General features: G+C 58.9%; 94 protein-coding genes, 1 tRNA gene and 10 pseudogenes (2 of these 105 cut by a window edge). 50 read left to right on the top strand and 55 right to left on the bottom strand.

From position 1 onward, the window contains the following. From mutL to miaA, 6 genes are all read left to right on the top strand, one after another. On the top strand, positions 1 to 266 hold the 3' portion of the coding sequence (gene mutL / locus IPI80_RS06975) for a DNA mismatch repair endonuclease MutL (protein ID WP_413858489.1). 1,723 nt of this gene lie to the left of the window's left edge; only the last 266 of its 1,989 coding nucleotides appear in the window; its start codon lies beyond the left edge, outside the window; it ends in the stop codon at positions 264 to 266. Between the two features lie 12 nt (positions 267 to 278). Then, a complete protein-coding gene (locus IPI80_RS06980; RefSeq protein ID WP_413858491.1) occupies positions 279 to 1,172 on the top strand; it encodes a DMT family transporter in 894 nt (297 codons plus the stop codon). Between the two features lie 112 nt (positions 1,173 to 1,284). Continuing rightward, positions 1,285 to 1,518, top strand: coding sequence for a hypothetical protein (locus tag IPI80_RS06985; RefSeq protein WP_413858493.1), 234 nt, complete (start codon positions 1,285 to 1,287; stop codon positions 1,516 to 1,518). A gap of 101 nt (positions 1,519 to 1,619) precedes the next feature. Then, on the top strand, positions 1,620 to 3,044 hold the full coding sequence (locus IPI80_RS06990; RefSeq protein WP_413858495.1) for an MATE family efflux transporter: 1,425 nt from the start codon (positions 1,620 to 1,622) through the stop codon (positions 3,042 to 3,044). 7 nt (positions 3,045 to 3,051) lie between these two features. Next, complete coding sequence (locus tag IPI80_RS06995; protein WP_413858497.1) at positions 3,052 to 4,260, top strand: multidrug effflux MFS transporter; 1,209 nt, start codon at positions 3,052 to 3,054, stop codon at positions 4,258 to 4,260. Next, on the top strand, positions 4,247 to 5,245 hold the full coding sequence (miaA, locus tag IPI80_RS07000) for a tRNA (adenosine(37)-N6)-dimethylallyltransferase MiaA (protein ID WP_413858499.1): 999 nt from the start codon (positions 4,247 to 4,249) through the stop codon (positions 5,243 to 5,245). The genes IPI80_RS06995 and miaA overlap by 14 nt, the downstream gene beginning before the upstream one ends. Here miaA and IPI80_RS07005 read toward each other — a convergent pair. From IPI80_RS07005 to IPI80_RS07055, 11 genes and pseudogenes are all read right to left on the bottom strand, one after another. Then, the gene (locus IPI80_RS07005) at positions 5,225 to 7,459 is read right to left on the bottom strand and encodes a fatty acid desaturase (protein ID WP_413858501.1); all 2,235 of its coding nucleotides are present in this window, start codon (positions 7,457 to 7,459) and stop codon (positions 5,225 to 5,227) included. The genes miaA and IPI80_RS07005 overlap by 21 nt on opposite strands. Before the next feature lie 24 nt (positions 7,460 to 7,483). Further along, positions 7,484 to 9,967, bottom strand: coding sequence for a glycogen/starch/alpha-glucan phosphorylase (locus IPI80_RS07010; RefSeq protein WP_413858503.1), 2,484 nt, complete (start codon positions 9,965 to 9,967; stop codon positions 7,484 to 7,486). 2 nt (positions 9,968 to 9,969) lie between these two features. Then, positions 9,970 to 11,478, bottom strand: a complete 1,509-nt coding sequence (gene glgA / locus IPI80_RS07015; RefSeq protein ID WP_413858505.1) for a glycogen synthase GlgA — start codon at positions 11,476 to 11,478, stop codon at positions 9,970 to 9,972. Then, a complete protein-coding gene (gene glgC, locus IPI80_RS07020; RefSeq protein ID WP_413858507.1) occupies positions 11,475 to 12,764 on the bottom strand; it encodes a glucose-1-phosphate adenylyltransferase in 1,290 nt (429 codons plus the stop codon). The genes glgA and glgC overlap by 4 nt, the downstream gene beginning before the upstream one ends. Positions 12,765 to 12,801: 37 nt before the next feature. Continuing rightward, a complete protein-coding gene (locus IPI80_RS07025; protein ID WP_413858509.1) occupies positions 12,802 to 13,302 on the bottom strand; it encodes a 4-alpha-glucanotransferase in 501 nt (166 codons plus the stop codon). A 68-nt stretch (positions 13,303 to 13,370) separates the two neighbouring features. Further along, positions 13,371 to 14,327, bottom strand: a pseudogene (malQ, locus tag IPI80_RS07030) (4-alpha-glucanotransferase); the annotation flags it as partial. Positions 14,328 to 14,329: 2 nt separating this feature from the next. Continuing rightward, positions 14,330 to 16,498 (bottom strand): glycogen debranching protein GlgX, encoded by a 2,169-nt coding sequence (gene glgX / locus IPI80_RS07035; RefSeq protein WP_413858511.1) that lies wholly within the window; start codon positions 16,496 to 16,498, stop codon positions 14,330 to 14,332. Next, the gene (glgB, locus tag IPI80_RS07040; protein ID WP_413858513.1) at positions 16,495 to 18,393 is read right to left on the bottom strand and encodes a 1,4-alpha-glucan branching protein GlgB; all 1,899 of its coding nucleotides are present in this window, start codon (positions 18,391 to 18,393) and stop codon (positions 16,495 to 16,497) included. The genes glgX and glgB overlap by 4 nt, the downstream gene beginning before the upstream one ends. A gap of 32 nt (positions 18,394 to 18,425) precedes the next feature. Then, a complete protein-coding gene (gene fghA / locus IPI80_RS07045) occupies positions 18,426 to 19,298 on the bottom strand; it encodes an S-formylglutathione hydrolase (protein WP_413858515.1) in 873 nt (290 codons plus the stop codon). A 59-nt stretch (positions 19,299 to 19,357) separates the two neighbouring features. Beyond that, a complete protein-coding gene (locus IPI80_RS07050) occupies positions 19,358 to 20,464 on the bottom strand; it encodes an S-(hydroxymethyl)glutathione dehydrogenase/class III alcohol dehydrogenase (RefSeq protein WP_413858517.1) in 1,107 nt (368 codons plus the stop codon). 12 nt (positions 20,465 to 20,476) lie between these two features. Continuing rightward, on the bottom strand, positions 20,477 to 21,451 hold the full coding sequence (locus tag IPI80_RS07055; RefSeq protein ID WP_413858519.1) for a Bug family tripartite tricarboxylate transporter substrate binding protein: 975 nt from the start codon (positions 21,449 to 21,451) through the stop codon (positions 20,477 to 20,479). 36 nt (positions 21,452 to 21,487) lie between these two features. Here IPI80_RS07055 and IPI80_RS07060 point away from each other — a divergent pair, with 36 nt between their 5' ends. Both IPI80_RS07060 and IPI80_RS07065 read left to right on the top strand, forming a co-directional pair. Beyond that, a complete protein-coding gene (locus tag IPI80_RS07060) occupies positions 21,488 to 22,138 on the top strand; it encodes an ABC transporter ATP-binding protein (RefSeq protein WP_413858521.1) in 651 nt (216 codons plus the stop codon). Positions 22,139 to 22,151: 13 nt separating this feature from the next. Continuing rightward, a complete protein-coding gene (locus IPI80_RS07065; RefSeq protein WP_413858523.1) occupies positions 22,152 to 24,659 on the top strand; it encodes an EAL domain-containing protein in 2,508 nt (835 codons plus the stop codon). Here the strand turns inward: IPI80_RS07065 and IPI80_RS07070 are convergent. Genes IPI80_RS07070 through IPI80_RS07080 form a run of 3 tightly spaced genes read right to left on the bottom strand, consistent with a single transcriptional unit; the run spans position 24,648 to position 27,965 of the window. Further along, positions 24,648 to 25,292 (bottom strand): ABC transporter ATP-binding protein, encoded by a 645-nt coding sequence (locus IPI80_RS07070; protein ID WP_413858525.1) that lies wholly within the window; start codon positions 25,290 to 25,292, stop codon positions 24,648 to 24,650. The two genes, IPI80_RS07065 and IPI80_RS07070, sit on opposite strands and share 12 nt — an antisense overlap. Next, on the bottom strand, positions 25,285 to 26,889 hold the full coding sequence (locus tag IPI80_RS07075) for an ABC transporter permease (RefSeq protein ID WP_413858527.1): 1,605 nt from the start codon (positions 26,887 to 26,889) through the stop codon (positions 25,285 to 25,287). Before IPI80_RS07075 ends, IPI80_RS07070 begins: the two co-directional genes overlap by 8 nt. A gap of 29 nt (positions 26,890 to 26,918) precedes the next feature. Continuing rightward, positions 26,919 to 27,965 (bottom strand): thiamine ABC transporter substrate binding subunit, encoded by a 1,047-nt coding sequence (locus tag IPI80_RS07080; protein ID WP_413858529.1) that lies wholly within the window; start codon positions 27,963 to 27,965, stop codon positions 26,919 to 26,921. A gap of 67 nt (positions 27,966 to 28,032) precedes the next feature. Between IPI80_RS07080 and IPI80_RS07085 the strand changes: the two genes are divergently transcribed. The 3 genes from IPI80_RS07085 (at position 28,033) to IPI80_RS07095 (ending at position 33,571) form a co-directional block, all read left to right on the top strand. Beyond that, a complete protein-coding gene (locus tag IPI80_RS07085; RefSeq protein WP_413858531.1) occupies positions 28,033 to 30,654 on the top strand; it encodes an FtsX-like permease family protein in 2,622 nt (873 codons plus the stop codon). An 89-nt stretch (positions 30,655 to 30,743) separates the two neighbouring features. Then, entirely contained in the window at positions 30,744 to 32,285 is a 1,542-nt protein-coding gene (locus IPI80_RS07090) for a DUF1800 domain-containing protein (protein ID WP_413858533.1), read from the top strand. 14 nt (positions 32,286 to 32,299) lie between these two features. After that, the gene (locus IPI80_RS07095) at positions 32,300 to 33,571 is read left to right on the top strand and encodes a DUF1501 domain-containing protein (RefSeq protein WP_413858535.1); all 1,272 of its coding nucleotides are present in this window, start codon (positions 32,300 to 32,302) and stop codon (positions 33,569 to 33,571) included. Between the two features lie 58 nt (positions 33,572 to 33,629). On the opposite strand, the gene IPI80_RS07100 is transcribed toward IPI80_RS07095, so the two are convergent. From IPI80_RS07100 to IPI80_RS07115, 4 genes are read right to left on the bottom strand one after another with little or no spacing between them, the layout of a single operon-like run. Beyond that, the gene (locus tag IPI80_RS07100) at positions 33,630 to 34,835 is read right to left on the bottom strand and encodes an ABC transporter permease (protein WP_413858537.1); all 1,206 of its coding nucleotides are present in this window, start codon (positions 34,833 to 34,835) and stop codon (positions 33,630 to 33,632) included. Next, positions 34,835 to 35,560: an ABC transporter ATP-binding protein gene (locus tag IPI80_RS07105; protein WP_413858539.1), complete on the bottom strand. Its 726-nt coding sequence runs from the start codon at positions 35,558 to 35,560 to the stop codon at positions 34,835 to 34,837. The genes IPI80_RS07100 and IPI80_RS07105 overlap by 1 nt, the downstream gene beginning before the upstream one ends. An 8-nt stretch (positions 35,561 to 35,568) precedes the next feature. After that, positions 35,569 to 36,909: an efflux RND transporter periplasmic adaptor subunit gene (locus IPI80_RS07110; protein WP_413858541.1), complete on the bottom strand. Its 1,341-nt coding sequence runs from the start codon at positions 36,907 to 36,909 to the stop codon at positions 35,569 to 35,571. Further along, positions 36,906 to 38,357: an efflux transporter outer membrane subunit gene (locus IPI80_RS07115; protein ID WP_413858543.1), complete on the bottom strand. Its 1,452-nt coding sequence runs from the start codon at positions 38,355 to 38,357 to the stop codon at positions 36,906 to 36,908. Before IPI80_RS07115 ends, IPI80_RS07110 begins: the two co-directional genes overlap by 4 nt. A gap of 119 nt (positions 38,358 to 38,476) precedes the next feature. Between IPI80_RS07115 and IPI80_RS07120 the strand changes: the two genes are divergently transcribed. After that, positions 38,477 to 39,556 carry a PLP-dependent cysteine synthase family protein gene (locus tag IPI80_RS07120; RefSeq protein ID WP_413858545.1) on the top strand — a complete coding sequence of 360 codons (1,080 nt, stop codon included), beginning with the start codon at positions 38,477 to 38,479 and terminating at the stop codon, positions 39,554 to 39,556. Beyond that, entirely contained in the window at positions 39,553 to 40,662 is a 1,110-nt protein-coding gene (locus IPI80_RS07125; RefSeq protein ID WP_413858547.1) for a lipocalin-like domain-containing protein, read from the top strand. The genes IPI80_RS07120 and IPI80_RS07125 overlap by 4 nt, the downstream gene beginning before the upstream one ends. Positions 40,663 to 40,672: 10 nt before the next feature. Here the strand turns inward: IPI80_RS07125 and IPI80_RS07130 are convergent, their stop codons facing one another. Continuing rightward, positions 40,673 to 42,934: a TonB-dependent hemoglobin/transferrin/lactoferrin family receptor gene (locus tag IPI80_RS07130; RefSeq protein ID WP_413858549.1), complete on the bottom strand. Its 2,262-nt coding sequence runs from the start codon at positions 42,932 to 42,934 to the stop codon at positions 40,673 to 40,675. 212 nt (positions 42,935 to 43,146) lie between these two features. On the opposite strand from IPI80_RS07130, the gene IPI80_RS07135 reads away from it, so the two are divergent. Together IPI80_RS07135 and IPI80_RS07140 are read left to right on the top strand one after the other, a co-directional pair. Beyond that, entirely contained in the window at positions 43,147 to 44,886 is a 1,740-nt protein-coding gene (locus IPI80_RS07135; RefSeq protein WP_413858551.1) for a cytochrome D1 domain-containing protein, read from the top strand. Between the two features lie 278 nt (positions 44,887 to 45,164). Further along, positions 45,165 to 45,686 carry a cytochrome D1 domain-containing protein gene (locus IPI80_RS07140; RefSeq protein WP_413858553.1) on the top strand — a complete coding sequence of 174 codons (522 nt, stop codon included), beginning with the start codon at positions 45,165 to 45,167 and terminating at the stop codon, positions 45,684 to 45,686. Here IPI80_RS07140 and IPI80_RS07145 read toward each other — a convergent pair. Both IPI80_RS07145 and IPI80_RS07150 read right to left on the bottom strand, forming a co-directional pair. Then, positions 45,683 to 46,381, bottom strand: a complete 699-nt coding sequence (locus IPI80_RS07145; RefSeq protein ID WP_413858555.1) for a Crp/Fnr family transcriptional regulator — start codon at positions 46,379 to 46,381, stop codon at positions 45,683 to 45,685. The genes IPI80_RS07140 and IPI80_RS07145 overlap by 4 nt on opposite strands. A 125-nt stretch (positions 46,382 to 46,506) precedes the next feature. Next, positions 46,507 to 46,821, bottom strand: a complete 315-nt coding sequence (locus IPI80_RS07150) for a c-type cytochrome (protein ID WP_413858557.1) — start codon at positions 46,819 to 46,821, stop codon at positions 46,507 to 46,509. Between the two features lie 187 nt (positions 46,822 to 47,008). On the opposite strand from IPI80_RS07150, the gene IPI80_RS07155 reads away from it, so the two are divergent. Next, positions 47,009 to 48,799 (top strand): ABC transporter transmembrane domain-containing protein, encoded by a 1,791-nt coding sequence (locus IPI80_RS07155; RefSeq protein WP_413858559.1) that lies wholly within the window; start codon positions 47,009 to 47,011, stop codon positions 48,797 to 48,799. 56 nt (positions 48,800 to 48,855) lie between these two features. Here the strand turns inward: IPI80_RS07155 and IPI80_RS07160 are convergent, their stop codons facing one another. The 23 genes and pseudogenes from IPI80_RS07160 to IPI80_RS07270 all read right to left on the bottom strand — a co-directional run bounded on the left by IPI80_RS07160 (position 48,856) and on the right by IPI80_RS07270 (position 70,942). Next, positions 48,856 to 49,305: a DUF1178 family protein gene (locus IPI80_RS07160; RefSeq protein ID WP_413858561.1), complete on the bottom strand. Its 450-nt coding sequence runs from the start codon at positions 49,303 to 49,305 to the stop codon at positions 48,856 to 48,858. 12 nt (positions 49,306 to 49,317) lie between these two features. Further along, positions 49,318 to 49,917 (bottom strand): NUDIX domain-containing protein, encoded by a 600-nt coding sequence (locus IPI80_RS07165; RefSeq protein WP_413858563.1) that lies wholly within the window; start codon positions 49,915 to 49,917, stop codon positions 49,318 to 49,320. A gap of 90 nt (positions 49,918 to 50,007) precedes the next feature. Next, positions 50,008 to 51,498 carry an NADH-quinone oxidoreductase subunit NuoN gene (gene nuoN, locus IPI80_RS07170; RefSeq protein ID WP_413858565.1) on the bottom strand — a complete coding sequence of 497 codons (1,491 nt, stop codon included), beginning with the start codon at positions 51,496 to 51,498 and terminating at the stop codon, positions 50,008 to 50,010. A 24-nt stretch (positions 51,499 to 51,522) separates the two neighbouring features. Beyond that, a complete protein-coding gene (locus IPI80_RS07175) occupies positions 51,523 to 52,998 on the bottom strand; it encodes an NADH-quinone oxidoreductase subunit M (protein ID WP_413858567.1) in 1,476 nt (491 codons plus the stop codon). Between the two features lie 12 nt (positions 52,999 to 53,010). Continuing rightward, complete coding sequence (nuoL, locus tag IPI80_RS07180) at positions 53,011 to 55,035, bottom strand: NADH-quinone oxidoreductase subunit L (RefSeq protein WP_413858569.1); 2,025 nt, start codon at positions 55,033 to 55,035, stop codon at positions 53,011 to 53,013. Between the two features lie 7 nt (positions 55,036 to 55,042). Continuing rightward, positions 55,043 to 55,351 carry an NADH-quinone oxidoreductase subunit NuoK gene (nuoK, locus tag IPI80_RS07185; RefSeq protein ID WP_413858571.1) on the bottom strand — a complete coding sequence of 103 codons (309 nt, stop codon included), beginning with the start codon at positions 55,349 to 55,351 and terminating at the stop codon, positions 55,043 to 55,045. After that, positions 55,348 to 56,004, bottom strand: a complete 657-nt coding sequence (locus IPI80_RS07190; protein WP_413858573.1) for an NADH-quinone oxidoreductase subunit J — start codon at positions 56,002 to 56,004, stop codon at positions 55,348 to 55,350. The genes nuoK and IPI80_RS07190 overlap by 4 nt, the downstream gene beginning before the upstream one ends. Positions 56,005 to 56,029: 25 nt before the next feature. After that, on the bottom strand, positions 56,030 to 56,557 hold the full coding sequence (gene nuoI / locus IPI80_RS07195) for an NADH-quinone oxidoreductase subunit NuoI (RefSeq protein WP_413858575.1): 528 nt from the start codon (positions 56,555 to 56,557) through the stop codon (positions 56,030 to 56,032). Positions 56,558 to 56,575: 18 nt separating this feature from the next. Beyond that, on the bottom strand, positions 56,576 to 57,658 hold the full coding sequence (gene nuoH / locus IPI80_RS07200) for an NADH-quinone oxidoreductase subunit NuoH (RefSeq protein WP_413858577.1): 1,083 nt from the start codon (positions 57,656 to 57,658) through the stop codon (positions 56,576 to 56,578). Further along, positions 57,655 to 59,808: an NADH-quinone oxidoreductase subunit NuoG gene (gene nuoG, locus IPI80_RS07205; protein WP_413858579.1), complete on the bottom strand. Its 2,154-nt coding sequence runs from the start codon at positions 59,806 to 59,808 to the stop codon at positions 57,655 to 57,657. The genes nuoH and nuoG overlap by 4 nt, the downstream gene beginning before the upstream one ends. 12 nt (positions 59,809 to 59,820) lie before the next feature. Beyond that, on the bottom strand, positions 59,821 to 61,176 hold the full coding sequence (gene nuoF / locus IPI80_RS07210; protein WP_413858581.1) for an NADH-quinone oxidoreductase subunit NuoF: 1,356 nt from the start codon (positions 61,174 to 61,176) through the stop codon (positions 59,821 to 59,823). Next, positions 61,173 to 61,657: pseudogene (gene nuoE, locus IPI80_RS07215) on the bottom strand (NADH-quinone oxidoreductase subunit NuoE). The gene nuoF and the pseudogene nuoE overlap by 4 nt, the downstream one beginning before the upstream one ends. After that, positions 61,654 to 62,907, bottom strand: coding sequence for an NADH-quinone oxidoreductase subunit D (locus tag IPI80_RS07220; RefSeq protein ID WP_413858583.1), 1,254 nt, complete (start codon positions 62,905 to 62,907; stop codon positions 61,654 to 61,656). The pseudogene nuoE and the gene IPI80_RS07220 overlap by 4 nt, the downstream one beginning before the upstream one ends. A 12-nt stretch (positions 62,908 to 62,919) precedes the next feature. Continuing rightward, positions 62,920 to 63,528 (bottom strand): NADH-quinone oxidoreductase subunit C, encoded by a 609-nt coding sequence (locus IPI80_RS07225; RefSeq protein WP_413858585.1) that lies wholly within the window; start codon positions 63,526 to 63,528, stop codon positions 62,920 to 62,922. Between the two features lie 9 nt (positions 63,529 to 63,537). Next, complete coding sequence (locus tag IPI80_RS07230) at positions 63,538 to 64,017, bottom strand: NuoB/complex I 20 kDa subunit family protein (RefSeq protein ID WP_413858587.1); 480 nt, start codon at positions 64,015 to 64,017, stop codon at positions 63,538 to 63,540. 4 nt (positions 64,018 to 64,021) lie between these two features. After that, on the bottom strand, positions 64,022 to 64,381 hold the full coding sequence (gene ndhC, locus IPI80_RS07235) for an NADH-quinone oxidoreductase subunit A (RefSeq protein WP_413858589.1): 360 nt from the start codon (positions 64,379 to 64,381) through the stop codon (positions 64,022 to 64,024). 67 nt (positions 64,382 to 64,448) lie between these two features. After that, positions 64,449 to 64,533: transfer RNA gene (locus IPI80_RS07240), tRNA-Leu, on the bottom strand. A 117-nt stretch (positions 64,534 to 64,650) separates the two neighbouring features. After that, a complete protein-coding gene (gene secG / locus IPI80_RS07245) occupies positions 64,651 to 65,007 on the bottom strand; it encodes a preprotein translocase subunit SecG (RefSeq protein WP_413858591.1) in 357 nt (118 codons plus the stop codon). 34 nt (positions 65,008 to 65,041) lie between these two features. Further along, on the bottom strand, positions 65,042 to 65,785 hold the full coding sequence (gene tpiA, locus IPI80_RS07250) for a triose-phosphate isomerase (protein WP_413858593.1): 744 nt from the start codon (positions 65,783 to 65,785) through the stop codon (positions 65,042 to 65,044). Continuing rightward, on the bottom strand, positions 65,782 to 66,804 hold the full coding sequence (locus IPI80_RS07255; RefSeq protein WP_413858595.1) for an NAD(P)H-quinone oxidoreductase: 1,023 nt from the start codon (positions 66,802 to 66,804) through the stop codon (positions 65,782 to 65,784). Before IPI80_RS07255 ends, tpiA begins: the two co-directional genes overlap by 4 nt. A gap of 65 nt (positions 66,805 to 66,869) precedes the next feature. Then, positions 66,870 to 68,985 (bottom strand): annotated as a pseudogene (pnp, locus tag IPI80_RS07260) (polyribonucleotide nucleotidyltransferase). Positions 68,986 to 69,206: 221 nt separating this feature from the next. Beyond that, positions 69,207 to 69,473 carry a 30S ribosomal protein S15 gene (gene rpsO / locus IPI80_RS07265; protein ID WP_413858597.1) on the bottom strand — a complete coding sequence of 89 codons (267 nt, stop codon included), beginning with the start codon at positions 69,471 to 69,473 and terminating at the stop codon, positions 69,207 to 69,209. Between the two features lie 161 nt (positions 69,474 to 69,634). After that, entirely contained in the window at positions 69,635 to 70,942 is a 1,308-nt protein-coding gene (locus IPI80_RS07270) for a branched-chain amino acid ABC transporter substrate-binding protein (protein WP_413858599.1), read from the bottom strand. A 93-nt stretch (positions 70,943 to 71,035) separates the two neighbouring features. On the opposite strand from IPI80_RS07270, the pseudogene IPI80_RS07275 reads away from it, so the two are divergent. Further along, a pseudogene (locus tag IPI80_RS07275) lies at positions 71,036 to 71,329 on the top strand (Hsp20/alpha crystallin family protein); the annotation flags it as partial. Here the strand turns inward: IPI80_RS07275 and tsaD are convergent. Beyond that, on the bottom strand, positions 71,216 to 72,502 hold the full coding sequence (tsaD, locus tag IPI80_RS07280; RefSeq protein ID WP_413858601.1) for a tRNA (adenosine(37)-N6)-threonylcarbamoyltransferase complex transferase subunit TsaD: 1,287 nt from the start codon (positions 72,500 to 72,502) through the stop codon (positions 71,216 to 71,218). The pseudogene IPI80_RS07275 and the gene tsaD overlap by 114 nt on opposite strands. A gap of 42 nt (positions 72,503 to 72,544) precedes the next feature. On the opposite strand from tsaD, the gene IPI80_RS07285 reads away from it, so the two are divergent. Beyond that, entirely contained in the window at positions 72,545 to 73,333 is a 789-nt protein-coding gene (locus tag IPI80_RS07285) for a GNAT family N-acetyltransferase (protein WP_413858603.1), read from the top strand. Between the two features lie 40 nt (positions 73,334 to 73,373). On the opposite strand, the gene IPI80_RS07290 is transcribed toward IPI80_RS07285, so the two are convergent. Continuing rightward, positions 73,374 to 73,691: an antibiotic biosynthesis monooxygenase family protein gene (locus IPI80_RS07290; protein ID WP_413858605.1), complete on the bottom strand. Its 318-nt coding sequence runs from the start codon at positions 73,689 to 73,691 to the stop codon at positions 73,374 to 73,376. 187 nt (positions 73,692 to 73,878) lie between these two features. On the opposite strand from IPI80_RS07290, the gene IPI80_RS07295 reads away from it, so the two are divergent. The 10 genes and pseudogenes from IPI80_RS07295 (at position 73,879) to IPI80_RS07340 (ending at position 84,425) form a co-directional block, all read left to right on the top strand. Further along, positions 73,879 to 74,691, top strand: a complete 813-nt coding sequence (locus IPI80_RS07295) for a formate/nitrite transporter family protein (protein WP_413858607.1) — start codon at positions 73,879 to 73,881, stop codon at positions 74,689 to 74,691. Positions 74,692 to 74,702: 11 nt separating this feature from the next. Beyond that, a complete protein-coding gene (locus IPI80_RS07300) occupies positions 74,703 to 76,445 on the top strand; it encodes a protein kinase domain-containing protein (protein WP_413858609.1) in 1,743 nt (580 codons plus the stop codon). A gap of 260 nt (positions 76,446 to 76,705) precedes the next feature. Beyond that, complete coding sequence (gene nirB / locus IPI80_RS07305; RefSeq protein WP_413858611.1) at positions 76,706 to 79,150, top strand: nitrite reductase large subunit NirB; 2,445 nt, start codon at positions 76,706 to 76,708, stop codon at positions 79,148 to 79,150. A 77-nt stretch (positions 79,151 to 79,227) separates the two neighbouring features. Next, entirely contained in the window at positions 79,228 to 80,028 is an 801-nt protein-coding gene (locus IPI80_RS07310) for a type IV pili methyl-accepting chemotaxis transducer N-terminal domain-containing protein (RefSeq protein WP_413858613.1), read from the top strand. A gap of 68 nt (positions 80,029 to 80,096) precedes the next feature. After that, entirely contained in the window at positions 80,097 to 80,492 is a 396-nt protein-coding gene (nirD, locus tag IPI80_RS07315; protein ID WP_413858615.1) for a nitrite reductase small subunit NirD, read from the top strand. Positions 80,493 to 80,526: 34 nt separating this feature from the next. Next, positions 80,527 to 81,432: a DNA-binding protein YbiB gene (gene ybiB, locus IPI80_RS07320; protein ID WP_413858617.1), complete on the top strand. Its 906-nt coding sequence runs from the start codon at positions 80,527 to 80,529 to the stop codon at positions 81,430 to 81,432. After that, positions 81,429 to 82,232 (top strand): uroporphyrinogen-III C-methyltransferase, encoded by an 804-nt coding sequence (cobA, locus tag IPI80_RS07325; RefSeq protein ID WP_413858619.1) that lies wholly within the window; start codon positions 81,429 to 81,431, stop codon positions 82,230 to 82,232. The genes ybiB and cobA overlap by 4 nt, the downstream gene beginning before the upstream one ends. Positions 82,233 to 82,270: 38 nt before the next feature. Next, positions 82,271 to 83,512 carry an NAD(P)/FAD-dependent oxidoreductase gene (locus IPI80_RS07330; protein ID WP_413858622.1) on the top strand — a complete coding sequence of 414 codons (1,242 nt, stop codon included), beginning with the start codon at positions 82,271 to 82,273 and terminating at the stop codon, positions 83,510 to 83,512. Positions 83,513 to 83,652: 140 nt separating this feature from the next. Next, positions 83,653 to 83,865, top strand: coding sequence for a 30S ribosomal protein S21 (gene rpsU / locus IPI80_RS07335; RefSeq protein WP_029709788.1), 213 nt, complete (start codon positions 83,653 to 83,655; stop codon positions 83,863 to 83,865). A gap of 97 nt (positions 83,866 to 83,962) precedes the next feature. Beyond that, a pseudogene (locus IPI80_RS07340) lies at positions 83,963 to 84,425 on the top strand (GatB/YqeY domain-containing protein). Here IPI80_RS07340 and IPI80_RS07345 read toward each other — a convergent pair. Next, positions 84,422 to 85,597 (bottom strand): cytochrome P450, encoded by a 1,176-nt coding sequence (locus IPI80_RS07345; RefSeq protein ID WP_413858625.1) that lies wholly within the window; start codon positions 85,595 to 85,597, stop codon positions 84,422 to 84,424. The pseudogene IPI80_RS07340 and the gene IPI80_RS07345 sit on opposite strands and share 4 nt — an antisense overlap. 49 nt (positions 85,598 to 85,646) lie before the next feature. Here IPI80_RS07345 and IPI80_RS07350 point away from each other — a divergent pair, with 49 nt between their 5' ends. Both IPI80_RS07350 and IPI80_RS07355 read left to right on the top strand, forming a co-directional pair. Further along, the gene (locus IPI80_RS07350; protein WP_413858627.1) at positions 85,647 to 86,144 is read left to right on the top strand and encodes a MarR family winged helix-turn-helix transcriptional regulator; all 498 of its coding nucleotides are present in this window, start codon (positions 85,647 to 85,649) and stop codon (positions 86,142 to 86,144) included. Continuing rightward, positions 86,141 to 87,325, top strand: a complete 1,185-nt coding sequence (locus IPI80_RS07355) for a trans-sulfuration enzyme family protein (protein ID WP_413858629.1) — start codon at positions 86,141 to 86,143, stop codon at positions 87,323 to 87,325. The genes IPI80_RS07350 and IPI80_RS07355 overlap by 4 nt, the downstream gene beginning before the upstream one ends. Here the strand turns inward: IPI80_RS07355 and pmbA are convergent. Further along, positions 87,297 to 88,715 (bottom strand): metalloprotease PmbA, encoded by a 1,419-nt coding sequence (gene pmbA, locus IPI80_RS07360; RefSeq protein WP_413858631.1) that lies wholly within the window; start codon positions 88,713 to 88,715, stop codon positions 87,297 to 87,299. The two genes, IPI80_RS07355 and pmbA, sit on opposite strands and share 29 nt — an antisense overlap. A gap of 25 nt (positions 88,716 to 88,740) precedes the next feature. Here pmbA and yjgA point away from each other — a divergent pair, with 25 nt between their 5' ends. From yjgA to IPI80_RS07375, 3 genes and pseudogenes are all read left to right on the top strand, one after another. Beyond that, the gene (gene yjgA / locus IPI80_RS07365; protein ID WP_413858633.1) at positions 88,741 to 89,400 is read left to right on the top strand and encodes a ribosome biogenesis factor YjgA; all 660 of its coding nucleotides are present in this window, start codon (positions 88,741 to 88,743) and stop codon (positions 89,398 to 89,400) included. Positions 89,401 to 89,411: 11 nt separating this feature from the next. Next, positions 89,412 to 89,981 (top strand): annotated as a pseudogene (gene mog, locus IPI80_RS07370) (molybdopterin adenylyltransferase); the annotation flags it as partial. 657 nt (positions 89,982 to 90,638) lie between these two features. Continuing rightward, positions 90,639 to 91,007: a hypothetical protein gene (locus IPI80_RS07375; protein WP_413858635.1), complete on the top strand. Its 369-nt coding sequence runs from the start codon at positions 90,639 to 90,641 to the stop codon at positions 91,005 to 91,007. Between the two features lie 199 nt (positions 91,008 to 91,206). Here the strand turns inward: IPI80_RS07375 and IPI80_RS07380 are convergent. The 3 genes and pseudogenes from IPI80_RS07380 to IPI80_RS07390 form a co-directional block, all read right to left on the bottom strand. Beyond that, positions 91,207 to 91,449, bottom strand: a pseudogene (locus IPI80_RS07380) (ribbon-helix-helix domain-containing protein). A 40-nt stretch (positions 91,450 to 91,489) separates the two neighbouring features. Next, positions 91,490 to 92,275, bottom strand: coding sequence for a serine O-acetyltransferase (cysE, locus tag IPI80_RS07385; protein ID WP_413858637.1), 786 nt, complete (start codon positions 92,273 to 92,275; stop codon positions 91,490 to 91,492). Between the two features lie 9 nt (positions 92,276 to 92,284). Then, positions 92,285 to 93,070, bottom strand: coding sequence for an RNA methyltransferase (locus IPI80_RS07390; protein ID WP_413858639.1), 786 nt, complete (start codon positions 93,068 to 93,070; stop codon positions 92,285 to 92,287). 72 nt (positions 93,071 to 93,142) lie between these two features. Here IPI80_RS07390 and IPI80_RS07395 point away from each other — a divergent pair. Beyond that, positions 93,143 to 93,993: pseudogene (locus tag IPI80_RS07395) on the top strand (inositol monophosphatase family protein). Here IPI80_RS07395 and IPI80_RS07400 read toward each other — a convergent pair. Then, positions 93,975 to 96,497, bottom strand: coding sequence for an EAL domain-containing protein (locus tag IPI80_RS07400; protein ID WP_413858641.1), 2,523 nt, complete (start codon positions 96,495 to 96,497; stop codon positions 93,975 to 93,977). The pseudogene IPI80_RS07395 and the gene IPI80_RS07400 sit on opposite strands and share 19 nt — an antisense overlap. 194 nt (positions 96,498 to 96,691) lie before the next feature. Next, positions 96,692 to 97,432: a DUF6969 family protein gene (locus tag IPI80_RS07405; protein WP_413858643.1), complete on the bottom strand. Its 741-nt coding sequence runs from the start codon at positions 97,430 to 97,432 to the stop codon at positions 96,692 to 96,694. A gap of 388 nt (positions 97,433 to 97,820) precedes the next feature. Here IPI80_RS07405 and IPI80_RS07410 point away from each other — a divergent pair, with 388 nt between their 5' ends. The 8 genes and pseudogenes from IPI80_RS07410 to IPI80_RS07445 all read left to right on the top strand — a co-directional run bounded on the left by IPI80_RS07410 (position 97,821) and on the right by IPI80_RS07445 (position 105,049). Beyond that, entirely contained in the window at positions 97,821 to 98,237 is a 417-nt protein-coding gene (locus IPI80_RS07410) for a cytochrome c peroxidase (protein ID WP_413858645.1), read from the top strand. Between the two features lie 18 nt (positions 98,238 to 98,255). Beyond that, on the top strand, positions 98,256 to 98,642 hold the full coding sequence (locus IPI80_RS07415; protein WP_413858647.1) for a thioredoxin family protein: 387 nt from the start codon (positions 98,256 to 98,258) through the stop codon (positions 98,640 to 98,642). A gap of 108 nt (positions 98,643 to 98,750) precedes the next feature. Further along, positions 98,751 to 99,371, top strand: coding sequence for a cytochrome c biogenesis CcdA family protein (locus tag IPI80_RS07420; RefSeq protein WP_413858649.1), 621 nt, complete (start codon positions 98,751 to 98,753; stop codon positions 99,369 to 99,371). Between the two features lie 39 nt (positions 99,372 to 99,410). Further along, the gene (locus IPI80_RS07425; RefSeq protein WP_413858651.1) at positions 99,411 to 99,959 is read left to right on the top strand and encodes an RNA polymerase sigma factor; all 549 of its coding nucleotides are present in this window, start codon (positions 99,411 to 99,413) and stop codon (positions 99,957 to 99,959) included. 172 nt (positions 99,960 to 100,131) lie between these two features. Next, positions 100,132 to 102,800 (top strand): annotated as a pseudogene (gene mutS / locus IPI80_RS07430) (DNA mismatch repair protein MutS). A 108-nt stretch (positions 102,801 to 102,908) separates the two neighbouring features. Beyond that, entirely contained in the window at positions 102,909 to 104,039 is a 1,131-nt protein-coding gene (locus tag IPI80_RS07435) for an ABC transporter substrate-binding protein (RefSeq protein WP_413858653.1), read from the top strand. 42 nt (positions 104,040 to 104,081) lie between these two features. Continuing rightward, positions 104,082 to 104,183: pseudogene (locus IPI80_RS07440) on the top strand (peptidase); the annotation flags it as partial. Positions 104,184 to 104,242: 59 nt separating this feature from the next. Beyond that, the gene (locus IPI80_RS07445) at positions 104,243 to 105,049 is read left to right on the top strand and encodes an alpha/beta hydrolase (RefSeq protein ID WP_413858655.1); all 807 of its coding nucleotides are present in this window, start codon (positions 104,243 to 104,245) and stop codon (positions 105,047 to 105,049) included. On the opposite strand, the gene IPI80_RS07450 is transcribed toward IPI80_RS07445, so the two are convergent. After that, entirely contained in the window at positions 105,046 to 105,879 is an 834-nt protein-coding gene (locus IPI80_RS07450; protein WP_413858657.1) for an undecaprenyl-diphosphate phosphatase, read from the bottom strand. The genes IPI80_RS07445 and IPI80_RS07450 overlap by 4 nt on opposite strands. 177 nt (positions 105,880 to 106,056) lie before the next feature. On the opposite strand from IPI80_RS07450, the gene IPI80_RS07455 reads away from it, so the two are divergent. From IPI80_RS07455 to IPI80_RS07480, 6 genes are all read left to right on the top strand, one after another. Beyond that, a complete protein-coding gene (locus tag IPI80_RS07455) occupies positions 106,057 to 107,493 on the top strand; it encodes a DUF4139 domain-containing protein (RefSeq protein WP_413858659.1) in 1,437 nt (478 codons plus the stop codon). Between the two features lie 159 nt (positions 107,494 to 107,652). Beyond that, on the top strand, positions 107,653 to 108,165 hold the full coding sequence (locus IPI80_RS07460; protein ID WP_413858661.1) for a DUF6622 family protein: 513 nt from the start codon (positions 107,653 to 107,655) through the stop codon (positions 108,163 to 108,165). A 33-nt stretch (positions 108,166 to 108,198) separates the two neighbouring features. Then, positions 108,199 to 108,510, top strand: coding sequence for a 2TM domain-containing protein (locus tag IPI80_RS07465; protein ID WP_413858663.1), 312 nt, complete (start codon positions 108,199 to 108,201; stop codon positions 108,508 to 108,510). Then, the gene (locus IPI80_RS07470; RefSeq protein WP_413858665.1) at positions 108,507 to 109,544 is read left to right on the top strand and encodes a sensor histidine kinase; all 1,038 of its coding nucleotides are present in this window, start codon (positions 108,507 to 108,509) and stop codon (positions 109,542 to 109,544) included. Before IPI80_RS07465 ends, IPI80_RS07470 begins: the two co-directional genes overlap by 4 nt. 3 nt (positions 109,545 to 109,547) lie before the next feature. Then, a complete protein-coding gene (locus IPI80_RS07475; RefSeq protein ID WP_413858667.1) occupies positions 109,548 to 110,354 on the top strand; it encodes a LytR/AlgR family response regulator transcription factor in 807 nt (268 codons plus the stop codon). A 168-nt stretch (positions 110,355 to 110,522) separates the two neighbouring features. Beyond that, positions 110,523 to 111,662, top strand: coding sequence for a branched-chain amino acid ABC transporter substrate-binding protein (locus IPI80_RS07480; protein WP_413858669.1), 1,140 nt, complete (start codon positions 110,523 to 110,525; stop codon positions 111,660 to 111,662). A gap of 91 nt (positions 111,663 to 111,753) precedes the next feature. Here the strand turns inward: IPI80_RS07480 and IPI80_RS07485 are convergent, their stop codons facing one another. Then, complete coding sequence (locus tag IPI80_RS07485) at positions 111,754 to 112,914, bottom strand: DUF2157 domain-containing protein (RefSeq protein ID WP_413858671.1); 1,161 nt, start codon at positions 112,912 to 112,914, stop codon at positions 111,754 to 111,756. Between the two features lie 39 nt (positions 112,915 to 112,953). On the opposite strand from IPI80_RS07485, the gene IPI80_RS07490 reads away from it, so the two are divergent. Together IPI80_RS07490 and IPI80_RS07495 are read left to right on the top strand one after the other, a co-directional pair. Further along, positions 112,954 to 114,762, top strand: coding sequence for a glutamine--tRNA ligase/YqeY domain fusion protein (locus IPI80_RS07490; protein ID WP_413858673.1), 1,809 nt, complete (start codon positions 112,954 to 112,956; stop codon positions 114,760 to 114,762). A 39-nt stretch (positions 114,763 to 114,801) separates the two neighbouring features. Then, positions 114,802 to 115,343, top strand: the 5' portion of a protein-coding gene (locus IPI80_RS07495) for an AAA family ATPase (protein ID WP_413858675.1). Its footprint extends 310 nt past the window's final position; only the first 542 of its 852 coding nucleotides appear in the window; it begins with the start codon at positions 114,802 to 114,804; its stop codon lies beyond the right edge, outside the window.

Consider the following 115,343-nt stretch of genomic DNA (forward strand, 5'->3'; position numbering starts at 1 on the left):
CGGTCGAGCTGGCCCGCAGCGTGCTGGCCGAACTCGGCACCCATGACGCCAGCACCGTCATCCAGCGCGCCCAAAACGAATTGCTGGCCACCATGGCCTGCCACGGCGCGGTACGTGCCAACCGCCGCCTGACCATCGACGAGATGAACGCCCTGCTGCGCCAGATGGAAGCCACCGAGCGCAGCGACCAGTGCAACCACGGCCGCCCCACCTGGCGCCAACTTGGCCTGCGTGAAATCGATGCGCTGTTCCTGCGTGGCCGTTGATTGGCCCACGGCATGAAAACCAAACACTTCGCCCAGCTGGTCATGCTATCGGCCTTATGGGGCGCGTCCTTCATGTTGATACGCCTGGCCAGCCCCGTGCTCGGGCCCAATGTGCTGGCGGCACTGCGCATCGGCATGGCAACGCTCACGCTGGCCGTGCTGATGTTCACCCTGCGCCAGCCCTGGCCGCGAGGGCATTGGCGCGAGCTGGCGCTCATTGGCCTGCTGTCTGTGGCCTTGCCGTTTCTGCTGTTTGCCTGGGCTGCCCTGCAAATCCCGGCCGGATACAGCGCGCTGCTCAATTCCACCGCCGTGCTGTTTGGCATCTTTGCCTCCACCTGGATGGGTGAAGACACGCTCAACGCACGCAAGGTTGTGGGTTGCCTGCTGGGTTTAGGCGGTGTGACGCTGATCGTCGGACTGGGGCCGGTAGAGCCGTCGTGGAAGGTAGCGCTGGCGGCGCTGGGCTGTGTCTTGGCCTCGGCGTGCTACGGCGTCTCCACACCGCTGATGAAGCGGGCGCTGAGCCGCATGGAGCCATTACAAATCACCGCCGGGTTGCATGCGGCAGCTTTCTTGATGCTGCTTCCCGGCGCGCTGTGGAGCTGGCCGTCTGCGCATTTCACACCCGTGGCATTGCTCGCGGTGGTCATCATGGGGGTGATCACATCGGGCATTGCCTATTGGCTGCACATCCGGATTCTGGCCCATGTCACCCCCGTGGCGGCCATGAGCCCCACTTTTTTGATTCCGGTGTTTGGCGTCACCTGGGGCCATGTCTTTCTGGGGGAGCAACTCTCAACCAGCATCTTCCTGGGCGGTGGGCTGGTGCTGATGGCCAGCGCCCTGGTCACCGGCTACAACCCCTGGCAAAAGCAGCACAGTGTAGTAAATGTTCAACCTTGACGTTCATCAGCTAAAAAATTGTTTCAAAAAGACGTCAACGGGTTGTGTAGACCCTTCGTTGTAGAGGGGCCTCCAGTTCCGGAGTACACCAATCTGCTTTGAAAGGCAAAAAATGAACAAGCTTCTCGCTACCCTGATCACCGGTCTGTTTGCTGTTGGCGCGTTTGCCCAGGCCCCTGCCGCCCCCGCAAAGGCCGCCGCGCCCGTTGCTGTTGCTGCACCTGCCGTTGCACCCGTTGCCGCCCCAATGGCAGCTTCTGCAGACGCACCCAAGTCCGACATGAAGAAAGCCGCCAAGAAGCACAAGAAGAGCAAAAAGGCCAAGAAGGCAGCTGCTGCCCAATAATTGGAGCCTGTCAGCCCATAAAAAAGCCCGCTCTGCGGGTTTTTTTACGTTTGGAGTCCGCGCACCACCGGCGCTGCGCCGCCCCGTAAAATGACAGGTTCATGATCGTCTCCCCTGCTACCCATCGCCCCGCCACCCCGAGCAAAACCCCCATTCGAGCTGAAATTTCCGCCCTGTGGCAGCTGGCTTGGCCTATTTTGGTGGGGCAACTTGCCACGGTTGGCATGTCTGTGGCCGACGTGGCCATGGCTGGGCACGCATCGGCGCAAGACCTGGCGGGTGTGGCCTTGGGTTCATCGATCTGGATGATTGTGGTGGTCACGCTCATGGGCGTGATGATGTCGGTCAACCCCATGGTGGCGCATTACGTGGGTGCGGGCCAGTTTGACCGGGTGCCACATGTGGTGCGCCAGGCACTGTGGAAGGGCCTGGGCGTAGGGGCCGTCGCCTTGGTCCTGGCCAACGTGGGGGGCCTGGTGTTTGACTTTATGCAACTGGAGCCCGCCGTGCACGACATTGCCGTGCGCTTTGTCCGCGTGACCAGTTTTGCGCTGCCAGCCTTTGCCTGGTATCGCGTGTTGTACGGCTACAGCGCCAGCCTGAACCAGACCAAACCCATGATGGCCATTTCGCTGGCCGCACTGTTGCTCAACTGCCTGTTGAATTGGGTGTTGATCTTTGGCCACTGGGGTTTCCCGGCGCTGGGCGGTGTGGGTTGCGCCTGGGCCACCATGCTGTGCATCTGGTTCAACCTGGGCGGACTGTTGTGGTGGATGCGGCGCAGCCCGGCCTACCGCAGCACCTGGCCGTTTGACCGCTTTGAAGCCCCGCACCGCGAGAAGGTGCGCAGCTTGCTCAAACTGGGCCTGCCCATTGGAGTGACCTATTTTGCTGAGAGCAGTGCCTTCAGCCTGATTGCCCTCTTGGTGGCGCGCTTTGGCAGCACGCAGGTGGCGGCGCACCAGATTGCGCTGAATTTTTCTTCATTGACATTCATGCTACCCATGAGTCTGGGCATAGCCCTGCTCACCCGCGTGGGCCAGGCCCTGGGCGCGGGTGACCCGGTTGCTGCACGCTTTCGCTCCGCCGTGGGCGTGGGCGCTTCGGTGGGTCTGGCCGTGCTTTCGGCTATTGTGATGGCCCTGTTTAGCCAGCAAATTGCCCGCGCCTACACCAGCGATGTACCGGTTGCCACCACCGCTGCGGGCCTGTTGCTTCTGGCGGCACTGTTTCAGGTGTCGGATGCGGCGCAAGTGTCCACCAGTTGCGCCATTCGGGGCTACAAGGTCACCCGCTCGCCCATGGTCATCCACCTCACTGCCTTTTGGGTGTTTGCTTTGCCCTTGGGCTGTGTGCTGGGTCTGGCACCCGACTGGGCTCCTTGGCACCCGGCCCAGCCAATGCAATCCCAGGGCTTCTGGATTGCCCTGGTGGTAGGACTGACCATCGCTGCCATCGCCTTGGTTCTGTTGCTGCGCCACGTATCCCACCGCGCGGTACTTGACGCCGCCCAACCCGTCCACTGATTGTTGTATGCCGTCACGCAGCCCCCACTCTTCCATGCACCCGGCACTGATTGTGCTCACCCTGGCTTTGATGCTGGGGCTGCAACCCATCACCACCGACCTGTACCTGCCAGCCCTGCCCGGCCTCACCCAGGAGCTGGGTGCCAGCATGGAACAAGCACAGCTCACGCTCACCGCACTGTTGCTGGCGTTTGGGGTTTCGCAACTATTTTGGGGCCCGCTGTCAGACCGCTTTGGACGGCGGCCCATCCTGCTGGCGGGCATGAGCGCCTATGTTGTGGCCTCGGTGGGCAGCGCATTTGCAGGCAATATGGATTTGCTCATTGTCTGGCGCACCATCCAGGGCGCGGCCATGGGCGCCGGTGTGATGTGTGCCCGCGCCATTGTGCGCGACCTGTACGCACCGGCGCAGGGCGCCAACGTGATGTCCAAGGGTCTGAGTGGTTTGGGTGTAATTGCCTGCCTGGCCGCCCCCATTGGCGGTTTGCTGACGTCGCTTTTTAACTGGCACGCCGCGCTCTTGGCGCTGACCGTGTTTGGCGCCGTGGGCCTGGCGGTGGTGGGGCTGCGGTTTGAAGAAACCGTAGCCCACAAGAACCCCAAGGCACTCAACCCCGGCACGCTCATCCACACCTGGTGGACCATTGTGCGCAACCCCACCTTTTTGGCATTTACGGCCCTGTCCACTTTTGCCTATAGCGCCCTGTTCACGTTTTTGGCGTCCTCCTCCTTTGTCTTCATCCGGGTGCTGGGCCTGAGCACGACGCAGTACGGAATGGTGATGTTTGCCAACTCCTTCACCTACCTGCTGGGCACCTTTTTGTGCCGGCGCTTGTTGGTGCGCGTGGGTGTGCGCCGCACGGTGGCCATTGCCGGGGCCTTTAGCCTGGTGGGCGTTAGCGTGATGCTGGCGTTGGCTCTGGCAGGGGTGCAGTCGGTATGGGCGATCGAGCTGCCTTTTTTTCTGTTCATGCTGGCACACGGCATTCACAACCCCTGCGGGCAAAGTGGCGCGGTTGGCCCCTTCCCCAAAGCAGCGGGAGCCGCCTCGGCCCTCAATGGTTTTCTGGCCATGGTCAGCGCCTTTGCCACCGGCCAATGGCTGGGTGCGCACATGGATGGCACCACCCGCCCCTTGATTTACGGCATCGCCTTCTGGGGAGTGCTGCTGGCGCTCACGGCGTGGACCCTGGTGCAACGCTATGGCCGCCCCTGACGCACTGCCGTTTTGCCTGTGCCTGGCAGGGCCCACCGCCAGCGGCAAAACGGCGGCTGCGCTGGCCATTGCACAAGAGCACGCCTGCGAGATCATCAGTGTGGATTCGGCCCTGGTTTACCGTGGCATGGACATAGGCACGGCCAAGCCCAGCGCGCTGGAGCAGGCACAAGTGCCCCACCACCTGATCGATATTCGTGACCCGCTGCACGCCTACAGCGCCGCTGATTTTGTGCGCGATGCCCAGCGGCTGATTCGGGACATCGCCGCACGCGGCAAACTGCCCCTGCTGGTGGGCGGCACCATGCTGTACTTCAAGGCCTTGTTCGACGGCTTGGACGATATGCCCGCCGCCAACCCCACCATTCGCGCGGAGCTAGAGGCGCAAGCCACCGTGAAAGGCTGGCCCGCCCTGCACGCCGAGCTGGCCTTGGTGGACCCGGTTACTGCGGCGCGCCTGGCGCCGCTGGACAGCCAACGCATTCAGCGTGCACTGGAGGTGTTTCGCATTTCGGGCTTGCCCTTGTCGCACTTTCATGCCACCCAGAATGCTATAAAAACAGAAGCTGGTCACGTAGATTCCACGAGGGCTAGAGCCCTAATTTCCTTGGAACCATTGGAGAGAAGCTGGCTGCACAATCGCATTGTGCAGCGCTTTGACACCATGCTGGCGCAGGGTTTTTTGGACGAGGTACGCACCCTGCGTGCGCGCGGCGACCTGCACCCCAACCTGCCCTCCATGCGCTGCGTGGGCTACCGCCAGGCGTGGGAAGCACTGGACGCGTGGGAAGCAGCCGGTGCAAAAGGAGCCCTGCCCTTGGCGGACCTGCGCGAGCTGGGCATCATCGCCACCCGCCAATTAGCCAAGCGCCAGATCACCTGGCTGCGCTCCATGCCAGAGCGCCAGGTGGTGCAAGCAGATCAGCCGGACGCTGTACAAGTCGTTCTTGACAGCATACGCCGGCTAATTCCAGCCAGCACGTGAATTGGCCTGTGCCGCCAATTCACGCTCCGCAGCATTGGCATAGTCGCGGTCCCAGGCGATGACTTTGGGGGTCATGAGCCGGTGCCACAGCGACGGAATCAGCGCAACTGAAATGGTGGTGAGGTAGCCGCCAACCATCATGGGTGCGTTGGGGTAGGGTTGCAGATCCTGGTAGGGCACCTCGCCTTGCGCGTGGTGGTGCGAGTGGCGGGTCAGGTTGAACAAGGCCCAGGAGCTGATGCGCCGGTTGGTGTTCCACGAATGGCGTGGCTGCACGGGCTGCGCCGGGTCGCGCACCATGCCGTAGTGCTCCATGTAGTTGACGATCTCGAGCAGCGCCTTGCCCCACAGCGCACAAGCACAGAAAAACAATGCTGCGGCAATGCCGCCCATGGCCCAAGCAGCGGCTACCAGCACAGCGCTCATGAGCAGACCGCGCAGAAAGGCGTTGTGCCAGGACCAGACTGCAAGCCCACGACGCTGCAGGCGTGCGGCCTCGATGCGCCAGGCACTGACATTGCCGCGCACCGTAGAGATGGCGATATGGGCATACACGTTGCGTCCGCGTGGGGCAGTGGCAGGGTCATTGACGGTGGACACATAGCGGTGGTGCCCGTAAACATGTTCAATGGCAAAGCCCACGTCAAAGCTGAAGGCCAGCAGCCAGCGCCCCACCCACAGTGACACCGGCTCCCAGGTGCGGTGGGTCAGCTCATGCCCGGGAATCGTGCCAATCGTGCCGATCATCAGCCCCGTCAGGATAAAAGCCGACACATGGTGGCCCCAATGGGTTGCGGCCCGGTTAGCCAACAGGTCGGTCCCGGTCCATTGAGAAAGCATTGCACCAACACCCAGAACGTCTACCGTGCTCACGCCCCAGACAGCGGCAAAGCAGATGAGCAGCAAAACCGGCAACGCCATCCATAACTGCACGGTGAGCACCCAGGGATGGCGATAGCGCGGAGTCGTGGTGTCGTCCCCAAAGAACATGTCGCCCAAGGTGCTAAACAGTGCGGTACTCACCAGTGCCAGCGTGATCCAGCCGCCACCCGCAAACAGCGCCACCACCACACTAAGGCCCTGCACATGGAATAAAAAAAACTTGAGGTAATGCCACAGCGCCACCAAAGTTTCACCCAAACCTTTGGGTGGCGCTATGATTTCTGAAGCATTTGAATCAGTATCGGCGAGGGCTAAAGCGTCATGGCGTGTGGTAAACCGGTCTGCATGGATATGCGCTTTGGGCAGGCCGGCCTGCTGTAGTTCGGTGCTGGCCGCATCAATCATCCCTGGCGGGCCGCACAGGTAGGCGTGCATGCCGGGCTCCAGCACCTGCGAGAGATGCCCGGTGACCAGCCCGTGCGCACCCGTCCAGGTGGTGTCGTCGGTGGCATCGGACAACACAGGCAGCAAGGTGAACGTTCCCGCCCAGTGGGTCGCCATGGTGCGCAACTCGTCCATCAGGTACAGATCGGCCTGTGTGCGTGCGCCAAACAGCAAGGTCACCGAACGTGCCACTTGATGAGCCTGCATGGCACGCAACATGGCCATGACTGGCGCGAGCCCCGATCCACCCGCCACAAACAACACCGGCGCGTCGGACTCACGCAGCCAGAATTGTCCCAGTGGCCCTTGCACATGCGCTTTTTGGCCTACGAGGCTCACGCCGTGTACATACTCGGTAAAGACTCCACCGGGCACGCGGCGTACAAAAAACTCCACCGCCCCATGGGCATCTGGCGCCGTGGCAAACGAATAGCTGCGCGTGACACCCGGGAGCGTCGCCAGGCTAATCTGCGCAAACTGGCCTGGCTTGTAGTGCAGAGGGCCATCGAGTTGCAGGCGCAAACGCTGAATGTCGTGGGTCAAGGGCTCTTGCACCACCACAGTGGCACTGCACTCCTGCACCGACAACGCCTTGGTCTGCTCAACTTCAATGCGCACCGGCCCCATTGGCACGCTCTGGCAGGCCAGAATTGTGCGCTGCGCCAACTCCTCTTCCGAGAGCAGGTAGCTGGACTCAGTGAGCTCTCGTACTTTTCCTTCCACCAGACGGCACTTGCAGGTGGCACAGCCGCCCACACGGCAACTGTGCGGAAAGTCGACCCCCTCTCGCAGTGCTGCGGTCAGAATGGTCTCGCCCGCCAGCACCCGGATAGGCTGGGCATTGATGGTGGCAGACGTACCCGCCGAATTGAGCTTCAGTCCGAACATGCTGCTTCCTCAGGCTTACGGGTGCTACGCTGCCGATGTGGGATCAGCCGCTTTGCTAAACCGGTCAACCGGTTGTATTCCCCATATTTCATCGGCATATTCGCTGACGGTGCGATCCGATGAAAAATAACCCATGCCGGCAACATTGAGGATGGCACACCGCTCCCATTCCTCTGGCCTGCGGTAGAGCGAATCGACCTTGTCCTGGGTTGCCACGTAGTCTGCATAGTCGGCCAGCAACTGGTAGTGGTCTGACTCCAGCAGGGAATTGACTACATCCACATAACGGTTGGGTTCTTCGGGTGAAAAGCTGCCTTCGGCCAGGCGATCAATGGCGTACTTCAAGTCAAAGTTGTTGTTGTAGTACTCGCGTGGCTGATAGCCAGCGTTGCGCAGGTGGGTCACGGTTTCGGTGCGGTTGCCAAAAATAAAAAAGTTCTCCAAGCCCACATGCTGCGCCATTTCAATGTTGGCACCGTCCCACGTGCCGATGGTGAGTGCGCCGTTGAGCGCAAACTTCATGTTGCCGGTGCCCGACGCCTCGGTGCCAGCCGTTGAAATTTGCTCGGACAGATTGGCCGCCGGAATGATGGTCTCGGCCAGAGAGACGCAGTAGTTGGGTATAAACACCACACGCAGCAAGCCGCCTAGGCGGGGGTCATTGTTGACGACGCGAGCCACATCATGGATGAGCCGAATAATCAACTTGGCCATGTAATACGCGGACGCTGCCTTGCCCGCAAAAATGACGGTGCGCGGCACCCAGTTGCCATTGGGCTGAGCCAAAATGCGATGGTAGCGGGTGATAACGTGCAACACGTTGAGCAACTGGCGCTTGTACTCATGGATCCGCTTGACCTGCACGTCAAACAGGCTCTCAGGGTCCACGATGACGCCCGTCGTGCGGGCTATCAGGTCAGCCAGACGGCGCTTGTTTTGCTGCTTGGTCAAACGGAAAGCATTTTGAAATTCGGGTTGATCGGCAAGCTCTCGTAGTTTGGCCAATTGATCAAGATCACCGCGCCAGTTTGGGCCAATGTGGTTGTCGATCAGGCCCGAGAGAGACGGGTTGGCCTGTGACAACCAACGCCGAGGGGTGACGCCGTTGGTTTTGTTGCAAAAACGCCCCGGGTACATCATTGCAAAATCCAGAAAAATAGTATCGACCATCAACTGGCTGTGCAGGGCCGAGACACCGTTGACCTTGTGACTTGCGAGCGCCGACAGGTGGGCCATGCGCACACGGCGTATGCCGCGCTCTTCGATGAGCGAAATTCGCCGGGGCAGCGCGTTGTCGTCGGGAAATCTGAGGTGCACTTCCGCCAAAAAGTTTGCATTGATGTCGAAAATGATGCCCATATGGCGTGGCAGTATGCGGGTCAGCACATCGACAGGCCAGGTCTCCAGCGCCTCTTCCATCAGTGTGTGGTTGGTGTACGAAAAAATCTTCGTGCACAGACTCCAGCTCTTGGTCCAATCCAGGTGGTATTGGTCGATCAACAGGCGCATCAGCTCGGGAACAGCAAGGGCGGGGTGCGTGTCATTGAGGTGAATAGCCACCTTGTCTGCCAGATTGTCGAAGTTGTTGTGGTGCTTGAGGTGGCGGCGCAATATGTCCTGTAACGAAGCGCTGACAAAAAAGTACTCTTGACGCAGCCGCAACTCGCGTCCGTGTTCGGTGCGGTCGTCCGGGTAGAGTACGCGCGAGACGTTTTCGGACTGGTTCTTGGCTTCAAATGCCTGGATATAGTCGCCCCGGTTGAACGCGTCCAGGTTAATACCGCGTGTGGCACGTGCTGACCACAGACGCATGGTAATCACGCTGCGCATCTGATAGCCGGGAACGCCGCTGTCGTAGGCGGTTGCAATCACGTCTTCGGTATCGACCCAACTAGAGTGACCATTGGTCGGAACCAGGCGTCCGCCGTAGCGTATGGTGTAGCTCAGCTCGGGCCGCATGAACTCCCACGGGTAGCCGTTGGTCAGCCAGTAGTCGGGTTCTTCAACCTGTTGGCCGTTTTCAATGCGCTGGGAAAACATGCCGTATTCGTAGCGAATACCATAGCCAATGCCCGGCAACCCCAAGCTGGCAATCGAGTCCAGAAAACAAGCCGCCAACCGACCCAGGCCACCGTTACCCAGGCCGGCGTCGGGCTCCAGATCAACCAGGGCATCAAAGTCGGCGCCCAGCAGGTTGCAGGCTTGCTTGATCGGTTCATAGATATCAGTTGCCAGCAGCGCATTGGTGAGTGCACGTCCGGTGAGGTATTCCATGGACAGGTAGTGCACGCGCTTGGCATCGTGCTGGCTAGCCTGCGCCAACGACTCGCGCCAGGTGTCAATAATGCGATCCCTTGCGGCATGTACCACGGCGAACAGCCAGTCGCGCGGGGTGGCAGTGCGAAGGTCTTTTCCGACCTGGTACACCAGCCGGTTGGAGATCGCGCGACGCAGGGCATCCACCGTGTTGGTGGGTCTGTCGAACTGAAATATGGGGCCGGTGTTCATGGTCAATCGCCCTTCGGAGCAACACGGGTCAATGATAGGCTGCGATGGGCGCTTTCATACAGCGCACCATAGTGCCGCGCTGCGGCAATCCAGTCAAATTGAAGACGCATACCCCGGCGCTGAATCACTTTCCATTCAGGAGTCTTGAACAGGGTAAATGCACGGTGCATCGCGCTGCGCAAGTCGGACGCAGTCAGCGCATCAAAGACAAAACCGGTTGCCGTGCCTGCTGCCCTATTTTCTGGCGTGCAGTCCACCACGGTATCGGCCAGGCCGCCGACCCGGCGCACCAAAGGCAGCGTGCCATAACGCAAACCGTAGAGTTGGGTCAGGCCGCAGGGTTCAAACGCGGAGGGTACCAGCACCACGTCGGAGCCGGCCAGCACGTTGTGTGCGGCGGCCTCGTCATAGCCGATGCGGACACCCACCTGGCCGGGGTACCGGGCAGCGGCTTCGATGAATGTTTCCACCAGCCAAGCATCGCCTTCACCCAGCAGCGCCACTTGCCCTCCCATGGCGGCCACATCGGCAAGAACCTGGGGCAACAAGTGCAAGCCTTTTTGCTCGGTCAAGCGGCTGACCACACCAAAAATCAGGGCATCGGGGCGCGATTGCAGGCCCATGCTGTTTTGCAATGCCTGCTTGGCCGTGGTTTTGCCAGCGAGTCGGTTCACATCGTATTTCTGGAGCAATAAAGGGTCGGTACCGGGATTCCAGATCTGGTAATCGACGCCATTGAGAATGCCGGACACGACGTGCGTGCGCTCACGCAGCAGCCCGTCCAAGCCAAAGCCGTGTGGCTCGGTCAATATTTCACGGGCATAAGTTGGACTTACCGTGGTGATCCGGTCGCTGAACTGCAGGGCTGACTTCATGAAAGAGGCGTGGCCGAAAAACTCCAGCCCATGGATACCAAAGTATTCATCAGGCAGTCCCCATTGGGAAAACTCATGGTGAGAAAACAAGCCTTGGTAAGCGAGGTTGTGAATGGTAAAAACCGTGGCGGGTGTCGGGCAACCAGTCGCACGGAATGCATGCACGTAGGCGGGGGTGAGTCCGGCGTGCCAATCATTGCAGTGAATAACATCTGGCACCCATTGTGGGTCCAGTCCCTGGCCTAAACAGGCGCCTGCCCATCCCAGCGCAGCAAAGCGTTGTGCGTTGTCACTCCAGTCCTTGCCATCGGGCCCAAGGTAGGGATTTCCAGGGCGAGAGAACAGCTCCGGGGCATCAAGCAGGTAGGCAGGGCATTTGACACCGGGCAGTGTTCCCAGCGAGACCGTTGCAGCTGGAAGGGATGGTGCTTTTCCCCAAGGCGCAGGGGCGTTTGCCAAGTCCGCGACGGCCCTAGTCGCTTGCACGTTTTCAGTGAAGGCGGGAAATGCCGGCAGCAACAGGCGCACATCGCAGCCCAAGGCGTGCAATGCTGGTGGCAGTCCCGCGCTGACGTCGGCCAAACCGCCAGTTTTGAGAAAAGGGTATAGCTCTGAACAAATGTACAAAACCTTCATGTTGGCTGCCCCGCGGGCTCCTTCGCTGATTCCAAGGCCTGCAACATGGCACTGGTGACCAGCACCACACCCTCTGGACTGCGGTAAAAGCGCCTGGCGTCTTCCTGTGCATCGTACCCAATGGTGGTGTGCGCGGGGATGCGGCAACCTTCGTCCACAACGACCTTGCGCAAACGGCAGTGGCGCCCAATATAGGCATCGGGCAAAACAACGGAATGCTCCACCATACTGTAGGAGTGCACCTGCACGTTGGTAAACAGTACGGAATTGAGGATATGCGCACCGGACACAATGCAGCCGCCCGCAACCACGGAATCGACCGCCATGCCTCTGCGTCCGTCATCGTTAAAAATAAACTTCGCCGGGGGGACTGTGGGCTGGTAGGTCCAGATGGGCCACTCGCTATCGTACAAATCCAGCGCCGGTGTCACCGCCGTGAGGTCCATGTTGCTGGCCCAATAGGCATCCACTGTGCCCACGTCACGCCAGTAGGACTGGGCCTCAGCGCTGGTTTTTACACATGACAGGTTAAAAGGGTGAGCCACAACCTCGCCGCGGTTCACCATGGCCGGAATCAGGTTTTTGCCAAAGTCGTGGCTGGAAGAAGTCACCTTGGCATCCGCTTCAAGGATGGCAAAAAGGTACTTGGCATTGAATACGTAGACACCCATGCTCGCCAGCGCCATCTGCGGGCGCCCCGGCATGGCTTCGGGTTGGACGGGTTTTTCTTGAAAACGGGTTACCTTGCGATCCGCGTCGATGGTCATCACCCCAAAAGCGCAGGCGTCTTCCAGGGGTACTTCAATGCAGGCAACGGTGCATGGCGCGCCCTGGGCGATGTGGTCTTCCACCATGGTGGCGTAGTTCATTTTGTAGACATGATCACCGGCCAGTACCACGATGTATTCGGGGTCATGTCCGCGCACAATATCCAGATTTTGGTAGACAGCGTCGGCCGTACCCAGATACCACGATTCGTCGGCTTTTTGTTGCTGTGCGGGCAGCAGGTCAATGAATTCATTGACCTCGTTACGCAGAAATGACCAGCCATGTTGCAAGTGGCGCAGCAGGCTGTGTGACTTGTATTGGGTCAACACGCCAACACGGTGAATGCCGGAGTTCACGCAATTGGAGAGCACGAAATCAATAATGCGGAACTTGCCCCCAAAGGGTACGGCGGGTTTCGCGCAGTGCTCAGTCAGCGCCTGCAGCCGGGAGCCCCGCCCGCCGGCAAGTACGAGGGCGATCGTCCGACGGGCCGCGCCGTGTTGTGCACCATTGTTCATAGCAAGCTTTCCAAAACGTGGTTTAAGAATCTGTTATTCAAGACCGGTTACGGCCATGCGCTTGTGTGAGCGAAGCCAGGCGCTGTGCAGGATCGTCTCCCACCTGACTCCATTCAAAACGCCATTGCCAGCAATCACTCGGCTGCCCCGGCGTATTCATTCTGTGGGACGCATCGAGTCCGAGCACGTCCTGAAAAGGCACGATCATGGTATTCGCTACTGATTGCGAAAGCGACTGCATCATGGCCCAGTGAATTTCCACGTCAGCTTGAGGACCGAGGTAGTTGCGCGCTGCTTGCCGCTCGACCGGGCTGGCAGCGTGCCACCAGCCTGCGCAGGTGTTGTTGTCGTGCGTGCCAGTGTAGGCCACTGTTTGTGGCTCATAGTTGTGAGGCAGATAGGGGTTGGCTGGGGTGTCGCCAAAAGCAAACTGCAGTACCCGCATGCCGGGGAATCCGCATGCAAGGCGCAGGACGGTGACGGAGGGGCTAATCTCACCCAGGTCTTCGGCGATGATGGGCAAGGCCGGCGAGGGCATCTTGTTTGAAGGGGTCGCGCCCAGTGCATCAAAAAAACTTTACCGGGACCGGTGCGCCATTGGCCTACCGCAGCGGTGAGTTCAGTAGCAGGAATTTCCCAGTAGGTGTCAAAGCCTCGGAAATGGTCAACGCGCACAATATCCACCAAGCTTAGCAAGTGCTTGAGGCGGGCTTTCCACCAGGAGAAGCCGCCTGCTTGCATGGCACTCCACCGGTACAGCGGGTTGCCCCAGCGTTGACCGGTGGCGCTGAAGTAGTCTGGCGGCACCCCAGCCACGACGGACGGTTCACCGCAGTCGTCGAGCTCGAATTGGGACGCGTGAATCCAGACATCGGCACTGTGATGGGCGACAAAAATGGGCGCATCACCAATGATCGAAACACCCAGGGTATGGGCGTAGTCCCGCAAGCGGCCCCACTGCACCGCGAAGCGCCACTGCACAAAGCTGAAGAACATCACATCGTTGCGCAGTTCTGCGGCCATGGCCGCCAGTGCGCCGGGTTCTCGCTGGGCCAACGGTGTGGGCCAGTGGGTCCAGGGTTGCCCGTAACGTGCCTCCAGTGCCATAAACAAGGCGTAGCCATCCAGCCAATGGGATTGCTCCGCACAAAACGCAGCAAATTCGGCTCGTTCCGGGTTGAGCGCGCCCTGCGCAAAGCCCTGCCATGCATCGTGCAGTCGCGCCATGCGGTAAGGCACTACCGTATCAAAGTCGCAATGGCTGGGTTCCAGAAAGATTTCTGGAGTGGCGTGCAGCCAGCCACTGCGAACCATGTCCTCCAGATCGACCAGCAAAGGATTGCCGGCAAATGACGATGGACTCGCATATGGGGAATTGCCGGGCCCGACCGGCGAGAGCGGCAAAATTTGCCAAAGGCTTTGACCTGCAGAAACCAGCCAGTCCACAAAATGGTAAGCATTGGCACCCAAGTCACCCGAGCCAGAGGGACCTGGCAGTGACGTGATATGCAACAACACACCACTGGTGCGTTGCGACAAAAGGGGATCTGTAGAAGTGCGCATTACTACTGCAGTGGATGGTTTGTGGGGGCCGGCGAAGTTGCCTGAACGAGGCCCTGCACGCAGTGTGCCGGTGCGACGACGGTACCCGAATAGCACGGTGCCTGTTCCCAGTTTGATTGGGGCAATGCCACCGCATGGGCACTGTCCAATACTTGGCGCCACGGCCCAGGCGGCAGCGCAAAGCTTACCTCTTGAACACCTGCATGGAATGCCAGTAGCCAGCGATGGGAGACGCTTACACCAGTGACACTGAGGTCTATCACGCAGGCAAAACTGCACGCCTGGGGATCTTCCCACTCGGTTGCACTCAAAGCATGCCCGCTGGGGCTACGCCAGACGATGGCTTTATCGTCCGAAAACCAGTGTGCGTGGCGCAACGCGGCATGGCTCTGGCGCAAAGCAATGAGCTGGGAGCAAAAACCAAGAAGCCCTTGGTCTGCAGCATTCCAGTCCAGCCAGGACGTGGCGTTATCCTGGCAATAGGCATTGTTGTTGCCGCCCTGCGAATTGCCCCATTCGTCACCGGCCAGCAACTGGGGAACGCCTTGGGAAACAAACAGGGTGCAGAGCAGGGCGCGGCGCCATTTTCCCCTCAGTGCGTTCACTTCAGGGTCTGCGCTGGGGCCCTCCACACCGCCGTTGGCACTGAGGTTGTGGTTGTGACCGTCGCGATTGTCCTCCCCATTGGTGGCGTTGTGCTTGTGGCAATACGCTGTCAAATCGGCCAGCGTCATGCCGTCATGGGTCGCAACAAGGTTGATGCTTGCCAAGGGGCTGCGCCCCTCATGTTGAAACAGGTCGCCGGAACCGGTCAGGCGGCGAACAAAGTCACCCCGGGTTGCACCATGGCCCAACCAAAAGGCGCGCGTGGTGTCGCGGTAGCGGTCATTCCACTCGTGCCAGCCGGCAGGGAAGTGGCCCAACTGGTAACCACCAGGACCGATGTCCCACGGCTCGGCGATGAGCTTGACTTGGGCCAGTACCGGGTCTTGGGCAATGGCACTGAGCAAGGCCGAGTGGGGGTGAAAGCCTTGCGCCAAAACGGGGTCACGGCCCAGGGCGGTTGCCAGGTCAAAACGGAATCCATCGACTCCATAGACCTCCACCCACCACCGAAGGCAGTCCATGACCCATTGAATGGCGCAGGGGTGCGCCAGGTTAAAACTGTTGCCGCAACCACTGTGGTTGATGTACTGCCCGGCCGTATCCAGCGCGTACCAGCTGGCGTTGTCCAGCCCGCGCCAACTGAGCGTGGGGCCGAAGGTATCGCTCTCGGCGCTGTGGTTAAACACCACATCGAGCACCACCTCCAGACCATTGTGGTGCAGCTGGTCGACCATGAAACGGAACTCTTCGCCTACATCGGCGCAGTCCGTGCTGGCATAACCGGGGTGCGGGACGAAGAAGCCCAGGGTGTTGTAGCCCCAGTAGTTGCACAAGTCTTTTTTGAGCAAGTGCGCCTCGGTGATATGCAGGTGCACCGGCAACAGGCACAGGGTGGTAATGCCGAGCTTTCGGTAGTGCGCCAGCATGGGTGGGCTGACCAGACCAGCATAGGTGCCCCGCAGCGGTTCAGGCACATCGGGGTGGCATTGCGTTAAGCCCTTGACATGCGCTTCGTACAGTACGGTGGTATCGAGTGGAATGCGCGGGCCTTTTGCCATGCGTGCACCAGCTTGCCGCTCTTGGGACCAGTTGAGCACACGCGCTTTGGGAATGCGTGCCGCGTTGTCGGATGGGTCCGGCAGGGCGTCGAGCACGGTGGCATCAGGTGACGGAACATCCAGGTAGTCACGCTCCAGCGACAGATTTGCCAGGTCGCCACACAGTGCGCGGGCATAGGGATCAATCAGCAGCTTGGCCGGGTTGAAACGCTGCCCATCCTTTGGTTGGTACGGGCCGTGCGCGCGCAGCCCGTAGAACTGCCCCGCTGAAAGCCCCGCAACAAAGCCGTGCCAGACGTCATCCGTCTGGGTCGATAGGGTGATTCGAGCAGTCTCGCGCTTGCCTTTTTCGTCATACAAGCACACGTCGATGCGTTCAGCGTGCTGCGAGTACACCGCAAAATTAACCCCAACCATCCCATCCAGCGTCATGCAGCTCGCGCCGATGGGTCGTGGTTGTCCCGGGGCGCAGCTCGTAGGTTGGTTCGTGGTCTCGCGTTGGCTCATGCTGGTAGTTCCGGCTCAAGCCACAGCACGCCCAGCGGCGGCAAAGTCAAAACGACGGAGTGGGCATACCCATGGCAAGCGACGGGAACAGACGAGACCTCACCACAATTGCCGGCGCCGCTACCGCCGTATTCGTTGGCATCGGTATTCAAAATTTCGCGCCAAACACCACCCTGGGGCACACCCAGACGGTAGCCGTGGCGCGCCACAGGAGTCATGTTGCAAACCACCACGACCTGCTGTGCGCTGGTGTGGCCGTAACGCACAAAGCTGTAAACCGAATGTGCTGCGTCTTGTGCATCAATCCAGGAGAAGCCGCCCGGTTCATCGTCACGGGCGTGCAGTGCAGTATGGCTGCGGTAGAGGTGATTGAGGTCGCGCACCAATTGGCGTATGCCGGCATGGGAAGGGTTTTGCAACAGGCCCCACTGCAGTTCAGCGTCGTGGTTCCACTCCTGCGTTTGCCCCCATTCGCCGCCCATAAACAGCAGCTTTCGACCCGGGTGCGCATACATGAAGGCGTACAAGATCCGCAAATTGGCCCGCTTTTGCCAGTCGTCCCCGTGCATCTTGCCGTACAGAGAGCCCTTGCCGTGTACCACTTCGTCATGGGAGAGGGGCAGCACATAGTGCTCGCTGTAGGCATACATCATGGAAAACGTGATGCGATTGTGGTGGTGCGCGCGGTGCACCGGGTCCAGTGCCAGATAGGCCAGTGTGTCGTGCATCCAGCCCAGGTTCCACTTGTAATGAAACCCCAAACCACCGTTCCATGGAGGCGCGGTGACGCCGGCAAAAGCAGTGGACTCCTCGGCTACCGAAATGGCACCAGGAGCCTCTACCCCCACTACTTGATTGACTTCACGCAGCAGGGCGATGGCTTCGTAGTTTTCGCGGCCACCATCGCGGTTGGGCACCCACTCGCCTTCTGGCCGACTGTAGTCACGGTACAGCATGGAAGCCACCGCATCGACGCGCAGCCCATCAATTCCATACCGCTCGATCCAGAACAAGGCGTTGCCGACCAAAAAATTACGTACTTCGTTGCGGCCGTAGTTGTAAATCAGCGTGTTCCAATCGCGGTGGAACCCTTCGCGCGGATCGGCGTGCTCAAACAACGCAGTGCCGTCAAAGCGCCCCAGCGCATCGGCGTCAGACGGAAAATGCGCGGGCACCCAGTCCAGCAAAACCATCAATCCAGCCGCGTGGGCGGTGGCAATAAAGTCCCTGAAAGTCTCTGGTGAACCGTAGCGCGCGCTAGGGGCATACAGGCCCGTTGGCTGATAGCCCCAGGAGCCGTAAAACGGATGCTCATTAATGGGCATCAGCTCGATGTGGGTAAATCCCATTTCCACTACATAGGGCACCAAATGTTCGGCCAGATAGTTCCAGTCGGGCAGTTGGCCATAGGGACGTTGCCATGATCCGACATGCACTTCGTAGATGGACATGGGGCTTGTTAAGGCCTGGGACCGTGCGCGTTGGTTGGGTGTTGGCTCAACGCGCTCTGGCAACTGCATGACTACGCAGGCGTGGCCTGAGCCGGTTTCTGTGCGCAAAGCATATGGATCGGTTTTGAGCACGCGCGAGCCGTCTTCACCCAGAACGGAATACTTGTAAAGCGCACCGTCTCCTACCCCTGGAACAAAAATTTCCCACACACCAGCCGTTCCACGGTGCTGCATGACGTGTTGAGCCGGGTCCCAGTGGTTAAAGTCGCCCACCACGCAGACTTGGTTTGCGTTGGGGGCCCACACGGCAAATGCTGTGCCGGTGGAGCCATTTTGCACGCATGGGTGCGCACCCAGCTTCTCCCATGGCCGCATGTGGCGACCTTCTGCCAATAGCCAAAGGTCGGTTTCGCCCAACCAAAAGTCAGTATCAAGAGGATGCAATGGGTTTGCCTTGCTGAGGTGCTCCAACGCGTTTACGGCAATAGCGCCGCCGCATGGTGCGCCAGGTGGTCGGCCATAAAGGTGGAAATGAAATAGTAGCCATGGTCATACCCAGCATGGCGGCGCAGCGTCAGCGGTTGGTGAATGCGCTCGCATGCGGCTTCCAACAGATGCGGGTTTAACTGGTCTTCCAGAAATTTGTCGGCCAGACCCTGGTCGATCAAAATGCCGTAGGGGTACGGAACCACAGATTGGGCAGCCATCAGGGCAACGCTGTCGTGTGCAGCCCAAGTGCTGGCGTCAACACCCAAATAGCCGGCAAACGCTTTTTGCCCCCACGGGCATTGCGTGGGTGCGCAGATGGGTGCAAAAGCCGACACCGACCGAAACAGACCCGGGTGCTTGAGTGCCAGAGACAGCGCCCCGTGGCCGCCCATTGAATGCCCAGTAATGCCCATGCGGGCGGTATCAATGGGCAGATGCACTGCTAGCAGGGGCAACAACTCCTGGGTGAGGTAGCTCTCCATGCGGTAGTGTTGCGACCAGGGTGCCTGAGTGGCGTCCAGGTAAAAGCCCGCCCCCACGCCAAAGTCCCAGCTATCGGTCTCACCGGGCACCTGGGCACCGCGCGCACTGGTGTCGGGCGCAATCAGCGCCAGACCATGCTGCGCGGCATATCGCTGGGCACCTGCCTTGGTCATGAACGTTTCTTCATTGCAAGTGAGCCCAGCCAGGTACATCAGCCCCGGCACCCGGTGTTGCGCGCCACCGGCCAGGGCCTGCGCAGGCAGAAACACCGAGAACTTCATTGGCAAACCAATGGCCGTGGACGCATGCTGGTAGAAGCGCTGTACGCCACCAAAGCAGGCGTGTTCGCTCAGTAACGTCAGAGGGGTGTTCTGCATTTCACTATAACTTTGATAGCTGTTTACGTATATTGGACGAGGGCTGGAAGGTGATTTGACTAATAGATTACGACGCCACGAATGGACTCGCCGCGCTTCATCAAATCAAAACCCTTGTTGATATCTTCCAGCGGCATGGTGTGGGTGATCAGGTCGTCGATGTTGATCTTGCCCTCCATGTACCAGTCCACGATTTTCGGCACGTCGGTGCGGCCGCGCGCGCCGCCAAAGGCCGAGCCTTCCCACTTGCGGCCGGTGACCAGCTGGAAGGGGCGCGTGCTGATCTCGGCACCGGCCTCGGCCACGCCGATGATGATGCTGCGGCCCCAGCCCTTGTGCGTGCACTCCAGCGCCTGGCGCATGACCTGCGTGTTGCCAATGCATTCAAAGCTGTAGTCGGCACCGCCGTCGGTCAGTTGCACGATGGCATCCACGACGTTGGGGACCTCTTTGGGGTTGATGAAGTGCGTCATACCAAACTTGCGGGCCATGGCCTGGCGCTCGGGGTTGATGTCCACCCCAATGATCTTGTCGGCACCGACCATTTTGGCGCCCTGAATCACGTTGAGGCCAATGCCGCCCAGCCCGAACACCACCACGTTGGCACCGGCCTCCACCTTGGCCGTGAAGATCACCGCGCCAATGCCGGTGGTCACGCCGCAGCCGATGTAGCAGACCTTGTCAAACGGCGCGTCTTCGCGGATCTTGGCCAGCGAAATCTCGGGCGCCACGGTGTAGTTGCTGAAGGTACTGGTGCCCATGTAGTGAAAAATGGGTTTGCCATCCAGGCTAAAACGGCTGCTGCCGTCGGGCATCACACCCTTGCCTTGGGTGCCACGAATCAACTGGCACAGGTTGGTCTTGCGCGAGAGGCAAAACTTGCACTGACGGCATTCTGGCGTGTACAGCGGTATGACGTGATCGCCCTTTTTAAGCGTGGTCACGCCAAGGCCCACATCCACCACAATGCCCGCACCTTCGTGGCCCAAAATAGCCGGGAATATGCCTTCGGGGTCAGCGCCACTCAAGGTGTAGTAGTCGGTGTGGCAAATGCCGGTGGCCTTGATTTCTATCAGAACCTCACCAAAACGCGGGCCTTCCAGATCCACGGTTTCGATGGTCAAAGGTGCGCCGGCTTTCCATGCGACTGCTGCTTTTGTTTTCATGTATATCCCCTTTCAATCGACCTTGGCACCAGCTGCCTTCACCACCGCCTGGTACTTGGCCAGTTCGCTTTTCATCAACGCGCCAAATTGCTCGGGGGTGGTGGGCACGGGCTCGGCCAGCAGGCCGGCAAAGCGGGCCTGTGCCTCGGGCGAACGCAGGGCCGCCACAAAGGCTGCATTGAGCTTGGCAATCACATCCTTGGGCGTTGCCGCCGGGGCCACCAGCCCCCACCAGGTGTCAATGGAAAAGCCCTTGAGTGTGTCGGCTACCGGTGGCACATCCGGAAGGGCTGGCGAGCGCGTCAGCGTGGTGACCGCAAGCGCCTTGAGCTTGCCGGACTTGATGCCCGGTGCAGCCGTGGCCAAGTTGTCAAAGTTGAAATCGACCTGCCCGCTTTGCAGCGCAAACTGCGCCGGGTTGCCACCGTTGTAGGGAATGTGCAGGGCAAAAATACCGGCCTGCGCCTTGAACATTTCACCGGCCAGATGGCCTGCGCTGCCGTTGCCGCCGCTGCCATAGTTGAGCTTGGCGGGGTTAGCTTTGGCGTAGGCGATCAGGTCTTTGACGGTGTTGATGTGCAGGCGCTGGGCTACTTCGGCGTTCATCACCAGCACATTGGGCACGCGCACCATCTGGGTGATGGGGGCAAAGTCGGCAGCGGCATTAAAAGGCATCTTGGCATACAGCCAGGGATTCACCGCATGCGTGGCGGTTGCCGCGATGCCAATGGTCAGACCATCGGGTGCGGCCTTGGCCACGGCGTCGGCACCAATATTGCCACCCGCACCGGGCTTGTTGTCCACAATGACGGTGCCCAGGCTGTCTTTGACCCGCTCGGCCAGTATCCGCGCCGTGACATCCAGCGGGCCACCGGCCGCATACGGCACGATGAGCCGTATCGGGCGGCCTTGCGCCCAGGCCAGGTTGACAGTAGACAAGGCCGCCACGGCGGCCACGGTAGAGATGAGTAGGGTTCTGCGTGTCATGGCACCATTGTGCCTCTATCATGGGCACTGCACACCATGAACCTCCATATCCACAACCTCGGCAAACGCTATGGCAACACACCGGTGTTTGCCAACGTGTCCCTTACCGTGGAGCCTGGCGAATTTGTCGCCATCGTGGGCGAATCGGGCGTGGGCAAATCCACCTTGCTGAACTGCATGGCCGGTCTGGACACCTGGGACAGCGGCACCGTGCACCTGGATGGCACTGACCTGGGGCTGCTCAACGACGACGCCCGCGCACTCTTGCGGCGCAAACACGTTGGCTTTGTGTTCCAGGCCTTTCACGTGCTGGGCCATCTGGATGTGGCGCAGAACGTGGCCCTGCCGCTGTTGCTGCTGAACACACCGGATGACGCCCGCGTGCAAGCCATGCTGGATGCAGTGGGCCTGAGCGGCATGGGGAACCGGCTGCCACAACAACTCAGCGGCGGGCAGTTGCAGCGGGTGGCCATTGCCCGCGCACTGGTGCACCGCCCCACCCTGCTGCTGGCCGATGAGCCGACCGGCAATCTGGACCCCACCACCGCCGCCAAGGTGATGGACGCGCTGGTGTCGCAAACCCGCGCGCAGGGCACGTCACTCGTGCTGGTCACCCACTCACAGGCCGCCACGGCGCACGCAGACCGGGTGTTGCACTTGCGGGGCGATGGTATTGCAGTCAATTGAACCATCCGTAACCATGCTCCAACGCACGTCCCATCGGTTCTATCGCATTGCAGGCACGGCCATGCTGGCACTGGCCGCCCCGCTGTTCTGGTGGGTGAGTGATGCCAGCCAGTCCGTTTTGATCGACCCGATGTTGTTTGTGTTCTCGCACACTGTGGTGGAGATGTTTGCGGTGGTGGTAGCCATGCTGATTTTTGCGACAGGCTACCAGGCCATTCTCTACCAGCGCAACGGAGCCGTGGTGCTACTGGGGATCGGGTTTTTAGGGGTTGGTGTGCTGGACTTTCTGCACACCATGGCTTACAGCGGCATGCCGGATGCGCTGACTCCCAACTCTCCACAGAAGTCCATGTACTTCTGGCTGGCCGCACGCCTACTGGCCGCTGTATCGCTGCTTGTCTATGTGTTGCTGCCCAAGGGTGGCGAAATCAGCACGACCCGCAAGCGCTGGGCAACAGCCTGCATGTTGGCAGCCATTGCAGCCATTTCTGCGCTGGGTTTGCTCAACCCTGACCATGCACCGGTCCTCTTTGTGCCGGGCAAGGGGCAGACCCCCTTGAAGGTGGGGCTGGAATGGACTGTGATTGCCCTCAACCTGTTGACTCTGATGGGGCTATGGCAACGCCGTCAATACCTGGTCGGTGAAGCGCTGTCTGTGCTCGAATTCACCGCTGCATTGGCGGCCGTATCCGAATTGTTCTTTACGCAGATTGGCATCATCGACATGGACCTTGCCAACGCCGTGGGGCATGTTTACAAAGTTGCAGCGTATCTGTTTCTGCTCGAAGCCACCTTCAACGAATCCATGCGCCGGCCCCTGGAAATAATTCAGGGGCAAAACCTGCGCGAGAAGGTGGCCCTCAATGCCGCTCCGGACGGCGTACTGTGGGTCAACAGCAAGGGCTGCATCCTCATGGCCAACCCGGCCATGAAAGCACTCACGGGTTACAACCCCGATGAACTTCAAGGTAAGGGCGTGGACATATTCCTGCCTCCATCCGCTCGTGGGGATGATGCCGAGACCATGCACCGGTACTTTCGTGACTCTCAAGCCAGCGCACCAGGGGGCGTAGACCTGAACCTGACCCACCAAGATGGTCACAGTTTGCCCGTCAACCTGTCGCTGGGAAACTGGGTGGATGGCAATGAGCACCACACCATTGCCTACATCCGCGATCTGACCGAACGTAAGAAGAACGAAGCCTCTCTGCGCCACCAGGCCTCACACGATGATTTGACGGGTCTGGCCAACCGCTGGTTGTTTCGTTTGCAGTTGAATGATGCGCTGGTCAGCGCGCACAATAGCCGCCGTCAAGTCGCCGTGCTGTTGATTGATCTGGACCACTTCAAGAGCGTGAACGACAGCTTTGGGCATGCCACCGGTGACACGCTGCTGAAGAAAGTGGGGCAACGCATCCAGACCTACATGCGTGCCAGTGACACGCTGGCACGCATGGGTGGTGACGAATTTGGTGTCCTCATGGCAGACCTGTCGGACGTGGACATAGCCGTTGAGCAGGCCAAGACATTGTTGGTCGCGCTGCAGTCAGTATTTGTACTGGGCAGCGAAGAGGTCCATACGGGCGCTAGCGTCGGCCTGACATTTTTTCCCATGGACGGCGCCGATGGCGACACCCTGCTGCGCTATGCCGACATGGCGTTGTACCACGCCAAGGGCATGGGACGTGGTGTGTACGCCTGCTATTCACCCAACATGGAAAAGCATGTACAAGAGGACATGCGCCTGCACGCCCGTTTGAAGGACGCCCTGTCCCATGGCAGGTTGCAATTGCACTACCAACCACAGGTGGACGTACAAACCGGTGCAATTGTGGCCGCCGAGGCACTGCTCCGCTGGACCGACCCGGTGTTGGGTAGCGTCTCGCCGACACGCTTTATACCCGTTGCCGAGGCACCCGGGCTGATCCTTCCCCTTCCGCAATGGGTGCTGGACACCGCGTGCGCCCAGATCGCACAGTGGGCACAATCTGGCACGCCGCTGCGCGTGGCCGTGAATATTTCTGCCCAGCAGTTCCGCCAGCGGGACTTTCCGCAAACCGTGCGGGAAACATTGGATCGCCACCAGGTCCAGGCCCGCTGGCTGGACATTGAGATCACCGAGTCAGTGGCCATGTCGCAGCCCACCCAAGCGCGCGAACAGCTCAACGCCCTGGCCCGCCTGGGATGCTCCATTGCATTGGATGACTTTGGTACTGGCTATTCCTCACTGGCTTACCTGAAGGCCCTGCCGGTGAACAAGCTCAAGATCGACAAGAGTTTTATGGATGGCATCCCCAGCGATGCCAATGACGCGGCCATCGCGCGCGCCATCATCGCTCTGGCCAAGAGTCTGGGCCTGCAACTGGTGGCCGAAGGTGTGGAGACGAATGCGCAACTGGCTTTCCTGCGCGAGTTTTCCTGCGAAGCCTACCAAGGCTGGCTTTTTGCCAAGGCCATGCCAGCTGATGAGTTGAACCGGCTGATCCAACTCAATGGGGTCAGCCCGGCCCTACCACAGTAACTGCAGTGTCCCGTCCAGCACGCGGTAACCGCGCTGCGCCATGGCGCGGGCCTCGGCTTCGTCATGGGTGACCAACAGCGTGGCCATGTTGAACTCTGCAATGCGCTGACGAAATTCCGTCTGCAGTTGCAGGCGCAGCTCGGCGTCCAATGCCGAAAACGGCTCATCCAGCAACAACACACGCGGCTGTGTGATCAGGGCGCGCGCCAACGCCACACGCTGCTGCTCGCCACCCGAAAGCTGTGTCACCCGCGCACGGGCAAAGGTCTGCAGGCCAAAGCGCTCCAACATGGCGCAGGCCTGCGCGCGTGCTGCCGCCTTGCGCAGCCCCTGCTCCACCAAGCCAAAGGCCACGTTGTCCTGCACATCGAGATGCGGGAACAGGGCAAAGTCCTGAAACATCAACGCAAAGCGCCGCCGTTCGGGCGCCAGGGCCGTGATGTCTTGCGCATCAAACAGCACACGACCGCCATCCAGCGACTCCAACCCCGCCACCATTTTGAGCAAGGTGCTTTTGCCGCTGCCAGACGGCCCCAAAATGGCGACTGTTTCGCCACTGTCCACCCGCAGGTTCACATCGCGCAGCAAAACGCGGGCCTCCCAATCTTTGGCTAATTGCTGCAGTTCAAGCACGGCCCCATTCCTTTTCTATTCGGTGTTGCCCGTGGCGGGACGCGTGGTGGCGGGCGTGTCGCACACGCGGTGGTGCCGCCCACTCAATAACGGTGAATGCCAGCAACGCCAACGCCATCAGCAGGCAGGCCAGCACCAGCGCGGCATCGCGGTTCGCACTGCCGGGTCGGCCCAAGTATTCATACACCAGGGTGGTGAGCGTAGCCCATTCCGGGCGCGACAAAAACAGGGTCACCGCAAATTCACCCACGGCTGTTGCGGCGGCAAACGCCATGCCTCGGCGCAGGGCCGGACGCAGCAGCGGCAGGGTGACCCGCCAGAACACATGCCAGGGCGAGGCGCCCAATGACCGTGCGGCCTGCGCCAAATGCTCTGGCATGGCATCCAGCCCCGCAGCCAGCGACTGTGCAACAAACGGATAGGCCAACAACGCATAGGCACACACCAGCAGGCCCAGGCTGGCGGTCCATTGCGGGTACAGCAGCAACAAGCCAAAGGCCACCGCCACGGGTGACAGCACAAACGGCAAGAACGCCAGTGCGCGCAGCACCACCGAACGGCGTGCCGCCAGGGCATGGGCCACGCCCAGCAGGGTAGCCAGCGCAACGGCCATCACGGTAAAGCGCAGGCTGTTCCACAGCGCTTGCAGCGTAGTGGTATCCAGCACCACTTGCCACGCAGGCCAACCCGCTGCTGCGGCGCGGACCAAAATCGCCAGCAGCGGGGCTGCACAAAACACGGCCAGCACCGTCAACGCCAGGCACAGGCTCGCCCACTGCAAGGCACTGCTGGGTCGGCGCCGTGGCACAGGGTCATGGCGCTGGGGAGTTGCCAGGCGCCGCGCCAAGGCAGCATAGGCCAATGCCACCCCGCCGGTCAGAGCCAGCATCCACAGTGCCAATGCACCGGCCTGGGCCAGTTCCAGCTCATGGGCGACCAGGGTGTAGATTTCGACCTCAACCGTGGCGTAGTCCTGCCCACCCAACACCAGCGCCAGACCAAAACCCGAGAAGCAGTACAAAAACACCAGGCACAGGGCAGACAGCAGCCAGGGCGCAATGGCCGGCCATTCGATGCGCCAAAACACCCGCCACGGCGTGGCGCCCAGGGTGCGTGCAGCCGCCACGCGGGTGGCTCCCACCTGTCCCAATGCCTCAGTGCTGGCGCGCACCACCAGGCACAGGTTAAAAAACAGGTTGCCATAAATCAGCAACCAGGGGCTGCCTTGCAAGTCAGGCCCGCCCAGACTTTGCAACACCCCCTGGGGGCCCAACACGGCCAGCACACCCATGGCGGCCACCAGCGTGGGCACCACAAAGGGCAGCATCAGGCCGTGCAGCACCCATGAACGTCCGGCAAATTCAAACCGCGCCAATACCCATGCAACCGGCAGGCCCAGCAGCCCGGACAACGCGCAGGTGGACAGGGCTTGCACCAACGACCAGACCATGCGCCGGCGCAGATACGCATCCTGCCAGGGCGTCCAGAGTGACAGTTGTCCACCTTCCACAAGCAGCCGAATGGCCGGCGCCACCATCAACACCAGCAAAAATGCCAGTGGCAGGGCAGCCAAAGCCAAGCGAAACGGTGTCTTCATAACGCCATGGTGCCAGACGCCACGCCGGACTACTTCAACACAACCCGGGTCCAGCGTCGAACCCAGGCAACCCCGTGTTCGGCAATGGATGGGGAACTGGGGCTGTCAAAGGCCAAGGGCTCCGGTGCATGGCGCAGGGCGTCCACCTTGGGGCTGCTGGTGCTGGCCGGGTACATCCACATACTGGTCTGCAGTGCCTGTTGTACCGGACCCGAACGCAAAAACGCCATAAAGCGCAAGGCCGCCGCCCGCTCTTTACCGCCCTTGACCAGCGCTACGCCCTCAATTTGACGGAACACCCCACCCCGCAAGAACAAACTGCCGGTTGGCGGCTCGCTCAATTGTGTCTTGCTGTAAAACAACTCCGCTGCCGGGCTGGTGGCATAGCTCACCACCAGCGGGCGGCTGCCGCCGTTGTGGCTGAAATCGGTGTAATAGGCTTCGCTCCAGCCGTTGGCCACCTTGAGCCCATTGGCACGCATGCGGCCCCACCAGGCAAACGCGTTTTCTTCACCCATCGCGCCGATGGTGGCCAGCAAAAAAGCATTGCCCGGGCTGGACGTGGCCGGGTTCTGCACGACCAGTAAACCCGCATAGGCGGGCTGGGCAAGGTCTTCCAGCGAAGTGGGCAGTGCCAGGCCTTTCCGGGCAAACCACGCCTTGTCGTAATTCAACGTGACATAGCCGTAATCCACCGGCAGCAGTGCAGCAGGCAGAGTGCCTGCAAGCGCGTCACCGCCGCTGGCAAGACGGGCAGAAGCACCTGCGTCCGCATCCAGCACTTGCGCCGCCTGGGCCTTGGCGGCCAACACATTGTCGATACCAAACACCACATCGGCCACCGGGTTGGCGCGGGTCAGAATCAATTTGTTGAGCATCTCCCCCGCATCGCCCGCCTTGCTGATGCGCAGGGTGACGCCGGCGTCTTTTTCAAACTGGGTCAGCAGTGCCTGCGGCAGCGCAAACGACGCATGGGTCAACACCCGCAGTTCGGCTGCAGACGCCAGGCTGACACCGCAGGCCAATGCCAGAGCAGTGAACAAATGGGCAAGACGGTGTGGGATACGGTGTGACATGCGGTGGTGTGAGTGGCCGCAAATTTTAACGGCCCCACCTGTTGCCCGGGCACAATCCGTCTCACCGATGAAAACCCTTGCGTCACTGCTGTGCAGCTTCTCCTGGCAAGAACTGCGCCACCACCCCTGGCGCAACGCTGCCGCCATGGTGTCGGTCATGCTGGGCGTGGCGCTGGCATTTTCGGTGCATTTGATCAATGCATCGGCGCTGGATGAATTTGCGCAGGCGGTGCGCTCGGTGGGTGGCCAGCCCGATCTGGAACTGCGCGCCGGCGCCGGCCTGACTGGTGGCGTGGACGAAGTCCTGCTGGCGCGCATGATCCACCACTCCGATGTGGCAGTGGCCAGCCCGGTGCTGGAGTTGAGCACCTATGCCCTGCTGCCCCAGCCCAACGCAACAGCAGCGCCTGCGGACCAACCCCAACGGGTCTTGCTGCGCATCATGGGCGTGGACCCCTTGCAGGTGGCGCAACTCAGCCCCGACCTGCTGCCCTTGCCCGACACCAGCGCCAACCGGCTGGACATTTTTGCGCCTGCCACCGTGTTCCTCAACGCCGCGGCCCGCAGCCGGCTAACCGGCAACACGCTGCAACTGCAACGCGGTATGCAAGTGGCAGCTGTGCAGGTGGCCGGCTCGGTGCGGGCCAGCGGGGCACCACTGGCGGTGATGGACATTGCCGCCGTACAAGATTTTTTTGACCTAGACAACCGCATCACGCGGGTGGATCTGCGCCTGCGCGCCGGCGTGGACCGCGCGGCCTTTGTGCGCAGCCTACAGGCCAACGCCGATTGGCCGGCCCAGGCTCGCTTGGTGGAGCCGGGCGATGCGCTGACCCGCATGTCCACCCTGTCGCGGGCCTACCGGGTCAACCTGACCGTGCTGGCGCTGGTGGCGCTATTCACAGGCGGCTTTCTGGTGTTTTCGGTGCTGGCCTTGAGTGTGAGCCGGCGTGCACCCCAGCTTGCGCTGTTGGGCGTGCTGGGGCTGACATCCACCCAGCGCTTGCAACTGGTGTTGCTGGAAGCCCTGGTGTTGGGACTGGTCGGCAGCGTGCTGGGCATCGCATTGGGCGGCGGCTTGGCGGCGCTGGCTTTGCGTCTCTTGGGTGGGGACCTGGGGGGCGGTTTCTTTTCCGGCGCAGCGCCCGCGCTGCAATGGAGCTGGCCCGCTGCGCTGGCCTTTGCCGCATTGGGGGTGCTGGCTGCACTGGTGGGCGCCTGGTGGCCAGCGCGCTGGGCCCAGGGCTTGCCACCGGCGCAAACCCTCAAAGGTCTGGGCACCGCGCAGGTCAACCACAACCACGGCGTACTGGCACTGGCCTTGTTGCTCGCTGGGGGCATGATGGCGCTGCTGCCACCAGTGGCCGGCATTCCGCTGGCAGCCTATGTGAGCGTGGGCCTGATCTTGGTGGGTGGTATTGCCGGCCTGCCCTGGCTGGTAGGCGTGGTGCTGGACCGCATCGCACCGCAGGTGGCGTACCGCGCTCTGCCCCTGCTGGCAGTGGAGCGTGCGCGGCGGGTGCGCGGCAGTGCGGCAGTAGCCGTGAGCGGCGTGGTGGCGGCGCTCAGCCTGGCAGTGGCGCTGACCGTGATGGTGGCGAGCTTTCGGCATTCAGTCACACAGTGGCTGGATTCCGTTTTGCCTGCCGATTTGTATGTGCGCACGGCCACCCATACCAGCGCACTGGATGCCGCCTACTTCGACCCCGCCTTTGTGCAGGCAGCACAACGCCTGCCCGGTGTGCAGCGCCTGAGCCCACAGCGCAACCAGCAGTTTCTGCCCGACCCCAACTTGCCCGCCGTGGTGCTGATTGCACGCCCGCTGACCGGGCCACTCAGCAGCAGCCTGCCTTTGACGGTGGGGCCGCTGCCGATACCACCCGGCCAGATTGGCATCTACGTGAGCGAGGCCATGGTGGACCTGCATGGCGCCCGCCCCGGCACGACTCTCCCCAGTCTTTCTGATCATTTTAGGGCTCTAGCCCTCGTGGAATCTACACAACCCACTACGTTTTTCATAGCAGGTGTGTGGCGCGACTACTCCCGCCAGTTCGGCACCATCGCCATGGATCTGGCAGATTTTCAGCGCCTGAGCGGTGACAACCGCGTCAACGACCTGGCGATTTGGCTGGAGCCAGGCGTGGATGTAAACGCACTGGAACATGCATTGCGCGACCTGGCCAACCGCCAAGCTGGCACGCCCGGCGGGAACGCGGCACGGCTGATGGAGTTTGGCTCGGCCCGCGAGATCCGGGCCACGTCTTTGCGCATTTTTGATCGCAGTTTTGCCGTCACCTACTGGCTGCAGGCGGTGGCCATCGGCATTGGGCTGTTTGGCGTGGCAGCGTCGTTCAGCGCCCAGGTGCTGGCACGGCGCAAAGAATTTGGCTTGCTGGTGCACCTGGGGCTAACGCGCCGGCAGGTGCTGCGCGTGGTGGCCGCTGAGGGCCTTGCCTGGACCTCGCTGGGTGCCCTGGCCGGTGTGGGCTTGGGCCTGTCCGTGGCGGTGGTACTGGTGCATGTGGTCAACCCACAAAGTTTCCACTGGACCATGGAGCTAACTGTGCCCGTGCTGCGCCTGCTGGCACTGGCTGCAGCCGTGGTGGCTGCTGGCACGCTCAGCGCATGGCTGGCCGGACGGGCAGCGGCCGGGCGCGATGCGGTGCTGGCGGTCAAGGAAGACTGGTAAAAGTTGTGTAAAGGCCCTGCACATCAGTAGGCACCGCACACAGAATGGGCGTTGAATTCAGGACCATCCATCCTTACCAACACCCCACCATGACCCCATCTGACACCGCACCAAAGGTGCATCCCGACCGTCGTGCGCTACTGAAATGGCTGGTGTGCACGGGTGGCTTTACCGGCACGGTGGCGCTACCAGGCGCGTTTGCCCAAATCCAGCCGCCGCTGGCCAGCGCCAGCGAGATCTGGCGCGCCACGTCCCGTGTTGGCTACGGGCCAACGCCGCAACGGGTTAGCGACGTTCAGGCGGCGCCCAGCACCCGGGCCTGGGCGTTGGCACAAATTGATATTGCACACGCAGCCAGCCAAAACGCCCCCCACATCGAACCAGACCTTGCAGGTTTCAACGCGAGTCTGCCGGAGTTGTTCCAAGGCGTGCAGCGCGAGCGCCAGGCGCGCGCAAAGATCAAGGCCGGGACTGCGCCCGCAGCCGAAGCACAGGCCACCCCGCGCATGGATTTTTCGGGCCCTGTTGACCCGCTGTATTTCAACCGCACCGTTGCCCAGCAAGCAGCGGCCTGGCGCCTGATGGCCAGCAGTCAGCCGGACACCGAAAACCCCTTGCTGGCGCGCATGACCGAGTTCTGGTTCAACCACCTGAATGTGTTTGTTGGCAAAGGCGCGGTCCGACCCTTTGTTGGGCACTATGTGGTCAACGTCGCACGCGCCCATGCGCTGGGAAAATTTGAAGACCTGCTTCTGGCCAGCGCCCGCCACCCTGCCATGTTGCTGTATCTGGATCAGGCGCGCAGTGTGGCCGAGGGCTCCCGCGCAGGGCCGGGCGACACACCGCGCGGCTTGAACGAAAACTATGCCCGCGAACTGATGGAGTTGCACACGCTTGGCGTGGACGGCGGCTACACCCAGAACGATGTGCGCGAACTTGCCAGGGTGCTGACCGGGTGGACCATTGCCCCCCAAGGGAGTAATGGGTTTCGATTTGCAGGACGGCTGCATGACACCGGCAGCAAATTGGTGATGGGGCGGCGCTTTCCCAACGCCTTCGCAGCGCCTGGTGAACACGAAGGCGAAGATGCCATACGCATGTTGGCCCGCCACCCCAAAACCGCCCAGCGCGTCACCTTGCGCCTGGCCCAATTTTTTGTAGCAGACCAGCCATCCCAAGCGCTGCTGAACAGCCTGCACCGAACCTTCCTGGACACAGGCGGTGACATGCGCCAGGTCATGCAAACGCTGCTGGGTTCTGCCGACTTCTGGGCCCCCGAAAATCGCCTCTTCAAGACACCGATGGACTTCGCCTGCTCGGCGCTGGCCGCCACCAATGGCGCAACCGAGCGCCGCCATTGGGTGCTAAGCCTGGGCTTTCTGGCCAATGCGGGCCAACCAATGCATGGCTGGCAAACACCCGACGGTTACAAAACCGACGCCGCCACCTGGCTCGTGCCCGAGGCCCTGACGCGGCGCGCCGACTACGCCATTGCACTGGCACGGCAGACCAGCGAACTCGATTTTTTAACCCCGTTTTTAAGCTCCGCAACCCGTCAAACCCTTGCGCAGGAGAGCCCCGGTTTACGGGCCGGGCTGGCCATGGCCAGCCCGGACTTTATGTACAAATAGCAAAGGACATGGCCATGACACCCTTCAAAATCAGCCGCCGCCGCGCCGTACAAACCTTGGTCGGGTGCTCCACCGCGTGGGCTGCTCCCCTGCTGTGGGCACAGGACAGCGTCGCAGTCAACAAGGACGCACGTCTGATCGTTGTCTTCCTGCGGGGCGCCTACGATGGCCTGTCGGCCTTTGTTCCGTACGGTGACCCCCACTACGCCAGCATGCGCCCGTCCATTGCGATTGCACCGCCCGATGGGACGACGCAAACAACCATTGCGCTGGACACCACCTTCGGCTTGCACCCCGCCATGGCCAATTTGCTGCCGTTGTGGAAAGACGGTGTGTTGAGCGTCATCCCGTGCGCAGGGAACCCAGACGCCACGCGCTCCCACTTTGATGCCCAGCACCACTGGGAGACCGGAACCCCCGGCAAGAGCAGTGGATCGGTAGGCTGGATGAACACCCTGGCCGGCCTGCGCAAGGACAGCAAGGCCATTGGTGTGGGAGAAGCCAACCCCCTGATTCTGGCCGGTGCCAATCCGATTCAGCTGGTCCCCAAAGGAAACGCGGCAACGCAACAGGGCGCGCTGGGCAACGAGCGCACCCGCGATGCCGTACTAAAACTGTATGGCGGTCAAGATACTTTGTCCCAAACGTTTCGCGCCGGTGCAGACAGCCGCATGCAAACCGCCCAAACACTCACCAACGACACCAACACCACCATGGGCGCCCCTGGCATGGACAGCAAAGAAATGGCGGCCGCCAATAACGGTGCCGGACCGGCAAAGGGGCTGCTACTGGATGCGCAACACCTGGGAACGCTGATGCGCCGTGAGCGCAATTTGCGCCTGGGATTTTTGTCAGCGGGCGGCTGGGACACCCACGCCAACCAGGGCAACGTCACTGGTACGCTGGCCAACAACCTGGGTGATTTGGCCCGAACCCTGGTGCAGCTGCGCAGGGACTTTGCCCAACCCAACGATGTGGTGATGGTGTGCAGCGAATTTGGCCGCACCAGCGCAGAGAACGGAACCCGCGGCACCGACCATGGCCACGGCAACGCCATGTGGCTGATGGGAAACCGGGTGCAGGGCGGGCGCTGGCACGGCGGATGGGAAGGGCTTGCCGCCGAGCAGCTACACGACAAGCGCGACCTGCCCGTGCACAATGATTTTCGTGGCGTGTTTGCCCAGGTTCTGCGCCATGTCCACGGATTGACGGATGCAGAACTCAACACTTTGTTTCCCGGTTACGCGTGGGACAATTCGCTGCGAGGGCTGATACGCCCTTTATAAGAAATTGGCCGCTAGCCCTAGTGAAATAAACACAGTATGCTACGTATTTAATAGCATATCACTCGTGCCGCAACGCCTCGATCGGGTCCATCCGCGCGGCGCGTCGGGCTGGAAAGTAGCCAAAAAGCACGCCAATGAAGGCCGAGAACACAAACGACATCACATTCACCGACAGGTTGAAGGTGTAGGGCACAGACATCAGCTGCGCCAGCCCGATAGACGCTATCGTGGCCAGCACAATGCCTACCAGCCCGCCCAACGCGGCCAGCACCACCGCCTCAATCAAGAACTGCAGCAGCACCTCGCGCTCCAGGGCGCCAATGGCCAGGCGCAGACCAATCTCGCGCGTGCGCTCGGTCACGCTAACCAGCATGATGTTCATGATGCCAATGCCGCCCACCAGCAAGCTCACCGCAGCCACTGCGCCCAGCAGCATGGTCATAACTTTGGTGGTGCCCGACAGCGTGTCGGCCAACTGTTTGGTGTCGAGCACGTTGAAGTTGTCCTCATCGGTGCTGGCCAATTTGCGGCGCTCGCGCAGCAACTGGGTGATGCCAGCAGTTACGCGAGCGCTATCGCTGCCATCCTGCATGGACACCAGCAACGTGTTGACACGAATATTTCCAGTAATGCGACGTTGCAGTGTCTTGATCGGCATCAGCACCAGATCGTCCTGGTCGTTGCCAAAGGCGCCCTGCCCCTTGGAGGCCAGCACACCAATGATTTCACAGGAAATTTGCTTGACCCGCAGTTGCGCGCCCATCGCGGTCTGCGTGGCATACAACTCGCGGCGCACGGTCTCACCGATCAGGCAGACGGCAGCGCCCGCGCGGACCTCGTCATCAGAAAACTCCCGGCCACTGGCAATGGTCCAGTTGCCGGTGATCAGCCAGTCGTTGGTGCTGCCAATGACACTGCTGGACCAGTTTCGGCCATTGGCCACCAGGGTGGCGCCTGAGCGGGCTTCGGGCGCGACCGCTGCTACGCCGCCAATCTGGGTGGCAATGGCTTCGCCATCGGATTCCTTGAACGCCACGGCACTGCCGCCGCCACCCGGTCCCATGCGCTGGCCGGGGCGCACTTGCAACAAATTGGTGCCCAGGCTGGAAATCTGGTTCTGCACCGCTAGGGTGGCGCCATTGCCCAGGGTCACCATGGTGATCACGGCACTGACCCCGATCACAATGCCCAAAATGGTGAGAAACGAGCGCATCAGGTTGCGCCGGATGGAACGCAGGGCCAATAAAAGGGTATTGAGCAACATCAGTGCACCTGCTCGGCCAATTCGCCCACGGGATGGGGATTGCGTTCGTCACTGGCGATCACGCCGTCCACAAAGCGCACGATGCGCTTGGCGTAGGCCGCCATGTCGGACTCGTGGGTGACCATCAGCACGGTTATGCCATGGTCCACGTTCAAGCGCCAAAGCAGGTCCATGATCTCGCGGCTGCGATGGGTGTCCAGGTTGCCGGTTGGCTCATCGGCCAACAGCACCGCCGGCTGGGTCACGATGGCGCGGGCAATGGCCACCCGCTGCTGCTGCCCGCCCGACAATTCTGCAGGCGTATGGTGTTCCCAGCCTTTGAGTCCAACCGAATCCAGGGCTGCTGCTGCCGCAGCATGCCGGGCCGCTGCGGGCTCACCCCGGTACAGCAGGGGTAACTCCACATTTTCCTGGGCCGATGTGCGTGCCAGCAGATTAAAGCCCTGGAACACAAAGCCCAGATAGCGCCTGCGCAACATGGCGCGCTGGTCGCGGGTAAGTGTCTCAACGTGCAACCCCTGAAACAGGTATTCGCCACTGGTGGGTGTATCCAAACCGCCCAGCGTGTTCATGGCGGTGGACTTGCCCGAACCGCTGGGGCCCATGATGGCCACAAATTCACCCGCCTCAATGTCCAAGTCTACGCCCTTGAGCGCCTGCAGGGCTGTCGCGCCCTGACCATAGACCTTGGTGATGCCCCGCAGGCGAATCAGCGGTTGGCTCACAGGTTGACTCACTGGGCCGCTCCGGCTGCACGCTGGTCGGTGATGACCGCCATGCCCTCTTGCAAGCCTTCGCCCGTGACTTCGGTCATGCGTCCATCGCTGATGCCGGCCTTGACGGACACTGCCACGGCCTGACCGTTCTTAAGCGTCCAGACCTGCTTGGCAACCGGCCCGTTGCCGGTGGCGGACTTGCGCCCGCCGCCGCGCGGCATGCGCGGCAGCAGTTTGGACACCACGCCACCACTGTCGGAGGCAGGTGTCGCTGCAGCCGCAGCAGCCGTCGTGGGCGAAAAACGCAGGGCGGTATTGGGCACCAGCAACACGCCGTTGCGTTCGGTAGAGACAATGGTGGATGAGGCCGTCATACCCGGGCGCAGGCTCAGGTCGGAGTTGTCTACGTCCAGGTAGGTGGTGTAAGTCACCACGTTGTCGGTCTTGGTGGAACCAAAGGCTACGCGGGTGATCTTGGCCGGGTAGCGGCGCGACGGGTAGGCACTGACGGTGAAGCTGGCTTTCTGCCCAACCTGGACCGAGCCCACATCGGCTTCGTCCACGCTCACTTCCAGCCGCAAGCGCGCAATGTCTTCTGCAATGGAAAACAGCGTTACGGCCTGCAACGACGCCGCGACAGCATTGCCAGGGTCCACCGTGCGTGACAGCACCACACCGTCAATGGGGGACCGGATGGACGCCTTGGACAGGTTGGTCTCGTCAGTAGACAGGGTGGCCCGCGCTTGCGTTACGTTGGCACGGGCGCTGTCATCGGCGGCCACGGCACGGTCGGCGGTCGCGTGCGCGGTGTCGAGTTCGGTGGCCGATGGCACCTTGCCGCCGGAGAGCTTCGCCACTTCTTCAAAGCGGGCCAGGGTGGCCCGTGCCTCCTTGACCGTGGCCGTGCTCAGGGCCTGCTGTGCCTGCGCGGCAACCAGTGCAGCACGCGAACGCAACACCTGGTCTGACAACTTGGAGGTGTCGAGCTCAACCAGGATTTGTCCTTTCTTGACCCGATCGTTCACATCGACAAATACCCGCGTGACCGTGCCCGAGAGCTCACTGCCAATGTTCACTGCACGCGTGGGTTGCAGCGTGCCGTTGGCTGCGACGGTCAGGGTCAGGTTGCCCTTTTGCACCGGTTCAGTCACGTAACTGGGCTGTGCACTGCTGGCCTTGTGCATCTGCCAATACCAGAGCCCTGCGGCCACGGCCAGCACAAGCAGCACGCCACCCCACAGACTGGGGCGTTGCCACCAGGGCCGCACAGCACTGGCGTCACCCAACAGCGCCTTTAGGTCAGCCGTTGTCACGGTTGTTTGGGTTTCGACGGAAGGGGTAGGAGTAGGTGTGGTCATGGCGTCGCAGTCTCAGATTCTGGCAACCAGCCGCCCCCCAGGGCTTTATAGAGGCGCACATAGTCCGCACTCAGGTTGGCTTGGGTGGCTTGCACGCTGTCCTGGGTGGACAGCAGGGTGCGCTGGGTGTCCAACACGGTTCGGAAATCGATCAGACCGCTGGCATATCGCTGGCTGGCCAGCAGGTCGGCATTGGCCGCGGCCGTAGCGGCAGTCTTCAACCGTTGCAGGCGCTCCTGATCGCTTTGCAGCGAGACCAGTGCATCTTCCACGTCTTTCAGAGCAGTAAGGACGGTAGCCTCGTAGGCCACCCGCGTCTGCTCCAGTGCTGCTTCTTGTGCTTGTACTTGGGCGCGCGCCGCGCCGCCGTCCAGCAAAGGCACTGAGACGCCGGCCAGCAGATTGCGAAGCACGGATGCACCATCGGTCAATGCGCCCAGCGTCAAGGCCCGCAGACCGAGTGAGCCCGAAATCTGGAAACTGGGGTAACGCGCGGCATCTGCCTGATTGACGCGGTCCAATGCGGCCTGCACCCTGTACTCAGCCGCACGCACATCAGGGCGTTGGCGCAGGGTTTCTGCGGGAATCGCCAGGGCCATAGAGTCGGGCGCCTGGGGAATGGCTGGCTTGCCGTCGGCGTTGCCCTGCAGCAGAGTATTCAAGGCGCCCGGTGCCTGGCCTGTGAGTACCGCCAAACTGCTCTGGTCTTGGGCGAGGTTGCTGGCCAGCGTCGGGATCTGGGCGGCAGTTTGCTCACTGGCCGCCACCGCTTGCTCCACATCCAGTGAGGATGCAAGCCCGGCCTGGGCGCGCCAGCGGGCGATTTGCAGTGTTTCCGTCTGGGCCGCCAGGTTGCGCCGCGCAATGGCCAGGCGCGCCTGTAGTCCGCGCAGGTCCATGTAGGTCACCGCCACCTCTGCGGCCATGGACACCTGGACCTGGGCGAGACTGGATTGGGAGGCCATGGCATCCGATTCGGCCGCACCCAAGGCACTGCGCTGGCCGCCAAAGATATCGGGCTCCCAACTGGCGTCAAAGCCGGCCTGGAAGGTGCTGGTCGCGTCGCTACTACCCGGCTGGCTGCGCTGGGCTGAAGCGGACGCGTTGACCGAGGGGCGCAGACCGGCTGCCTTGCCATCCCGCAAGGCGCGTGCCTGTTTCAGCGCTGCTTGCGCAGCGCGCACGTCGGTGTTGGACTGCAAGGCCTGCGCCACGAGTTGCGTGAGAACTGGATCATTGAACCGTTGCCACCAATTGGCCAGATTCATGGTGGCAGCGCTCTGCGCAGTAATCGCGTTCCACGCGTTAGGCACTGGGGTCTGGGGTAATTCGCCAGCCTGATGAATGGGCGACGCGCAAGCGCTCACCACCAGGGACAATACGATCGCACCACTGCGACACAACCACACAGATCGCGTAGACGGGGTATCCGGCATTTTGATGGTCATCCGGCAACCTTGTTGGTATGGGTCACGTATGTATTGTGACCCCACGAAGTGTCGGTGGCTTGACGTAAAGTTAAATCTTGTAAAGTTGCGAGCCACTGCCCCAAGGACAGAATACAAAAATGCACACTGTGACCAACCCCACCAGCTGGCTCAGCCGCTCGATTGGCCTGATTGAAGCCGACTACTTGCGCAGCGCCGATACGCACCTCATTCCCCTGCCGTTGCCCGAATTTGCACAGCACGGTATCGACTTTTACCTGAAGGACGAATCTACCCACCCCACTGGCAGCCTCAAGCACAGGCTGGCACGTTCACTGTTTTTGTACGCGTTGTGCAATGGCTGGGTGCAAGAGGGATCCACCATTGTGGAAGCCTCCAGTGGCTCCACAGCGGTCAGCGAGGCGTACTTTGCCCGCCTGCTCGGCCTGCCATTTATTGCCGTGATGACGCGCAGCACCTCCCCCGAGAAGATTGCACAGATTGCGTTCTATGGCGGCCAATGCCACCTGGTGGACAACGCCACTGAGGTCTACGCCCAAGCCCAGGCATTGGCGCAGCAGACCGGTGGCCACTACATGGACCAGTTCACGTACGCCGAACGCGCCACCGACTGGCGCGGCAACAACAACATTGCCCAGAGCATGTTCAGCCAAATGGCGCGTGAGCGCCACCCCATTCCGCGCTGGGTAGTGGTGGGCGCGGGTACCGGTGGCACCAGCGCCACCGTGGGTCGCTACATCCGTTACCAGCAATACGCCACGCAGGTGTGCGTGCCGGACCCCACGGGTTCGGTTTTTGGCGCCTACCATCGCACGGGAGATGCCTCCATCACCGGCGAAGGCTCCCGCATTGAGGGTATTGGCCGGCCACGGGTTGAGGCCAGCTTTATCCGCACCTTGGTTGACCGCATGCTGGAAGTGCCCAATGTGGACTCTGTAGCGGCCATGCGCGCGCTGTCGCACATGCTGGGGCGCAAGGTGGGCCCGTCCACCGGAACCAATTTCATCGGAATGTTGACACTTGCGCAGGAGATGCTGCAAGCCGGCGAACAAGGCTCCATCCTCTCGCTGCTATGCGATGCCGGCGAGCGCTACTTGCCCAATTACCACTGCGCCGAATGGGTGACCTCCAACCTGGGCGAATGCACAGCCGCAGAACAACGCGTGGCACGGTCTATCGCGGCGGGCCGCACCCAGTGAAGCCCGTATTTCCCGCTCCCACACGCCGCAAAGTGTTGAGCGCGGGAATCTGGACCAGCCTGTCTTTGGGCTGCCCGGCCATGGCAAGCGCAGGCCCACTGCTGGCGTTTCCCCGGGATGGCGGCGCCCACCCGGATTTTTCAACCGAATGGTGGTATGTCACTGGTTGGGCCAACGCGGGCGGTCAAACAGCCGCCTACGGCTTCCAGCTCACATTCTTTCGCAGCCGTATCCCCAAGACCCAGGGCATGCGGTCCGGCCTGGCAGCCCGCCAACTGATCTTTGCGCACGCGGCCATCACCAACATCCGAGGGCGAAAACACTGGCACGACCAACGCATGGCGCGCTCAAGCGGTCGTGCGCCGGGCAACAGCCCCACAGACACAGCATGGGCAGACTCTACCCACACTGCCATTACCCTACAAGACTGGTCGCTTGTGGAACAGAACCAGGTTCTGCAGGCTAATTTGCGCTGCGCCGATTTCTCGCTCGCGCTGACATTGACACCGACACAGCCCGTGCTGCTGCAAGGCGATCAAGGCCTGTCACGCAAAGGGCCTGATGCGGCGCAAACCAGCTACTACTACAGCCTGCCCCACATGCAGGTGCAAGGTGCACTGGAGCTGCACGGGAAGCAGCTTGTGGTGGAGCCGGGCAGCACCGCCTGGCTGGACCACGAATGGAGCCAGGAAATGCTGCATCCGGACGCGGTAGGTTGGGACTGGATCGGCATCAACCTGTTTGACGGAAGCGCGCTCACGGCGTTTCAGTTGCGCGACCGGCGCGGCGCAGCCCTGTGGGACGGTGGCTCATTCCGCACTCAAACCGCATTGCACACCTTCCAACGGGGCGATGTCGTATTCAGTCCCGCGCGCACCTGGACGAGCCCCTTGAGCCAATCCACCTACCCGGTCGAGTGGGCTGTGCGCACGCCATCCGGCACTTACACGGTCCGCGCGCTGCTCGACAACCAGGAGCTCGACAGCCGCGCCTCAACCGGCGCCATCTATTGGGAAGGCCTGAGCGAGGTCCGGGACAGTCAGCAGCGCCTGGTGGGGCGCGGCTACCTAGAAATGACCGGGTACGCGGCCCCAATGCGCATGTAATCGCTTGTCATCAGAAATCCATTACCACAGACAGGTTCACATGCCGCCCCGGCTGGGTATAGGCATCGGCCTGGGTTGTGGCATTGGCGGTGGTCAGCCCCTGCACATCCGACCAGAGCCAGTACTTGGCATCGGTCAGGTTGACGATTCCCGCAGTCACACGCAAGTCCTTGCGGACACGCCACTGGCCAGTAACATCCAACGTGGTCGCAGAAGGCACATTGGTGAACTGGGTACTACCGGCCTTGAGCCCGGCGGTGAGGTCCACATCGCTGGCATCTTTGGCAGCGCGATAGCGCAGGTCCATGCGCACGGACCAGGCGGCAGCATCGTAGTTCAACCCCATTGCCAGCATGGCGGGATCAATGGAATTCAGCGGCAGCCCAGTGGCGTTATCCCGCCCGCGGGTCATGCCATAGGCAAAAGGCGTACTCAAGCGGCCAGCACCCACCTGCCCCCAATCCATATTGCCCTTGAATTCAAAGCCCCAGATAGTGGCGTTGTCAACGTTAACGGTCTGGAACACATTGGGGTCCAATGCGGTGTTGGTGCCATTCAGGAACTTCTTGTCCACGATCAGTTCCCGGTAGTCGCCAGTGAAGGCGGCAACATCCAGGCTCAGACGCTGCAGGCGCGTGCGCAAGCCGAGTTCGACATTCTTGCTGGTCTCAGGTTTCAGGTCCGGGTTGGGCAGCAAGCGGGCATTGACACCAGGAGTGGGGTCAATGAAGCCGTTGAGTTGGGCTGCGTTGGGGGCGCGAAAGCCACTGGCGAAATTGCCGTAAACCGACCAGGTGGGTGACACACGGTAAAGGGCTCCCAGCTTAGGCGATGTGTTGACACCAGACATGGAGACGCCCGGTTTGGTGGCGGGCGGCGCAAAACCGTCCTGGCTAATGACGTCTACCGCAAATCGCTCAAATCGCAGACCCGGCGTAATGCTCCAACGGTCATTCGTAATTTCACTTTGTCCATACAACGCAGCGCTGCTGTCACGCGAATCAGGAAAGTACTTTTTGGGTACATAAGCGGCCAAGGGAGCGGGGTCAAAACCACCAAACCAGCTGGTTACGGTGGTACTCGCCAAATCCAACCCGTAGGTAAGCTTTTGTGCCCACTGGTCTGAAAGATTCACGGACTTGCTCGCCTGCACATTGGCCTGCCAAATATGCTCACCGTAGCTGGTGTCACGTACGCGCACGCCGGCATCGTTGCGCATCGTGCGGCCGTTGTCCTGCGCGTCGGAGTTCTGCAGGCTCACCACCGTTTGCAACTGGTCTGCCCAGGGAGACGAAAGCACATAGCGACTATCCCAGGTGAAACGATCCCGACGCGAAGTGTCAGCATCGGTTTCTCCGGCAACCAGCGCTTTGGTCGCGGTCGTAGTTGGCGGCGGTAGCACTGCGGCACGGCTGGACAGCAACTCGGTATCGCTGGACTTGCCAACATGCTCCAGGGTCAGAACGTGCTTTTGCGTGGCAGTCGGACGCAGCACCACTTTGCCCAACAGCGAGTCACCCCGGTCGGTCTGTGGATTGGGGCGTGTACGGGTTATATTGGGGGCATCATTGCTACCCATATTGTCCAGGGCTTGGGCCTTGTGCACGGAACCGGTAATCAGCCATTGCACCGCGTCGCTCGCACGCCCGGCAACGGTCGCCGCAACATTCAACCCCTGATCATCACCGCTCCAGTTGGTGGCCAGGCGACCCGCCAACACACCGTTGCCAGGCCCTGCACTTCTCAGAAAGTCAGCCGGTTCGAAAGTAATGAAGTTGACCAGCCCTGCCAGACCGTCCGAACCATACAGAACAGAGCTGGGGCCGCGTACCAGTTCGACCCGCTTGACGAGATCAAGCGAGAGAGCATCCCGTCCAAAAGCGTTGTTGCCATTAACGTAGCTGCTAGGCACCCGCGTACCGTCAATCAGCATGAGCACCCGGTTGCCACCGATACCGCGTATGTTGAAGCCCGCGTTGCCATCACGCCCGGTTGAATTGCCTGCACCGGTGACCGTGAAGCGTGCCGGAGCGCGCTTCACCGACACATTCGGATAGTCTTTAACCAAGTCTTTGATGTTGCCAACTTGCTTGTCTAACAGGTCACTGTCTGTCAGAACATCGATGGACATGGGCAAGTCGTCGCGCAATTGCTCACTGCGGGCCCCGCTGACAACCACCTGATTCAGGCTTGTTGATGGGCTTTCTGCATGGGCACCGAAAGTGGTGGAGCAAGCGAACGCAACCAGCATGGCAACAGGTTTCAGGCGCAAAGTCGGTAACGGATGGGATGTAAACACTCTTTTTAGTTTCAAAAAATGACGATGGTCAATTGTATTCAGCAGCACTTTAACCACGTTACCTGCATTCTGAGTTCAAATTGATCCAGATCAATGTTCCGGCAACCACTTTGCGAGACCATTGTCTTGTTCTCTTTCAACACTAACCGGGCGCCCATTGGGGCCATAACACCAAGAAAGTCACCATGAAGCATTTGAGATTAAAGAGTGTCGCTGCTGTATTGCTCACCAGCATGGCCTTGTCCGCTCAAGCACAGGCACCGACCGCACCGGTTGCGCCAGCTGAAAAGGCTTACCAAGCTGGTGATTCGTCTCCCGTCGGTGATGTACCCATGGTGCACAGCATTAACCCGAAGGCACCAACCATGACCGTCGCCGAGTTTGATGCGGCGCGCAAAATTTACTTCGAACGCTGTGCAGGCTGCCATGGCGTGTTGCGCAAGGGCGCAACTGGCAAACCACTGACCCCCGACATCACGGTGGCCAAGGGTACCGACTACCTCAAGGTATTTATTGCTTACGGATCGCCTGCAGGCATGCCCAACTGGCAAACATCCGGTGAGTTAACCGAAGCACAGGTTGACATGATGGCGCGCTACGTTCAGCACGAGCCGCCTCAGCCTCCCGAGTGGAGCATGGCCGACATGAAATCGACCTGGAAAGTTGCGGTGCAGCCCAAGGATCGGCCCACCAAGAAGATGAACAATTACAACATTGGCAACATCTTCTCGACCACGCTGCGTGACACGGGTGAAATTGCCTTGATCGATGGCGACACCAAGCAGATCATCAACATCATAAAAACCGGTTACGCCGTGCACATTTCCCGCACATCCGCGTCGGGACGCTACCTCTACGTCATTGGACGCGATGGCCGTGTCAACATGATCGACATGTGGATGCCCAAGCCCGACAACGTCGCAGAAATCCGCATTGGTCTGGAAGCCCGTTCAGTGGATACGTCCAAGTACAAGGGCAAGGAAGGTGACTTCACCGACAAGCTCGTCATTGCCGGCGCCTACTGGCCGCCCCAATTTGCCATCATGAAAGGTGACACACTTGAACCACTCAAGATCGTGGCGACCCGTGGCATGACCGTTGACACACAGGAATACCACCCTGAGCCACGCGTAGCTTCCATCGTGGCATCTCACTTCAAGCCCGAGTTCATCGTGAATGTGAAGGAAACCGGCAAAACCCTGATGGTCAACTACTCGGACGTGAACGCACTCAAAATCACGGAACTGGGCTCTGCTCGGTTCCTGCATGATGGCGGCTGGGATTCCACCAAACGCTACTTCATGGTCGCGGCCAACCAAAGCAACAAAGTCGGCGTGATTGACGCGAAGGAAGACAAGCTGGCTGCAATTGTTGATGTCGGCAAGATTCCACACCCCGGACGTGGTGCCAACTTTATTCACCCGAAGTTTGGCCCCGTTTGGGCAACCGGACATCTGGGTGATGAAACAATCTCCCTCATTGGTACCGATCCGGTGAAGCACAAGGCACAGGCATTCAAGGTTGTGCAAACGCTCAAAGGCCAAGGCGGTGGTGCCCTGTTTATCAAGAGCCACCCCAAGTCCAAGCACCTGTACTCCGACACGCCTCTGAATCCCGATCCAAAGATTTCGCAATCGGTCGCGGTCTACGACATCAACAACCTCGACAAGGGCTACACAGTTCTTCCGATTGCAGAGTGGGCTGGTCTCGCAGCTGACGGCGGTGCGCAACGGGTTGTACAACCTGAGTTCAACATGAATGGGGATGAAGTCTGGTTCGCCGTCTGGTCAGCCAAGAACAAGGAATCGGCCCTTGTCGTTGTCGATGACAAGACGCTGAAACTCAAGGCGGTTATCAAAGACCCACGCATCATTACGCCAACGGGTCACTTCAACATCAACAACACGCAGCACGACGTGTATTGATCTTCATGTCGGCAATGGGGTTAGCAATCGCTTCAACGCCGACCATCTAGGCCAATCGCAGAGTTGGTCCTTCAACGCCACCGCACAGTTGCCTTTTGCGCCTGTCCGGTTGGCGTTTTCTCATTTTGATACTGACTTTGTTGTTCTTGTTTTTCTTCCGATTGCCCTATGCAAGGGCCGCTTCGAATAACGAATGTGTCCAGGTTGTCGACCAGAATGAAAGCATCAACACACTACCAGCGGCCGTTAGTCGCCAGTTAACCGCACCCGCTACCTACATGGCACTGTCCGCTGATGGGTGCTGGTTGGCAGTTGCAACGGACACCCCCCCAACTCTATGGTTGTTTGATGGAGGCCTTCAGCTGAAAGTCCGCCACCTATCAACAACCCTGGACGGAAAGCATGCGTCTCAAATTAACTCAATCAAAGACAATCGGCTTCGTAAAAGCTTCATCGTCGGCCAGAAGGACATCCCGGAACTATGGGAAATCAGCTATGACGCAAATGCCGAACCCATCCATGATGGTTACGTGCACGACTACAGGATGGGTGAGTCCATAGCCAAACCGGGATTTTTGGGCATCCGCCGCACTCTATTGGAAGAACCGTTAGAGGTGATCCAGATAGAGTCGTCAGGCGTAAATGTACTGACTGCGCCCTACTCGGTAGAAGGCAAACAAGCGCCGGGCCATCCGCTGATTCAGGTCATCAACCTGAACATTCGCCGCAAAGTTGCGGAAATTCCTCAAGACTCCATTCGCGCCCAGCTCCCGCAAAACGTACGACGCACTAAAAATTAGTGCACGCCGTATCGCGCCAGCCGAGGCGCATCAATGATGCGAATGTCACGTTTGTCAATTTCAATCAGTTTTTCTTCTTCCAGTTCACGCAGTACCTTGGAAAAATACTCTGGTGTTAGTGACAGCCGGGAAGCAATGGTCGCCTTGGTAACCGGCAAGGACACCGTTATGACCTCACGGCTCGCGCAATCCTGGACTTCGTTGTCTCGTAACAAATACCCAATGACGCGCTGCATACCGCTGTGCAATGCGCCCGACTCAATGTCATGCACCAAACCATGCAGGCGACGCGAGATACCCGCCAGCATCTTCATGGAAAAACGCGGATCTCGTTCAATTTCCGCAACAATGGCGCGCTTGCTCACTTTAAGCAGTAACGTGGAAGACAAAGCCTCTGCATTCAGGATGTAGGCTTTTCCGGTAAACATCAGTGCTTCTGCAAAACTCTGCCCTGGACCAACCAGCTCAATCACTTTTTCATGCCCCGCAGGAGAAATGGCAAACAGTTTCACTTGCCCTGAAATCACGACATGGAACTCTTCGCAGGGCTCTCCGAACCGGAAAATGACGTCGCCCCGCGCCAAGCGCAGAACCTGGCACCCTTGCGCAGCCCGGCTCAACTCCAATGGCGACAAATCGCTAAACAGCGGCAGCACGGCAAGGAAACGCGGAATATTGAACTCATCTACTTCCATGGGTTTTCTCAGTGGTGGGCGGTTGGGTACGGAACGCCAAATTGTAAGCCGTGGTCAATACGGCACCGAAAACCCACCGTGAAACAAAAAAACCCGCATAAAGCGGGTTTTTTGAGTTCGAACGCTTACTTGAGCGACAAAATCCAGGCAACCAACTTCTTGGCGTCAGCTTCATTGACTTGTGCGTTAGCAGGCATGGGTACAGGACCCCAGACTCCAGAACCACCCTTGATGACCTTGGTGGCCAACATGTCGGCAGCCTTGGCATCGCCTGCATACTTCTTGGCGACGTCCTTGTAAGCTGGGCCCACAACTTTCTTGTCAATGGAATGGCACGCCATGCAATTCTTGGATTTCGCGAGCGCCTCGTCGGCAAACGCTGGGCTGGTCATAGCCAAAGTGGCAGCAGCAGACAATACAGCCAGAATAATACGTTTCATTTCTATTCCTCTTCGGTTAATTTGGGGGAAAGCTCTCGCGGATGAGCCGCAATCCCTCAACGGGACTAAGGTATCAGTGGTTGACCACTCCGCTGCTCAAGGATAGCAGAACCAGCAAAACCACAAATTGATCTAAATTAGCTTGCCTGGTTGTTTTTGTTGAGAACCCGCCCATCTATTGCCCAATATGCCCAATACCACTACCCCTAACGAACGCAAAAAGTCCCAAAATCCCAAATCGCTTTCAGGTTTGCTCCCTTTTTTGCGCCCCTACCGTGGACGCATTGGTTTGGCTATTGTGTTCCTTGTCTTGGCTGCAATGGCCACATTGGCGTTTCCTATGGCGCTGCGTGGCCTGATCGACGGTGGACTGGTTGTGGAGAACAAGGGCCAACAAGTCATGGCGCTGCGGGAGCACTTTGGCGCCCTGTTTCTTGTTGCTGTCGCCCTTGGCGTATTTTCCGCAGGACGTTTTTACATGGTGAGCTGGCTGGGTGAACGCGTGACCGCCGACCTGCGCAACGCGGTGTACCGCCACGTTTTAAAGCAAAGCCCCGAATTCTTCGAAACCACCCAAACCGGGGAAGTATTGTCGCGTCTCACGGTCGACACGACCCTGGTACAAACCGTAGTGGGCTCGTCGCTGAGCATGGGCCTGCGCAATCTGGTCATGGGCATTGGAGCATTGGGTATTTTGGTCTGGACCAACCCGTTGGTGATGTTTCAGGTGCTGGGCGTGCTGGTTTTGGTGGTAATTCCCAGCCTATGGTTTGGCCGCCGGGTACGCAAGCTGTCCCGCGCAAGCCAGGACCGTATTGCTGACTCCAGCTCCATCGCGGCCGAAGTGCTCAATGCCATACCGGTCGTGCAAAGCTATTCAGCCGAAGGACGGGAAGCCGCACGCTTCAATATCTCGACCAACAATGCCTTTGAGACGGCCGTACGCCGCTCCAAGGCACGTTCAGTGCTGGTCGCCTTCATCATCATCGCAACCTCTGCGGCGCTGCTTTGGGGTCTGTACCAGGGAACACAGGCTGTAATGGCAGGCCGAATAACAGCAGGCCATCTCGGACAAACGGTGTTCTACGTCATCATTTTGGCGAGCGCCTTCGCCATTCTGGGGGAGGTGTACGGCGACTTGCTCCGTGCTGCAGGTGCCACTGAGCGGCTGATGGAATTGTTGGGCACAAAGTCACCAATTGTTTCACCGGAAAACCCGGCTCTAGCCCTCGCACCCACTGGTGGAAGCGCTATCAAATTCGAAGCAATTCAGTTTCACTACCCATCACGCCCGTTGCAGCCTGCGTTGTCAGACTTTTCCATGACTGTCGAACCAGGACAGACCATCGCCTTGGTCGGCCCCAGTGGTGCGGGGAAGAGCACCGTATTTCATTTGCTCCTGCGGTTCTACGACCCCACCAGCGGCAAAATCATGGTCGATGGCGTACCAACGCAGAAAATGGCTTTGGATACGCTGCGCCAGCGGATAGGCATCGTGCCGCAGGATGCCGTCATTTTCTCCAACTCTGCCTTGGAAAACATCCGGTACGGCAAGCCTACAGCCACAGACGCAGAAGTAATATCCGCTGCGCAAGCGGCGTTTGCCCATGAGTTCATCACTGCTCTGCCCGAGGGGTACAAGACATTTTTGGGCGAGCGCGGCCTGCGACTGTCCGGTGGACAGCGACAGCGCATTGCCATCGCGCGTGCCATACTCAAAAATCCTCCGCTGCTATTACTGGATGAGGCCACGAGTGCCTTGGATGCCGAGAGCGAGCGCATGGTCCAAGCAGCCCTGGAGTCTGCCATGCAAAACCGCACAACTCTGGTGATCGCCCACCGGCTCGCGACCGTGCAAAAAGCAGACCGGATTTTGGTGCTGGATCATGGAAAACTGGTGGAACAGGGGACCCACGCGGAGCTGGTCGCACGGGGTGGCATGTATGCCGGACTGGCAGCGCTGCAATTTAACGCCTAAAACCCTGCGCAAATCGGCCATTCACAGGGAACATTGTGCCCATCAGCTCCCAGTATTCATTGCATTGGCTCTTTCAACGCCTGTGGCAAAGAAAAAGGCAAAACGTAAATCCCGTCCTCTAACAAAGTCAGTGTCTCTTCACGGGTAGCGGTACCACGTATACCGCGAATTGGCGTTTCACCGTAATGGATTTTCCGTGCTTCTTCGGCGAAACGATCACCAACATCCGCGGTGTGCGCGAGCACGTGGCGGGCCATCGCAAACCAAACGGACGTAACGTCCGATACGCCGATGGTAGGCACTGGTTGCTCTTGTTTTCCATGCAAACGTTCCCCACGCCCGGACCGCATGAAACGCGGAGCACTCACCTGTTTGGTCACCGATGGGTCGCCACAGGCAGGACACAATATCTGTAAAGCCTGATTCTGAGCAACAAATTCAGTTTCTGAGGCAAACCACCCTTCGAAGGTGTGCCCCTGCGCACAAAGGAGGTTGAGCACTTTCACGATTACGCCCCATCAGCCGCCAACTGCGTCAGCGGACTGCCAATTGAGATTCCAGACGCCATTCAACACATTTTGCAGCCACAGTGCACCCACTAGAGTCTTGGCATCGGTAACACGGCCATCGCTGCACCATTGCAATAACTCGGAAGGCGAAGCCGTGATGACGTCGAGAAATTCGCCAGCATCAAGATGACGCTGCCCACAAACCAAGCCTCTGGCAAACCAAATGTCAATGAATTCGGTGGAGTATGCAATGACCGGGTGCATCTGCCCTGCCCGCGCCCATTCGGCTGCGTAGTAGCCTGTTTCTTCCTGCAGTTCTCTTTTGGCGCACGCGAAAGAAACCTCACCGGCATCCAACTTACCAGCAGGAAACTCGACCATCACGCGATCAACAGGGTATCGAAACTGTCGTTCTAACACGACCCGCAGGCTGCCATCTTCGATCTGCAACAATGGTATGACCATGACCGCGCCTGGATGAACAACGTATTCCCGAACCGTTGAACTGCCATCTGGAAGTTCAACGGTATCCTGAAAAGCGTGAAGAAAGCGGCCTTTGAAAACCACTTGGCTGGATTGCTGTGTCTCAATCAAATGACGATCGGTCATGTCAAGTCCAGCAACACGGAGACTTCACTCAACACGCTCATACCCTAAAGCACGGAGGCACGATTTCGTATTCAGCGGGTATATTGCGAGTCAAGTACCCAGCATCCGCCGAACAGCGTTTCCACACAGCGCCAACAGTCCACCAGGCAACAGACCCAATCCCAGTATCAAGGCACCATTCAAGCACAGAACAATGCGGACATCCAACGGCGCTACCACACTGCTAGCGGTAATTGGACTGTCAAAATACATCACCTTGATCACTCGCAGGTAGTAGAACGCGCCTATCAGAGACATGAGCACCGCAAAAACTGCGATCGCCAAATGAATATTCTGACCAGACGCTATCAAGGCCTGCAGCACTGCAAGTTTTGCATAAAAGCCGACCAAAGGCGGAATACCGGCCAGAGACAGCAAACAAACAGCCATCACACCAGCATAAAGAGGACTGCGTTGGTTGAGCCCTGCCAAGTCCGCAATTTCTTCGCTCTCAAAGCCTTCCTGTGACAACAACAGCAAAACACCGAAACTGGCCAATGTAGTCAGCACATAGGTGACCACATAGAACATGGCTGAACTGTACGCATTGGCTGCAAACGACAAAGCGTCACCATTCACTACGCCAGACATAAGACCCAACAAAACAAAGCCCATTTGCGAAATCGTTGAATACCCCAACATGCGTTTGAAATTTGTCTGCGCAATCGCCACCAAGTTACCAACCACCAGCGAACCAATCGATAACACCAGCAGCATTTGTTGCCAATCAAAAGCCAGTGGCAACATCCCTTCGACCAGCAGACGCATGACTATGCCAAACGCAGCCAATTTGGGCGCGCCACCAATCAACAGCGTTATGGCAGTTGGGGCACCTTGATAGACATCAGGAATCCACATGTGAAAAGGCACCGCACCCAGCTTAAAGCCAAGACCTGCCACAACGAACACCAGGCCAAAAACCAACACTTGGTGACGAATCTGTCCAGAAGCAATGGCCTTGAACATGGTAGTGATGTCTAACGTACCTGTGGCGCCGTAGAGCATGGACATCCCGTACAGCAAAAAACCGGATGCCAAGGCTCCCAGTACAAAATACTTCATGGCCGCCTCAGTTGCCGTTGCATTGTCACGGCGCAAAGCCACCAGCGCATAGCTGGAAAGAGTTAACAGCTCCAGTCCCGTGTAAATTACCAGCAGGTTGTTGCCAGAAATCATGACGGACATGCCCAGCAAAGCAAACATGCTGAGAGTAAAAAATTCGCCCCCGCGAAGCATGCCACGGTGTCCGGCATAAGGTCGGCCGTACACCAACGTCACCATCACGGCCACGGTTGCAAAGCATTTGAGCCAGTTCCCCATGGGGTCACTAACCACCATGTTGCCAAAAGCATAAATGGTCGTTTCGCTCAACGCCAGGTCAGCCTGCATGTAGGCAACAACCGCCAGGGTCAACAACGTAAACACATAGGTGGTGCCGCGCATCGGACTCTTGATACCCAAGTCCAGCAAAGCAATGACACACGCCATTACCAGCAAAACAATATCGGGGTAAACAGCGATCCAACTGAGTTTGTCAATCATCGTTCATCTCTCAATTCAGTTTGATCAATTCAACTTCGAAACAGCAACATGTTTAAGCAGTTGCGCAACCGAAACGTCCATCACATCCGTGAAGGGTTTGGGGTAGACACCCATCCACAATACGGCAATTGCCAGCAATGCAAGCATGAGGAACTCACGCACATTGATATCCTTGAGTTCCTTGACATGGTCGTTGACCACCGGCCCCAGGTAAACACGCTTGAACATCCACAGGCTGTAAGCGGCGCCAAAAATCAACGCGCTTGCTGCACCAAAACCGATCCAGAAGTTGAACTTGACTGCAGCAAGAATCACCATCCACTCTCCGACGAATCCAGCAGTGCCTGGCAATCCGCAATTCGCCATTGCAAAAAACAAGGCAAAAGCTGCAAATTTGGGCATAGTGTTGACAACACCGCCGTAGCTGGAAATTTCACGGGAGTGCATCCGGTCGTACAGCACACCGATGGTAAGGAACATGGCGCCCGAGACGAAACCGTGTGCAATCATCTGCACCAGACCACCAGAAACACCCAATTCACTAAAAATAAAGAACCCCAACGTCACAAAACCCATGTGTGCCACAGACGAATAAGCAACCAGCTTCTTCATATCCTGCTGCACCATGGCCACCAGACCAACGTAAACAACTGCGATCAATGACAGTGCAATCATCAGCCAAGCCCACTCATGGGCAGCGTCGGGAGCAATCGGCAGGGAAAACCGCAAAAAACCATAGGCACCCAACTTGAGCATGATGGCCGCCAGAACAGCAGAACCACCGGTAGGCGCTTCAACGTGCACATCGGGCAACCAGGTATGAACTGGCCACATGGGGACCTTCACCGCAAACGCCGCAAAAAAGGCAAAAAACAGCAAGGTCTGCGTAGTGCCGTCCAGTTGCAAAGTCTGCCAAGTCGCAACATCAAAGCTGCCACCCGATTTGGTGTACAGGAATATCATGGCAATCAGCATCAGCAAGGAACCGAGCAAGGTGTACAGAAAAAACTTGAACGCTGCGTAAATCTTGTTTGGCCCACCCCAGATACCAATGATCAGGTACATAGGAATCAAGGTAGCTTCAAAGAAAACGTAGAACAGCAAGCCGTCCAGAGCAGAAAATACGCCGATCATGAATCCACTCAGAATCAGAAACGCGCCCATGTATTGGTTGACTCGCCGGGTAATTACCTCCCAGCCAGCGATGACTACTATCACATTGATGAAGGCAGTCAGAAGTACAAACCACAGCGAAATTCCATCCACTCCCACGTGATATTTCACATTAAAACGTTCTATCCACGAATAATTTTCAACAAACTGCATTGCAGCTGTGGTGGTGTCGAATTGGCTGTACAAAGGCAGCGTGAGCACAAAGCTGGCGACTGCGCCAAACAAAGCGATCCAGCGCACCATTTGTACCTGCTCATCACGGCCCAATGCCAGCAATACCACGCCGAACGCAATGGGCGTCCAAATCGCAAGGCTCAACAATCCCATGTTCTTTTTCTCCTACGTGCGAAAAACGAAGTACGTCATCAACACGAATATCCCCAAAATCATGACCATCGCATAGTGGTACAGGTACCCTGTTTGCACCTTACGCACTACGCTGGAAACCACGCCAATCAGCTTCCAGGAGCCATTGACGATGCCACCATCAATGATGGCTTGATCTCCTACTTTCCAAAATGCTCTGCCCAAAGCTTGTCCACCCTTGACCACAATGTTTTCGTTGATCCAATCCATGTAGTACTTGTTTTCCAACAGGATGAAAATGGGCATGAACGTACGCTTGATCGCGGCCGGCCACTCTGGCTTGAGCATGTAAAAGACGTAGGCCAACAGCACGCCAGCCGTTGCCAACAACAAAGGCAAACTGGTAAGAGAGTGCATTGCCATCTGCATCGGGCCATGAAACGCATGTTTCAACTCTTCCATGGCCGGGTGCAATTCGGAGTTCACAAAGATCGAGTCCTTGAAGAAATCACCGAATAGCATGGGACCAATTGCAAGATAACCAATCACCACCGATGGAATCGCCAGCAACACCAACGGCACGGTCACGACCCAGGGTGACTCATGCGGATGGTGGGCGTCGCCGTGATGGTCGTCATGACCGTCATGGTGTCCATCGTGGGCATCAGGATTTTGATCGAATCGCTCCTTGCCATGAAACACCAGAAAGTACATCCGAAAGGAGTAGAAAGCTGTAACAAACACGCCTGCCAAAACTGCAAACTGTGCGAAACCAGCCCCTGGCAGGTGACTCTCCATGACCGCTTCAATAATGCTGTCCTTGGAATAGAAACCTGCAAAAAATGGCGTACCGATCAGAGCCAACGAACCAAGCAATGAAGTGATCCAAGTGATGGGCATGTACTTGCGCAGTCCTCCCATCCAGCGAATATCCTGATTGTGGTGAACGCCCATGATCACGGAACCAGCGGCCAGGAACAACAAGGCCTTAAAGAACGCGTGTGTCATCAAATGGAATACCGCCACCGAATAGGCAGAAGCTCCGAGTGCAACGGTCATATAACCCAATTGGGACAATGTGGAATAAGCGACCACGCGTTTGATGTCGTTCTGAACAATGCCCAAGAAGCCCATGAACAGCGCCGTAATGGAACCAATAACCATCACAAAACTCAACGCGGTATCACTCAATTCAAAGAAAGGCGACATGCGCGCCACCATAAAAATACCGGCCGTCACCATCGTCGCAGCGTGAATCAGCGCGGAAATGGGGGTTGGGCCCTCCATCGAGTCTGGCAACCATATATGCAAAGGGAACTGTGCCGATTTACCCATGGCACCAATGAAGAGGCAAATGCAGATTACGGTGACCAGCATCCAATCGGTTCCGGGCAAATTCAACGCGGACAGTTCTGCTGATTTTGCAAAAGCCTCCGCGTAGTTCAACGTGCCAGCAAAGCTTGCAATCAAGCCAATCCCGAGAATGAAACCGAAGTCCCCCACGCGATTGACCATGAAGGCCTTCATATTGGCGAATATGGCAGTAGGCTTGTTAAACCAAAAACCGATTAGCAAGTACGAAACCAAGCCTACGGCTTCCCAGCCGAAAAACAGTTGCAGCATGTTATTGCTCATAACGAGCATCAACATGGAGAAAGTGAAAAGGGAAATATAGGAAAAGAACCGGTTGTAGCCTTCGTCTTCTTCCATGTAACCGATGGTGTAGATGTGAACCATCAGGGAAACGAAGGTCACGACGCACATCATCATGGCCGTCAGACCGTCAACCAGAAATCCCACCTCCATCTTGAGACCACCCACTACCATCCACGTGTAGATGGTTTCGTTGAAGCGAGCGCCATCTTGCACCACAGATTGCAAGGTCAAGGCCGACACAATGAAGGCAATCAGCACGCCCAATATGGTTACCGTGTGACTGGCACGGCGGCCAATCACATTTCCACCAAATTTGGTGCCCAAAATACCTGCGAGAACAGAGCCCACAAGCGGTGCCAATGGCACGATCAGCAAATTGGAAACAGACAGGGTTTGGCTCATATCTTAATTAACCCTTGAGCGTGTTGAGGTCGTCCACGCTAATGCTGGAGCGATTGCGAAACAGCAGAACCAGAATGGCCAAACCAATAGCGGATTCAGCAGCTGCCACCGTCAAGATGAAGAAAACGAATATCTGCCCATTCATGTCGTGCAGGTAATGGGAGAACGCCACAAAATTGGTGTTCACAGCCAATAGCATCAACTCGATAGCCATCAACAAAACAATCAGGTTGCGTCGATTCAAGAAAATACCAATTACCGAGAGCGCAAAGAGGATCGCACCCAAAGTGAGAAAGTGCCCTAATGTCAAAGTCATTTTTGTTCCCCCTCGCTTGAGACTGCGGGCGCCGAGACTGGCGGGGCTTTGGTCGATACCATTTTCAACACTTGCAAACGATCCCGCGCCTTGACGCGTACCTGATCGTAAGGATTGACATATCGGGTGTCCTTACGCGACCGCAGTGTCAAGGCAATCGCCGCAATCATGGCTACCAGCAAAATGGCAGCGGCAACCTCAAGCGGATATAGATACTGCGTGTACAGCAACTTCCCCAACTCTTTTGCATCCGACACCCTGGGCGCGCCGGGTACCATTGCAATTACTTCGTTCGGACCTTCCGTGACTCTGAAACCACCCATCAGAACGGTTGCCATTTCAAGGGCAATCAACACGCCAACCAGGGCAGCGACGGGAAAATGCTTCCAAAAACCCACACGCAACTCTTCAGTTTTGACGTCAACCATCATGACGACAAACAAAAATAGGACCATCACCGCACCGACGTACACCAAAATCAGTATGAGTGATAGAAACTCTGCCTTGAGCAGCATCCAGATCATGGAGGCTTGGAAAAAGGTTAGGACCAAAAACAAAACCGCATGAACTGGGTTGCGCGCCGTAATTACACGAAACGCAGCCACCAGCATGATGGTTGAAAACAGATAGAACAAGCCAGTCGTAACGCTCATGATTCAAATTCTTTCTTGCAGCATTTCAACGATATTTGGCGTCTGCCTGCCTGCTTGCTGCAATCTCACGTTCGTAACGATCGCCGACCGCCAGCAGCATGTCCTTTGTAAAGTAGAGATCCCCACGCTTTTCACCGTGGTACTCAAAAATATGGGTTTCGACGATGGAGTCCACTGGGCAGCTTTCTTCGCAGAAACCACAGAAAATACACTTTGTCAAATCAATGTCATACCGCGTGGTACGACGAGACCCATCTGCCCGAACATCCGACTCAATCGTGATCGCCATCGCAGGACAAACTGCTTCGCACAACTTACAAGCGATGCACCGCTCTTCACCGTTTTCGTACCGGCGCAAAGCATGCAACCCACGGAATCGCGGAGACTGTGGTGTTTTTTCTTCGGGGTATTCCAGCGTGATCTTGCTTTTAAAGGCATATTTGCCTGTGAGCGCCATCCCTTTGAATAACTCGACCAAAAGAAAACTGGAAAGAAAATCTTTCAACGAGAACTCACTCACTGCGGGTGTATTAGCAGTCGGCGTTGTTGGCATAGGCATAGGCATCTCGAATTACTTCCAAATGTTCCAAGGAGTTTGCATCCACACCCCAATGAATACCAACCAAACCAATGTCACGGGAATGAATATTTTCCAGCCCAAGCGCATGATCTGGTCGTAACGGAACCGTGGAAAAGTCACGCGGACCCAAATGAAAACCGTCATGACAAAAAAGGTTTTTAAACCAAGCCAGATCCAACCCGGGATCCAGTTAAACAGTGCGCTATCAATCGGTGACATCCAGCCACCAAAAAACATTGTTGTTGTCAGGATCGAAATCAACCAAATATTCGCATATTCAGCCATCTGGAACATGGCCCATGACATGCCCGAATACTCAACCATATGCCCGGCAACGATTTCCGATTCGCCCTCGATCACGTCAAAAGGTGTTCGGTTGGTTTCGGCCAAACCCGATACAAAAAAGATGACAATTATGGGTAACAGCGGTAGCCAATTCCACGACAGGAAATTGAGGCCCATTTCAGCAAAATGGCCTTTTGCCTGCCCCGCCACGATGTCCGACATGTTGAGGCTGGAAGAAACCATCAGCACGACCAAAAAGCAAAATCCCATGGCGATTTCATAGCTCACCATCTGGGCGGAGGCACGCATGGCCCCCAGGAATGCGTATTTGGAGTTTGAAGACCATCCCGAAATAATGACCCCGTACACTTCCATCGATGCGACGGCCATCAAAAACAGTAGCCCCGCATTAAGATTGGCCACTGCCACTTCCGGACCAAAGGGAATAACGGCCCAAGCCGTCAGCGCAGGCGCCACGCACATGACGGGGCCAAGATAAAAGAGGAATTTATCTGACGCTGCAGGACGAACAATCTCCTTGGTCATCAACTTCAACGCATCAGCAATAGGTTGCAATAGCCCCCACGGACCGACACGGTTCGGGCCCAGGCGAATCTGCGCCCAACCCAACACTTTTCGTTCCCACAAGGTGGCATACGTGACGGCAGTCAAAACAACCGCCAGAACCGGCAAAATCTTGAGCAACGCCCACACAATAGGCCAAGCCAACTCCACCCACCACGCTTGCGCAGTCAGGCCCAGCCCGAAGTTATATATTGCATCAATCATGCGACCACTCCCGCTTCAGATTGCAGTGTTCCCGCTGCACGACCATCCGCTGTCAGTTGCAGCGACGTCGAGCGACGAACAATACTGTCTAACTGATAAATCGCGGCCACACAGGGCTCCCCGATCATGCTTGCAGCGTTTGTTGACTCTGTCCCACAGTCGTTACTCAACCGCTCGGACGGCGCATGTGTAGATATCTCGCCTGCGCTTTGCAAATGCGTGTGTTCCAAAATCTCCTGCGCGGACTCAAATTCGAAACCCGGCAGGTCCAGGATATTGGCCAAGGTACGCAAAACTTTCCATGCAGGACGCGCTTCACCCAGTGGCTTAACAACCGCATAGAAACTCTGCACACGTCCTTCAGCATTGACAAACGTACCAGGAGTCTCGGTAAATGGCGCGATAGGCAGCAAAACATCGCTGAATTCCATATTCGCTTTGAACGGACTCAGGGTCACAACCATCTCGCATTGCTTCAACACCTTTGACGCTAGTACACCAGCGGCTGAATCAAACTCTGGTTCGGTGTTCAGTAACACAAGCGCTTTGACACCACCAGACAACATTTGTCCAGCATTTAGACCGCCTGCGCCAGGAAGCGCGTTCACCAATTGCGCCCCGACAGTGTTGGCTGCTTCAGTCAAGTAACCAACCGAAGCACCCGTTTGGTCACCAATCCAATTGGCCAAAATGAGCAGCTGAGAAGCCTGTGCATGGTGAGCTGCGGCATTGCCTAGCAGCACCGCTTTGCGTTCACCACCCATTAACGACTGGGCAATTTTCTTTGCGATTTCCGTCACATTGCCAGACTGTGGAGCGGCAACACCTTTTGCCACCGCGATGGCGGTAGCGATATCCGCCAAAGCTTGAATCCACTCTGCAGCTGTTACGGATACTGTGTTGCGAACGGACATGGCCCAATTCACAGAACCAGCTCCAACCACATTGACCTCGCATCCAACACGAGCGGCCTGACGAACACGTTGCGCAAACAGAGGGTGGTCCTTGCGAAGATTGGAGCCTACAACCAGAACGCGTTGCAGAGAAGACAAGGTTGCAATCGGCATCCCCAACCAGCGCGCACCAGCCTGAACAGGTTCGAACTCAGCATTACGCATTCGATAGTCGACATTTTCACTGCCCAAGCCGCGAACCAAAGCCCCGGCCAGATACAGTTCCTCCAGCGTGCTGTGCGGGCTTACCAAAGCTCCAATCGACGCAGCACCGTGCGCCGATTTAATATTCTCCAAACCATGGGCAACATATTCCAGCGCAGTCTTCCAGTCCACACTGTTCCAAACACCACCTTGCTTGAGCATCGGGGTTGTCAGACGCTCTTCACTGTTCAGGGCTTCATAGGAGAAGCGATCACGGTCCGCAATCCAGCATTCATTAACCGCATCATTCTCCAGTGGAACCACTCGCATCACCTTGTTATTCTTGACCTGAATAATCAGGTTGGCCCCTGTGGAGTCATGTGGGCTCACTGATTTGCGACGTGACAGCTCCCAAGTGCGAGCACTGTAGCGAAAGGGCTTGCTCGTCAATGCTCCAACCGGGCAAATGTCAATCATATTGCCGGACAGTTCAGAGTCGACACTCTGACCAACAAAAGTCTCAATCGCGGCATGTTCACCGCGATTCGACATGCCGAATTCCATCACACCGCCAATTTCCTGGCCAAAACGCACACAGCGTGTGCAGTGAATGCAACGGGTCATCTCCTCCATGGAGATCAGGGGGCCGACATCCTTGTGAAATACAACACGCTTTTCTTCTTCGTAACGCGATGTGCTTGCGCCGTAGCCAACTGCGAGATCTTGCAACTGGCACTCACCACCCTGGTCACAAATAGGGCAATCCAGTGGGTGGTTGATCAGCAAGAATTCCATCACCGACTTCTGCGCCTTGACCGCCTTGTCGCTCTTGGTGCGGACCACCATACCCTGGGTTACCGGTGTTGCACACGCAGGCATTGGCTTTGGCATCTTCTCCACGTCCACCAAGCACATACGGCAACTGGCCGCAATGCTCAGCTTCTTGTGGTAACAGAAGTGGGGAATGTAGGTTCCTGCTTTCTCAGCCGCATGCATGATCATGCTGCCTTCAACAATTTCAACCTTCTTGCCGTCGAGTTCGATTTCAATCATCTTGGAGCTCACTCAAACGTAGGCTGGGACCATGCAGGTCTTATGCTCAACGTGGTACTCAAATTCGGGTCTGAAATGTTTGATCATGGCGCGCACCGGCATGGCTGCGGCATCACCCAAAGCACAAATCGTGCGCCCCATGATGTCGGACGCCACGCTGTCGAGCAGATCCATATCTGCAGGGCGACCCTGTCCATTTTCGATACGGTCCACCACGCGTGAAAGCCAACCCGTTCCTTCGCGACACGGCGTGCATTGACCACATGACTCATGCATGTAGAAGTAGCTCAGACGTTGCAGGCTTTTCACCATGCAGCGGCTGTCGTCCAGCACAATCACCGCTCCCGAACCCAGCATGGAGCCAGCTTTGGCTATCGAGTCGTAATCCATCGTGCAATCCATCATGATGGACGCAGGCAATATGGGCGAAGAAGAACCGCCAGGAATGACGGCCTTTAACTGGCGTCCGCCGCGCACGCCACCCGCCAATTCCAACAACTTGGAGAAAGGTGTTCCCATGGGAACTTCAAAGTTGCCTGGCAGTTCCACGTCACCACTGACCGAGTAAATCTTGGTGCCGCCGTTATTAGGCTTGCCGCACTCAAGATAGGCCTGTCCACCATTGCGAATGATCCATGGCACCGCAGCAAACGTCTCGGTGTTGTTGATGGTGGTGGGCTTGCCATATAAACCAAAACTGGCGGGGAAAGGCGGCTTGAAGCGGGGTTGGCCCTTTTTGCCTTCCAGCGATTCCAGCAATGCGGTTTCCTCGCCGCAAATGTAAGCACCAAATCCATGGGCCGCATGCAATTGGAAACTGAAGCTACTGCCCAAGATATTGTCACCAAGCAACCCGGCCGCACGCGCTTCTGCAAGCGCTTCTTCGAAACGATCGTACGCCGAAAAGATTTCACCATGAATGTAGTTGTAGCCAACCGAAATACCCATGGCGTAGGCGGCAATTGCCATCCCTTCAATCACAATGTGCGGATTGAATTCCAAGATGTCGCGGTCTTTGCAAGTACCGGGTTCACCCTCGTCCGAGTTGCAAACCAGATACTTCTGGCCGGGGAACTGGCGGGGCATAAAGCTCCACTTCAAACCCGTTGGGAAACCGGCGCCACCACGTCCGCGCAGCGCGGATTCCTTGACCGTAGCGATCACTTGATCCTGGGTCATGGCCTCCGCAGCATCAATTCCCAGCACTTTGCGCAACGCCTGATATCCACCACGCGCCACATAGTCCTTCAGGCGCCAATTCGCACCATTCAGATCAGCAAGAATTTGCGAGTTGATGTGACGGCCATGGAAACAGGTTTGCGCGCCAGTGGCGCGAAATTGGGACAGGATATGCTGCGCCGTCATCATTTGCCTCCCGCCGCTCGCAAGCCGTCGACCAACTGGTCCAATTTTTCGGGTGTCATAAAGCTGCACATGGAGCGGTCATTTACCAGCATGACGGGGGAGTCTGCACATGCACCCAAACACTCGCTTTGCTGTAGTGTGAACAGGCCATCCGGCGTGGTTCCACCCATGGAGATACCCAGCTTCTTTTCCAGATACTGCAACGTACTCACGCCATCACGCAGTTGGCAGGGCAAATTGGTACAAACATTGAGCTTGTATTTCCCAACGGGACGTTGGTTGTACATGTTGTAAAACGAAGTCACCTCACAGCTATCGGCGCCATGCCAAGGTACTCAGCAACCAAACGTTCACTGTCGGAACTCACGTGCCCCAATTCCTGTTGAACGATGGCCAAACAGGCCATGACGGCTGACTGCTTCTGATCTGCGGGGTACTTGGCAACCTCGCGGTCAAATCGCAACTTGGTTTCATTGGAAATCATCGATCCACTTCCCCAAACACAATATCCATAGTGCCGATGATGGACACGGCATCCGCAATCATGTGACCCTTGCCCATTTCATCCAGCGCCGCAAGGTGCACAAACGCCGGCGGACGAATCTTCATCCTGTAAGGCTTATTGGCGCCGTCACTAATGATGTAGATACCGAATTCACCTTTGGGATGCTCAATGGCGGCGTAAGCTTCGCCCTTCGGTACGCGAAAACCTTCAGTGAACAACTTGAAATGGTGAATCAAGTCTTCCATGTTGGTCTTCATGGATTCGCGATCCGGCGGTGCAACCTTGTGGTTGTCTGTAATGACAGGACCGGGATTGACCCGCAACCAATCCACACATTGCTTAATGATGCGGTTGGACTGCTTCATCTCTTCCATGCGAACGAGATATCGGTCGTAGGTATCCCCAGTCTTACCAACAGGAATATCAAAATCCAGCTGGTCATAAACCTCATACGGCTGTTGTTTGCGCAAATCCCAGGCCACGCCAGAGCCACGCAACATAGGGCCAGTGAATCCCAGATTCAGCGCACGCTCCGCAGTAACGACGCCAATACCAACCGTGCGCTGCTTCCAGATCCGGTTATCCGTCAAAAGCGTGTGGTACTCCGCCAGATAGGTCGGAAACCGGCTTGTGAAATCATCAATGAAATCCAGCAAGCTGCCACCACGGTTGCTATTCAACCGCTCGGTTGACTTGGCGCTACGTACTTTGTTGGACTGGTGCGTCGGCATGACGTCCGGCAGATCGCGATACACACCACCGGGACGAATGTAGGCTGCATGCATTCTGGCACCGCTGACGGCCTCATAGGCATCCATCAGATCTTCCCGTTCGCGGAACGCATAAAGCATTACGGTCATTGCACCGTTGTCAATCGCGTGGGCGCCAACCCAAAGCAGGTGGTTCATTAGCCGCGTAATTTCGGCAAACATCACGCGGATGTATTGCGCCCGAATTGGCACTTCGAGCCCCAGCAATTTTTCGATGGCCAAGCAATAGGCCTGCTCGTTACACATCATGGACACGTAATCGAGCCGGTCCATATAGGGAAGACTTTGCAAATACGTTTTGCTTTCGGCCAGTTTTTCAGTCGCACGGTGCAACAGCCCAATGTGCGGATCCGCACGCTGGATCACCTCGCCGTCGAGCTCAAGGACCAGGCGCAAAACGCCGTGTGCAGCGGGGTGCTGCGGTCCAAAATTGAGGGTGTAGTTTTTTATCTCAGCCATGCACTCAACTGCTTACTGCAGGCCCCCATAGTTGTCTTCACGAACCACGCGCGGCACGTTCTGGCGTTCTTCAATCGTTACCGGCTGATAAACCACCCGGCCCAGCTCAGCATCAAACCGCATTTCCACATGCCCAAAGCACGGGAAGTCCTTGCGAAATGGATGCCCGATAAAACCATAGTCCGTCAGAATGCGACGCAAATCGTCGTGCCCATTAAACACGATGCCAAAAAGATCGAACGCTTCACGCTCAAACCAATTGGCACCGCTCCAGATATTCGTCACGGTGGGCAACATGGGCGCCAGATCGTCTGCAGCAAATACCTTGAGTCGCACGCGCTGGTTCAGTGAAACCGACAACAGGTGCAACACGACACAAAACCGCAAACCGTCAGGTGTTCCTTCCGGATATTCGGAGTAATCGACACCACACAGATCGATCATTTGCTCGAACTGGCAACGGGGATCACTGCGAAGCGCTTCGGCACAAGCGTGGTAGTTGGCAGCGGAAACCACCAACGTAACCTCACCCAGGGCGACCGCGATGCTCTTGACCTTGTCACCCAACGCAGCCACCACCGCATCACGCGTGGTTTCGGGCGGAACAGAATATATTGTCATAACTATCCCTCAAACCCGAGCGATGGTGTTCGTGCGGCGGATTTTTTGCTGGAGTTGCAAAATTCCGTACAACAACGCTTCCGCAGTCGGGGGGCAACCGGGCACATACACATCCACCGGCACAATACGATCGCAACCGCGAACGACCGAATAACTGTAGTGGTAATACCCTCCGCCATTGGCGCAAGAACCCATGCTCAGCACCCAGCGCGGCTCTGCCATTTGGTCATATACCTTGCGAAACGCTGGCGCCATCTTGTTGGTCAGGGTACCTGCCACGATGATCAAGTCCGACTGCCGGGGACTGGCGCGAAACACCTCGGCACCAAAACGGCTGATGTCATAGCGGGCTGCAGCGGCGTGCATCATTTCAACTGCACAGCAAGCCAAACCGAACGACATGGGCCAAACCGACCCGGTTTTGGCCCAATTCACCACCGAATCGTAGCTCGTGGTGAAAAAACCCTCTTTGAGAACACCTTCAATCATTCCGTCACTCCCAGTCCAGGGCGCCCTTTAACCACATGTAAACAAAGCCAATGGTTAAAACGATCACAATTTCCAGACCCAGCAAGAAACCAAAAAATCCCAACTCCTTGAGCGCTACTGCCCAAGGAAAGAGCAGCGCTGTTTCCAGGTCAAACAATATGAACAAAATGGCGATGAGGTAGTAGCGCACATCAAATCGCATGCGCGCATCACCAAACGCTTCAAAGCCACATTCGTACGGGGAATTTTTGGCTGCGTCAGGCCGATTGGGGCCTAACACATAACCAATGATCTGGGGCACTACCCCAGTCAGAACACCAATCACAATGAACAAAAGAACAGGAAGGTACTGATCAAGGCTCATATTGACATTCTGTGTATAGCTACGCTTCCGAATTCGGTCAAACCGAAATTGAAGGAATATTATGATTTGGTGCCGTCGGCGAGACTCGAACTCGCACAGCTCTCGCCACTACCCCCTCAAGATAGCGTGTCTACCAATTTCACCACGACGGCTGCTCTTTCAGTCTGAATTGCGTGAGGAACCCGAAGGTTGGTTGCTTTCCAGACAAGCCTAGAGTTTACCCTGAATTTACCCCTATTTCCCAAGGGTCAGGGCAATTAAAAAACCAATCATTTCGCTGGAATTTGCCCAACACCAGAGGCTGGTACTGCGGGTGCCGATGCGGCCGGTACTACCGCCGGTGCAACCACTGCCGCGCTTTCCAAAACGCTACCCGAACTGACAGGACGCAAATTACCAAAGTAGGCCAATGCCAGTGTGCAAACAAAGAAAACGGTCGCCAGAACTGCCGTGGTGCGGGACAGGAAGTTGGCACTGCCGCTGGCACCAAACAAACTGCCGGAACCACCGCTGCCAAAAGCTGCGCCCATGTCGGCACCTTTACCGTGCTGCACCAGAATCAGACCAATCATCGTCAGGGCGGTCAACATCTGGACGGTCAAAATAATCGTCAAAAGCATATTCATTCTCAACTCCTAAAACTGGAAATCCGCACCCTGATCAATGGGCGGCGGCAATGATGGATAAAAAGTCGGCTGCCTTGAGGGATGCGCCCCCCACCAGGCCACCATCGATATCAGGCTGGGAGAGCAACTGGTTGGCATTTGCCGCATTCATGCTGCCACCGTACACAATGAGCACGCGTTCGGCATGATCGGTAGCGGCACGTAACTGGGCACGCAGCACGGCATGCACCTGCTGCGCCTCTTCGGGCGTGGCGGTCTTGCCAGTTCCGATAGCCCACACCGGTTCGTACGCCAAAACGATCTCGCTGATGCAATGCCCATTGGTGTGGATGACCGCTGCGAGTTGGCGTTTGACCACCTCTTCGGTGCGACCGGCTTCGCGTTCAGCGAGGGTCTCACCCACACAGACCACCGGCGTAATGCCTGCGGCAAGAGCGCGTTGGGCCTTGATGGCCACTACGGCATCGGTTTCACCGTGGTGTTGGCGACGCTCAGAGTGACCGACCAGGCAATAGCGTGTGCCGAAATCTTTCAGCATGCCAGCCGAAACCTCACCGGTGAATGCACCCGATTCATGCTGCGACACGTCCTGCGCGCCCACAGCAATAACAGAACCAGCAACCAATCCCTGCACCTGCGCCAGGTACGGCGCCGGAACGCACACCGCCACATGGCAGGCGGCCTGGGCCGAGCCTGCCACCAGCGCCTTGACCAGCGCTTCGTTGGCAATGACCGAGCCGTTCATTTTCCAATTGCCTGCAATCAGCTGTTTTTTCATGCTTGTGCTTCCCAAGTCAAAACAATCTTGCCCACGTGCTGGTTGGATTCCATGAGCGCGTGGGCTTGCGACGCACCACTACCGCTGACCTGGCTGGCATCCAGCGCAGCAAAAACACGGTGCACCACCGGCTTGATGCGCGCAACGGCCAATAAAGGCCAGACGTGTTGCAACAAAGCCTGGGCGATACGGGTTTTGAACGCAACCGGACGTGCACGTAAAGTAGAACCCGTGACGGTCAGCCGCTTGCGCATCACCAAAGCGGCATTGAACTCGCATTGCACGCCACCCTGCACGGCAATGAGGACCAGACGGCCATCTTCTGCCAGGCATTGGACTTCTTTGGCAACATAGCTGCCGGCCACCATGTCCAGCACCACATCCACGCCACAGCCATCGGTCAGGCGCAAAGCTTCCGCCTGGAAGTCTTGCGTCTTGTAGTTGATGGCATGGTCTGCACCCAAAGCCAGGCAAGCGGCACATTTTTCGTCTGTTCCAGCTGTGACGATGACGTGTGCACCCAGGGCTTTGGCCATCTGGATAGCAGTCACACCAATGCCACTGCTGCCGCCCTGCACCAGCAGGGTCTCGCCCGACTTCAAACCACCACGGTCAAAAACGTTGCTCCAGACGGTGAAAAAAGTCTCCGGCAGTGACGCTGCCTCTATATCGGTCAGACCTTGCGGCACCGGCAGACACTGGCCTACAGGCGCCACGCAGTACCGCGCATAGCCACCGCCAGCAACCAAGGCACAGACACGGTCACCGATCCGCAGTCCAGCAGCGGAAAGCGCCTGCGCGTCGCCGCTCTCGATAGTGCCAGCGACTTCCAGACCTGGAATATCGGACGCACCTTCGGGGGCTGGGTACTTGCCAGCTCGCTGCAATACGTCTGGACGGTTAATACCGCTGGCTGCCACGCGAATGAGCAACTCGCCCACGCCGGCAACCGGCACAGGACGCTCTGCCAGACGCAAAACGTCCGGTCCACCAAAACCTGCAATTTCAATAACTTTCATAGCATTTTCAACCGGTAGCCCTCGTCAACACTACACAAGACACTACCAAATTTATAGCAAATAGATTAACCCTGCTCGCCATTATGGGCTGGGCGGTCCAGCAAAGCCTTCATGGACAGCTTGATGCGACCCTTCTCATCCGTCTCCATGACCTTGACCTTGATGATCTGGCCTTCGGTCAGGTAGTCGGAAACCTTCTCGACACGTTCGTGCGCGATCTGGCTGATGTGCAGCAGGCCGTCCTTACCGGGCAGCAAGTTGACCAAGGCACCAAAGTCCAGAATTTTGGTGATGGGGCCTTCGTAAACCTTGCCGATTTCGACTTCAGCGGTGATCTGTTCGATGCGCTTCTTGGCCAATTCGGCTTTTTCTGGATCGGCTGAGGCGATGGTGATAGTGCCATCTTCGTCGATGTTGATCTGTGTGCCGGTTTCTTCGGTCAGCGCACGGATCACGGAGCCGCCCTTGCCAATCACGTCACGGATTTTTTCGGGGTTGATCTTCATGGTGAACAGACGCGGTGCGAAGGTTGACACTTCGGTCTTGGCCTCTGCCATCGCCTCTTGCATCTTGCCCAGAATATGCATACGCGCTTCTTTGGCCTGGGCCAAAGCAACTTGCATGATTTCCTTGGTGATGCCCTGAATCTTGATGTCCATCTGCAGCGCAGTGATACCGTTGGTGGTACCCGCAACCTTGAAGTCCATATCGCCCAGGTGGTCTTCGTCACCCAAAATGTCGGTCAACACCGCGAAACGGTTGTCTTCCTTGATCAGGCCCATGGCGATACCGGCCACGTGGGCTTTCATAGGCACACCAGCGTCCATCAGCGACAGGCAACCGCCGCAGACGGACGCCATGGAAGAAGATCCGTTGGATTCGGTGATTTCCGACACCACACGCATGGTGTAGGGAAAGTCTTCCTTGCTTGGCAGCACAGCAATCAGTGCACGCTTGGCCAGACGACCGTGGCCGATTTCGCGGCGCTTGGGTGTGCCGACACGGCCAGTTTCGCCAGTGGCGAACGGAGGCATGTTGTAGTGCAACATGAAACGGTCTTCGTAATCGCCAGAGGGCGTCAATACGCTGTGCATCGCGCTCAGTACCCAGGGTCGTAACAACCAATGCCTGCGTTTCACCACGGGTAAACAGAGCCGAACCGTGGGTACGGGGCAGCACGCTGTTGCGGATTTCTATGGCACGCACGGTGCGTGTGTCGCGACCGTCGATACGGGGCTCGCCGGCCAGAATCTGGCCGCGCACAATCTTGGCTTCGATGTCGAACAGCATGCCGTCCACGGTCACGCCGTCAAATTCCACGCCTTCAGCCTTCAAGCCAGCCTTGGTCCAGGTGGTCACTTCGCGCGTCGCTTTGGTGCGTGCTTGCTTGTTGCGGATTTGGTATGCAGTAACCAGCTTGTCCTTTGCCAGCGCATCGACCTTGGCGATCAGCACTTCATCCTTGGCAGGAGCTTTCCAATCCCACACCGGCTTGCCGGCGTCGCGCACCAGTTCATGGATGGCGTTGATGGCGATGTTGCCTTGAGCATGGCCAAACACCACGGCGCCGAGCATGATTTCTTCGGACAGTTGCTGTGCTTCGGACTCGACCATCAGAACAGCCGATTCGGTTCCGGCAACGACCAGATCCATGATGGAGTCTTTGCGAGCGGTCTGGCCGGGGTTCAGTACGTATTCACCGTTGATGTAACCCACGCGAGCAGCGCCGATGGGGCCGTTGAACGGGATGCCGGAGATGGACAGCGCAGCACTGACCGCAATCATGGCGGCGACGTCGGCGTCCACTTCAGGGTTCAACGACACAGTGTGGATGACCACATGTACTTCGTTGAAGAAACCTTCGGGGAACAGCGGGCGAATAGGGCGATCAATCAGGCGGCTCGTCAGCGTTTCAAACTCGCTGGGGCGACCTTCGCGTTTGAAGAAACTGCCGGGAATCTTGCCTGCGGCATAGCTCTTTTCAAGGTAGTCAACAGTCAGGGGGAAGAAATCCTGGCCAGGTTTGCCTTCAGTCTTGGCGACGACGGTGGCAAGCACCACGGTGCCGTCCATGTCCAGCAGCACAGCGCCGGTAGATTGACGCGCGATTTCGCCGGTTTCCATGGTGACCGTGTTGTGGCCCCACTGGAAAGTTTTGGTGACTTTTTTGAACATTGTCATGGTGTATCTCCTGTGATTTTCGGAAGAAATTGGAAGGTAAAGGCCACCTCACCCAAGCCCGGATTCGCCATTACAGTCCACGATGCCATTCCAGAAAAACTCTGCCCATCAGGGCGGAATTTGCTTGGAATGACACAGCTTCGTTCTGTTTTTGCCGTCTCCGAAGTAAAAAACGCCTGAGCTAGTAACCTAACTCAGGCGTTCATCATTCGATCAGCCGCTTACTTGCGCAGGCCCAGCTTGGCAATCAGCGCAACGTAACGATCGTGATCGATACGATTCAGGTAAATCAACAGGCTCTTGCGTGTATTCACCATGCGCACCAGACCACGACGACCGTGGTGGTCTTTGGCGTGGGTCTTGAAGTGGGGCATGAGCTCGTTGATACGGGCGGTCAGCAGTGCAACTTGCACTTCCGGGCTACCGGTATCGCCGGGGCTACGGGCGTTGTCTTTGACAACAGCGGCTTTGATGCTGGATGCAATCATGGTTTTTCCTGTCTTTGAGAGGCTGCGACGTTGCGCATGCCCCTGGTTTTTGAACTTGCGCCGGGTGCTGGAACTGCTCCCGGCGTGCGCCTTGCCAAATGCAAAGCCGCTCGATTATAGCCCGAACTGCCCTAACCGTCGAATACGGCGCGGGCAGCCCGTCATGGGCGCTGCATCTTGCAGCTGGTAGGTAGTTCTGCGGCTTCCGGCGCTATGGTTTTGATTACGCGAAAACCGTAGCCCGAACCCTCCACATCAAATTTGACGCCGGGTGTGCCCTGGCGGTCCATAACGCCCACCACCAACGGCTGCTGGAACTGGTGATCAGCCGCACGCATGTTGCCGGATTGTCCCCCCAGGGTCACACGGCCACGCTCCAACTGCGCTGCCACTGCGACAACATCCAGGCTGGCAGAGTTGGATTGAGTGGCGGCGGCTTCCATGGCCTGCGCCAGGGATTCGATCAACAACTGCATGCGCATGTGGACATAGTCGTCTTCAGCCTTGGGGTAGCGCTGCTTGAACGAGCGGTAAAACGCCTCGCTACCCGCGGTTTGCACATTGGGCATCCAGTCAGCCACCGCGATAACCCTGCCAATCCCCGCCTCACCAATGGCCGCCGGTGCACCCATGGCATTGCCATAGAAGGTGTAGAACTTGCCTTCAAAGCCCACATCACGCGCAGCCTTGATCAACAGGCTCAGATCGTTGCCCCAGTTGCCGGTAATCACCGCTTGTGCGCCACTGGCCTTGATTTTGGTGGCATAGGGCAAAAAGTCTTTCACGCGGGCCATGGGGTGCAATTCTTCGCCCACGATGCGCACGTCCGGGCGCTGCGCGCCCAGCTGGCGTTTGGCTTCACGCAGTACCGCCTGGCCAAAGCTGTAGTCCTGACCAATCAGGTACACATCCTTGAGCGCCTTGTCGTCCCTGATCACATCCATTAACGCAGCCATGCGCATATCGGCATGCGCGTCATATCGGAAATGCCAAAAACTGCATTTCTCGTTGGTCAACACTGGGGCCACCGCCGAGTAATTCAAAAACAGCACGCGCTTGGACGGCTCACGCTCGTTGTGTTTGTTGATAGCGTCGATCAAGGCCGCCGCATTGGCGGATGAATTGCCCTGCAAAACAATGCGCGCACCGTTGTCAATGGCTGAGCGCAGCGCAGACAGAGCCTCTTCGTTCTGGCCCTTGCTGTCGTAGCGCTCCAGAACCAGGGTCTGATTGCCACCGGCTGCTGCGGGCAGCTTCACGCCACCGCGTGCATTGACCCGCTCCACTGCCCAGTTGAGGTTGCGAAACACCGCCTCGCCTGCATTGCCATTGGGGCCACTTAGCCCCTCGATCATGGCCAGCTTGACCGGCGCGGCCTGCGCTTGGGCAAAAGCCACGGGAATACCCAAGGGCAGCGCAAATAACGCCAGCAACCCGGTTTTCAAGATCCAACGGGAAAGAATAAACATGTGATTTTTTTCTTGAAATTGACTGAAAGAACCGCAGCTTGGATGCATGCGGTGCTCATGGTGAGCGTCGCGCAGTGTACTAGGAGACTTGCTATGTTTTTTGCCACTACCGCCCAGCCCCAATTGCGCCGCCACGCCTATGTCAACCCAGGCCGTTCACTGGAACGTTTTATGGACGACGCGCTGCGCACCACCAACAAACCTTGCGCTTACACGCAGGACGAGACCGCTTTCACCCTGAGCATGGATGTGCCCGGCGTGACCAAAGAGCAGTTATCCATTGCCATTGAGGGCGCTGTGGTTCGTATCAGCAGCAAAGAGGGCGCGGCCCGCCACTACAGCGCTGCCTATGAGCTGCCACAGGACATCGACACCTCGGCCAGCGATGCCAAACTGGAAAACGGTGTGTTGACCCTGAAACTTGTCAAAAAAGTGCCAGTCAGCAACGCCACCGAACTGGTAGTTCACTAAAGCCCCAGGTCGCCCGCGCTCGGGGAGGCTGTCCAACGGCCAGCGTGGCTTGACGTCAAAGGCGTAAGTAGCGCTGACCTGTTGCAGGCCACTTTGCAGGCGCATGGCCCCCGCCATGGCGATCATGGCGCCGTTGTCGGTGCACAGGTGCAACTCCGGGTAATGCACCCGCACCTTTCGTTGGGCACACGCGGCATTGAGTTGGGCACGCAACTCGCGGTTGGCACCCACGCCACCGGCCACCACTAGGCGTTGCAGGCCGGTTTGTTTTAACGCGTTCATGGACTTCTTGAGTAGCACCTCCACGATGGCCGCCTGGGTCGAGGCAGCAAGGTCTGCGCGCTGCTGCAAGGGCAGTGACTCAAATAGGCCCAAAGCGCCATCGGTGGCCTGCGCAGCCACCATGCGTTGGGATTGAACCAGTACCGCCGTCTTGAGTCCGGCAAATGAAAAATCCAGATTGCCACTGTTGAGCAGCGGCCGTGGTAGCTTGTAAGCGTCTGCCCTGCCCTGCTCGGCCAAGCGGCTCAGCGCCGGGCCGCCCGGGTAACCCAGCCCCATGAGCTTGGCCGATTTGTCAAAGGCTTCGCCCGCGGCGTCGTCAATGGATTCGCCCAACAGTTCGTAACGCCCCACGCCCTCCACCCGCATCAGTTGCGTGTGTCCGCCAGATACCAGCAGGGCCACAAAGGGGAACTCCGGCGGATCGGCGCTCAGAAACGGGGACAACAAATGCCCTTCGAGGTGGTGCACGCCCAACACCGGCTTGCCCAGTGCAGCACCCAGCGCACAGGCCACGCCAGCACCCACCAGTAGCGCACCAGCCAGACCGGGACCACGCGTGTAGGCCACCACGTCAACATCGGCCAGTGATTTGCCACTGGCGTCCAGAACCTCCTGCGTGAGCGGCAACACGCGCCGGATATGGTCGCGACTGGCCAGCTCGGGCACCACACCGCCAAAGGCCTGGTGCATTTCGATCTGGCTGTATAAAGCGTGCGCCAGCAGCGTGGGCAAGGCCTGCTCCTCGGCCTGCACCATGGCCACACCCGTTTCATCGCACGACGACTCAATCCCCAAAACCAGCATGTTTTCCCCTGTGAGGGTGCGAGTTTAGTAGAGTAGCCCACTATGCTCCTAGGCACGCCCTTGTCCACGCCCTTCTCACTCCATCCGCTCGACGATGACGCCATTGCCAGCCTGGAGCGCGCCACGCTGGACGCCGTGGCACCCCCTGCCCTGCAAGAAATCGATGGCTGGCTGTTGCCGTTTGATACCTCCACCATTGGTCGCGCCAAAAGTGCAGTGCCCCTGCGCCATGACCACATCGATACCGCGTTGGTCAAGACTATCGAAGACCGGTATGCTGCACGCGGCCTACAAGCAGCCTACCGCGTGGCTGATGTGCCGGGCTTGGCCGGCATGCAGGCCGAGTTGGTGCGATTGGGCTACCAGCCCCAGCAGCCCACTCTGGTACAGATCGGCAGCGTACTGGCTATGCGCCAGTTTCGCCCCGGCACACCCGGCAACTTGTCTTTGGTGCCGACACCCGTATGGAGCGCGGTTTATCTTGCAGAAGGCTTTGACCCGGTAGATGGTGCAAACCGGGTGCAAGCGCTCAGTCGCAGCCCGCATGTGGTCTATGCCTGGATTGAAGAAGGCGGTCAATCGGTTGCCGTAGGCACGGCAGCTTTCAGCCAAGGCTGGGCCAGCATCCACGGTATGCGCACCCTGCCCCAGCATCGCGGTAAGGGTTTGGCCGGACGGCTACTGGCAACCTTGGCAGATGCCGCCATGGAGCGCGGCCTGGAGCGCGTGTTTCTACAGGTCGAAGAAAGCAATACTGCGGCACTGGCACTGTACCAGCGCGCCGGATTGACCACCGCCTGGCACTACCACTACTGGCGCAAGGATGGCTGAAACGACATCAGCGTCAACGACGGAACAGGTGGCTGCGGCATTACAGCGCGTAGTCGCGCTCCACCTTGGCAATGCGGACCTTGAATGCGGCATACCATTTCTGGTGCCCCAACCGCTGTGCGTCCAGGTGCTCGGCGTTGGCTTTCCAGGCGCGGATCGATTCCAGATCAGCCCAGTAGGACACGGTGATGCCCACTGTTTCCCGCGCTGACTCCACACCCAGATATCCCGGCTGCTGCGCGGCCAGTTCAACCATGCGTTCGGCCATGGCCCCGTAGCCGGTGTCGCCATCGGTACGCAGTGAGGTGAAGATGACCGCGTAATACGGTGGCGCGGGTGTATGGGCAATGGGGTTCATGGGTAGAAATGGTGTTGGCAGGCCGAGAGCGCAGTGTAAGGGTGCACACGCACCAGCTTGATGCACAACACCTTGTCCATACCCACTGAATGCACCATACGGTGCGCGCTGGCCCCATTCACAGCTGGCACAGTCTGTGCAAGTAGTTGGTCGAGACTTTTTTAACGACCAACGAAACGGAGTGGATATGGCGTATTTGGTACCTTCAGAGTTTGTGACCAAGATGGTGGATGCAGGCGAGTCCAAAATCTTCATGTCCACACGGGACACCTTGATCCGGGCCTACATGGCAGGTGCCATCCTGGCACTGGCGGCGGTGTTTTCCATAACCATCAATGTGCAGACCGGTCAGCCCCTGGCTGGCGCCGTGTTGTTTCCGGTGGGCTTTTGCATGCTGTACCTGCTGGGATTTGACCTGCTGACGGGCGTCTTTGTCTTGACACCGCTGGCGCTGATCGACAAGCGCCCCGGTGTGACTCTGGGCGGGGTGCTAAAAAACTGGGGCCTGGTGTTTGCGGGCAACTTTGCCGGTGCCTTCACGGTGGCGGTGCTGATGGCCATTACCTTCACCTACGGCTTCTCGGTGGAACCCAATGCCGTGGGCAAGGCCATTGGCGTAATCGGTGAGAAACGCACGCTGGGCTATGCCGAATACGGTGCTGCCGGTATGCTGACCCTGTTTGTGCGCGGCATGCTGTGCAACTGGATGGTGTCCACCGGTGTGGTTGGCGCCATGATTTCGACCACCGTCACCGGCAAAGTGGTGGCCATGTGGATGCCCATCATGCTGTTCTTCTACATGGCCTTTGAGCACTCGGTGGTGAACATGTTCCTGTTTCCATCCGGCCTGCTGTTGGGTGCCCATTTTTCGATGATGGACTACCTGATCTGGAATGAAATCCCCACTGTGCTGGGCAATCTGGTAGGGGGACTGTCATTCACCGGCCTCACCCTGTACACCACGCACCTGAAGACGGCACCCAAGCGTGCATTCCCATAGTCTGCGGCGCCATGGCCCGCGCTTTGAAAATTTCGATAGGGCAGTGTTCGGAGAAAGGGCGCAAGGAGGTCAATCAGGACTTTCATGGCGCCTACATTCCGAACGAGCCACAACTCACCGCAAAGGGCATTGCGCTGGCGCTGGCCGACGGCATCAGCAGCAGCGCGGTCAGCCAAGTGGCCAGCCAGTACGCAGTTGCCGGTTTTCTGGAGGACTACTACTGCACCTCGGACGCCTGGTCGGTCAAGACCTCGGCCAAGCGGATTCTGGATGCAACCAACTCCTGGCTGCATGCGCAATCCCAGCATAGCCAATACCGCTACGACAAGGACCGTGGCTATGTGTGCACGCTCAGCGCCATGGTCCTCAAATCGACCACTGCCCATATATTCCATGTGGGCGACTCGCGCATTTACCGGCTGCGCGGCAACACGCTGGAGCAACTGACTGCCGACCACCGCGTGTGGGTCGGCAACGGTCAGAGCTACCTGGGCCGTGCGCTGGGCGTCAATCCGCAAATCGAGATCGACTACCAGACCCAGCCGCTGGAGCCGGGCGATATCTTTCTCCTGGCCACCGATGGGGTCTACGAACACCTCCACGCCAAGGCCATGGTCGGCATGCTCCATGCTGGTCAGGAAGGACCGTGCGATTTGCAGGCGGTCGCAGAGCAGTTGGTGCAAACCGCCTACGCGCAGGGCAGTACCGACAACCTTACCGTGCAGATTGTGCGGATTGACGAACTGCCCGTGCATGAGGCCCATGAATTTCAGCAGCACCAGTTGGGCCTGCCGTTCCCGCCCATTCTGGAACCCCGCATGGTGTTGGATGGCTACACCATCGTGCGGGAGGTGCATGGCAGCAGCCGCAGCCACATCTACCTGGCCGTGGACAGCGAGACCCACACCCCCGTCATCCTGAAAACACCGTCGATTGACCTGCGCGGCGACCCCGCGTATTTGGAGCGCTTTCTGACCGAAGAGTGGGTGGCCAGGCGTATCAACAGCGCGCATGTACTCAAGCCCTGCCAGCAAACCCGCAAGCGCAATTTTCTGTACGTGGCCACCGAGTTCATCGACGGCCAGACCCTGACGCAGTGGATGACCGACCACCCCACACCCAGCTTAGAGACGGTGCGCAGCATGGTCGAACAAATCGCCCGGGGCTTGCGTGCCTTCCACCGGCTGGAAATGCTGCACCAGGACCTACGCCCCGACAACATCATGATCGACACCACGGGCACTGTGAAGATCATTGACTTTGGCTCGACCCGGGTAGCCGGCATTGCCGAGACCATGACTGCCACACACCCCGAGGCGATTCTGGGCACCGCCCAATACACGGCGCCCGAAATATTTCTGGATGAAAGGGCAACGCCCCGCGCCGATCTGTTTTCGCTCGGCGTGATTGCCTACCAGATGCTGACCGGGCGCCTGCCCTATGGGGCGGAAGTGGCCAAGTGCCAAACCCGCGCGGCGCAAAACCGGTTGCAGTATGCCTCGGTGCTCGAAGACGAGCGGGACATCCCCGCCTGGATCGATGGAGCCCTGCGCAAGGCGGTGCACCCCAACCCGGCCAAGCGCTACGAGGAACTGTCCGAATTTGTCCAAGACCTGCGCCATCCCAACCCGGCATTCCTCAACCGCCACCACGCGCCACTGATAGAACGCAACCCCTTGGTATTCTGGAAGAGCGTTTCTCTCGTGTTGGCCTTGCTGGTGATGGTGCTTGTGGCGCGGACCTCGGGCCACTAATTTCTATACAGACGCTATTTCTTTGATAGCTGGTTACGTAATGAGAAAGAGGGCTAGCGGCCATTTTGTGCACGCACCACGAAAAACAAGCGCGTTGCCCCGTATTGGTGCATTGCAACCCGCTCGTGGGACAAATTCCCGATTGCCCTCTGAAAACCAAACCGCCAAAGCCTGCTCCCACATGGCACAGCTCTTGCGTAATTCCCTGCAGTCATAACGAAGCGCGCACAACGCAACGCTAATTTTTTGGAGTCGCCCGTATGAAAAAAATGAAACTGGTCATGATTGGCAACGGCATGGCCGGTGTGCGCGCGCTGGAAGAGCTGCTGAAGATTGCACCGGAGATGTACGACATCACCGTATTTGGCACCGAACCACACCCCAACTACAACCGCATCTTGCTGTCGCCCGTGCTGGCTGGTGAGCAGACCCTCGATGAGATCGTTCTGAACCCCTGGGAGTGGTACACCGATAACCACATCACCCTGCACGCTGGCTGGACTGTGACCCAGGTGGACCGGGTGCGCCGAGTGGTGCACGCCGAGAACGCAGCGGGCGAAAAAATCAGCACCGCATACGACCGCCTGGTGCTGGCCACCGGCTCCAACCCTTTCATCCTGCCCATTGCGGGCACGGACCTGCCAGGCGTACTAGCCTACCGTGACATTGCCGATACCGAGGCCATGATCGAGGCCGCCAAACACTACAAGCACGCGGTGGTGATCGGCGGCGGCTTGTTGGGTCTGGAAGCCGCCAATGGCCTGATGAAGCGTGGCATGACGGTGAGCGTGGTGCACGTCATGCCCACGCTGATGGAGCGCCAACTCGACGCGACTGCGGGCAAGATGTTGGAAAAATCGTTGCAAGAGCGCGGCATGCAGTTTCTGATTGGTGCACAGACCCAGGAACTGGTAGGTGGCGCCGACGGGCGTGTCACCGCCGTCAAGTTCAAGGACGGCAGCCAAGTACCAGCCGACCTGGTGGTCATGGCCGTTGGCATTCGCCCCAACACGGCCTTGGCCGAGAGCATGCGCCTGTACTGCAACAAGGGCATTGTGGTCAACGACACCATGCAGACCACCACCGATGCACGCATCTACGCCGTGGGTGAGTGCGCTGCGCACCGGGGCATTGCCTACGGCCTGGTGGCACCCCTGTTTGAGCAGGGCAAGGTACTGGCCAACCATCTGGCGATGTTTGGCATTGGCCGCTACACCGGCTCGCTGACCTCAACCAAACTCAAAGTCACCGGTATTGACCTGTTCAGCGCCGGTGATTTCCTGGGTGGCGACGGGGCCGAAGAAATCGTCATGAGCGACCCCTTTGGCGGCGTGTACAAAAAACTGGTGGTCAAAGACGGCAAACTGGTAGGTGCCTGCCTGTATGGCGACACGGTGGACGGCAGCTACTACTTCAAGCTGTTGCGCGAGGGCCGCAGCGTGGCCGACATCCGCGACAAGCTGATGTTTGGCGAGAGCAATATCGGCGAAGGTGGCCACGAAGGCCACAACAAGGCCGCCGCCATGAAAGACAGTGACGAGGTCTGCGGCTGCAACGGCGTGACCAAGGGCACCATCTGCAAGGCGATTAAAGAAAAAGGCCTGTTTACCCTGGACGAAGTGCGCAAGCACACCAAAGCCAGCGCCAGCTGCGGCTCATGCACCGGCCTGGTGGAGCAGTTGCTGATGTTTACCGCTGGCGGCGACTACTCGGCCACGCCCAAAATGAAAGCCATGTGTGCCTGCACCGACCACGGCCACCAGGCCGTGCGCGACGCCATCTGCGCCAACAAGCTGCTCACCATTGCCAGCGTCTTTAACTTCATGGAGTGGAAAACACCCAACGGCTGCGCCAGCTGCCGCCCGGCGGTCAACTACTACCTGATCTCCAGCTGGCCCAAAGAGGCCAAGGACGATCCGCAAAGCCGCTATATCAACGAGCGCAGCCACGCCAATATCCAAAAAGACGGCACCTACAGCGTGATCCCCCGCATGTGGGGGGGCGAGACCACGGCCAACGAGCTGCGCAAGATTGCCGACGCAGTGGACAAGTACCAAATCCCCACCGTCAAAGTCACCGGCGGCCAACGCATTGACTTGCTGGGTGTCAAAAAAGAAGACTTGGTGAATGTGTGGAAAGACATCGGCATGCCCAGCGGCCACGCCTACGCCAAGGCGCTGCGCACGGTCAAAACCTGTGTGGGCAGCGAGTGGTGCCGCATGGGCACGCAAGACAGCACGCAAATGGGCAAAGACATGGAACGCGCCATGTGGCGCATGTACGCGCCGCACAAGGTCAAGTTTGCGGTGTCAGGCTGCCCGCGCAACTGTGCCGAGGCCGGCATCAAGGACGTGGGCGTGATTGGTGTGGACAGCGGCTGGGAGTTGCACATTGCCGGCAACGGCGGCATCAAGACCGAGGTAGCGCAGTTCTTTACCAAGGTCAAAACCAGCGACGAGGTGCTGGAGTACACCGGCGCCTTCATGCAGCTCTACCGCCTGGAGGGCTGGTACCTGGAGCGCACCGTGCATTACGTGAACCGCGTGGGCATGGACTACGTGAAGAAAAAGATTCTGGAAGACGAGGCGGGCCGCAAGGCACTGTGGGCCCAGTTGCAGGCCGCGCTGGAGGGTGAACCCGACCCGTGGTTCGATTTGAAGGAGTCCCAAGTTGATATGCGTCAATTTGAAGCGATTTCGGTCTGAGTTTCAGACTGAATGGTCAGGTTCATCGAAAACTACCAAGGGATACTCCCTATTTATCTCCAAATAGGGTGAACACCATGCACACGATCTTGCTGAACCGTAGAACCATCATCGCCGCCGCCGCAGGACTGCCCTGGCTGGGCGCACACGCCCAAGTCAGCGATTTGGGCGATGCGATCAACAAGGCGGGACGCCAGCGCATGCTGAGCCAGCGCATGGGCAAGGCTTGGCTGGCCCTGGTGCACGGCATCGAGACGAGCAACGCACAAACGGTGCTGGACAAGTCCTTGGCCCTGTTCGACCGCCAGCTAGTGGAACTGAAAGCCTATGCCGTGTTGCCCGAGATCAAGGACACCTACACCAAGCTTGACGCGTCCTGGACGACCTACAAGACGGCACTGGTGGGCAGTGCCCCCACACGCGAGCATGCCGCCGCCATGTTGAAACTCAATGCCGGGGTGCTGGCACTGGCAAATCAGGGCACCGTGCAGTACGAGACTGCGTTGGGCAAGCCCCAAGGCAAATTGGTCAACATCGCTGGACGACAGCGCATGCTCAGCCAGCGCATGGCCATGTGCTATTTGGCCGCCCGGTTGCCGGTGGATGCCTCCACCATGGTTACCGAGATCGACAAAGCCCGCAGCGAATTTGTCAATGCCATGGGCATTCTGCACAAAGCACCCGAGACCACGCCACGCATCCAGGAAGATCTGCAACTGGCCGACGGGCAATGGGTGTTTTTTGACACCGCACTCAAACGCGTGGGCACCGCCGACGCCGGCGCGGCCAAACCCCTGACCGATGTATTTGTCGCCAGCGAGAACCTGCTGACGGTGATGGACCGGGTCACCGGCCTGTATGCGTCTCTCAAGACATGATTGATTTACAAATTGGCCGCTAGCCCTCGTGAAAACTTGAGGCAAGCAGCTACAAAAGGAATAGCAAAATGAGCGAGTGGACCCCTGTATGCCGTGTTGAAGACATCCCCGTACTCGGTGCGCGACGCGTCACCCGCGCGCAGGGCATGGACGTGGCGGTGTTTCGCAACGACAAAGACGAAATCTTTGCCCTGCTCGACCGCTGCCCGCACAAGGGAGGTCCGCTTTCGCAAGGCATTGTGTTCGGCACCAGCGTGGCGTGCCCGTTGCACAACTGGACCATTGGCCTGTGTACCGGCCAGGCCGCTGCGCCCGATGAAGGCTGCACGCCCCAATTTGCCGTGCGGGTGGTGGATGGTCAGGTGTCACTCAAGGCCGCAGAGCTCGCGCACCACGCCACCGACTTGACCCGACCGGTACATTGCGCAACCCGCCCTACCACCGGGATAGCCAGCAGGGTTTGAAGCAGGCCGCGAACGCCTGCGGGACAATACCGGCATGGGCATTGCAAATTACATCAAAGAAATCGGCCGTGGCAAGGACGGCGCACGCGCACTGAACCGCGAGCAGGCGGCTGATCTGTTTGGCCAGGTGCTGGACGGCACGGTGACCGATCTGGAAATTGGCGCCTTCTGCCTGGCCATGCGCATCAAGGGCGAAACGGCGCAGGAAATGGCGGGTTTTTTGGACGCCACCCACCAGCGTCTGCACTGCATTCCCGCTTCTGACAAGCCAGTCATCGTCATCCCCAGCTACAACGGCGCGCGCAAACTGCCGGTGCTCACCCCCCTGCTGGCGCTGTTGCTGGCGCGCGAGGGTTTACCCGTTTTGGTGCATGGCACAGCCACCGAATCCAGCCGTGTTTATACGTCCGAAGTGCTTCTAGCCCTCGACATACCTACACAAGTAGCTATCGAACCCATAGCATCTGGCACCGTGGCCTTTGTCCCCACCACGCTGCTCAACAGCGGCCTGCAGCGCCTGTTAGAGGTGCGCCGCGTGGTGGGCCTGCGCAACCCGGCCCACAGCCTGGTCAAGCTGATGAACCCGGTACAGGGCAAAAGCCTGCTGGTCACCAGCTACACCCACCCCGAATACGCTGTGTCCATGGCCGAGACACTGGCCCTGATGGGGAGCAACGCCCTGCTGCTGCGCGGCACCGAAGGCGAGGCGGTGGCCGACCCCCGGCGCACACCCACCATGCAGGGCTACATGGCCGGCCAGGTGGTGGAGCGCCAGGAGCACCAGGGCGGCACCCTGCCCAGCCTGCCCGACCTGCCGCCCACCACGGACGCCAATCTCACGGCCCATTACATTCGGCGGGTGTTGGACGGTCAGAAGCCCGTGCCGACACCCATTGCCCAACAAGTGGCCCACATCTTGCATCTGGTGCAAGCACTATGAATCACGATTTTTCCCACTCCGGCGCGCTCGGCCCGGTCACCCTGGTGGGAGCCGGCCCCGGCGACCCCGAGTTGCTGACCCTGAAGGCGCTCAAGGCCATCCAGAACGCCACCGTGTTGTTGGTGGACGATCTGGTCAACGAGGCCATTGTTGCCTTTGCCGCACCCACGGCCCGCGTCATCTACGTGGGCAAGCGCGGCGGCTGCCAATCCACACCGCAGTCGTTTATCGAAAAGCTGATGGTCACCGCCGCGCTGGAGGGCGAGACCGTGGTCCGACTCAAGGGCGGCGACCCCTTCATCTTTGGACGTGGCGGCGAAGAAGTCGAGGCCCTGCAAGCCGCTGGCGTGCGCTACCAGGTCATCAACGGCATCACCGCCGGCATGGCGGCGGTGTCGTCGCTGGGCGTGCCGCTGACCCACCGAGAACAGGCCCACGGCGTGGTGTTCATCACCGGCCACGCCAAGCCAGGATCTACAGGAACCGATTGGCGCGCCCTGGCCGCCACCGCGCACCAGGCGCGACTGACGATCGTGATCTACATGGGCATGAGCGGCGCCGGCCACATCCAGCGCGAACTGCTGCATGGCCTGGGCGCCGACACGCCGGTGGCCATTGTGCAAAGCGCCAGCCTGCCCCAGCAGCGCCACGCCGTATGCACCCTGGGCGAACTGGAAGCCACCATTGCCCAAGAAAAGCTGGCCAGCCCCAGCGTGATTGTGGTGGGCAATGTGCTGCAGGGGCTGTTGGCAGCCGGGCTGGATGCCAGCCCCCTCGTGTCGGACTGCCGCGCCGCCTGATCTCGGCCGATACCGTGGCACCGCCTACACTGCGGCCCATGCAAAGTTTTGACGCAGTCATCATCGGCGCCGGTGCTGCCGGCCTGTTCTGCGCGGGGGTGGCGGGCCAGTTGGGCATGAAGATCTTGGTGCTGGACCACAGCGAGAAAGTGGCCGAGAAAATCCGCATCTCGGGTGGTGGCCGCTGCAACTTCACCAACCTGGGTACCACGGCCGCCAACTTCCTCTCCAACAACCCGCGCTTTTGCCGATCGGCCCTTTCACGCTACACGCCGCAGGACTTTCTGGCGCTGCTGCACAAGCACCAGATTGCCTTCCACGAAAAGCACAAGGGCCAACTCTTTTGTGACACGTCAGCCGAGGACATTATCCAGATGCTGCTAGCGGAATGCGGCGCCAGTGGCAATGTCACCCGCTGGCAGCCCTGCGCGGTAAAGAATGTACGATTTCTATCCGCTAGCCCTCGTGGAGATTACGCAGGCAGCTACGAAATTGATAGTGATCGCGGAACCATCCAGTGTGGCGCTGTCGTCGTGGCAACGGGTGGCCTGTCCATTCCCAAGATCGGCGCCACCGATTTTGGCTATCGACTGGCCAAGCAGTTTGAACTGCCCCTGATCACGACGCGTCCGGCCCTGGTGCCACTGACATTTGATGAAGAGGCCTGGGCACCGTTTGCGCAGCTGTCGGGGTTGTCGCTGCCGGTAAGAATCGAGACTGGAAGCAAAAAGGAAAAGATCGGCTTTTTGGAAGACCTGCTATTCACCCACCGCGGGCTAAGTGGTCCGGGTGTGCTGCAAATTTCAAGCTACTGGCAAGCCGGCACACCCATCCGACTGGACCTAGCACCCGACACCAACGTGGCAGAGTTGCTGAGCCAGGCCAAGGGCCGCTCGCGCCGGCTCATCGCCAACGAGGTCGCCACCCTGGTGCCCGCGCGCCTGGCCGACACCTGGATCTGCCAGGGTGCCAGCCTGGGCCACGACTGGGCACGCCCCATCAACGAGGCCAGCGACAAAGCCCTCTTCGCCCTGGCCGAACGCCTGTCCCGCTGGGAACTCACCCCCACCGGCACCGAGGGCTACCGCAAGGCCGAGGTCACCGCTGGCGGTGTGGACACCAAAGCCCTGTCCAGCCAGACGATGGAGTCCACGCAGCCGGGCCTGTATTTCATTGGCGAGGTGGTGGACGTGACCGGCTGGCTGGGCGGCTACAACTTCCAGTGGGCCTGGGCCAGTGCCTTTGCTTGCGCCCAGGCACTGGCCCTGCGGCAACGCTGAAGGCGCTATAATCCTAGGCTATTCTGGCAGACCCCCGTCGGCCAATACTAGTTAATGACGGGGAATACCGCTGAACGTGGCATGTGGGGCTCGATCTCCCCACGTGACTGGCGACAGCACATTTTGGACAACATTACGTAATGACAACCATCCGTGTAAAAGAAAACGAGCCGTTTGACGTCGCTCTGCGTCGCTTCAAACGCACTATCGAAAAATTGGGTTTGCTGACGGACTTGCGCGCACGCGAGTTCTACGAGAAGCCCACTGCAGAGCGCAAGCGCAAGAAGGCCGCTGCCGTCAAGCGCAACTACAAGCGCATCCGCAGCATGCAATTGCCCAAGAAGATGTTCTGATTTCCTAACGGATTCAGCGCCTTCACAAGGCCAAAAAGCTCGCTTGGGGACGCTCCAGCGGGCTTTTTTATTCCCCTCTCTCTCAGGAACCACTGCAATGTCATCACTCAAAGACCAAATCACCGAAGACATGAAAACCGCCATGCGCGCCAAAGACGCTGAGCGCCTGGGCACCATCCGCCTGCTGCTGGCGGCATGCAAGCAAAAGGAAGTGGACGAGCGCGTGGAGCTGGACGACGCCATGGTGGTGGCCATTGTGGACAAGCTCATCAAGCAGCGCAAAGACAGCATTGAAGCCTTCACAAAGGCCCAGCGCATGGACTTGGCTGACAAAGAATCGTCTGAGCTAAAGGTGCTACAGGCCTACCTGCCGCAACGCATGTCCGCCGATGAGGTCTTGGCCGAAGTGAAGGCCATCGTGGCCGAACTCGGTGCCACTAGGTCGTGGTGTGGGTCCCAGCGATATGGGCAAGGTGATGGGCGCCGTCAAGGTCAAGCTGGCCGGCAAAGCCGAAATGGGCACCGTGTCAGCCGCTGTCAAGGCCGCGCTGGCGGGTTAAAACGCGTTTGCCTGCCACTGAATGCGCAGTGGCAGCGACGCAAAGCCGCTGGCAGGGAAGACGGCGGTCTGCGGCGGCTGTTCGGGCACTAGGTCAACGCGCTGCGTACGGCGCAGCAACTCTTCCATCAAAACGCACAACTCAAGCCGCGCCAAGGGCGCACCCGGGCAGACGTGAATGCCTGCGCCGTACAGCAGGTTCAGAGACGGGTCGCGATCCAACTGAAACACATCCGGGTCGCCAAACACGGCCTCATCGCGGTTGGCCGACGCCCACATCAGCGTCAGGCGATCCCCTGCCATCAGGCCTTGCCCGCCCACCTGGGTCGGCTCGGTGGCAATCCGGCGGTTGCTGAACAGGGGCGGATGGATGCGCAAAACTTCATCAATGGCCGCAGGCAACAAGGCAGGCTGTGCGCGCAACTGCTGCTGCAAGGCGGGCTGCTTCGCCAGGTAGTGCGTCAGTATCTCCACGCTGGCGGCCATGGTGCCGAGTTCGCCCACCGTCCAGTTGCGCAGGATGCTCACAATGTCATTCTCAGCCAATTCCTTGCCCCCAATTTTGGTGCGCAGCAGGCTGGTGGTGATGTCGTCCGGTGCGGCGTCACCGGCATCGCGGCGTACCATCAAGAGCGCCTTGATGTAGCCGTCAAACTCCAGCGCCACGGCGTCCATGGCGGCCTGCTCGCGCGACAGCGTGGCTTGGTGGTTGCGGCGTATCCATTGGCGCAGCGGCTCATGCAAATCCGCTGGCCAGCCCAAAAACGCGCATTCGATGCGCAAGACAAAGTCTTGCGCAAAAGTGGTCATCTCGATGGCTCCACTGGCGGCAGACAAATCCTGCAACAGGTTGACCGCAATCTCTCGGCATTCCGGTGCAAAGTCCTGCATGCGCTGCGCGCTGAAATACGGGTCAATCACCCGGCGGTAGCGGGTGTGCTCGGGCGGGTCCATCCCGTTGGGCACCGATGGATAACGCGATACCGCGTTGCTGAAGGTGCGGTGGTCGTGGAGCACCCGCAGCACATCGGCATGCCGGAATACCGACCAGTGCTGGTACTCGCTGTGGGCCACTGGGCACCGTTGGCGCATGGCGTCATAAGCGGGAATGGGGTTGTTGATGACTGTCTCGGACCGTGGGTCCCAGTCATGGTGTTGCGTGCGGGTCGTCATAGTAGAGATTATAAATACATCATGCCGTGATATATTTAGTTTAAAGACCATGCCAAAATCCGAGTCAATTGCCAAACCCGTCAACCGGCGCCAACGCCCGGCCAAGCGCTCTTTGTCCAAGACCGACGTGGAGGCATTGGCTGCTTTTCGTTACCAGTTGCGACTTTTTTTGCGCTTCAGCGAAGATGTGTGCCAACACCACGCCATCACGCCATTGCAATACCAGATGCTGCTGCAAATCAAGGGTTTTCCAGACCGCGAATGGGCAACCGTGAGCGAACTGGCAGAGCGCCTGCAAGCGAAGCACCACGGCGTTGTAGCCCTGATTTCACGTTGCGAGTCACTGGGCCTGGTGCGCCGCAAGACCAGCACAGCCGATCTGCGCCAGGTTGAGGTGCACCTGACCGCCCAAGGCCAACGCGTGGTCAATCGCCTGGCGCTCCAGCACAGAGACGAACTACAGACCTTCGTGGACTATTGCGGCAACGCGTTACGGCCAACTCCCACGCCTGCCCCATCATCACCCCCTTGCGGAGAGCAACCATGAACCACCTGCGCACACGCGCCGTCCACGCCGGACAAGCACCCGACCCGGCCCATGGCGCCATCGCAACGCCCATCCACCAGACCACGGCATTCGGCTATGGCACGCTAGAGCACGGTGCCGCCATATTTGCGGGCAAAGCGCCAGGCTACCGCTACAGCCGGTTTGCCAACCCGACAGTGCATGCACTAGAGGCCAAGATGGCCGATCTGGAAGGCGCACCCGCTGCGTTGGCTCTGAGCAGCGGCACGGCGGCCACATCGGCGATCGTGTTGGGGTTGCTCAAACCCGGCGATGACATTGTATTTTTGGGGCCTTTGTACGGCGGTACCGAAAACCTGTTCCGCTCGCTGGCGGGCCGCTTTGGCATCCGGGCCATTGACGCATCAGAGCAGGGTTTGACGGCGAGCCTAACGGCGAACACCCGCATGGTCTGGGTGGAGCCCCTCACCAACCCCAGCTTGCACCTGCACGATCTGTCCCAAGTAGCAGCGCTGTGCAAGGCACGCGGCATCATCAGCGTGGCCGACAGCACGTTTTGCACGCCTTGCCTCACGCGCCCACTGGAACACGGCATCGACCTGGTCATGCATTCCATGACCAAATACCTCGGTGGCCACGGTGACGCCACCGGTGGCTTGGTTGCTGGCGCAGCGGCCTTGGTGAGCGCCATCCGCCAGACCGGTCTGGGCCAGGTCGGCGGCAACCTTGCCCCCCAAGAGGCCTTTTTGTTTTTGCGCGGCATCAAAACACTGCCGCTGCGCATGGCAGCCCACTGCGAAGGCGCGCTGGCGGTTGCGCGGTTTCTGGCGTCACACCCAGCAGTATCTGCCACGCATTACCCCGGTTTAAACGAACACCCCCAACACGCGCTGGCACAACGCCAAATGCAGGGTGGCTACGGCGGCATGGTGTCGTTTGAACTCTCCGTTGGTACGCGGGCACAGGCTGCCGCTGTGCTGGACCGGCTCACACTGTTCACCCAAGCCGTCTCGTTGGGCGACGTGGACAGCCTGGCCTGCCATCCGGCCAGCACCACGCACAGTTTCATCTCGCCCGAGGCGCGCGCAAAAAATGGCGTGGGTGAAGGATTGATTCGCCTGAGCGTGGGGATCGAGCACCCCAACGACTTGATCGCCGATCTGGCGCAGGCGCTTAGCTGCCTGCTACTTTCATCCGGTTAAGCAAAATCGAGCCCACGGTCTTTGCACCATAGTTGTATGTGTCGGCACCCACTGCCTCAATGCCTTTGAGCATGGTTTTCATGTTGCCGGCAATGGTGATCTCGTGCACGGGGTAGGCAATGTGGCCGTTCTCGACCCAAAAACCGCTGGCGCCACGCGAGTAATCGCCGGTCACATAGTTGGTGCCCTGGCCCATCAGTTCGGTCACAAACAGACCCGTACCCAGCTTTTGCAACATGGCATCCAGGTCGTCCCAAGGTCGGGTCTGGCGCGAAGTGAAGGTGAGGTTGTGCGAACCGCCCGAGTTGCCCGTGGTTTGCATGCCCAGCTTGCGCGCGGTGTAGCTACTCAAAAAATAGCCCTGCACCCGGCCACCCTCAATCACCTTGCGCGATTTGACGCTCACACCCTCACCATCAAACGGAGAGCTGCCTTTGCCGCGCAGCACAAACGGGTCTTCAAACATATCAATGTGGCGCGGCAACACTGCCTTGCCCAGCGAATCCAGCAAAAACGTGCTCTTGCGGTACAGCGCACCACCGCTCAGGGCCTGCACCAAACTGCCCACCAACCCTGCGGCCAAAGGCGACTCAAACAGCACCGGGCATTCCACCGTGTTGATCTTGCGCGCCTTCAGGCGGCTCAGAGCGCGTTCGGCAGCGTAGCGGCCAATGGCATGGGGCGAAGCCAATGCGTCCGGGTGGCGCTGCGAGCTGTACCAGGCGTCACGCTGCATGTCACGGCCCTTGCCCGCAATCGGCGACACCGACATGGAATGGCGCGAGCTGGCATAGCCACCGCGAAACCCGTGCGTATGGGCACTGAAAAAATGCGATTGCTGGGCTGATACGCCAGCGCCTTCGCTGTTGGTGATCTTTTTGCTGGTGGCCAAGGCCGCCGCCTCGCACTCCAACGCCAGGCGCATGGCGTCTTCACTGGTGATGGCCCAGGGAAAGAACAGATCCAGATCGCGCTCCCGGTCCGCAACGGGCGCAATGTCTTGTACGTCCGGCAGGCTGGCAAAGGGGTCTTCGGCGGTGAAGCGGGCAATGTCATAGGCGGCGCTAACGGTTTGCGCAATGGCCTCTTGTGAGAAATCCGATGTACTGGCGTTGCCCCGGCGCTGGCCCACGTAGACCGTCACACCCAGCGATTTGTCGCGGTTGCGCTCCACATTTTCCAGCTCGCCATTGCGAACCGACACGCTCAGGCCGCAGCCTTCGGACACTTCGGCACCAGCGTCGGTGGCGCCAAGCTTCTTGGCATGCGCCAGCGCGGAGTCCACCAAAGACTCGAAAAACGGACGACTGTAGGCAAATCCGCTGTCGGCGGGCTTGGTCGAAGGGGTGCCGCTGGCGGCAGTGGGGGTCGGGGAATGGGGGTTCGTCATAGCGGAGGCTATGATACTTGCCAATATGAGCAAACTAAAAAAAGGCTATTTCGTCAAGGGAAAATTCGTCGCCGAGGGCAGCGAGTTGGACCTGGAACTCAAGCGTGAGCTTAAGGGAACCGATGAGAAAAGCCGCACCGATCTCAAGCGCGAAAGCACCGAACTACAAAAGCTGGGTGAAGACCTGCTGACCCTGCGCGCCGAACTGCTAACGCGTTTGGAACTGCCCGACAAACTGCTGGAAGCCATCGCCGAGTACAAGCGCATCACCAATTTTGAAGGCCGCCGTCGCCTGATGCAGTTCATCGGCAAGCGCATGCGTCAGTTGGAGCCGCAAACACTGGAGGCCATTCGTGTGGCCCTGGTGGAGCAGCACACACCGTCGGCCCTGGAAACGCAAACGTTGCACGCCACCGAACAGTGGCGCGACCGCCTGATTACCGACGATGATGCTGTGGGCCAATGGGTCAACATTTGCCCGACGACGGACGTGCAACAACTGCGCGCATTGGTCAGGCAAGCGCGCAAGGATGCCAAACCCGAAAAGCCCGGATTGGCACCCCGCCATGGCCGGGCCTACCGAGACATCTTCCAGATCGTGCGCGAACACCTGATGCACCCGGATAGCGATGCCAACCCCACCCCGCTGGATGCCGGTCTGCACAACCCCGGAGCCGATGCGTGAGTGCAGACACATTGCCTTCGCTCGATGCAGTAAAAATTGGCATCGTGTCGATCAGTGACCGCGCCTCCACTGGCGTGTACGACGACAAAGGTCTTCCAGCACTGCAAGACTGGTTGACCCGCGCCCTGCAAAACCCACTGACGTTTGAAGCACGCCTGATCCCCGACGAAGCCACCACCATCAGCGCCACCCTGATTGAACTGGTGGACGCTGGTTGTTGCCTGGTGCTAACCACCGGCGGCACCGGCCCCGCGCTGCGCGACGTGACACCCGAGGCCACGCTGGCCGTGGCGCACAAGGAAATGCCGGGCTTTGGCGAGCAAATGCGCCAAATCTCTTTGCGCTTTGTACCCACCGCAATTCTCTCGCGCCAGGTGGCAGTGATTCGCGGTCAAAGTCTGATCATCAACCTGCCAGGGCAACCCAAAGCGATTGCCGAAACCCTGGAAGGCCTGAAGGACGCCGACGGCAAGCCAGTGGTCAACGGCATCTTTGCCGCTGTGCCCTACTGCATTGATTTGGTTGGCGGGCCGTATCTGGACACGGTGGAGTCGGTGTGCAAGGCGTTTCGGCCCAAGAGCGATTCAGTCACCAGTTTCGGACCAATCGACCGTCCTGGCAAACTCGACTTTACACGAAAAAGTTACTGGCATCACCCTCGCTATGTCCATTTACCGCTGCAACAAGTGTGGATTCAGCTTCAAACCGAATACGATTAACGGTGCATCTGGAATCTCCATCGGCCTATCCGGAAGATGCCCTGTCGCCCGTCTGTGGCACACCAGATGCGACCGATTTGCCTTGGCACCTTGTTTTTAAGTCGAAGAAATTTTGGGGCTGATTGCAAAGAGCGGTATTTCTCAGGCCCTTGGCGGAAATTCAAGGCCAGTTACAGCATCAATGCCCGACATCTCCAAGCCCGAGAACCCGACAGTTACCCTTCAGCCAGGCCTGCGCCAACTGTTCAGCCACAGGGTATACCTCGTCGTTCCACGGAAACAAGAAGACCAAACTGACCAAGCCTCACCACTGCAAGACGTCAACCTGCACAACACCAGCCTGCCTGGCCAGACCCTTTTACCAAACAGCAGGCTCTCACCGCAAGACTGGTTTGTTTCACGCCAAAATCAAAGCGCAATTTGATTTTCCTCATGTCGATACCAGACTGGATTCGTCGAGGACGCTAGCATTCGCGCTCGCGAATTATACCGCAGGGCTACGCGCTGTTTGCCGAACTGATGGATCGCGTGCGCTTCGCCTACCGCAAAAGCCACAGCTGGGTGAACCTGGAACTCGCAAACCTCTCCCAAAAGGACGCACAAGCCATCAACACCTTGTGCCGCCAGCTCTACCGGATGGCTCACACATTTTTGCGCTACCACTACCAAAAGCCGGAGCTTGAAAAGTCGATGTCGGCAGACCTAACGACGGATCTTCAAACCGCTCACTCAATGTTAGACAATTTCCTTCCTCCGATTGAGGGTGATGCTGGCGTGAGTATTTTGCCTTCAATGAACTGGGATTTCTTTCAAACGCCCGGCTTAGGACCCACGACAACCAAATTCAACGACGAAACCCTAGCTCCAAACGCGAGGCGTAGAAACTAGCCTCCGTCGCGTCACCGAGTAATGCCAAGTACCGACACACGGTCATTTACCACAAACGAAGACTTGCATGAACTGGATGTGGTGTGCCTTCCTGCCGGTCAGCCTCCCATTTGTATCGAATGCAAATCCGGTGAGTTCCGCCACGACATCGACAAATACCCTTCTTGGCCTGGGGCAAACTCAACGGTGTAAATTTCCATCAAGGTTTAACGTTGGCCGGAAATTTTGCGACCAAACGTTCTCGCACCTGAGACGCCGACAACACTCGCTCTGGATGCGCCTGCGCTCAAAGCGGAGCCACTTGCGGACCCCAGGAACAAGCCGGTCTGGCCCACAACGAGCGCAAACCGTCACGCATCACTTCGCTCTGGGACGCATATTCGCCTGTAGCCACTTTCGCTTTGACAATTTGCGCCATGTCGCCGGGCAACCTGATGCTCATGTGTTGGGTGTTGCATGGTTATACCAAGAGCTGGCAACGCCTACTTACCCACCAGCTGGTTGAGCCGCTCGGCTTCAAAGCTCTCCTTGCGCGCTGCGTCACCTGGCACGCAGTCGGGCGTGCTGGCCACACCAGCGCGGTTGGCCGACAGCGTTTCAATGGCTTGCCACAGCAGCGTAATCTGGTGCTCCTGCCCTGAGGCGGAGTCAATCAGGCCGCGCAGAGCCTGGCTGACAGGGTCGTCTTCCTGGGTGATGCCGTAGGCAGTGAACTTGGGTTCGGCGTGGCTGACATCAGCACTCTCCCCGGTCTTGCTGGGGATGATGCGCGCCGGTATGCCCACCGCCGTAGCGCCTGCAGGAACGGGCTTGATGACCACTGCGTTGGAGCCAATCTTGGCGCCGTCACCCACCTCAAAGCCGCCCAGTACCTTGGCACCGGCACTCACCACCACGTCTTTACCCAACGTGGGGTGGCGTTTGACGCCCTTGTAGAGTGATGTTCCGCCCAGCGTTACGCCTTGGTAAATGGTGCAGCCGTCACCAATCTCGGCGGTCTCGCCCACCACCACACCCATGGCATGGTCGAAGAAGACGCGCTGGCCAATGATGGCGCCCGGATGGATTTCAATGCCGGTCGCCCAGCGGCCCAGGTGCGAAATAAAGCGCCCCAGCCACTTCAAGCCGTGTGTCCAGCACCAGTGCGCGCGACGGTGCAGTACCAGCGCGTGCAAGCCAGGGTAGCAGGTCAGCACCTCCCACGTGCTGCGCGCAGCCGGGTCGCGGTCAAGAATGCACTGAATGTCGGAGCGGATACGGGAAAACATGGGCTTAGTCTATCCCTTCACTTCAGGACAAGTCCTTAATATGGATTTGGCAATGCCCCGAAGGATGTGGACCTCTTCCTGCGTGACCTGGGCACGGTTGAAGAGGCCGTTGAGCCGGGGCATGAGCTTCTTGGGCGCGGCCGGGTCCAGAAACTCCAGCGCCACCAGGGCCTGCTCCAAATGTGCCAGCATGCCGGCAACCTGCGCGGCATCGGCCAGCACGGGCGGTTGGGTGGCGGTTTGCACGCCAAAGCTGCCCAAGGCCAGACGCCATTCGTAGGCAATAACCTGCAGCGCTGCACCCAGGTTGAGTGAGCCAAACTGCGGGTTGCTGGGAATGCTCAGACACGCGTGGCAGCGGTACACGTCTTCGTTGCGCATACCAAAGCGCTCGGAGCCAAACAGGAAGCCAATACCCTGCTGTGGCCCAACACTATCAACCAAATCAACCTCTAGCCCTCGTGGAATATACGTACGTTGCTGCGATTTTGATAGCGAATCGAAATGCTCCCGGGGTGTCACCGTAGGCGGGCCAAAGTCGCGCGGCGTCATGGCGGTGGCGCACAGGTGGGTCAAACCGTCCAGCGCTTCGTCCAGCGTGTCCACAATACGGCACTTGTCCAGCACATCCAGCGCGCCACTGGAACGCTGAATGGTTTCCTCGCGGCGCAGCACATTGGCCCAGCGCGGCGCCACCAACACCAGATCGTCGAAACCCATGGTTTTCATGGCCCGGGCGGCCGCGCCCACATTGCCGGCATGGCTGGTGTTGATCAGGATAAATCGGGTAATCATTGGAACCGGTAAAATACAGATATTGTCGCGCCTGCATCGCCAAGCGTTCCGCCCAGTTCTTCATCACAATTTATGTCGCCCAATCTGCACCCCATGATCAACGTGGCCGTCAAGGCCGCGCGCGCCGCCGGTTCCATCATCAACCGCGCAGCGCTCGATATCGAGTCGGTTCGCGTTTCCGAAAAGAAAGCCAACGACTTCGTCACCGAAGTGGACCACGCTGCCGAGCAGGCCATCATAGAAACCCTGCTCACCGCCTACCCCGGCCACGGCATCTGGGCCGAAGAGTCCGGACGCGAACACGGTGCCAAAGATTCCGAATTCGTCTGGATCATCGATCCGCTGGACGGCACCACCAACTTCATCCACGGCCTGCCGGTGTACTGCGTGAGCATTGCGCTGGCCGTCAAGGCAAGGTTGAGCAGGCTGTCGTGTACGACCCCACCCGCAACGACCTGTTCACCGCCACCAAAGGTCGCGGTGCCTACCTGAATGACCGCCGCCTGCGCGTGTCCAAACGTATCCATTTGAAAGATGCGCTGATTTCCACCGGTTTCCCCTACCGCGCTGGCGACAACTTTTCCAACTACCTGACCATGATGGGCGAAGTGATGCAGCGCACTGCCGGCCTGCGCCGCCCGGGTGCCGCCGCACTGGACTTGGCCTATGTGGCCGCTGGCTACACCGAAGGCTTTTTTGAGCTGGGCCTGCAGGCCTGGGATGTGGCTGCCGGCTCGCTGCTGATAACGGAAGCCGGTGGGTTGGTAGGTAACTTCACGGGTGAGGCCGATTTTCTGGATCAACAGGAATGCCTGGCTGGCAACCCGCGCATCTATGGCCAGCTCATCACCATATTGGGCAAGCACAGCAAATTTGCCAGCGCTGGTGAAAAGGCCGCGCTGCGTCAGTCTGGCGACAACTGAAGACTTTCCAGCGGCACCGGGCGTCCAAAGAAAAAACCCTGAAAGGCCTTGCATCCGTTGCGCAGCAGAAAATCGCGCTGGCCAGCGGTTTCCACGCCCTCAGCCACCACGCTCAAGTCCAGACTGCGCGCCAGGCTCAAGATAGTGCGGGCGATGGCAGCGTCGTTGGGATCTACCAGCACATCGCGCACAAATGACTGGTCGATTTTGAGCTGGTCCAACGGCAAGCGCTTGAGGTACGACAGCGAAGAGTAGCCGGTGCCGAAATCATCCAAGGCGAAACTGACGCCCATCGACCGCAATTCCCCCATTTTTCCAATGGCGTCGTCAAATTCGCTGAGCAACATGCTCTCGGTCAACTCTAGCTTCAAGCGGTAGGGGTTGGCACCGGTGATGCGCAACAAATCCAGCAGTTGCGGTGTGAACTCCGGATGGCGAAACTGACGTGCACTGACATTGACCGCTATGGTGAGCCGGCGGGTTGAAGGGCTGGCGCTCCATGCCACCAATTGCATACAGGCTCCGGCCAGCACCCATTGCCCTAGGGGGAAAATCAGGCCAGTCTGCTCGGCCACCGGAATGAACTCGGCTGGTTCCACCATGCCACGCGTGGGATGGTTCCAACGCAACAGCGCCTCGACCCCGGTGGTCTTGCCTACCTCGTCCACCACCGGCTGGTAATGCAGTAAAAATTCTTCTTCTTCCATGGCGCGACGCAGGTCTGCCTCCAAGACGGCACGCGCGCTGGCGGCGGCTTGCATGACCGGATCGAAGAAGCGCAGCGTATTGCGACCCGCAGCCTTGGATTGGTACATGGCAAGGTCCGCACGTTGCAACAATTCATCCACGCTTTGCTGCTGGCCAAAAAACAGGGCCACCCCAATGCTGGGGGAACTGTGGTGGGTTTGTCCTTCCAGGTCGTAGTACTGGTTGAGCGCGATCAGCACTTTTTTGCCCACCGCATCAGCCTGCGCAGCAACGTCCAGCTCGGTTTCGCCGATTTCTTCCACCATCACCACAAATTCGTCGCCGCCCAAGCGGGCCACGGTATCCGCGCTGCGCACACAGCCGGTCAAGCGGTGCGCCACCTGTTTGAGCAGTTCGTCACCCAAGTGGTGCCCGCGCGTGTCATTCAAAACCTTGAAGTTGTCCAGGTCAATAAACAGCAACGCACCATAGCTGCTGCGGCGCGCGCTGGCGGCAATAGCCTGGCTCAGGCGATCAATCAACAGGCGCCGGTTGGGTAGTTCGGTCAGGGGGTCATAAAAAGCCAAACGTTCAATGTCTGCTTCGGCCTGTTTGCGCGCACTGATCTCGCGCCCGGTACCGCGGTAACCCTTGAAGCTCCCTTCGCTGTCAAAGACTGGAGCGCCGCTGATGGAAACCCACATCAGCGAGCCATCCTCACGGGTACGTTGCATCTGAAAATCGAGGAAAACTTCATGCGCGTACACGGCCGCGCGATGTGCCTCCCACTGCGCATCGGTAACGCCCAATACACCTGAGTCCCAGCGTGTCTTGCCCAAGTAACTCTCGTCGGGCCGAGCTTTTGTGGATTCGTGATCACCATCAAAACGGATGAAGCGAAACTCCGCGTCCTGCTCCCAATACCAGTCTGAACTCAATGCCGTGAGGGCACGAAAACGCTCTTCGCTGCGCTGGGTGGCTGCCAACTGGTCGGCAGCAACCTGCAAGGCGGCGCGTTCGCTGGAGATATCCTGCACGATGCCAAATTCGGCCCTGATCACCCCGAGTTCGACCTGGCGCTGCACGCGCGAACGCAGCCAGATGACTTTGCCGTCGGGGCGGCGCCAGCGGTACTCCACGATGGCATCGTCCATCTGCTTGAGGGCGCGCTTGACCAGCGGACGATCCTCGTCGACCACACTTTGCAGGTGCTCTCCCACCGGCACCACCTGCGCGCCCCCCATTTGCGCGATCTCGCAATAACCCCGTGACAAATGCACCATGGCATCGCCGGGGTAAACCACCCAATAGCCCACCTTGGCCACCGCCTCGGTCATCTGGTGCAGCGTGAGCTGGCGGTTAAGCTGTTCATTTGCCCGTTCCAGGGCCTGTTCGTCTGAGAGCACAGCGGCCTGGGCCATGCGCAAGGCAGTCACGTCACGCAGGTAAAACAGGAGATAGGCCTGCAACTGAATTTCGACCTGCGAGACGCTGATGCATATCTGGCGGAGGCTTCCATCTTGCGTGCGCAGGGTGACGTCAACATCACGCACCTGACCGCCGGTGGCTAGCGGGCTCAACACGCGCTCCCGCGTGGCCTCGTCTGCCCACATGCTTAACTCCATCGCCGTGCGCCCTAACACGCGGTCGCGCGAATATCCGCAGAGGTTGAGGTACGCCTGGTTGACATCGACCAACACGCCATCGCGCACGCGGGTCAGTACCATTGCCTCAGGGCTTTGTTCAAAAATCGCACGGTAAAGCGCGTTGCCGCCCGCAGCGATGAGCGGGGGGTCGTCGTGCGGAACGTTGGACACAGCCGGCCTTTGGTTAACCGGGTATGGCCTCTTGCCAGCGCGCATCCAAGCAGAACACCCGGTTTCGCCTGTCGTCATCAATGGATAATTTGGATTTCAAGGGATGCTCCTGCAGTTAAATCGCGACGGTCAGCCCTTTGGCATTGCCCACCAAGCAAGAGCGTAGCACCGATTATGCGGGTGAGCGTCCCGACTCAGATCAGCCCGGCCAGTTTTGCATCAATGCAGATAGGAAGTTCCGAAAGAACATCCAAACGCTCATTGGTTAAAACTGCAGGCGTGGGCCAGGCCCAAAGCGCCGAGTCGCGTTGCGCAAGCAGGGTTCGGATTTCCACCCTGCACAACCGTACAAGCGACTCCACCACGGCATCCACATCCGGGTGCCCCGTGTCCAGTCTGATCCGATCCAGCAGATCGGCCGTGGTTTTGGCCGTGAGCATCAAATCGCCAGTGACCCAGCTATTGACCGTGAACAAGGAGACAGGGACGCCCTTTGCATCCAATCCGATGGCCAACAAATGGCGTGTGTTGGGGTTGCTGGCACCGCTACCGAGCTTGCCAAATTCAATCTCACGGACAGAGTGCAGCCTGCGCGACCAGAGCTTGCGCCTCGCAAACAAGTGGATGTGGCCATGCTCGAACGCCCCGGGCCGATCTTCGGGCGAGTGTGAATGGTAGAACCACTGAAACCCGGTGCCTTGGTCGATCGCATCATCATCGGGATAGTGGTTCCACTGCTTCGGCGTTTGCCCGCCGAGCAATTCCCCAAATAAATGGGCTCCGCGCTGGGCAAGGCCTGCATACGTTTCCAACAAACGGGAACCGGCCGCTACCTGCGCGGCATGACTTGATGCACTGGACGACCGGCTCGCTTTACCCATCAGTGCATGGGCGCGCACTTTGGAGCACACTTTGGAGCACATTTGGGCGCGCATTTAGCCATGCACTTCGGCGCACATTTCTTGGCTCCGCACTTTGCGGGCTTGGCGCAGCACTTGGGCGCGCATTTGCCGCAACACTTGGACATGCCAGTCCTTGGCTTGCACTTGGCAGCGGCCTTCATGTCTTGAGCCGCGGCGGGTAGAGCCAGGGTGGCGACCGTCAGTGCGGCCAGGGATGCCATTTTCAAAGATGTGTTCATACAGGTTCCTTAGTGGTGGATAGGTCGAGGCCGCGATTGGCTTCCTCACCCACTAAGAGGCGCCAACCAGACGGATCGGTTCGCGTCCAATAAAAAATATTTTTCTGAACCCGCGAACCATTTGGGTGCCAAGCCCCCTCTTAGTCGGTAACCACCCCGAAAAACGAACCCAAAGGACCGCCATGACCTACCACGCTTCCGCACTGTTATCCGTCTTGATCGCCTCGCTTGGCTTTGCCACTGGTGCATTGGCGGCAAACGAAACGATCAGGCCCGCAGGCTACAAGCCCATCGCCGGAGATGCCCAGCTGGGCGAAAAGCTCTTCAACGACACCAAGCTCTCGACCAACGGCATGTCCTGCGCATCCTGCCATGCCAACTACGGCGCATTCTCGGCCTCGTTTGCCAAACCCTATCCCCACGCCGTCACCATGGCCAAAGACCAATTGGGCCGCAAGAGCATTTACCTGGATGAAATGATCCAGGCCTGCATGGTCATGCCCATGGCGGCTAAACCGCTGCCTTGGGATTCCAGGGAACTGGCAGGTCTCACCGCCTATGTGCAGACGCTGCAAAAGACCTTCAAACCAGCCCATTAACCCACTCGGAGACTTCCCATGAAATTCGTAGCGACCATTCTCACCATCGCGTTTTCCTCCCTGGCAACCCTGGCCATGGCCGGAGACATCAAACCCTTCAGCCAGCAGGAATTCGACCAACTCACAAAGGCGGGCCAACCGGTGGTGCTGGACATCAGCGCGCCATGGTGCCCCACTTGCAAGGCGCAAAAACCCATCATTGACGGCTTGATGCAGCAGCCCGCCTACAAGGATGTGACGCTGCTGACCATCGACTTCGACAACGCCAAGCCCACGCTCAACAAGTTCAGGGTCGCCATGCAAAGCACGCTGGTGGCATTCAAGGGCGAAAAGGAAGTGGGTCGCTCGGTTGGCGACACCACCGCCGCAGGCCTTGAGGCGCTGATCAAAAAGACGGTGAACTGATGGAGTTCGGCCTCGGCTCTTACGGTTTTGGTTTCCTGGCCGGGCTGCTGTCAACGCTATCGCCCTGTGTCTTGCCCGTCATTCCCATTTTGCTGGGCTCGGCTACCCATGTGCACCCAAGGGCGCCGCTGGCACTCGCAGGCGGGCTGGCCCCTGTCTTACGCCATCATTGGCACCGCGCTTGCCTGGGCCGGCTCCGCGCTGGGGCTGGACACCTCCATTTTTCGCGGCATCGGAGCTGCAATTTTGGGATTGCTGGGTTTGATCCTGATGTCTGGCGGTTTGCAACAGCGTTTTGCTGCGGCTACCTCGGGCATTGGCGATGCTGGCAACAACCTGATTGCACACATGCGCCTGGACGGCCTGTGGGGCCAGTTCGCAATAGGTTTGGTGTTGGGCGTGGTGTGGAGTCCTTGTGTCGGCCCAACTTTGGGCGCGGCTATTGTTTTGGCCAGCCAGGGAACGCAACTTCTGCAAGTCGCCATGCTGATGGGGATTTTTGGCCTGGGGGCTGCACTACCCGTTGTCGCGCTGGCCTACGCCTCGCGCGGCGCAATGCTCAAGATGCGAGGCAAACTCATGCAGGCCGGCAAGACGGGCAAGATGATTCTGGGTGCCATCATGATCGCGCTGTCGGTGCTCATCTTGACGGGTGCCGACAAGCCCATCGAAGCCTGGCTAGTGGACCATTCCCCCGATTGGCTCACCCAACTGACAACCCGGTTTTAATGGGTGAAGATGCTACTCAACTCGCAACAGCACCAAACCATGGTAGACAGCATAGCCGATCGCAACAACTTGATCCTGGCCGCCCAGACGGGCGACCCGGTCGCCATTGGCCGCCTGCTGGCCGTGTGCCAAGCCGATGCCCGCCGCTACGCCCACAAACACTGCCAAAGCAGCGATGTGGACGATGCCGTGCAGGAATCGCTGTTGATCATTGCCCGCAAGGTCAGCGGGCTCAAAGCCGCCGCCGCCTTTTCGGGCTGGCTCTTTACCGTCATCAAGCGCGAGTGCCGCAAGCTGGAACGAATGATGTTCAAGACCGACTCGCTGGACGAAGACTTGGCCGAGCACCAATTGCTCTGCAAGTCTGACAATGACTTGCGCATCGACCTGGCAGCAGCGCTTGAATCACTGCCGGCCCACTACCTCGAAGTAGTGCTTCTGCGCGACTTCGAAGACCTCACCATTTCGGAAATTGCCGAACGCCTTGACGAACAGAGCGGTGCCATCAAAAGCCGGCTGCACAGAGCCCGCGAGCTTGTGCGCGAATACATGTTGGGGCCACTGGTGCAAACTGCCAAGCAGCCATAGTCAGTTTGGACCGCCGCGGAAAATGTGCCAGCCCGCATTTACCCGACAATGGCGGCTTCACCCCAGTCTTCCATGCTGATTGCGTAAGCCATTGATGCCCCAAGAGATGTCTTCACTTTCACCTTCACCTTCACACTCACCCGCCCTGGCTGCGTTTGCCGGCCACACCCCCATGATGCAGCAGTACCTTGGCCTCAAAGCCGAGTACCCGGACACGCTGCTGTTCTACCGCATGGGCGACTTTTACGAGATGTTCTACGCGGACGCCGAGAAGGCGTCGCGCCTGCTGGACATCACCCTGACCACCCGTGGCCAGTCGGCCGGCCAACCCATTGCCATGGCCGGTGTGCCGTTTCATGCCATGGAAGGCTACCTGGCCAAGCTGATCCGCCATGGCGAATCGGTGGCCATTTGCGAGCAGGTGGGCGAGGTCACCGGCAAAGGCCCGGTGGAGCGCAAGGTGGTGCGCATCGTCACCCCCGGCACATTGGTCGATGCCGAGTTGCTGAGCGAAAAATCCGAATCCATGTTGATGGCCGTGCACCAGGGCCCGCGCAACCGCTGCGGCCTAGCGTGGCTCAGCGTGACGCAAGGTGTGGTGTATCTGGCCGAATGCACCCCCGACGAAGTACCGGACTGGGTGGCCCGCGTGTCCCCCAGCGAGCTGGCCTACAGCGCCGGCGCCACCACTGCCTTTGAAGACCGCCTCAAGCGCCTGCGCTCCAGCGCGACCAGCAACAACGCCCTGTACACCACAGCACGGCCCGAGTGGCAGTTTGACAGCGCCCTGGGCCAGCGCAAACTGCTGGACGCGCTGCAAGCCGCGAGCCTATCTAGCTGGAACGCGCAAGACCTGCCCCTGGCCCACGCCGCCAGCGCCGCCCTCTTGGGCTATGCAGAGCACACCCAGGGCCGCAACCTGACCCACATCAGCGCGGTCCAGGTGCAGCGCGATGATGAGTTGATCGATTTGCCAACCACCACCCGGCGCAACCTGGAGCTGGTGCAGACCTTGCGCGGTGAAGACGCACCCACCCTGTTTTCGCTGCTCGACACCTGCATGACCGGCATGGGGAGCCGCCTGCTCAAGAGCTGGCTACTCAGCCCCCGGCGTGACCGTGCGCAGGCCCAAGCCCGGCTGGACGCCATTGCCACCCTCAAGGGCGGTTTGTGGGATGGTTTGCGCAAGCAACTCAAGGGCAGCGCCGATGTGGAACGCATCACCGCCCGCACGGCACTGCGCCAAGTGCGGCCACGCGAACTGGTGGCGCTGGTGCAAACGCTACAAAAAACGGAGCTGCTTGCGCATATTCTGCGAGGGCTGGAAGGCGATTGGGCTGGAAGTTTTGCTCCGTGTCCCCCGCCCGCTTTGCGGGCTCCTCCTTTACCTGCGCAAAATCCCCAGCCCAACCACCTTCCAGGGGCTTGCTGGCACAGCTGGCAGCCGACCTACTTTCGCCACCAGAATGCTCCACATTGCTGCTGCAATCCATTGCGCCAGAGCCTGCCGCCGTGGTGCGCGATGGCGGTGTGATTGCCACCGGCTTTGATGCCGAGCTAGACGAACTGCGCGCCATCCAAACCAACTGCGACAGCTTTTTGGTGGACCTGGAGGGGCGCGAAAAAGCCCGTACCGGCATTGCCAATTTGCGCGTGCAGTTCAACCGTGTACACGGCTTTTACATCGAAGTCAGCCAAGGCCAGTTGGACAAAGTACCCGACGACTACCGCCGCCGCCAGACGCTGAAAAACGCCGAGCGCTTCATCACCCCCGAACTCAAAGCCTTTGAAGACAAAGCCCTGTCCGCACAAGACCGCGCCCTGGCCCGCGAGAAGTTGCTGTTTGAGCAAGTGCTGGACCAGTTGCAGGCCTTTGTGCCCGCACTCACCCGCACAGCCCGCGCGCTGGCCGCGCTGGACGCCCTGTGCGCGCTGACCGAGCGCAGCTTGACCCTGGGCTGGTGTGCGCCGCAGTTTGTGGTGGAACCGTGTATTGACATCACCCAAGGCCGCCACCCGGTGGTGCAGGCACGCTTGGCGGAGTTGTCCAGCGGAAATTTCATCGCCAACGACACCCGCATGGGCCCCAAGGCGCGCATGCAAATCATCACCGGCCCCAACATGGGCGGTAAATCGACCTATATGCGCCAGGTGGCGCTGATTGTGCTGCTGGCCAGCATTGGCAGCCATGTGCCCGCCACCGCCTGCCGCCTGGGGCCGATTGACGCCATCCACACCCGCATTGGCGCAGCCGACGACCTGGCCAACGCCCAGTCCACCTTCATGCTGGAGATGACCGAGGCGGCGCAAATTTTGCACAGCGCCACGCCCCACAGCCTGGTGCTGATGGACGAAATTGGCCGCGGCACCAGCACCTTTGACGGGCTGGCCCTGGCCAGCGCCATTGCCACCCAGTTGCACGACAAAACCCAGGCCTTCACCCTGTTTGCCACGCACTACTTTGAGCTGACCGAGTTTCCCGCCACGCACCACGCAGCACTCAATGTGCATGTAAGCGCCACCGAGTCGGGCCGCGACATTGTGTTTTTGCACGAAATCCAGAGCGGCCCCGCGAGCAAGAGCTACGGCGTGCAAGTGGCGCGACTGGCCGGCATGCCCGCCGCTGTGCTCAACCAGGCCCGCCATACGCTGGAAGCGCTGGAGACCCAAGCCACCCAGGCGCACGCGCAGGTGGACTTGTTTGCCGCGCCACCGGCTGCCGAAACCGCATCGACCAGCGCACTGGAATCCAAGCTTGCTGGCATCAACCCCGATGCGCTCAGCCCAAGGGAGGCCTTGGAAGCGCTGTACCAGTTGAAATCGCTGCTTAACCACGGATAGCACGGTGGTCAGTGCGAGCGGCTGTTACTGTAGAAACCCACAACTGGCAACCTCCAAAATCGGTTAGCCTCACAAGCTGATAGCGAAAAAAATAAACCAGGGATCTTCATGAACATTGCAAATAAGCTGGCGTCTCTCACGCTGATGCTGATTTCGACCGTTGCGTCCGCCGAAAACGGCGTTACCGACAAAGAAATCCTGATCGGCCAGTTTGCGGCCATCAGTGGGCCTGCGGCCCAATTGGGGCAACGCATGCAATTGGGCATGCAGGCGTATTTCACCGCAATCAATGCGCAAGGGGGCGTCAATGGCCGCACGATCAAGCTGTTGACCAGAGACGACGGCTACGAACCCGAAAAAACGGTTGCAGCCGTCAAGACGCTTATCCTGGAGGACAAAGTGTTCGCGCTGGCCGGCTCAGTGGGAACCCCCACCGGTCTTGCCGCGGTGCCCATCGTTTCAGAGCAGCGCGTTCCATTGGTGGGCATGTTCACAGGGGCCCAGGCCCTGCGCGAGCCCTTCAACCGCTACGTATTTCATGTGCGGGCCAGCTACTTTGACGAAACCGAACGCATCGTGCAGCACCTTACAACCCTTGGCATCAAGAAGATCGCGGTGTTCTACCAAAACGATGCCTATGGCAAAGCAGGGCTTGAAGGCGTAACGCAGGCTTTGACCAGGCGCCAGCTCAAACCGGTAGCTACGGCCACAGTGGAAAGAAACTCAGTGGATGTGACACAGTCACTGGAGACGCTGGTCAAGGCCGCGCCCGAGGCCATTGTGCAGATTGGCGCCTACAAGTCCTGCGCGGCATTCATCAAACAGGCACGCGCCAAGGGCTACGGTGGCCAGTTCTTCAACGTCAGCTTCGTGGGCTCCAGGGCATTGGCCGACGAACTGGGCGACACCGGCCAGGGAGTGGTAATTTCACAAGTGGTCCCGTTTCCTTATGCCCAAAACACACCTATGGTTCGCGATTACCAGCTACGCATGACCGAGGCCGGCCATAAGGATTTCGACTTTACCAGCCTGGAGGGCTACCTGACCGCACGCGTCTTGGTGGAGGGGCTACGGCGCGCAGGGAAGAACCTGACCCGCGATAGCCTCATCGCCGGGCTGGAGTCCATGAATGAAGTCAACCTAGGTGGTTTCACAATCAATTACAGTTCCAAAAGCCACCAAGCGTCCAACTTCACCGACCTGACCATCATCGGTCGCGGCGGCAAGTTTATGCACTGACTGACAATGACCTACTGCGTTGCTATCAAACGCAACGCCGGGCTGGACCGTGTCATCACCCCCGACACGCCGCTGGACGAGGCCACCAAATGCGCGCTGGTGTCTATGGATGCCACACGCAAGTCCAACCTGTCGGTGGGCCTGTCGCCCAAGAAGATATCCACCCCGCAAGAAAAATTGCTATAACCCGCACTCATCCGTTTATGCCCGCCACCATCGTTTTCTCCCACGCCAACAGCTTTCCCGCCAGCACCTACCGCGTATTGTTCAAAAGCCTGCAAACACGCGGCTTCACGGTCAAGGCGGTGGAAAAATATGGCCATGACCCGCGCTACGCCATCAGCAACAACTGGCCCAACGTGGTGCCCGAATTGATCGACTTTGCGCAAGACGCCGTCACCCAGACGGGTGAGCCTGCGTGGTTGGTGGGCCATTCGCTGGGTGGGTATTTGAGCCTGATGGCCGCCATCCGCAAGCCCGAGTTGGTGCGCGGCGTGGTGCTGATCGATTCGCCCATCGTGGGCGGCTGGCGCTCCAAGGCGTTGGGGGCCATGAAAACGACCGGCATGTTTGGCTCGTTCTCGCCCGGTGCGCTCAGCAGCAAGCGGCGCAATACCTGGCCCAGCATCGACGCGGCCTACGCCCACTTTCGCCACAAAAAAGCCTTTGCCAAATGGGACGATGCGGTGCTGATGGACTACGTCACCCACGGCACGTTGGAAGCCGATGGCAAGCGCGTGCTGAGTTTTGACCGGGACGTAGAAACGCAGTTCTACAACACCGTGCCCGACAACCTGGAGCGCTTGCTGGCACGCCACCCGGTCAAATGCCCGGTTGCGTACATTGGCGCGTTGGCATCGCACGAAATGAAGCAAGTGGGCATGGATGCCACCCAAAAAGTCACCAAGGGGCGCATTTTGATGCTCGACGGCAGCCACCTGTTCCCCATGGAAAAACCGATTGCTACCGCCGCGGCCATTGAGGCGGCCTTGCGCAACATGGAAGGTTAAGCAGCCCAGGTGACGGCGCCACTCCAGGCAGTGGCCAGCACCACCACGCCAAAGGCAATGCGGTAGTACGCAAAACCCACAAAGCTGTGCGTGGCAATAAAACGCAACAGCCAGCGCACGCACACCCAGGCTGCCAGAAACGACACCACCAATCCCACCGCAAACAGCGGTATATCGGCCACGCCAAGCAACGCGCGCTCTTTGTACAGGCTATAGACACCGGCACCAATCAGCGTGGGGATGGCCAGGTAGAACGAAAAATCGGTGGCCGCCTTGCGCGACAGCCCCAACAGCATGCCACCGATGATGGTGGCCCCACTGCGGCTGGTGCCGGGAATCATGGCCAGGCATTGCACCAGGCCCACCTTGAGGGCGTCTTTCCAGTTCATGTCATCGGCGTCCAGCACACGCACCGCATTGCCGCCGGCTACCTGGCGCTTCTCGGCCCACAGGATGATGAATCCACCGACGATAAACGTGGTGGCCACCACCACTGGCGTAAACAAATGCTCCTTGATGGTCTTGCCAAACAACAGGCCCAGCACCACGGCGGGAATGAAGGCGATCAGCACGTTCAGCGCAAACAACTGCGCCTGGCGCTGTGTGGGCAGGTCTGCCACGGTGGTGCGGATTTTTTGCCAGTACACCAGCACCACCGCAAAGATGGCGCCGGTCTGGATGGCAATATCAAACACCTTGGCCTTGTCGTCGTCAAAGCCCAGCAAGGCACCGGCCAGAATCAAATGCCCAGTGCTGGAGATGGGCAAAAACTCGGTCAACCCCTCGACGATGCCCATCACAACGGCCTTCATCAGCAAAACTAGGTCCAAAACCAACTCCTTCAAGTAAAAAATGGCGGTAGCTCTCGTATTATCTACGTAAGTAGCTCACTTATTCATAGCGATCTACAAGTCGTTGCAACTTGTTTGTAGCGGGCCGTTGCACGGCGCCTGGGCATGGCATACATTGCAGGCTCACTCCGTTACCCCACGTCAGGACCGACCCCCATGAACCGATCTCTCATTACCCCGTTTATTCTGTTGGCCATCGCCAGCAGCGCCCACGCGCAATCCACCGAGCAGCGCAGCAACCTCAGTGACCAGCAGGGAGTCGCCGTCACCATTTACAACGAGAACCTGGCCCTGGTGAAAGACCAGCGCCGCCTGCAGATCAAACCCGGCACATCCAGCCTGGCGTTTCGTGATGTCAGTGCGCGGATGCGCCCCGAGACTGCCCTGCTGCGCAGCACCACGGCGCCCGGCAGCCTGACGGTACTGGAGCAAAACTTCGACTTTGATCTGCTCACCCCGCAAAAGTTGCTGGAAAAATACGTGGGCCGCAATGTCCAGATCATCCGCACCAACCCCGCCACGGGCGCCGAGACCACCGAGCAGGCTCAGGTGTTGTCAGCGAATAACGGCGTGGTGCTGCAAATCGGTTCGCGCATTGAGACCGGCATTCCCGGGCGCATTGTCTATGGCGATGTGCCGCCCAACCTGCGTGACCGCCCAACGCTGGTCATGGCGCTGGACAACACCGGTGCTGCGCAACAAGATGTGGAACTGAGCTACCTTACCAGCGGCCTGGCCTGGAAGGCAGACTACGTGGTGGAGCTCAACGCCACCGAAGACAAGCTCGACATCTCCGGCTGGGTCACACTGACCAACACCAGTGGCGCCACGTACCGCAACGCCAAATTGCAATTGGTGGCGGGTGACGTTAACCAGGTCGCGCCGCGCATGGAAAACCGTGTCTTGATGGCGGCGCCTTCGCCCACCATGGCCAGGGCACCCAAAGCGATGGAAGAGGAATCCTTGTTCGAATACCATCTCTACACCCTGGGCCGCCCCACCACCATTGCCGAGAACCAGACCAAGCAGGTGTCACTTTTGGCGGCCAGCGGCGTGCCAGCCCGCAAAGAACTGCTTCTGCGTGGCAACGAGTACTACTACCAAAGCAGCTATGGCGACCTGGGTAAAAAAATGAAGGTGGCCGTTTTTGTTGAATTTGACAACAAGGAAAGCGACCATCTGGGTATGCCTTTGCCCAAGGGCATCATCCGCGTCTACAAAAGAGACAAGGCGGGTAACGCCCAGTTCATTGGTGAAGACCGGGTCGACCACACCCCCAAGAACGAAAAAGTGCGTCTGAAGCTGGGCGACGCGTTTGACGTGACGGCCGACAAGAAGCAGACTGACTTCAAGAAAGTCGGTGGCGACGGCAAGTTCAGTAACCAGTTCGAAAGCGCATTTGAGTTGGTACTGAAAAACGCCAAGAAAGAGGCCGTGACTGTCACCGTGCAAGAACCGATGCCCGGCGACTGGCAGGTGCTCTCCAGCAGCCTCCCCTACACCAAGGGCGCCAGCAACACCGCTGTGTGGAAGGTGCAAGTACCCGCCGAAGGCAACACCACCCTGACTTACCGTAGCCTGGTGCGCTACTAAAAACGCCAAGCGCAATCTCAGCGGGTCGGCACGGCTGCATTTCGCGCCGCCGTCCTGGCGTTTCGCACTACGGTAGTTCCAAATCGTCGCTTGGCGGTTTTCTGCGGGGGTTTGTGGCGGCACATTAGCGCCATTACCAACCACTCCACGAGATTCACCATGTTGTTGCACATTCTGTCGAGCACCCCCAAATGGGTTTTTGTTTTGTTTGCCGCCCTGCTGTGGCTAGGGCTTCAACAAATGCAACCGCGCCAGGTCAGCCTGAACCGGGCCACCCTACTGCCCCTGCCCATGGCGGGTCTGTCGCTGTTGGGCGTGGCCAGTGCGTTTGGCAACCTGCCCGTGGCCCTACTGGTCTGGCTGGCTGGCACGGCCCTGGCCTTTGCTGCCGCACTACAACTGCAATCCAGCGCGCGCATCCACTATGACGCCACCAACCGGCGCTTTCACCTGCCCGGCAGCGTCGTGCCGCTGGCCCTGTTCATGGGTATCTTTATCACCAAATATGCGGTGGGTGTGAGCATTGGCATCCAAGCCAGCCTGGCCCATGACGGCACTTTTGCCCTGACCGTGAGCACCCTGTACGGCGCCTTCAGCGGCATCTTCCTGGCGCGTGCCGCCCGCCTTTGGCGCTTGGCACTGCAACAGGCCAACGCCTTGCAAACCGCCTGAAGCATACAGCGCGCCCCTAAAATCGCTGGCACTATGCCCCAAAACCAGACCATGAGCCCCGACGAGATCGACCGACTGGCGCGCAAGCGCGCCGGGGCCAAGCTGGGCTGGTACGTGCATGCAATGGTTTATGTGGTGGTCAACCTGTTTATATTTTCCATATCGCAATACGGCTTTGGCCATCGCCCCTGGTCCATCATGCCGCTGCTGGGTTGGGGCCTGGGTCTGGCGCTGCACGGCATCTCGGTCTGGCTGCTGGGCGCCGGTGGCAATGTGCGTGAACGCATGGTGCAAACTGAACGCGAACGCTTGCAGCGCGAGCAAGACCGGCGCAACGGATCATGAAAATCGACTGGATCGATAAACTGCGGCGCGGGCTGCAGACCATTGCGTTTTGCCTGGCCATTGCCAGCATCCAATACGCCTTTCGCCCCGACCACCCGTTTGAGCCGCCGCTGGTGTATTCGCTGTGTATTGGCATTTGCACCTGGTCGTTTATAGACTTTGGCTCACAACTGTTTCCATCCGCCCAAATTTCTGGCTGGCCCACGGGACTGGCAGGAAAGCTGTTGCCTGTAGCCGGCATTGCGTTGGGATATTTGGTGGGCACCAGTCTGGCTGACTGGTATTTTGGCTGGTCCAGTTTTGCCAATGCATCGCGCCAACAATTGATTTTGTCGGGCCTGATTTCGGCCATTGTGGGGGTAGTCGTCACCTACTACTTCTTCACCCAGGGCAAAAATACCCTGCTGGAAAAGCAAATCGGCGAAGCCACCCGCCTTGCCACCGATGCCCGCCTCAAGCTGCTGGAAACCCAGCTGGAGCCCCACATGCTGTTCAACACCCTGGCCAACCTGCGGGTGTTGATTGGAGTGGACCCCCAGCGCGCACAAGACATGCTGGACCGCATGGTGGCTTACCTGCGCGCCACGTTGGCAGCCTCGCGCGCCAGCAACCATCCGCTGGAACGCGAGTTTGACCGGCTGCGCGATTACCTGGAGCTGATGTCCGTGCGCATGGGCCCCCGCATGCGCTACACGCTGGACCTGCCCGCCGATCTGGCCAATCTCAATGTACCCGCCCTGCTGTTGCAACCCCTGGTGGAAAACAGCATCAAGCACGGTCTGGAGCCCAAGCTCGAAGGCGGCAGCATCACCGTGCGGGCGCAGCGCGACGGCAGCACACTGACCTTGTTGGTGAGCGACACCGGCGTGGGCTTTGACGCGCAGACTGCATTGACCGACGGTTTTGGCTTGGTCCAGGTGCGCGAACGCCTGACCGCTGCCTATGGCGAAAAAGGCTCGGTGGAGCGCAATTCCACCCCTGGCCAAGGCACCACCGTACTGCTGCACCTGCCCACCAACACAAACACTGCCTGATCGATGCAAGCCGCCACCGCCCTGATTGCCGAAGACGAACCCCTGCTGGCGCAAGCCCTGCAAGCCGAACTGGCCCGCGCCTGGCCCACACTGACTGTGCTAGCCACGGTGGGCGACGGCGCCTCAGCGGTGCGGCAAGCCTTGGCACTGCAACCCGATGTGCTGTTTTTTGACATTCGCATGCCCGGCCAAACCGGGCTGGACGCCGCCGTTGAACTGGCCGAGCGCTGGCCCACGGAAGGTACGCAGGAACGCCCCTTTCCTGCCCTGGTGTTTGTAACCGCCTACGACGAATACGCCGTGCAGGCCTTTGAAGCCCAGGCGGTGGACTACCTGCTCAAGCCCGTGCAACCCCAGCGGCTCCAAAAGACAGTAGAAAAACTGGCGCTAGCCCTCGCCAAACCTACACAACACGCTATTAATTTTGAAGCAACCCTGGGTCAGTTGCGCGGTCTGCTGGCCGGGCCGGCAACAGCGCCCAAACCGCCTTTGCAAGTGATTCAGGCCAGCGTGGGCAGCACCATCCGCATGGTGCCGGTTGACGAGGTGTTGTGTTTTGAGGCAGCCGACAAATACGTGCGCGTACTCACCGCCGAGCGCGAATACCTGATCCGCACCCCGCTCAAGGAGCTGCAGGACCAACTGGACACCGCGGTGTTCTGGCAGATCCACCGTGGCACCATCGTGCGCGCGCTGGCCATCGATGCGGTCTCCCGCGACGAAGCCGGTAAGGCCTTTGTGGCGTTGCGCGGGCTGAAAGAGAAGTTTGTGGTGAGCCGGCTTTACACCCACCTGTTCAAAGCCATGTGACAACGCGCAGATGGCGCCAAACTCCCTGTATTACGTTATGTAATGAGACATTAGCCATTTGAATAATTTGCGCAAATTGGTAGCATCCCTATGCCTCGTTGCGGGCAGATGCGCTATCGTGTATGCAGTGGCACTTTGTGTCCACATCTTCTTTTTACTGGAGAATTTATGCGTTTGAAGCTTACTATCGTCGCGGCCGCTGCCGTTGCTCTGTCTTCTGGCCTTGCCTTCGCGCAAGAGGTTGTCACCATCGCCCACGTTGGTCCTACCAGCGGTGCTATTGCCCACCTGGGCAAGGACAATGAAAACGGCGCCAAGATGGCCGTCGAAGAACTGAACGCACAAGGCGTCGTGATCGCTGGCAAGAAGGTCACCATTAAGCTGATGACAGAAGACGATGCAGCCGATCCAAAGCAAGGCACCGCAGTTGCACAAAAGCTGGCTGATGCCAAGGTTTCTGGCGTGATCGGTCACCTGAATTCCGGCACCACCATTCCTGCTTCCAAGATTTACAGCGACGCTGGCATCCCCCAAGTGTCCCCCTCCGCTACCAACCCCAAGTACACACGCCAAGGCTTCAAGACCGCCTTCCGTCTGGTGGCTGACGACACACAACTGGGTGGCACACTGGGCCGCTACGCTGTGAAAGAACTCAAGGGTAAGGCTTTTGCTGTGATCGACGACCGTACCGCTTACGGCCAAGGCGTGGCACAAGAGTTCAAGAAAGCCGTGGAAGCCGCTGGCGGCACCGTGGTGGCCAACGAATTCACCACCGACAAGTCGACCGACTTCAACTCCATCTTGACCACCATCAAGGGCAAGAAGGCTGACGTCGTGTTCTTCGGCGGTATGGACGCCGTTGCCGGCCCCATGCTGCGCCAGATGAAGTCCCTGGGCATCAACGCCAAGTTTATGGGTGGCGACGGCATCTGCTCCACCGAACTGGTGAAGCTGGCTGGCGACGCAGTGACCGACAACCAAGTGTATTGCGCAGAAGCCGGCGGTGTTGAAGGCAAGCAAAAAGCGGGCATGGAAGCTTTCCGCGCCAAGTTCAAAGCCAAGTTTGGTACCGAAGTGCAAGTGTATGCACCCTACGTCTATGACGGCGTGAAGCTGATGGTGGCTGCCATGGAAAAGGCCGGTTCTTCTGACCCAGCCAAGTACCTGCCTACGCTGGCTGCTACCAAGGACTACCATGGCGTGACCGGCGACATCACCTTTGACAACAAGGGCGACATCCTGAACGGCGCTTTGACCCTGAAGACCATCCGTGGCGGCAAGCTGGTTGAGCTGGCTGTTATTCGCTAATCACCCCACTTTGCAGGCAACCCAAAAACGGGTTGCCCCGCAGAAACAAAAAACGCGCCAACCCGGCGCGTTTTTTTTATGCCCAACGAAATTAGCGTGGCCGCAGCCCTTCTGGCACCCAGCGGCTCAAGCGGGCGTTGATAGCCGCCTCGTTGTGCTGCCACTTCACGCCCAGCCACACCACACCCAGGCCCAAGACCGTGAGCGCAAACGGAAACAACAGGCTGTCCTGAAACACCCGGTGCGACAAATAACCCAAGTACCCCGCCACCCCCAGCGCACCAAATATCGTGAACACACGCCGCCCAATGGCCGCACCCAGCAGCACCAGGCCCACATTGAGTACTGCATACATCAACTTGCCCAACTCGTTACTGGAATCACGCAGACTCAACCCACCCCAAAACATAATGGCGCCAAAAATATAGAGCCAAAAGGCAAAGTCCTGCCGCCATTCAGTCGATTGCGACAGGCGCGTGCGCATATCCACCCACATGGCCATGGCGCAGGTTCCCAAGCCGAACACCAGCGACACATCGCGCACAAACTTGTAGTCCCAACCCTCGTTTTGCATCAGGCCATTGGCCACATCCATGCTCAAGTACCACAGCGTGATCGCCACCGGCATCACCATAAACGGCAACTTGTAGCGCCACAGCATCACCGCCGCCGCAGCCAACGTGCCGAACTCCAGCGTCTGCCAACGCCAGTCAATGTGCGTGTGGTACTGGGCAAATGATTTGCTGCCGCCCTCGGGCCACAGGCCCAGCAGATGCTGCACGCACCACAACGCCAATGGCACTAGCACCACCGCCAGCGTGGCCAGCAAACCCGCAGGCACCGGCAACGCCTTGGCCTTGAAATGGTCCGCCACCTTCAGGCAGGCATAGCCATAAGCCAGCGCAATGGCCAGCAGCCCACCCGCACCCATGGCCTGAAAGCCCAGCGTCATGAATAGCGACATGGCCCCAATGGCCACCAAGCCGCCAAAGTAATACAGCACGTTCACAAAACCAAAACGTGGCCCCTGTGCAATGGCCGCACCCACAACGCTGGCCGGTGTGGCCACAACGGCATCTGACAGAAGGGCGCACCGGGCACCCCAACGCGCCCACAGCGCTTGGGCCTGCGCCGTGGTGATGATGCCAACTTGGGCGGCATCCTGCACATCCTGTTCATGCAGCGCAATGCTGCGGGCCGCCACGCCGGTGGCGGGCTGCGGAGTGGTGTGTTGAAAATCGGCTTGTGTCATACACCCATATTACCCAAGCTACACCCTAAAATCACCTGTATGAGCAACCCCATCCCCGCCAATAACGCCCCCGAAACTCCCAAGACCAGCAATTTCCTGCGCCAGATCATCGAAAAAGACCTGGCCGAAGGCACCTACGCCACCCGCCGCTGGGCTGGTAGCCCCGGCGATGCCGCGCACCACGCTGCAGGCGCACCAGACCCCGCCAAAATCCGCACCCGCTTTCCGCCCGAGCCCAACGGCTACCTGCACATCGGCCACGCCAAAAGCATCTGCATCAACTTTGGCCTGGCGCGCGACTACGGCGGCGTGTGCCACCTGCGCTTTGACGACACCAACCCCGAAAAAGAAGACACCGAGTACGTGAACAGCATCATCGACGCGGTGAAGTGGCTGGGCTTTGACTGGAGCCAACCCGGCAACGACAAGCCCTACCAGGCCAGCGACTACTTCGACTTTATGTACCGCGCTGCCGTGCATTTGATCGAAACCGGCTACGCCTATGTAGACGAGCAAACAGCAGAGCAAATGCGCATCAACCGGGGCGACTTTGGCAAGCCCGGTATCGACAGCCCGTTTAGAGGCCGCACCCCCGCAGAGAACCTGGCCCGCTTTACCGACATGCGCGATGGCAAGTTTGAGGACGGCAGCATGGTGCTGCGCGCCAAGCTCGACATGGCCAGCCCCAACATCAACCTGCGCGACCCGGCCATCTACCGCATACGCCGCGCCACGCACCACAACACGGGTGACACCTGGTGCATCTACCCCATGTACGCCTATGCGCACCCCATTGAGGACGCGCTAGAGCAAATCACCCACAGCTTTTGCACGCTGGAGTTTGAAGACCAGCGCCCCTGGTACGACTGGCTGCTGCAGCGCCTGATAGAAGGCGGCCTGCTCAGCGCCCCGCCCCCGCGCCAGACCGAATTTGCGCGGCTGAACCTCACCTATGTCATCACCAGCAAACGCAAGCTGGCGCAACTGGTGTACGACCACAAGGTCAACGGCTGGGACGACCCCCGCATGCCCACCATCGTCGGCCTGCGCCGCCGGGGCTACACGCCCGAGAGCATTCAGCTATTTGCCGAACGCATTGGCGTCACCAAGTCTGACAGCTGGATCGACTACAGCACCCTGGAAGGTTGCCTGCGCGAAGACCTGGAAGCCAAAGCCCACCGTGGCATGGCCGTGCTGAACCCGGTGAAGCTGATCATGACTAACTGGGACGACGTGATGGGCGCCGGCCACCTGGAGCCCTGCACCCAACCCGCCCTGCCCCACGTGGCCGAAGGCACCGAGCCACCGCCCCCACGCCACTTCACCATCGGCAAAGAGGTGTGGATCGACCGCGAAGATTTTGAAGAAGTGCCACCCAAGGGCTACAAGCGCCTGTTCCCCGGCAACAAAGTGCGCCTAAAGGGCGGCTATGTGATCGAGTGCACCGGCTGCATCAAAGACATTGACGGCGTCATCACCGACGTGCTGGCCACCGTAGTGCCCGACACCAAGAGCGGCACCCCCGGCAGCGAGACGGTGAAGGTCAAAGCCGCCATCACCTGGGTGGGCGTGGCCGATGGCCAACCCGCCGAAGTGCGCATGTACGACCGCCTGTTTAGCGACGCCCAGCCGGATGCGGGTGGCAAAGACTTTATTGAGAGCTTGAACCCGAACAGCTTGAAGGTGGTGACTGCGATTGTTGAGCCGTCATTGGCCAATGCGCTGCCCGACCAGAAGTTTCAGTTTGAGCGGCACGGGTACTTTGTGGCGGATCGGGTGGATCACGTCACGGGTAGCAAGCCGGTGTTTAACTTGGCGGTGGGGTTGAAGGATTCGTGGGGGAAGTAAATTAGCCTCTGTGTCAAAAATGAATTAGTCGGAGCAAATATGAAAATTAGGCGAATGCTCGTAGAGCAACTCAATCAACGGATAACCGCTGAAATTTTTTTCAATGACTCGCTGAATATCATCACCGGCTCAAACGGATCAGGGAAGACCACTTTCTTAAAGGCTTGTTGGTACCTCTATAGTGGAAATATTGGAAACGCACTACGCGAAATCACCTTTAGGAGAATGGAAATTGAGACTGATCAGTTGACCTTGACAGTCACTTGCAGCGATCCTGCATCCAATGATCCCGAGTTCTCAATTTCTCTCAAAATCCACGTTAAATTGAAATTCGAAAATGAGGACCTTCTAAAGGCGGCCAAAGAACCTCTCATCGGAACATGGGATCAAATCAAAGAGTATTTGTGGAGATATAGGTTTTTAATTGCTCTCAATCATGAATCTCTGTTCTTCCCAACTTTCCGCCGCGTTGAAGGGGGTTTTTTGCTTGACAACAAGAACGAAAGAACCGTTCGAACCAAGAGAACGGGACTTGCAGGTGATGTCGACAATGACGATGAACTCACCAGAGCCCTACGGGC

This window comes from Candidatus Aalborgicola defluviihabitans, assembly GCF_016705985.1.
GTDB classification, from domain to species: Bacteria; Pseudomonadota; Gammaproteobacteria; order Burkholderiales; family Burkholderiaceae_C; genus Allorhodoferax; species Allorhodoferax defluviihabitans.

Excerpts from the sequence above, each read along its gene's own strand:
- IPI80_RS07120 (WP_413858545.1), top strand. The coding sequence starts at position 38,477 with ATGCACACTGTGACCAACCCCACCAGCTGGCTCAGCCGCTCGATTGGC.
- IPI80_RS07460 (WP_413858661.1), top strand. The coding sequence starts at position 107,653 with ATGTTGTTGCACATTCTGTCGAGCACCCCCAAATGGGTTTTTGTTTTG.
- pmbA (WP_413858631.1), bottom strand. The coding sequence starts at position 88,715 with ATGACGAACCCCCATTCCCCGACCCCCACTGCCGCCAGCGGCACCCCT.
- IPI80_RS07255 (WP_413858595.1), bottom strand. The coding sequence starts at position 66,804 with ATGAAAGTTATTGAAATTGCAGGTTTTGGTGGACCGGACGTTTTGCGT.
- IPI80_RS07100 (WP_413858537.1), bottom strand. The coding sequence starts at position 34,835 with ATGTTGCTCAATACCCTTTTATTGGCCCTGCGTTCCATCCGGCGCAAC.
- glgX (WP_413858511.1), bottom strand. The coding sequence starts at position 16,498 with ATGAGCCAACGCGAGACCACGAACCAACCTACGAGCTGCGCCCCGGGA.
- IPI80_RS06980 (WP_413858491.1), top strand. The coding sequence starts at position 279 with ATGAAAACCAAACACTTCGCCCAGCTGGTCATGCTATCGGCCTTATGG.
- IPI80_RS07485 (WP_413858671.1), bottom strand. The coding sequence starts at position 112,914 with ATGACACAAGCCGATTTTCAACACACCACTCCGCAGCCCGCCACCGGC.
- IPI80_RS07300 (WP_413858609.1), top strand. The coding sequence starts at position 74,703 with ATGGCCCGCGCTTTGAAAATTTCGATAGGGCAGTGTTCGGAGAAAGGG.
- IPI80_RS07350 (WP_413858627.1), top strand. The coding sequence starts at position 85,647 with ATGCCAAAATCCGAGTCAATTGCCAAACCCGTCAACCGGCGCCAACGC.
- IPI80_RS07355 (WP_413858629.1), top strand. The coding sequence starts at position 86,141 with ATGAACCACCTGCGCACACGCGCCGTCCACGCCGGACAAGCACCCGAC.
- nirD (WP_413858615.1), top strand. The coding sequence starts at position 80,097 with ATGAGCGAGTGGACCCCTGTATGCCGTGTTGAAGACATCCCCGTACTC.
- IPI80_RS06985 (WP_413858493.1), top strand. The coding sequence starts at position 1,285 with ATGAACAAGCTTCTCGCTACCCTGATCACCGGTCTGTTTGCTGTTGGC.
- yjgA (WP_413858633.1), top strand. The coding sequence starts at position 88,741 with ATGAGCAAACTAAAAAAAGGCTATTTCGTCAAGGGAAAATTCGTCGCC.
- IPI80_RS07110 (WP_413858541.1), bottom strand. The coding sequence starts at position 36,909 with ATGACCACACCTACTCCTACCCCTTCCGTCGAAACCCAAACAACCGTG.
- IPI80_RS07095 (WP_413858535.1), top strand. The coding sequence starts at position 32,300 with ATGACACCCTTCAAAATCAGCCGCCGCCGCGCCGTACAAACCTTGGTC.
- tsaD (WP_413858601.1), bottom strand. The coding sequence starts at position 72,502 with ATGCTGGTTTTGGGGATTGAGTCGTCGTGCGATGAAACGGGTGTGGCC.
- IPI80_RS07050 (WP_413858517.1), bottom strand. The coding sequence starts at position 20,464 with ATGAAAACAAAAGCAGCAGTCGCATGGAAAGCCGGCGCACCTTTGACC.
- nuoL (WP_413858569.1), bottom strand. The coding sequence starts at position 55,035 with ATGAGCCAAACCCTGTCTGTTTCCAATTTGCTGATCGTGCCATTGGCA.
- IPI80_RS07135 (WP_413858551.1), top strand. The coding sequence starts at position 43,147 with ATGAAGCATTTGAGATTAAAGAGTGTCGCTGCTGTATTGCTCACCAGC.
- IPI80_RS07150 (WP_413858557.1), bottom strand. The coding sequence starts at position 46,821 with ATGAAACGTATTATTCTGGCTGTATTGTCTGCTGCTGCCACTTTGGCT.
- IPI80_RS07145 (WP_413858555.1), bottom strand. The coding sequence starts at position 46,381 with ATGGAAGTAGATGAGTTCAATATTCCGCGTTTCCTTGCCGTGCTGCCG.
- IPI80_RS07080 (WP_413858529.1), bottom strand. The coding sequence starts at position 27,965 with ATGTCACACCGTATCCCACACCGTCTTGCCCATTTGTTCACTGCTCTG.
- IPI80_RS07330 (WP_413858622.1), top strand. The coding sequence starts at position 82,271 with ATGCAAAGTTTTGACGCAGTCATCATCGGCGCCGGTGCTGCCGGCCTG.
- IPI80_RS07390 (WP_413858639.1), bottom strand. The coding sequence starts at position 93,070 with ATGATTACCCGATTTATCCTGATCAACACCAGCCATGCCGGCAATGTG.
- IPI80_RS07140 (WP_413858553.1), top strand. The coding sequence starts at position 45,165 with ATGGCACTGTCCGCTGATGGGTGCTGGTTGGCAGTTGCAACGGACACC.
- IPI80_RS07165 (WP_413858563.1), bottom strand. The coding sequence starts at position 49,917 with ATGACCGATCGTCATTTGATTGAGACACAGCAATCCAGCCAAGTGGTT.
- IPI80_RS07405 (WP_413858643.1), bottom strand. The coding sequence starts at position 97,432 with ATGCGCGCCCAAATGTGCTCCAAAGTGTGCTCCAAAGTGCGCGCCCAT.
- IPI80_RS07475 (WP_413858667.1), top strand. The coding sequence starts at position 109,548 with ATGCAAGCCGCCACCGCCCTGATTGCCGAAGACGAACCCCTGCTGGCG.
- rpsO (WP_413858597.1), bottom strand. The coding sequence starts at position 69,473 with ATGATTGCATCCAGCATCAAAGCCGCTGTTGTCAAAGACAACGCCCGT.
- IPI80_RS07455 (WP_413858659.1), top strand. The coding sequence starts at position 106,057 with ATGAACCGATCTCTCATTACCCCGTTTATTCTGTTGGCCATCGCCAGC.
- tpiA (WP_413858593.1), bottom strand. The coding sequence starts at position 65,785 with ATGAAAAAACAGCTGATTGCAGGCAATTGGAAAATGAACGGCTCGGTC.
- IPI80_RS07480 (WP_413858669.1), top strand. The coding sequence starts at position 110,523 with ATGCGTTTGAAGCTTACTATCGTCGCGGCCGCTGCCGTTGCTCTGTCT.
- nirB (WP_413858611.1), top strand. The coding sequence starts at position 76,706 with ATGAAAAAAATGAAACTGGTCATGATTGGCAACGGCATGGCCGGTGTG.
- IPI80_RS07490 (WP_413858673.1), top strand. The coding sequence starts at position 112,954 with ATGAGCAACCCCATCCCCGCCAATAACGCCCCCGAAACTCCCAAGACC.
- IPI80_RS07295 (WP_413858607.1), top strand. The coding sequence starts at position 73,879 with ATGGCGTATTTGGTACCTTCAGAGTTTGTGACCAAGATGGTGGATGCA.
- ndhC (WP_413858589.1), bottom strand. The coding sequence starts at position 64,381 with ATGAGCCTTGATCAGTACCTTCCTGTTCTTTTGTTCATTGTGATTGGT.
- IPI80_RS07005 (WP_413858501.1), bottom strand. The coding sequence starts at position 7,459 with ATGTTCGGACTGAAGCTCAATTCGGCGGGTACGTCTGCCACCATCAAT.
- IPI80_RS07445 (WP_413858655.1), top strand. The coding sequence starts at position 104,243 with ATGCCCGCCACCATCGTTTTCTCCCACGCCAACAGCTTTCCCGCCAGC.
- IPI80_RS07065 (WP_413858523.1), top strand. The coding sequence starts at position 22,152 with ATGCTCCAACGCACGTCCCATCGGTTCTATCGCATTGCAGGCACGGCC.
- IPI80_RS07115 (WP_413858543.1), bottom strand. The coding sequence starts at position 38,357 with ATGACCATCAAAATGCCGGATACCCCGTCTACGCGATCTGTGTGGTTG.
- IPI80_RS07375 (WP_413858635.1), top strand. The coding sequence starts at position 90,639 with ATGGATCGCGTGCGCTTCGCCTACCGCAAAAGCCACAGCTGGGTGAAC.
- IPI80_RS07190 (WP_413858573.1), bottom strand. The coding sequence starts at position 56,004 with ATGAGCGTTACGACTGGCTTGTTCTATCTGTTTTCAACCATCATGCTG.
- IPI80_RS07225 (WP_413858585.1), bottom strand. The coding sequence starts at position 63,528 with ATGACAATATATTCTGTTCCGCCCGAAACCACGCGTGATGCGGTGGTG.
- cobA (WP_413858619.1), top strand. The coding sequence starts at position 81,429 with ATGAATCACGATTTTTCCCACTCCGGCGCGCTCGGCCCGGTCACCCTG.
- IPI80_RS06995 (WP_413858497.1), top strand. The coding sequence starts at position 3,052 with ATGCCGTCACGCAGCCCCCACTCTTCCATGCACCCGGCACTGATTGTG.
- IPI80_RS07085 (WP_413858531.1), top strand. The coding sequence starts at position 28,033 with ATGAAAACCCTTGCGTCACTGCTGTGCAGCTTCTCCTGGCAAGAACTG.
- IPI80_RS07270 (WP_413858599.1), bottom strand. The coding sequence starts at position 70,942 with ATGTTTATTCTTTCCCGTTGGATCTTGAAAACCGGGTTGCTGGCGTTA.
- nuoN (WP_413858565.1), bottom strand. The coding sequence starts at position 51,498 with ATGATTGACAAACTCAGTTGGATCGCTGTTTACCCCGATATTGTTTTG.
- IPI80_RS07155 (WP_413858559.1), top strand. The coding sequence starts at position 47,009 with ATGCCCAATACCACTACCCCTAACGAACGCAAAAAGTCCCAAAATCCC.
- IPI80_RS07010 (WP_413858503.1), bottom strand. The coding sequence starts at position 9,967 with ATGAACACCGGCCCCATATTTCAGTTCGACAGACCCACCAACACGGTG.
- IPI80_RS07230 (WP_413858587.1), bottom strand. The coding sequence starts at position 64,017 with ATGATTGAAGGTGTTCTCAAAGAGGGTTTTTTCACCACGAGCTACGAT.
- IPI80_RS07285 (WP_413858603.1), top strand. The coding sequence starts at position 72,545 with ATGCTCCTAGGCACGCCCTTGTCCACGCCCTTCTCACTCCATCCGCTC.
- IPI80_RS07435 (WP_413858653.1), top strand. The coding sequence starts at position 102,909 with ATGAACATTGCAAATAAGCTGGCGTCTCTCACGCTGATGCTGATTTCG.
- IPI80_RS07060 (WP_413858521.1), top strand. The coding sequence starts at position 21,488 with ATGAACCTCCATATCCACAACCTCGGCAAACGCTATGGCAACACACCG.
- IPI80_RS07075 (WP_413858527.1), bottom strand. The coding sequence starts at position 26,889 with ATGAAGACACCGTTTCGCTTGGCTTTGGCTGCCCTGCCACTGGCATTT.
- IPI80_RS07025 (WP_413858509.1), bottom strand. The coding sequence starts at position 13,302 with ATGCCCTCGCCGGCCTTGCCCATCATCGCCGAAGACCTGGGTGAGATT.
- nuoF (WP_413858581.1), bottom strand. The coding sequence starts at position 61,176 with ATGATGACGGCGCAGCATATCCTGTCCCAATTTCGCGCCACTGGCGCG.
- nuoH (WP_413858577.1), bottom strand. The coding sequence starts at position 57,658 with ATGATTGATGCAATATATAACTTCGGGCTGGGCCTGACTGCGCAAGCG.
- IPI80_RS07420 (WP_413858649.1), top strand. The coding sequence starts at position 98,751 with ATGTGCACCCAAGGGCGCCGCTGGCACTCGCAGGCGGGCTGGCCCCTG.
- IPI80_RS06990 (WP_413858495.1), top strand. The coding sequence starts at position 1,620 with ATGATCGTCTCCCCTGCTACCCATCGCCCCGCCACCCCGAGCAAAACC.
- IPI80_RS07425 (WP_413858651.1), top strand. The coding sequence starts at position 99,411 with ATGGTAGACAGCATAGCCGATCGCAACAACTTGATCCTGGCCGCCCAG.
- secG (WP_413858591.1), bottom strand. The coding sequence starts at position 65,007 with ATGAATATGCTTTTGACGATTATTTTGACCGTCCAGATGTTGACCGCC.
- nuoG (WP_413858579.1), bottom strand. The coding sequence starts at position 59,808 with ATGATTGAAATCGAACTCGACGGCAAGAAGGTTGAAATTGTTGAAGGC.
- cysE (WP_413858637.1), bottom strand. The coding sequence starts at position 92,275 with ATGTTTTCCCGTATCCGCTCCGACATTCAGTGCATTCTTGACCGCGAC.
- rpsU (WP_029709788.1), top strand. The coding sequence starts at position 83,653 with ATGACAACCATCCGTGTAAAAGAAAACGAGCCGTTTGACGTCGCTCTG.
- IPI80_RS07415 (WP_413858647.1), top strand. The coding sequence starts at position 98,256 with ATGAAATTCGTAGCGACCATTCTCACCATCGCGTTTTCCTCCCTGGCA.
- ybiB (WP_413858617.1), top strand. The coding sequence starts at position 80,527 with ATGGGCATTGCAAATTACATCAAAGAAATCGGCCGTGGCAAGGACGGC.
- IPI80_RS07290 (WP_413858605.1), bottom strand. The coding sequence starts at position 73,691 with ATGAACCCCATTGCCCATACACCCGCGCCACCGTATTACGCGGTCATC.
- glgA (WP_413858505.1), bottom strand. The coding sequence starts at position 11,478 with ATGAAGGTTTTGTACATTTGTTCAGAGCTATACCCTTTTCTCAAAACT.
- miaA (WP_413858499.1), top strand. The coding sequence starts at position 4,247 with ATGGCCGCCCCTGACGCACTGCCGTTTTGCCTGTGCCTGGCAGGGCCC.
- IPI80_RS07465 (WP_413858663.1), top strand. The coding sequence starts at position 108,199 with ATGCCCCAAAACCAGACCATGAGCCCCGACGAGATCGACCGACTGGCG.
- IPI80_RS07345 (WP_413858625.1), bottom strand. The coding sequence starts at position 85,597 with ATGACGACCCGCACGCAACACCATGACTGGGACCCACGGTCCGAGACA.
- IPI80_RS07220 (WP_413858583.1), bottom strand. The coding sequence starts at position 62,907 with ATGGCTGAGATAAAAAACTACACCCTCAATTTTGGACCGCAGCACCCC.
- nuoI (WP_413858575.1), bottom strand. The coding sequence starts at position 56,557 with ATGCCAACAACGCCGACTGCTAATACACCCGCAGTGAGTGAGTTCTCG.
- fghA (WP_413858515.1), bottom strand. The coding sequence starts at position 19,298 with ATGCAGAACACCCCTCTGACGTTACTGAGCGAACACGCCTGCTTTGGT.
- IPI80_RS07055 (WP_413858519.1), bottom strand. The coding sequence starts at position 21,451 with ATGACACGCAGAACCCTACTCATCTCTACCGTGGCCGCCGTGGCGGCC.
- glgC (WP_413858507.1), bottom strand. The coding sequence starts at position 12,764 with ATGAACAATGGTGCACAACACGGCGCGGCCCGTCGGACGATCGCCCTC.
- nuoK (WP_413858571.1), bottom strand. The coding sequence starts at position 55,351 with ATGACTTTGACATTAGGGCACTTTCTCACTTTGGGTGCGATCCTCTTT.
- IPI80_RS07175 (WP_413858567.1), bottom strand. The coding sequence starts at position 52,998 with ATGGGATTGTTGAGCCTTGCGATTTGGACGCCCATTGCGTTCGGCGTG.
- IPI80_RS07470 (WP_413858665.1), top strand. The coding sequence starts at position 108,507 with ATGAAAATCGACTGGATCGATAAACTGCGGCGCGGGCTGCAGACCATT.
- IPI80_RS07410 (WP_413858645.1), top strand. The coding sequence starts at position 97,821 with ATGACCTACCACGCTTCCGCACTGTTATCCGTCTTGATCGCCTCGCTT.
- IPI80_RS07090 (WP_413858533.1), top strand. The coding sequence starts at position 30,744 with ATGACCCCATCTGACACCGCACCAAAGGTGCATCCCGACCGTCGTGCG.
- IPI80_RS07310 (WP_413858613.1), top strand. The coding sequence starts at position 79,228 with ATGCACACGATCTTGCTGAACCGTAGAACCATCATCGCCGCCGCCGCA.